This window comes from Mycobacterium sp. NPDC003323 (genome assembly GCF_053589535.1).
Genome location: NZ_JBSFSB010000010.1, coordinates 55,680 through 170,389, shown reverse-complemented (window position 1 = coordinate 170,389; position 114,710 = coordinate 55,680). Strand labels below are relative to the sequence as shown.

The window sequence follows — 114,710 nt, the reverse complement described above, 5'->3', positions numbered from 1 at the left end:
CCGCGCCAACGCCCTGTTCGACGCGCACAGCGACGATCCGGAGTTCGGATACCGCTACCTGGTCGAGGAGGCCCGCGATGCCGGCGAGCCGATGGCCGAGCGCACCGCATGGCGCATCTGCTCGCAGAATCGCCTGTGGAGCGTGTTCGGCAAGAAGCGAGGCAAGAACGGCAAGCCGGGCCCACCGGTCCACGACGATCTCGTTGAACGTGATTTCACCGCTGAGGCACCGAATCAGTTGTGGCTCAGCGATATCACCGAGCACCGTACCGGTGAGGGCAAGCTGTACCTCTGCGCCATCAAAGATGTGTTCTCCAACAGGATCGTCGGCTACTCGATTGACTCCCGGATGAAGTCCCGGCTGGCCGCCCGGGCACTGCACAGCGCGGTGGCCCGACGCGGGGATGTCGCGGGATGCATCTTGAATTCGGATCGTGGATCTCAGTTTCGCTCAAGGCGATTCGTGCACGCACTGCTTCGTCACGAGATGGTCGGCTCTATGGGCCGTGTCGGCGCGGCCGGCGACAACGCCGCTATGGAGAGCTTCTTTTCCCTGCTGCAGAAGAACGTGCTCGACCGCCGCCGCTGGGACACCCGCGAACAACTCCGGATCGCGATCGTCACCTGGATCGAACGCACCTACCACCGACGCCGACGCCAAGCCGGCCTCGGCCGGTTGACCCCGGTGGAATTCGAAGCCATCATGACCACACCGGCCAGTCAGGCCGCGTGAACGAAACTGTCACCTGATCGTGCAGCAGACCCAACCACACGACGACGTCGTACACCACGTCCCTGGACTTGACCGGCAGGTGGGCTCGCGGGTATGTCCGACGGGCCATGTCAACATCCCCCCGAGCGCATTCTGTCAGTGGTCATTTAACGACGTGGACCCCCGAATTCACCAGGTGTGCCTTCGCTGAATCGGGCGCGTTGCGCTCGGAAGATGAGGTCTATGACCGTCGCGAATCGATGCCGCATGGCCGGAATCGTCCTACGGCCCTGCACGAGGGCGAGAATTTCAGACGTCCACACGTCGGTCAGGATGTCCGCGGCATCGCCGCGGAAGTCCGAGGCGGCCCCGTTGCCCATCAGGCGTACGAACATCTCCTTGGTTTGGCGACGGATCATCTCCGCCTCGGCCGAGGCGACGACCGTCGATGCCACGTAGGCGTGGGTGAGTGCTTCGGTGACACGTGCCGATTCCGCCATTAGGTCGATCAACTGCGACACGACTTCGTGGAGTCGCGCCACGGGGTCTGCGGTCGGCGAGTGGGCGTCGCAGAGATAGTCGTCGAAGCGGACAAGTTCGCGTTCAAGGGCCCAAACCAATACGTGCACCTTGGAAGGGAAATAGAAGTACAGAGTTGCTAGGGAGACATTCGCGCGAAGAGCGATAGAACGTACGTGTACACGGTCATAACCACCGGCGCCTGCGACCTCGACCGCGGCATCCAGGATGCGGGACCGACGCTGACGCTGCCGTTCGGTTGTGAGCCGATCCTCGGGTAAGGCCGCCTGGTGATAGGTGTCGATACCGGCTACCTGGGGCCGAAAGTCATTCGGCCGTAGCGCCATTCCTTACGTCCTCGACTTCGACGGCGAGACGGTTTCAGCGGCCTCTAGCAACGCGCGAACGTCGACCAGTTTCACGCGTGGTTGGGCCGTGTTGGCGGCGAGCCCGCGCTCTACGGCGTCGATGGCTTGCCAGCCCGTCCACGAAATCGGTTTGACACCCGATTCTTTCATCAGCGCGAGTAGGTCGGCGCGATCCCCAACGGTCTTGTCCAGAATTCCGGCGTCGAAGTCGGCGAGAACGGCGGCGACGGTTTCTTCGGCGCAAACTCGGTTGGAGCCGATAACGCCTCGGGGTCCGCGCTTGATCCACCCAGTGGCGTAGACACCGGGGACCGGGACTCGGTCGGCATCGACAACGCGGCCCCGGTCGTTGGGAACGGTGCCGCAACTCTCATCAAAAGGAAGCCCGTCGATGGCCGATCCGCGATAGCCGATCGACCGCACAACCAGCGCCGCCTCGATAAATTCGGTGTCGGTCGCGAGGTCTCCAAGCACAAGGCCCCCGTCCTCGCCGATCCCGTTGCGCAGCAGTCGGATTCCATCGACGTGATCGGTGCCGACGATCTCGACGGGAGAAGCCAGGAATCGGAACACGATTCGTTTGTTGCACGCTGTAGCCGGCCGGGCCCTGTACTCACGGGCGAGGTCGAGTTTCAGTGTCGTTTCGACGTCGTCATCGGGTGTGGCCTCCGCGGCCTGGTCGCCTTCGATGGCGATGTCAATTCCGTCGAGGTGACCCAGGGCCAGGAATTCGCCGACGGAGAAAGCGGCGCGCCGCAATCCACGCCTGCCCAGGATGACGACTTCCTCGATCTTGCTGTGCTGCAGTGAGTCCAACGCGTGATGGGCGATGTCGGTCTCGGCGAGCTGCGCTGGATCGATCAGCAGGATGCGCGCGATGTCCACAGCGACGTTGCCATTGCCGATGATCACTGCGCGGCGCCCGGACAAGTCCACTTCGTGGGCTGCGTGGTCGGGGTGGCCGTTGTACCAGCCAACGAAATCCGATGCGGCGTGGCTTCCCGGCAGCTGTTCTCCAGGTATTCCGAGCTCGCGAGTCGCCGGTGCGCCAATGGCATAGATGACCGCGTGATGGTGGGCTGCAAGGTCTTGATGAGAGAGGTCACGGCCGATTTCAACGTTGAAGTGGATTCCAAGCCGTGGGGAGGTGAAGACTCGATCGAATATGTTCACAACCGACTTCGTGTGCTGGTGGTCAGGGGCCACACCGGCTCGGATCAGGCCGTATGGCGTGGGTAACTTTTCGAAGAGGTCCACCTCGATGCCGTCGACCCCGAGTAGCTCGCTCGCCGCATAACACGCCGCTGGCCCGGCCCCGACGATGGCGACGCGCAACTTTCCGCCGGCGATGGCGCCGCGCTTCGCAGGACTCGGAGTCGCATCAGGTTCGAGTGGATGGCGGTCAAAGTATGCCGCATTGATGGCCTTGAACCGCTCGAGATGCGGTGGTAGATCATCCTCGTAGTGAATCGCGTCCACAGGGCACTCTTCCATGCAGGCTCCGCAGTCAATACAGGTTTCAGGGTCGATGTAGAGAGACTCGGTCTCGGCGAATTGTCCGGCGTGACCTACCGGGCGGATGCAGTCGACGGGGCACACTGGAACACAGCTTGCGTCCTTGCAGCAGTTCTGGGTAATGACGTAGGCCATGTCGTGCCCTTCCTGGTCCGTGGGCGGACCTTCGTTGTTCCGTGGTCGATTTCTCGCTGATCTGCGTCAGTACTGGGGTACGCCCTGGAGAATGAGACCGACCGCGGATTCGACCCTTTCAGCGGCGCGCTCAAAAGTCATGGCCCCGGCTGCCGCCTGAATGAGGGCGCCCGAGAACACCATTTCGAGAGTGGTGATCACCTCGGGCCAGGACCCCGGGCCAACTGCCGATGCAATCAACCGGTGAATCTCCAGCCCGATCTGCTCCCGCGCGCGGTCGGCTGCCGGGCCGCTGTCGAGGAAAACCTCAGAACAGGCAGCCGCGAGGGCAGGCTCCTCGGCGACGAGCAGCATCATTTGGCTCAGCTGGGCCGCGACTCGCGAAATCGAACCGTAGTTGGCACGCGTGCTCAGCGCCACGCCGCGCATGCGGCGTAGGCAGACCTCGACGATCAGGTCGTTCTTGGAGGAAAACAATGCCGACGCGGTTGCACGAGAGACTTCCGCTCGGCGGGCGACCGCGTCGACCGTGATGGCATCGAACGGGCACTCTCGCAGAGTGTCAACCGCCGCGTCCAGCATTCTCACCGCAGCCGCCCCGCGCGAACGCAGAGCGCGGCGGACCTCCAAATCATCGATGTCGCGAGAGTGGTGACTGGACACCTGTCTAGGATATTCGTCAGGGCGGAACAAATGCAACTGGATTGCAATCGCTCTTCAAGACAATGTCTTTCGTGCAAGGCCCGTACCCCACCTCACACGGTGTAGGGGTGTCCAACACGCGACTCAGGAAGTAGACTAGACAGGTGTCTAGCGCCGAATTCGGACGACAGACGTGCGCTCGGCGTCCCCTACCCTGGGGGCTCGGAAGGTAGCTACTCCCGGCGGTCTTCGGCACCCGACCATCGGCCGCCAGCGTCGCCAAGCCGCAGATGTCCGCGATCTCAATTCCCGCTGCAGGTACGCGCACCGCAATACAGCTTCGGGCACCAAAGCGAGCGCGCCGGACTAGGCAGTTTCGCTCAAGAAGATTCGTGCATGCTCTACACGACCACGAGATGGTCGGCTCTATGGGACGCGTCGGTGCGGCCGGTGACAACGCCGCCATGGAGAGCTTCTTTTCCCTGCTGCAGAAGAACGTCCTCGACCGCCGCCGCTGGGACACCCGCGAGCAACTGCGCATCGCGATCGTCACCTGGATTGAACGCACCTACCACCGACGGCGCCGCCAGGCCGGCCTCGGCCGGTTGACCCCCATCGAATTCGAAGCCATCATGACCACACCGGCCAGTCAGGCCGCGTGACCGAAACTGTCACCTGATCGTGCAGCAGACCCAAAGCAACGTCAGCACCGTTCCACTCACGTTGCCAGCGATGAATATTCCGATCGTCTCCAGCGAGTTCTGTACTGAGAACTGGCCGGGGTCTGGCACCTGCAGCGCGATGTCCAGGTCATCCCGATACAGCTCAGTGAGCAGCTCGTGGGCGTCCCACTTCGAGCGCGGGTGCAGCGACGTGAACAGAGACGGCCTTATGACGACTCTCGGCTTTTCGTCCGTGGCAGAACCTAATCCCCACCTTCGGCACATCGCCGCTAATCTTCCCAGCCCTGGAAGCCGTCGGCGAACGCAAGCACACGCGGAGCAAGGGGGCTCAGAGGCGGGCACATGTTCCTACGCGTGAAGCCGGGTCCATTCTGCAACGCCCGGTATCCCTCTGCACCTTCCGGATACCGAGCCAAGAACTCCCGTATTGTCGCAGCGTCTACACCGGCATCGGGATACAGAACCCGGTCAAGCTTCTCCTGCAGGGGCCCCAATAGCGGCTGAAGTCTCTTGATCATGTCCAGCACGCTGGGGTCAGACGTCATGTTTTCCAACTCGTCACGCTTCAGCCAGGGCTTTCCCCGTTCCTCCTTGGTGAACTCGAACATGTACCGACGATCCATGTACACGTTGACGGCGTTCTCCCCCTTGAGACGCGCGGCGAAGTCATACTTGAAGGCGTTGATGTCTCCGTGCAGCAAGGCATCGCGCATCTTGAGCAGCCAACGGTACTCAAACGATGTCGTCTTCAGATCGGTGAACAGCGCCAGTACGGCCTGCTCCTGGGGTGTCTTGCGGGCGAAGGTTTCGCGCACTGCGCGAAGGGTCTGGTCTTCATGGCTCTGGAGGGCGCTGGTAAAGCTAATCAGCGCGGACCTCACTTGGCGCCTGTGCTCATCCCACGCATCTTCATCAAAGATGCCGATCCTATTGTCCTGCAGGTCTTTAAGTATCGAGACCAGCTGGTGCAGAAACCTGTCGCTCTCATCGGATATGTGTCCCAGTAGCTCACTGTCCAACATCTTCCGAAGCCGTTCGTACGCATCGCGATACCGCTTGTCGTCGTCATCAGTCAACGAACACACCTTCTCGAAAATTGGGGCGTCGGAGCGGCTGGGGTCCAGATGGATCAGGATCGCGCCGTATGGGTCTGTTGCGGCCTCTGCGTCCTGTGCCTCAAGTTCGGCGTTGCGCTTCCCCAGCAGTTCCATCGCTTCCTGCATCTGCTTGGCCGCGCCGGCAATGCGCTGCTCAACCTCATCAGTCGCGGGCAGACCTTCAGTAAGCCATCGCCTGCTACCAGACAACACATCGTCCAACGCAGCCTTCAGGTGCGCGTGGGCAGTGGCGCGGGAGTATCTATCTCGCACGTCAGACGTGTCCGCCCAGTCCATGATCACGTCGGTCGTCGCCTGCGTTACTGCGACTACGGCTTCCAGCGCCAGCAGCATCGCGGGCGTCCGAGACGCGACGATGTACCGCATCACCACGGCCTGCAGAGCTTCAAGTGCGTTATTGGCAAAATCGGTCGCGCTATCGCCGTCCATGTCATCAAACGCCGAGGCAAACGCCTCCAGCCGGTCGACCCAGCTTCGTACCCGATCTAATTCTTCCTGATTGTCGTCCTCCACGTCCGTACCTTTCCTCGTACTGTCACACCGCCTGTGGCTCCCTTCGCGTGGGCAGCCGCACAGAATGACACACGGGCGCGACAAGAGCACGGCAATGTCGGGGCGTGTCTCCACCCACCTGCCCTCACCGCGGCGGGGTCGGGCGGTAACCCCGAGGGTGTGTCCAGGCGAAGGTATTAGGAGCCGCGACCACGAACGGTTGCAGACCCAAACCCCCGGGGACAGATGCGTAGCCGCGGCCAGGCCGCTCAGGACGATGACCGTCGTCGTTATTCACGACAGCCTGCCACCAGTGCCGACGACATTGGGCTTGGCCCATACCCTCCTGCCGCCATGGCGTTTCGTCGTTTCGTTTCGTTTCGTCGTTTCGTTTCGTTAATTGCTTTCGGCGTCGCGCCTGCGGAAGTACCTCGATGCGCTCGCCATCGACTCATCTGTGCCGCCGGCAACACCGACACCCGCCCGGGGCCGAGGCTCTACTGTTCCCACCCGATTCGCTGACCGAGACCGAGCAGACCGCTCGCGATCAGCTCATGCTCGTAGTTGCGAGCGAAGCCACAGACCGGCGCAGATGGCCACCCCGAAGGAGTGCGCCTCTCTCGATCGATTAGCGTGGCTAATGTTCACAAATGCGTTCACAAACCCAGTGAAAACGGCCCCCGGAGTGATCTCCGGGGGCCGTTCTACCTAGTAGCGGGGACAGGATTCGAACCTGCGACCTCTGGGTTATGAGCCCAGCGAGCTACCGAGCTGCTCCACCCCGCGTCGGTAAACACAAGATTACCCAAGGGGGTTCGGCACACCAAATCGTCTGGTCAGCCCCGGTTTTTAGGCGCTGAAGCGGACCGCCTGCCCGGTCGCGAGGACACCACTGGGGTCATACCGGTCGGCCAGTGCCGCCAACCAGTGCCGGGTGTCCTCGTCATAGACCCGTGCCATACGCGCGGGATCGGCGGACGGCGCGAAATTGGGCAGCAGACCACCGGTCGACCACGGCTGCAGCGCCCGGGTCAGGGCGCGCGCCTGCGCCGGCACCAGATCGGCCTCCGGCCCCATCGGGACACCGATGATCGTCACCGCGTAGTTGGCGTTGCGATGGCAGAACGCGCTGCGGTGCGGCGCCTGCCGCGCCATCGCGCCGCCCAGCAGGCGCACCTCGACGATGGTCTGCACCGAGCCGGAGCCCGGACCGGCCGCGGCCACCAGGACATCGACGACCTCAGATGCGCACCCGCGCAACAAGGTCTGGTCCTCGTAGACCGGCATCGGATCCACCGGGTCGGCATGCACTGCGCCGATGGCCGCGTACGGCAACACCCCGACGGTGTCGAGCACCGGTGTCGCGGCCTCCCGTATCGGCGCCAGAAGTGCTGCGGCCTCGGCGAAATCGTCGAGTGCGGTGTAGCGCACCGCCACCGTCAACCGGCCTGCCAACTGTTCGGGCACACCCGGCAGCGGCGGCAGCTGTTGGAAGGCGATCGAGGTGTTGATGTTCTCCGGCAGTCCAGCACACCACTGCGCCCAGGTGCGCAGCACCTCGGGTGCATCGGCACCGTCGAAATACAGGGCGCCGCCGTAGAATTCGCTGATGGGCAGCAGGTCGATCTCGACCGCGGCCACGATGCCCAGGGTCGCCTTGCCGCCGCGCAGACCCCAGAACAGGTCCGCGTGCTCCTGCGGCGTCACCCGCAGGTACTCCCCCGTCCCGGTCACCAGATCGAACGACCGGACGTAGTCGCTGGACACCCCGACGCTGCGGACCAGCGGGCCGATGCCGCAGCCGGTGAGAAAGCCCACAACCCCCACGCTCGGTGAGGATCCGCACAGCGCGGCCAGCCCGTGCGGCGCCGCGGCGTCGAGCACGTGCTGCCAGCGCGCGCCGGCACCGACGCGGGCGGTCCGGTTCACCGGGTCGACCGTGCAGTCGGTCATTGCGCCGGTGTGTACCAGCAGGGTGTCGGCACCGATGGGGATCGCGCCGTGTCCGGTCGCCTGCACCGTGACCTTCATCCCGTGCGCGTCGGCGAACCGGACGGCCTCGGCGATGTGGTGCGGGGAGGTCGCGAACACGACGGCGGCCGGCCGCACCGGCACGGCGACATTCCACGGGGTGCAGCGTTCGTAGCCGGGCTCGCCGGGCAGCGCCACCAGGGCGCTGACATGGTCGGGCAGCGTCGACAACACGTCGTCGACCGATTCGGCCAGGGTCATGCGGGGTCCTTTCACACAGTTGGGTTGGGCAACTGTGCAGAGCTTCCCGCGGCGCACTTGGCATCTTCTTGGAGAACGCTCCAAGTCGGTGTCAATACAGGTCACGAGCCCTTCTGGCGACACCGGCCATGCCCAGGCGACCCGCTTCGGTGTGCACGGCAGCGGCGAGTTCGGCCCGTCGGGCACCGGCGGTGAGCTCGCATTCCAGCAGATCGCAGCGCACCCGCGCGGGCAGCGCACCGGTGCGCTCAGCGAGTGCGCGGGCGACGGACAAGTGTGCGTGCGCTTTCGCCACCTCACCGCGCAGTGCATGCAACCGTGCGGTGGCCAGCGCCACCGGGCCGGCGATCCCGACCTGACCGATGACCGCGATCCAGTCCAGGAACGGCTCCAACGCGGTCAGCAGGCTGCCGGCGAACTCCGCCAGCCCGTGCTCGGCCGCCAGATGGGCCAGGAAGGTGTTGTGCCCCAGCGTCGTCCAGATGATCGATTCGTCCGCACCGACCCGCTGCAACCGGGCGGCCAGCATGTCGCGCGCCGCATCCGGGTCGGCCTGCATCGCCAGGGCCACCGCGTGCGCCAACCCGACCAGGCTCTGCCCGCCGAAGGCCGCCTCGGCGGCCACGTCCGGCAACTGCGGCGGCGGACCGCCGAGTTCCCACAGCAGGCTCGCCTCGGCCAACATGCCGCTGCCCGCGACATACAGCTCGGTCTGTTCGTGCACCTCGGCGGCGATGGCGTGGTGCCGGTGCGCCTCGGCGAAATCACCGCGCCAGATCGCCTGCACCGCCTCCATCCAACGCATTTGCGCACGCAGGACCGGCAGTTGCAGGTCCTCGCTGCCGGCGATCCCGGCGGCCAGGTACCGCTGCGCACCGGCCACGTCACCGAGTGCCATCGCGGCCATGGTCGCCACCGAGGCGGCGATGACGCTGTCCTCACGAAAGCGGCTGTGCTGCAGACGGTTCAACTCATCCACCCAGGCCAGTGACTGTTCGCTCATCGTCGCGACACCGGAGTAGGTGATCAACCGGCCCATCAGCACATCGGCGGTGACATCGGGATCGGACACCGCGGCGGCCAACGCGGCGGCGCGATCCAGGATGCCCGCCGCCACAGCCGGATCGGGGTCATAGCAGTGCCCCACCGCCAGCGCGGCCAGTACACGCGCACCGGCGGCGGGTTCGGCATCGGCCAGATCGGCGGCACGCGCCAGCAGACCCAGCAGCTCACCGGGATCCTCGCCCGGCGCCAACCACGGCCATCCGCCGCTGGCCCGCAGCAGCGCACTGGCCACCCGACCCGCCGTCGCGGCCCGACCGGCGCGCAGCGCCTCCACCAGATAACGCTCGACCGCGTCCAGCACCAGCCGCCCACGACCGGCCCGCGAGTGGGCCTCCAGCATCGCCACGGTCAGCGCGTCACGTTCGGCATCGGACTGGTGAGTCGGTGGCAGCCGGTCATAGGCATCCAGTGCCGCCTGCCACCAGCGCGCCGCGATATCCGAACTCCAACTGGCCGTGGCCCGTTCGGCGGCCAGCCGACAGGCCGCCACCACCTCGTGCGGTTCCACCAGTGGCAGCGCCGCGACCAGATGCCCCGCGCGGCGGGTCAGCGCCTCGTCGGAGCCGGCATCGATCAGCACCTCGGCCACCTTCGCGTGTACCCGCTGACGCCGCAGCGCCGGCATGGCGGCGATCAACTGGGCGCGTAGCAGCCCATGCGCGAACACATAACCGTCACCGGTCGGCGAGGCCACCACGATGCGCTCGTCGGCGGCCTCGTCGAGATAGTCGGCCAAGGTGTCCAGGTCGAGCCTGGTCGCACCGGCCAGCACCGGCAGCGCGTCGCGGTCGATGGCGTCACCGATGATCGCCGCGGTCCGAAGTACTTGCAGCACGGCAGGATCCAGCGTGGCCAACCGCCGCTCGAGCACCGATTTCACCGCGATCGGGATCTCCTCCCCGAGCCGCTCGGCGCGGGGCAGGCGCGCGTACTCGGACACGAAGAACGGGTTGCCGCCGGTGCGGTCGGCCAACGCGCGCGCCTCGTCCTCGCCCACCTCGTCGTCGGCCACCTGGTTGGCCAGCGTCGCGACATCCTGCGCACTCAGCGCGGGGACCTCGATATGCCGGTTCGCGACACCGCGCGTGGCAGTGCCCAACAGCCGCAACACCTCCGAGGAGTGCTCCCCGTCGCGGACGGTGAGGATCATCGCCAGCGGACGGTCACGCAACGCACCGGCGATATAGGCCAGGCACGCCGCCGACGCCGAATCCGCCCACTGCACATCGTCGATGACGACGGCGAGCAGGTTCGGTGCCGACTCCAGTAGCCGCTGCACGCGCTCGTACACGGCGAAGCGGGCGGTGTCCGGATCGGCCTGCGCGGGCACCACCAGCACCTCGTCGGCGTCGGCGCCCAGCGCCCGTACCAGCTGGCGCATCGGCCACCACGGCGGCGTGCCGCGCTCGTCCGGGCAGCCCACCCACACGCAGTCCCCGCCGGCGGCACGCACCCGGGCGACCGCCTCCTCGGCCAGCCGGGTCTTGCCGATTCCGGGTGGGCCGGACAGCACCAGCCATCGCGTCGCGCCGGTTTCGGCGTCCTGCAGAATCGTTGTAATCGTGTCGAATTCACGCCGACGACCCACGAGTTCGCGCGCGGCGGGCGCTGTTTCCGGCGTCGTTGCGGGGGCCGGCGTCGGGGTGGCAACCGTCTGCGCACCCGTCCATCCGGGCGACCGTGGCCACGCCGCGAGTTCCGGGGCCTGCCGCAGCACGGCGGTCTGCAGCTGCTGCAGCTCGGTCCCCGGCTGCAGGCCGAGTTCGGTGTCGAGCAGCCGGGCATGGGCGGTATAGGCCTCCAACGCCTCGGCCGTACGTCCCGCGCGGTACAGCGTGACCATCTGCAACCAGCAGCCCCGATCCCGATAGGGGTCGGCCGTGCGGAGCTGCTGGATATCGGCCAGCGCCGAGGACATCCGGCCCAGCGCCAGCAGGGCGGTGATCCGGGCGTCCAGGCACTCGTTGCGCAGATCGTCGATGCGCGCGGTTTCGGCTGTCACCCAGGGCTGGTCGCGCAGGTCCGCCAGCAGCGGCCCGCGCCAGAGCGCGAGCCCCGCGTCCGCGGCGACGACGGCGTCATCCCACTGTCCCTCGGCGATCGCGGCGGCGGCACGAACGGCGGCGTCGGCCAGCGCCGCGGTGTCGACAACCGCGGCGCCGACGTCGAGGTGATAGCCCGGTGATTGGCGGACGATCGGCGAGACCCCGGCGTCATCGCGCAGCACCCGACGCAGATTCGAGACATAGGCCTGCAGGCTGGCGGTGGCGCTGCCAGGGGCGTCGTCGCCCCACACCGCGTCGATCAGCCGGTCCACCGAGACGACACTGCCCTGGGCCAGCAGCAGGACCGCGAGCACGGCGCGCTGCTTGGGCGGGCCTATGTCGAGCGGCACACCGTCACGCACCACCTGCAGTGGTCCGAGCAGCCGATAGTGCACGGCGGCAGTGTAATGGCGACCGTGCCCGCGAGCGTGCGTGAACTGCTGTCAGAACACGGAGTGTCTGTGCTCAGACACGCACGCTCGCCGGGAAGGTGAGGGTCAGCGCGCCTCGCGGTAGCGGTTCATCGCGTCGTCGAGGCGCTGCAGCGCCTCACCGAACTGGGCGAAGTCACCACTGGTCTGCGCCTCGGCCATATTGTCCAGGGCGGCGTTGACCTCTTGCAGCGCATCGGCCTTGGGGCCCGACAGCGTCACCGGTCCGCTCGGCGGCACCGCGGCGGCCGGCGGCTCGGCGGCCGGTGCCCGACCCTGCTGGGCGGCCGGCGGATTGGCCGCCGGTTCACCGTTGGCCGGGGCCGCCGGCGGACGGGCCGGCTGACCCTCGGCGGGCGCCGGGCCCGTCGCGGTCGCACCGGCACCGGCACCGAAGATCTCGTCCAGGGCGTCGCGGACCGTCGGGCCGTAGCCGACCTTGTCGTTGTACATCATCGCCACACGGATCAGGCGCGGGTAGGACGACGCGGCGTCACTGGCGCCCGGTGAGGCGTAGATCGGCGCGACGTAGAGCAGTCCACCATTGCCGATCGGCAACGTCAGCAGGTTGCCCCACCGGATGCGGTTCTGGCCGTCACGACCGATCTGTCCCAACTCCGTGGAGATCGCCGTGTCGGTGCTGATCGCGTTGAAGGCCAGCTTGGGACCGTTGACCTGACCTGGCACGGTGAGCACGGTCAGTTGGCCGTAGGTGTCCGGGTCCGAGCTCGCGCTGATGTAGGCGGCCAGGAAGTCACGCCGGATCCAGTTCATGGCGCTGGTCAGCTGGAACGACGGCTGGCCGTTCTGCTGGGCCAGGTCCTTGGCGACGATGTAGTACGGCGGCTGGAAGCTGCTGGCCGTCGGGTTGGGATCCAGTGGCACATCCCAGAAGTCGGCGTTGGTGAAGAATTTCACCGGGTCGTCGACGTGGTACTTGGCCAGCAGGGAACGCTGCACCTTGAACAGATCCTCGGGGTAGCGCAGGTGCTGCTGCAGTTCCTCGGAGATATCGGCCTTGGGCTTCACCGTGTCGGGGAACACCGACATCCACGCCTTGAGCACCGGGTCGTTCTCGTCCTGGGCGTACAGCGTGACGGTGCCGTCATAGGCGTCGACGGTGGCCTTGACCGAGTTGCGGATATAGGAGACCTGCTTGTCGGGCAGCAGCCTGTTGACCGCCACCTCGTTGGAGTCGATGGTGGCGCTCGACAGCGTCGTCAGCTCGGAGTACGGGTAGTTGTCGAGCGTGGTGTAACCGTCGACGATCCACACCATCCGCTTGTTGACGATCGCCGGATACACACCGTTGTCGGTGGTCAGCCACGGCGCCACTGCCTCGACCCGCTCGGCCGGATCACGGTTGAACAGGATCTTGCTGTTCTCACCAATGACATTGGACAGCAGGAAGTTGCGCTCGGCGAACTTGGCGGCGAACACCGCACGCGCCAGCCAGTTGCCGACCGGGACACCACCGGAACCCTGATAGGTGTAGTTCTTGGTCTCGGTGTTGGTCTCGTAGTCGTATTCACGGTCGACATCGCCGACCTTGCCGACGATGGCGTAGTCATCGGGTGCGCTGGCGATCACCGGGCCGAAGTACACGCGCGGCTGATCCAGCGGTGCGGGACCGGGTGACACCACGCTGCCGTTGGCACCGACCACGCTGGCCAGGAACTCCGGATAGCCGCCGTTCTGGTTGGGATCGTTGGCGATACCGCGCACCGTGTTGGCCGGCGAGGCGACGAAGCCGTTGCCGTGGGTGTACACGGTGTGCCGGTTGATCCAGTCGCGCTGGTTGTCGATCAGCCGGTCCGGGTTGAGCTCGCGGGCGGCCACCACGTAATCGCGGATCTGCCCGTCCGGGCCCTCGTAGCGGTCCATCGACAGCTGGTCAGGGAAGTTGTAGAAGTTCTTGCCCTGCTGGAACTGGGTGAACGCGGGGCTGACGATGGTCGGATCGAGCAGCCGGATGTTCGAGGTGGTGGCGGTGTCCGCGGACACCTGCTGGGCGGTGGCGTTGGCGTCACCGCTGTAGTTGCGGTACTCCACCGTCTGGTCGGTCAGCCCGTAGGCGTCCCTGGTCGCGGTGATACTGCGACTGATGTACTCGCTCTCCTTCTGCGCCGCGTTCGGCTTGACGCTGAATTGCTCGACGATCAGCGGCCAGCCCGCACCCACCACCAGCGAGGACAGCAGCAGCAGCACCAGGCCGATGGCCGGGATGCGCAGATCGCGCAGTACCAGCGCGGAGAACACCGCCACCGCGCAGATGACCGCGATGGCCAGCAGGATCAGCTTGGCCGGCAGCACCGCGTTGATATCGGTGTAGCCGGCGCCGGTGAACGGCTTGCCGGCCCGGGTGTTGCTGAGCAGTTCGTACCGGTCCAGCCAGTAGGCGACGGCCTTGAGCAGCACCAGCGTGCCGGCCAGCGCGATCAGCTGGATGCGCGCGGCCCGGCTGAGCGCGCCGGACCGCCCGGCCAGCCGGATACCGCCGAACAGGTAGTGGCCCAGCAGGTTTGCCGCGAACGCCAGGAACACCGCGACGAACAAGTAGGTCAGCACCAGCCGGTAGAACGGCAGGTCGAAGGCGTAGAAGCCGAGGTCGATGCCGAACTCTGGGTCCGTGACGCCGAACTCGCCGCCGTTGAGGAACAGCTGCACCGGGGCCCAGTAGCTCTGCGCGACGATACCGGCGAGCAGGCCGATGAACACCGGCACACCGATGCCGAACAGGCGCAGCCGGCTCATCACCGTGGTGCGGTAACGGGCCACCGGATCATTGGGGCCCGCGGTCGGCACGAACACCGGCCGGGTGCGGTAGGCCAGGGCCAATCCGGCGAAGACGACGGCGCCGATGAGGATGGCCACCACGAAGAACAACGCGATGCGGGTCAACAGCACGGTGGTGAACACCGACCGGTACCCGAGCTCACCGAAGAACAACCAGTCGACGTAACCGTCGACGAACCGTGGCCCCACCAACAACAACAGGACAACTGCTACCGCGACACCGATCAGGATTCGGCTCCGGCTGGTCAGCTGCGGCATTCGTGCCGCCGGCCGCATACCCAACTCGTCAACTCCACTCTGGTTTCGTGGCGTGAGGGGTGACGCGCCACAACTGATCTAATGCTACGCACCAACCGCCAAGGAGATTCTCAGCACGTCGGGGGTTCGCCACCGGCGGAAATCGCGTTGAGGGCATCCACCGCGCCGGCGAGGGTGTCGACCTTCACCAGCTGCAGACCGTCCTCGCGACCCGTCAGCGCCTCGGCACAGTTGTCGGCCGGCACCAGGAAGATCGTCGCGCCGGCCTCGCGGGCGGCCACCATCTTGTGGGTGATCCCCCCGATCGAGCCGACCTTGCCCTCGGCGTCGATGGTGCCGGTGCCCGCGACGAACTTGCCGTCGTTGAGGTCGCCGGTGGTCAGCTTGTCGACGACGGCGAGGCTGAACATCAACCCGGCCGAGGGCCCGCCGATATTGGCCAGGTTGAACTCGATGTCGAACTGCGCCCAGGGGGCGTCGACCACGCCGATGCCGAGGTAGCCCTGCGGCCCCTCGGGGTGCTCACCCAGCGTCACGGTGGTGGTGCCGGCCGGGGCATTCTTGCGGCGGAAGTCGATGACGAGTTGGTCGCCTGGCTTGGTGTCCTTCACCACCGCCTGGAAAGCCGCCAGGTCGGGCACCGCGATGTTGTTGACCATGTCGATGGCGTCACCGGGTTCCAGCTTGCCCGCCGACGGTCCCTTCTCCTCCACCGTCGACACGCTGACGGCCTTCGGATATTTCAGGTAGGACAGCGCCGCATACTCGGCGTCGTCCTCGGACTGCCGGAACTCGGTCGTATTGGCCTGGTCGATATCGTCCCTGGACTTGTCCGGCGGGTACACCAGATCGCGCGGCACCAGCTGGTCGCTTCCCGACATCCACAGCACCAGCGCCTGGCCCAGGGTCAGCCCGTCGCGCTGGGCCACCGTCGTCATGTTCAGGTGCCCGCTGGTCGGGTGGGTGATGTCACCGGCCACTCCGTCGGTGCTCTTGATATCGACGACCTGCTTGCCGTCCACCTCGCCGAGGGTGTTGAAGGTCGGACCCGGCCCGAGCGCCACATAGGGCACCGTCACGACCGACAGCAGCAATCCGAAGGCCACGATGGGCACCAACGCCACCACCAGGGTCAGAATCCGCCTGTTCACGCCGCCCACAGTAGAGCGCGTTCACCCACAGCGTGACCCGCGGCCCTACCCGCGCGGCGGCCGGTGGGTACCGTTGACGGTATGTCTGACCTGCCATTCGGCTTCTCCTCCGGTGATGACCCGGATCGCGACAAGCGAAAAAATGATCCCACCGGGGATCCCTTCGGGGTGGGCGGTGCCGGTTTCGACATGTCCGATCTCGGCCAGATCTTCACCCGGCTCGGCGAGATGTTCAGCGGCGCAGGCGGTATGAGCGCCGGCGGCCAGAGTGGGCCGGTCAACTACGACCTGGCCCGTCAGCTCGCGTCGAACTCGATCGGTTTCGTCGCCCCGGTGCCCGAGGCCACTGCCACCGCGCTGGCCGACGCGGTCCGGTTGGCCGAGACCTGGCTCGACGGTGCCACCCCGCTGCCGGCCGGCACCACCCGCACCGCCGCGTGGACACCGTCGGACTGGATCGACAACACGATGGAGACCTGGAAGCGGCTGTGTGACCCGGTGGCCCAGCAGATCTCCACGGTCTGGGCCCAGGCGCTGCCCGAGGAGGCCAAGGCCATGGCCGGCCCGCTGCTGGCGATGATGTCGCAGATGGGTGGCATGGCGTTCGGCAGCCAGCTCGGCCAGGCGCTGGGCAAGCTGGCCGGCGAGGTGCTGACCTCCACCGATATCGGTCTGCCGTTGGGTCCCAAGGGAGTTGCGGCGCTTATGCCCGCCGCGGTGGACACCCTGTCGGAAGGTCTGGAGCAGCCGCGCAGCGAGGTGCTGACCTTCCTGGCCGCCCGCGAGGCCGCCCATCACCGGCTGTTCAGTCACGTGCCGTGGTTGTCGAGCCAGCTGCTCAACAATGTCGAGGCCTTCGCCAAGGGCATGAAGATCGACATGTCCGGTATCGAGGACATGGCCCAGGGCTTCAATCCGGCGTCGCTGTCGGACCCGGCCGCCATGGAGCAGCTGCTCAGCCAGGGCATGTTCGAGCCCAAGGCCACCCCCGAGCAGACCGCCGCGCTGGAGCGGCTGGAGACGATGCTCGCGCTGATCGAGGGTTGGGTGCAGACCGTCGTCACCGCCGCGCTCGGTGACCGGCTGCCCGGCACCACCGCGCTGAGCGAGATGCTGCGCCGCCGGCGCGCGACCGGCGGCCCGGCCGAGCAGACCTTCGCGACGCTGGTCGGTCTGGAACTGCGGCCCCGCAAGATGCGCGAGGCCGCCGCGCTGTGGGAGAAGCTGACCGAGGCCGTCGGGGCCGACGCCCGCGACGCGGTGTGGCAGCACCCCGACCTGCTGCCGGCCTCTGACGATCTGGACGAGCCCGCCGGGTTCATCGACCGCGTGATCGGCGGGGACACCAGCGGTATCGATCAGGCTCTGGCCGACCTGGAGCGCAACGAGGGCCCGGACGGGCCTGTGGATAACTGAGGCGGCCCGCGCGCCGTCCGTGACACAGTCGACGGATGCGGCGCTACGCACTCAATCCGTCGATGCCCGTGCTGTGGCGACCCGACGGCACCGTGCAGGTGGGGTGGGACCCCCGGCGCGCGGTGCTGGTGCACCCACCGGCCGGGCTGACCGCCGCCGCATTGGCCCGACTGCTGCGCGGAATGCACGACGCGATGACCACCGAGGAGCTGGTGGCCCGGGCCGCCGAACTGGGCGCCGAGCAGTCCGCCGCCGCGATCGCCGACCTGCTGGCGGCATTGGTGACCGCCGGTGTGGTGGTCGCCTCCCGAGACACGCATCGACCGGTCGCCGTCCGCGTCCACGGCCGCGGACCGCTGTCGGACCTGTTGGCCGGCGCGCTGCGCTGTTCGGGCACCCGCGTCAGCCGCACCAATCGGGGGCATGCGGTCGTGACGGCCGATCGCACCGACCTGGTGGTGCTCGCCGATGCACTGGTCGCCGACCCGCGTGTACTGCGCGACCTGCACGCCGCCAAGGTCGCGCATCTGCCGGTGCTGGTGCGCGACGGCGTCGGCCTGGTCGGTCCCCTGGTGCTACCCGGTGTCACCTCCTGTCTGACGTGTGCCGACCTGCACCGACGCGACCGTGACGAGGCATGGCCGGCAATCGCCGCGCAATTGCGCCACACCATGGGCACCGCCGACCGGGCCACCCTGCTGGGTACCGCCGCGCTGGCGCTGACCCAGGTGGACCGGGTGGTGCGCGCGATCCGTTCCGACCCCGACGAGACGGTCACGGCGACGGCGCCGCTGACGCTGGACACCACGGTGGAGTTCGACGTCGCCGACGGGTCGGTGGTGACCAAGCGGTGGTCCCGGCATCCGGGGTGTTCCTGTTGACATCGTCCGTTGCCAGTTCGTTGCGGCGTATTCAGGTGCGTCATGGATGATGGACGGGTGTCAGAAATCAAACGACGCAGCGTCGCCCGTAACGCGAAGCTGGCGACTCTGCCCGTCGGCTTTGCCGGACGGGCCGCGCTCGGATTCGGCAAGCGGCTGACCGGCAAATCCAAGGATGAGGTCACCGCCGAACTGATGGACAAGGCTGCTCAGCAACTGTTCACGGTGCTCGGTGAGCTCAAGGGCGGGGCGATGAAGGTCGGCCAGGCCCTGTCGGTGATGGAGGCCGCCATCCCCGAGCAGTACGGCAAGCCCTACCGCGAGGCACTGACCAAGCTGCAGCGCGAGGCGCCGCCGCTGCCCGCGGCCAAGGTGCACCGCGTCCTGGATCAGCAGCTGGGCACCAAGTGGCGGGAGCGCTTCCAGAGTTTCGATGACACCCCGGTGGCCTCGGCCAGCATCGGCCAGGTGCACAAGGCGGTGTGGGCGGACGGCCGCACCGTGGCGGTCAAGATCCAGTACCCGGGTGCCGATGAGGCGCTGCGCGCCGACCTGAAGACGATCCAGCGCCTCACCGGCGTGTTCAAGCAGCTGGCGCCGGGCGCCGATATCGAAGGTGTGGTCGATGAACTGATCGAACGCACCGAGATGGAGCTGGACTACCGGCTGGAGGCCGACAATCAGCGGGCGTTCGCCAAGGCCTATGCCGACGACCCGCACTTCGCGATACCGCGCATCGTGGCCAGCGCGCCCAAGGTCGTGATCGCCGAGTGGATGGACGGCATCCCGATGTCGGTGATCATCCGGGAGGGCACACCCGAACAGCGCGATCTGATGGGTACCCGGCTGACCGAGCTGACTTTCGGCGCCCCGACGCGTCTGGAGATGATGCACGGCGACGCGCATCCGGGGAATTTCATGCTGCTGCCCGACGGCCGGATGGGTGTCATCGACTTCGGTGCGGTGGCCCCGCTGCCGGGCGGATTCCCGTCCTCGCTGGGGACCTGCATCCGGCTGGCCCGGGACAAGAACTACGACGAACTGTTACCGACGATGGAAGCCGCCGGGTTCATCCAGAAGGGCGAGCAGGTCTCGATCGAAGAGGTCGACGACATGCTGCGTCAGTACGTGGAGCCGGTGGAGGTCGAGGTCTTCCACTACACGCGGCGCTGGATCCAGAAGATGGCCGCCGGTCAGATCGACAATTCGGTGGCGCAGATCAAGATGGCCCGGCAGCTGGATCTGCCTGCGCACCTTGCCATTCCGCTGCGGGTGATCGCCTCGACCATCGCGATCTGCTGTCAGCTGGATGCCCATGTGCCGGTGCGCGCCATCGCGACCGAACTGGTGCCGGGCTTCACCGACTGAATGCGGGACTCCGGTTCCCGGCGGGGCGATCCCGCCGGGAACCGGAGTCCCGCGTCGACGTCATCACGCCGCCTCGCGGGAGTCCTTGCGGGGACGTCCCCGCGGCCGCTTGCGCGCCACGATGGCGCCGCGTTCGATGATCTCGCCGCCCCAGACGCCCCACGGCTCTTGTCGTTCCAGCGCCTCGGACAGGCACAGGGTGCGGATCGGGCAGTCCGCGCACAGCGCCTTGGCGCGCTCCAGTTCGGACGGGCTCTCGGCAAACCACAGGTCGGGATCGGCCTCGTGGCACGGCACCGCGGGCAGTGTGCGTTCTAGGCATGCCTGTAAGGACATGTCTTGGTCCCCTACTTCCTGGTCGTGTTCTCTCGGTGTCGGTCTTGTTCTCGGACCGGTGACCAGGTGTTCGGGGTTCTTCCCAAAACAATGGCCACGGATCCGGTGAGCGCGGGTCCGTGGCCTTTTCGGCGGTGCGGGGCTTACCTAGGTGGTACCCCGATTCACGGACGCGACGATCTCGTGGGCGGTGCGGCGCTTGTGCTGCGGCGCGGCGGCGACAGCGGGCGCCCAACCAGCTCGTGCGGCGACAGACATGCCGGCGACAGCAACAAAGGCCAGCGGCATACCGCTGACGTTTACGTTGCTGCGCATGGTGATAATCGACATCGGGCCGCCTCCTTCCGAGAGATCAAGTCGCCTGTATCCGGTGATCTTGAGGCTAGAGCCTAACAGCAGAAAACCACAAGCGATTTTCTGACCAGCGGTTTTGGCCGAATTTGTGCGAAAGTTGGCAGGTTCTCAGGATCGGGCTTTGACCAGTGCCAGCACATCGGGCCCGTACTGCTCGAGCTTGCGCGCCCCGATGCCCGGGATCGCGACCAGCGCGGCGGCATCCGTCGGCAAGGTCTCGGCGATGGCGATCAGCGTGTTGTCGGTGAACACCACGTAGGCCGGCACCTTCATCTCCTGGGAGGTGCGCAGCCGCCAGTCCTTCAGCGCGGCAAGCAGTTCCTCGTCGATATCGGACGGGCAGCTCTCACAGCGGCGCAGCATGATCGCCGTCGGCGCGGTCAGCGGACTGTTGCAGACCCGGCAGCGCGGCGTGGTCCCGCGGGACCGTTTCGCCCGGGTCGGGTTGGCATCTGCCGGAGTCTGCGGTGCCACGCCGTTGAGGAATCGCGACGGCCGCCTGCCTTGGCGTCCGCCCGGGGTGCGGGCCAGCGCCCACGACAGCGTCAGGTGCACGCGCGCCCGGGTGACCCCGACGTAGAGCAGCCGGCGTTCCTCCTCCACGGCCTCGCTGTCGGGACCGTGGGACAACGCATGCGAGATGGGCAGGGTGCCGTCGGCCAAGCCGACGAGGAACACTGCATCCCATTCCAGGCCCTTGGCGGCGTGCAGCGAGGCCAGCGTCACGCCCTGCACCACCGGTGGGTGCCGCGCGTCGGCACGCTGGCGCAGCTCGGCCAGCAATCCGGCCAGATCCAGCGAGGGGCGTTGCGCCACTTCCTCATCCACCAGTTCGGCCAAGGCCAGCAACGCCTCCCAACGTTCGCGGGCCTTGGTACCCGTGGGCGGCTCGGCCGTCAATCCCAGCGGCTCGAGGATGGCACGCACGAAGGCAGGCAGGTCACCCTCGGTGTCGCGATCGACGTTGCGCTGCAGGGCGATCAGTGCCTGCCGAATCTCCTGGCGGCTGAAGAACCCTTCACCGCCGCGCACCTGAAAGGCGATACCGGCCTCGGTGAGCGCCTCCTCGTAGACCTCGGATTGCGCATTGATCCGGTACAGCACCGCAATTTCTGCTGCGGCCGTGCCGGATTCGATGAGCTTCTTGACCTTCTTGGCGACGGCAGCGGCCTCGGCGACCTCATCGGGGTATTCGGCGAACGACGGTTTGGGGCCGGGATCACGCTGGCCGACCAGGTGCAGCTTGCTGCCGGCCATCCGTCCGCGCGCGGCGGCGATCACCCGGTTGGCCAGCGACACCACCTCGGGCGTGGAGCGGTAGTCGCGTTCCAGGCGCACCACGGTGGCCTCGGGGAAGCGCCGGGAGAAGTCCAGCAGGTACCGCGGGGTGGCGCCGGTGAAGGAGTAGATGGTCTGGTTGGCGTCCCCGACGACGGTCAGGTCATCGCGATTGCCGAGCCACGCGTCGAGCACGCGCTGCTGCAGCGGGGTGACGTCCTGATACTCGTCGACGACGAAGCAGCGGTAGCGGTCCCGGAATTCGCTCGCGACGGCGGAGTCGTTCTCGATGGCGGCGGCGGTGTGCAGCAGCAGATCGTCGAAGTCGAGCAGGGTGGTGCCGTCACGGTGGGTCTTGAGCTTCTCGTAGCCGGCGTAGACCTTGGCGACGGTGCCCGCCTCCATCGGCACGTCGCGACGCACCTTGGCGACGGCGGCCGCGTACTGCTCGGGGGTGATGAGCGAGGCCTTCGCCCATTCGATCTCACCGGCCAGATCGCGCACGTCATCGGTGCTGGCCTGGACGGCGGCCCGGTTGGCGGCCTGGGCGACGACGGCGAACTTGGAATCCAGCAGTTGCCATCCGGTGTCGCCGACCACCCGGGGCCAGAAGTACTGCAGCTGGCGACGCGCCGCGGCGTGGAAGGTGACGGCCTGCACCGCGCCGGTGGGCACGCCGGCCTGCTCCCCCAGTGCGCGCAGCCGACCGCGCATCTCGCCTGCGGCACGCGCGGTGAAGGTCACCGCGAGCACCTGACCGGGGGCGACGTGACCGCCCACCACCAGGTGTGCGATGCGCCGGGTGATGGTGCGGGTCTTGCCGGTGCCGGCACCGGCGAGCACACACACCGGGCCGCGCGGGGCGAGGACGGCCTCGCGCTGTTCGTCGTCGAGGTCGCCGAGGAGACTGTCGACGGACGGCATGGCCTCCATCATGGCAGCCCGGTGTGACACCGGTCCGCTCAGCGCTGCCGGGCGAGCCAATCCTCGAAGGAGGTGCCGGCCAGCCGGGCCCCGGGTCCGGGCAGCAGGACGTCACCGGCCATCTCCGGCCCGAACACCGATGACCACGTCGGGACCAGCTTGACGGTGCGGCCGCGCGCCTGATGGGTGCGCCGCGCCATGTCCACCAGATCCTGGGTTTCGGGTCCGGCCACGTCGACGTGGCGACCCTGGGGATCACCGACCGCGACCTCGGCGAGGATCGCGGCGATATCGTCGGGGTCGATCGGCTGCACCAGCAGCGGCGCGATCTCGGCGACGCCGTCGCGCTCGGTCCAGCCGGCGACCATCTCGGCGAAATCGTGGAACTGGGTGGCCGGCACCACCGTCCAGGGCACGTTGCCCGCGGCGATCAGGCGCTCCTGTTCGCGCTTGCCTGCGTAGTGCGGATTTCCGTCGATGGCGTGGATGCCGACGATGGACAGCAGCACGTGATGGCGCACACCGGCCCGTTGTTCGGCGGCCAACAGGTTGCGGGTGGTGGTGCCGAAGTACTGCGCGGTGGCGTCGCGCTCGGTGGGCGGTGAGCTGATCACGTCGATGACCGCGTGCACACCGGCCAGCGCGGTGTCCAGTCCCGCCCCGGTGGACAGGTCCACCCCGCGGGAACGACTGATCTCGACGACGTCGTGGCCCTGCCGGTGCAGCGCGGCGACGGTGCGTGTCCCGATGTTGCCGGTGGCTCCGGCGACGGCGATCCGCATGACGAACTCCTTAATTATGGACTTAATTGGTCTTTAATATATGTAATACAATTCGGGCTGTGAAGCTTCCCGTCGCCACCGAATGGGCGCTGCACTGCGTGACCTCGCTGGCCCAGCTCGAACCCGGCACCGCCGCGCCGGCGGCCGGACTCGCCGAGTACTTCGACCTTCCGGTCGCCTACCTGACCAAACAATTGCAGGCCCTGGTCAAGGCCGGTGTACTGTCCGCACGCACGGGCCCTCGGGGCGGATTCCGACTGGGCCGCGAACCCGGCGAGATCACGCTGTTGCAGATCGTCGAAGCCGTCGACGGCGGCGCGTCGCCATATGAATGCCGCGAGATCCGCCAACAGGGCCGCGGTGCGCTTCCCCCGGAGGACTGCCTGCACACCTGCGTCCTGGCGGTCAAGATGGACGATGCCCACCGCGCCTGGCGGGCCAGCCTCGACGGTGTCAGCCTCGCCGATATCCTCGGGTCACTGCCGCCGTGGGCGCCCGAGCGGACGCGCGCACTACTGTTGGGAAATAACGGAACCCGTCGATAGGTTGATCGCGCTATGAGCAATGCCCAGCTGACCATGTACACCACGACGTGGTGCGGTTTCTGCAACCGCCTCAAGACCGCGCTCAAGGCCGAGGGCATCGCCTGGGACGAGATCGACATCGAGGCCGACCCGGCCGCCGCGGAATTCGTCGGATCGGTCAACAACGGCAATCACGTGGTGCCCACCGTGAAATTCGCCGACGGCTCGACGATGACCAACCCGAGCATCAAGCAGGTCAAGGCCAAGCTCGGCTGAGTTGTCGGTGCTTCGAACTATTGTTCGAAGCATGATTCCGAGTCTCGAACAGATCGACGCTCTACACGCCGAGTCCTCGGCGTTGGTGGCCCGGGCGAATGCCCTGCGGGCCGCATCGCGCACCGAGCCCGACCTGCGGCGCGCCCTGGCCCTGTACGGGCGGGCGGCCGAACTGGCCGGCGAATGTCAGCTGCACATGCTGGCACGGCTGAAGTCCACCACGACACCGACCGCCCTGGGCGCCCGGTCCTGGGTGGACTACGTCGCCGCGCTGCGCATCAGCCATGACGAGGCCCGGGTGCGGCTCAAGGATGTCGCCGCACTGAGCCCGTAGCCGGCCGGATCAGACCGCGTAGGCCCAGGACTCGATGATCTCGCGGGCGATCGAGATCGACCCGGGCAGCAGCAGCCGCGAGGGTGAGTCGCTGCTCCAGTCACCGTGTTCCAGGGCGTTGCGGACCTCATCACGGGTGAACCACTGCGCCTCGGCGATTTCCCCGTCGTTGAACGCGAACGGCTGTTCGGGGTCGCCCAGGGCGTGGAAGCCGACCATCAACGAGCGCGGGAAGGGCCACGGCTGACTGCCGAGGTAGTGCACATCGGTGACGTCGAGACCGATCTCCTCGGCGATCTCGCGGACCACGCATGATTCGAAGGACTCCCCCGCCTCGACGAAGCCGGCCAGGATCGAGAACATCCGCTCCGGCCAGACACCCTGCCGTGCCAGCACGGCCCGGTCGTGGCCGTCATGGACCAGGCAGATCACCGCCGGGTCGATACGGGGAAACTCCTCGTGCCCGTTGGCCGGGTTGATCCTCGCCCAGCCGGCCTTGATCGGCTTGGTGGGTGAACCGTCGGCCGGGCTGAAGCGGGCGCTGTCATGCCAGTTCAGCAGCGCGGTGGCGGTGGCGACCAGTTGCGCGCTGGCATCGTCGAAGATCGGGCCGGCGCGGCGCAGGTCGAGCACCTCGGCCTGCACGCTGTCATCCTCGGGGGCCTCCAACGCGCCGCGGATCGCCCAGACGTGCCGGCCGTCGTCGAGGCGGCCGAGGAACACCGCGTGTTCGGGCGGGCTGTCTCCGAGGGCCGCTGCGGCGCCCAGCACCACGCTGCCGCCGGCGATGAGCACCTGGTTGCGCCGGTCCACGCGCAGCAGGCGAGCATCGGCCCAGCCGGCGATCGCGGCGTCGATATCGGTGCGCAGGGTGTCGGCGCGGTCGGCGCCGACGCGGGACAGCAGCGGAACGTTGCGCAGCGTGAAACTCACGGGTGATTACCGGTCTTCCTTGGAGCGGATGTAGAGCAGCCGGTCGGTCAGCTCCAGGGCATCGACGCGTTCGTCGTCGACGCGCAGCAGCTTGCCCTCGCGCACCACGCCCAGCACGATGTCGGCCAGATGGCGCGGCGAACCGCCCGCCTCCTTGGGTTCGACCTGCCGTTCGGCGATGGCGAAACCGGCGTCGGGCGTCAGCAGGTCCTCCATCATCTCCACCACGCTCGGGGTCTGGGTCGCCAGACCCAACAACCGGCCGGCCGTCTCGGAGGTGACGACGGTGCTGCTGGCCCCGGACTGCTGCAGCAGGTGCTGGTTCTCCGCCTCGCGCACGGCGGCGATGATGGTGGCTTTCGGGTTGAGTTCGCGCACCGTCAGGGTCACCAGCACCGCGGTGTCGTCGCGGTTGGCGGCGACGATGACCGACTTGGCGTGCTGCACACTGGCCAACCGCAGCACCTCCGAGTCGGTGGCGCTGCCGCGCACCGTGACCAGGCCGGCGTTCTTGGCCTTCTCCAGCGCGACCGGGTCCTGCTCGACGACCACGATGTCCGCCGGGGCGACCTCGTCGCCGATCATCGCCGCCACCGCGGTGCGGCCCTTGGTTCCGTAGCCGACGACGACGGTGTGGTTGCGCACGCTTCTCCTCCATCGCTGGATCTTCAACGCCTGGCGTGACTGATTGGTCAGGGTTTCGACGGTGGTACCGATCAGCACGATCAGGAAGGCCACCCTCAGCGGTGTGATGACCAGGACGTTGACCAGTCGCGCCGAGGGCGTCACCGGGGTGATGTCGCCGTAGCCGGTCGTCGACAGCGACACCGTGGCGTAGTACAGGCAGTCCAGAAAGGACAGCGGATCGTTGGCGTTCGGTTCGCTGTCGATATCGCGGTAGCCGTGCCGATCCAGGTAGACGATGAGCACCGCCGCGAACAGCGCGCCCAGCGCCAGGAGGACGCGGGTGAAGATGCGACGCCACGGGCTGACGAAGCGTTCCGGGATGGTCAGGACGTCGACAAGGTCGGCGTCATGGCGCGACGTCAGGTCCTGGTTGACCGCCGCCAACCGGCGACGCAACCTACCTTTGGCCACGTTTCACCGTGTGTCGCGGGGAGGGCACGCCACAATGAAACCATGACGACCCCCACAACCGGAGTTCAGCAGCAGGCAACCGCGGCGCGCGCCACCAAGATGGGCGTGTGGCTCGTCGGGATGGGCGTGCTGCACTTCGCGGCACCGAAACCGTTCGACACCGTGGTGCCCGACGAATTGCCCGGCTCCGCAAGGTTCTACACCTTGGCCTCGGGTGTGGCCGAGGCGGCCGTCGGCGGCATGCTGATCGCCCCGAAGACCCGCCGGCTGGGGGCGCTGGCCGCGATCGCGCTGTTTCTCGGCGTGTTTCCGGCGAACGTGAACATGGTGCGGTTGTGGAAGGACAAGCCGCTGCCGATGCGGATCGGCGCGTGGGCACGGCTGCCCATGCAGATCCCGATGATCACCCAGGCCTACAAGATCTATCGCAGCTCCTGACCCCCGTCCTCGGCCAGCAGCGCCGCGAGTTCGTCGGCGGCGGGCAGCGTGTCGGGTTCGACGGTGACCCCACTGCGCACATAGTGAAACGCTGCCCGCACCGACTCCACCGGGCACCCGTGCAGCCCGGCCCACGCCAGCCGGTATACCGCCAGCTGTACCGCCGCGTGGCGTTGTGCCTCCGGGGCGGCCGGCGGGTCACCGGTCTTCCAGTCCACGACCACCACCGCACCGTCGGGTTCGGCGAACACGGCGTCGATGCGTCCACGCACCACCGTGGGTTTCGCGCCGGATTCCGGGGCGTCCAGGATCATGTCGAACGGCACCTCAACATCGAGCGGGGTCCGCGCCGCCCACGGTGACGAGACGAATGCCGCCTGCAGGTCGGCCAGATCCTCGGCGTGCGCGCGACCGGCGTCACCGTCGACCGCGCCGGGCAGGTCGTCGAGGTCGAACAGCCGCTCGGCGCGGAAGTAGCGTTGCACCCACTCGTGAAAGGCAGTGCCCAGCAACGCATGCGGGTCCGGGCGGCCGGGCAGCCGGCGGCGCAGCCGCCCCAGCGCCGCGCTGCGGTCCTTGCCGAGTTCGACCAGCGTGCTGACCGATACCTGCGCGGGCAGCGCCACGGGTCGCGCCGCGGCGGCCCGCTCCCGTTCGGCCAGCAGCGCGTCCACATCGGCGGCCCAGTCCTCCCGGTCGACGCCGGGCTCGGGCGACTCGGCGGCGTGCGCGACGAGTGCGGCCCCCCGCTCGGTGTCGCGCTGCCCGGTGCCACCGTCGACCGGCCACACCGCCTCGACGGTATTGCCGCGCAACGGGTTCGGCTCACCGTCGGCGGGATCGGGGGCCCACTGCTCGATCACTCCGCACGGGGCACCCTCGGCCGCGGACTGCTCGATGATGGCATTGAGCTCAAGCAGGAACTCCGACGGGCCACGGGGTTTGGACTCGGTGGGCCCCCAGTGGTGCCCGGACAGCAGCAGGGTGTCCTCGGACCGGGTGAGCGCCACGTACAGCAGCCGGCGCTCCTCGTCACCGCGACGCTGTGCCAGCAAGTCCTTGTGCGCGGCAATCTTGTCCGACAGTGCCTTCCGGTCGTTCACATCGGAGGTGTCCAGCACCGGAACGCCGTGCTCGGAGACCGTTGCCCGGTCACCGCGCAACAACGGGGGCAGGTCCCCGGCGTCGGTCAGCCAGGTTCTGGCCATCGCGGTGGAGGGAAACACCCGGCCCGACAGGTGCGGCACCGCCACCACCTGCCATTCCAGGCCCTTGGCGGCGTGCACGGTGAGGATCTGCACCCGGTCGGCGGCCACGGCCACCTCGGCCGGCGCCAACCCGTTCTCGACCTCGACGGCCGCATCCAGATAGGCCAGCAGACCGGTCGGCGACCCGTCCGAGCGGGCTGCGAACTCGGCCACCACGTCACCGAAGGCGTCCAGGTGCTCGGTCCCACCCCAGCCCGACGGCACCGGACGGGCGGCCCGCACCTCGGCGTCGACGCCGAGCACGCGCCGCACCTCGGCCACCAGGTCGGGCAGCGGGTAGCCGAGATGGGCACGCAGCGACGTCAATTCACGTCCCAGCGCCACGATGCGGGCATAGCCGACGGCCGAGTACTGGTCTTCGGCGCCGGGATCGCAGATGGCATCGGCCAGGCAGGCGGTATCGGCATCGGGGGCGGCCTGCGCGGTGATACGCGCAAGGGTGCCCGCCTCCCCCGGTGCCGGGTCGTCGAGCGTGACGGCGCGACGCCACAGCGCGGTGACATCACGCGCGCCGAGGCGCCAGCGTGGTCCGGTCAGTACCCGCATCGCCGCCGCACCACCGGTCGGGTCGACCACCAACCGCAGCATGGCCACCACGTCGGCGACCTCCGGGATCGCCAGCAGGCCCGCCAGACCCACCACCTCGACCGGCACCCCGCGCGCGGTCAGCGCCTCGGCCATCGGGGCGGCATCGGCGTTGCGGCGCACCAGCACCGCCGCAGTCGGCGGGGTGTCCGAACCCAGGTAGCGGGCGGCGATCTGATCGGCAACCCAGTCACGTTCGGCCACAACATCGTTGAGCAACGCCGCGCGCACCGTGCCCGGTGTCGCGTCCGGGCGTGGCAGCAGTTCGCGCACACTGACCGAGCGGCGACGCGCCTGCGCCGACACCGCATTGGCCAGGTGCAGCGCCTCGGCCGGGTTACGCCAGCTGGTGCGCAGTTCCAGCGTCGGCGCCGGAGTGCCGTCGGCGTGCGGAAAATCGGTGGTGAAGCGGGGCAGGTTCGTCGCCGATGCGCCACGCCACCCGTAGATCGACTGGATCGGGTCGCCGACCGCGGTGAGCGCCAGGTCGTCGTCGGCCCCGCCGCCGAACAACGCCGACAGCGCGATCCGCTGGGCGTGACCGGTGTCCTGGTATTCGTCGAGCAGCACCACCCGGTAGCGCTGGCGCAGCTGCGCGCCGACCTGCGGGGCCGCGACGGCCAGCCGCGCCGCGGCGGCCATCTGGGCGCCGAAGTCCATCACCCGTTCCTCGCGCATCCGTCGGTGCAGCTCGTCGATGAGCGCCACCAGATCGGTGCGTTCGGTCTGGGTGCTCAGCAGCTTCAGCAGCCACTGGGCGGGTCCGCGATCGCGTTGGTTGGGTCCGGCAGGCAAGTGGTGGATGAGCCGTTCCAGCTCCACATGCGAGTCCAGCAGCGCGGTGGTGTCGACGAGATGCTCGGACAGCGCACCGGACAGCCGCAGCACCAGAGCGGTGATGGCCGCCGGCGTCTTCTCGGTGTCCAGAACCGTCGGATGCTCGCACACCACCCGGAAGGCCAACTGCCACAACTCGGTTTCGCCGATCAGCCGGGTGTCGGGTTCGACCGGGAGCAGCAGGCCGTGCTCGCGCAGCAGGGTGCCGGCGAAGGCGTGGTAGGTGCTGATGGTGGGCGGCTCGTCGATGCGGATGTCCCGACCGAGGCCGGTACCGGCCAACCGCGCGAGCCGGGTGCGAACCCGGCGCAGCAGTTGACCGGCGGCCTTGCGGGTGAACGTCAGACCCAGCACCTCATCGGGGCGCGCGTAACCGTTGGCCACGAGCCACACCACCCGGGCCGCCATCGTCTCGGTCTTACCGGCGCCGGCGCCGGCGATGACCACCAGCGGGCCCGGCGGAGCGGCGATCACCGCGGCCTGTTCGTCGGTCGGGGTGAAAAGGCCGAGCGCGTCGGCCAGTTCCGCGGGGCTGTACTGAGTGCGCACGGTCATGATGATGCCTGCTGGGTCGGACACATCGCCCGCACCGGGCAGTGGCCGCAGCCCTCGTTGACCCGGGCGACGAACGCCGGTCCCTGCGTGGCGGCGGCGGCCCGGGCCACGGTGTCTCGCCACTGCTGCGCGGCCTCCGGGGTGAGCGGGTCCTGGTGTCGTTCGGTCGCGCCGCCGGTGCCGGCCTTGCCGGGGTACACCAGCAGTCCGCCGCCGGGCTCCGCGTCGTCGCCGAGCACGCCCTCGGCGACCGCCAGTTGGTACATCGCGAGTTGGGCATGTCGCTGGGCGTCGTCCTTGGTGGCCGGGCTCTTGCCGGTCTTGACGTCGACGATCACCAGCCGGTCGGCGTTGTCGCGTTCGAGCCGGTCGATGCGGCCCTTGACCCGCACACCCGGTGCGACCATGCCGTCTACCTCGACCTCGGTGCCGACCTCGGTGTACTGCCGCCGGGTGAGCTCACGCCACTGCACGAAGGTCGACAGCATCGCGCCGTGGCGGGCCAGCTCGTTGTCGGCGTACCACTGCGATTCGTACGGCAGGGCCGACCAGATGTGCTCCAGTTCGGCCAGCAGCTGACTCTCGGTCTTCGTCGAGTCCGACACCAGCGCGTGTACCAGGGTGCCGACCGCCGAGCGGACATCGCGGCCGTCGCTGCCGCCGTGGCGTTCCAGCAGCCACCGCAACGGGCAGTCGACGAGCGTCTGCAGCGTCGACGGTGACAGCGTGCTCACGTGGTCCGCGTCCGACCACAGCGGTTCGGCGGTCGAGGGTGTGGTGCGGCTGTGCCACTGCCCGGGGTCGGCGCCGGGCACCCCGGCCGCGGCGAGCCGGGCCAGTTGGGTTGCCGCACAGGTCCGGCTGTCCTCGTCGACCTCATCCGCGGGCGCGCACACCACCGCACGCAGGCGGCCCACCAGCGCCGCGGGAGTCAGCACCCGAGGCGCGGGAATGGGTGCAGGGACACCGTCGGCCGCCGGATCGTCGGATGCCAGGACGGCCAGTTCGGTGCAGAACGGCGACGGCAGCATCGCCGCGTCACCGGTCTCGCTGTCGACCGCCGTCACCAGCAACCGGTCCCGGGTGCGGCCCATCGCGGCGATCAGCAGGCGTCGCTCCTCGGCCAGCAGCGGTGCACGCGCCGACAGTCTGGCCGTCGGCACATCCCCGGTATCGGCGACACCGTCGAGCACATCGACCAGGCGCCCGGTGCCCAGCACACCGCCACGCGGAACGGTGTTGGGCCACAGGCCCTCCTGCACTCCGGCGAGCACCACGAAATCCCACTCCCGGTCCAGCGCGGCGTGCGGGGTGCACACCGTCACCGCGTCGGGTGCGGCGGCGGATTCGATCGCGATCGGCAGCGACAGCGTGCCGACATGAGTCACCAGTCCGGCCAGCGTCGCGCCGGTGGTGCGCGAGACATACTGTTCGGCCACGTCGAACAAGGCGGTCACCGTGGCCAGGTCCCGCTCCGCGGCCATCCCGGCCGAGCCACCGCGATCGGCGAGGGTGACCCACCGCCGCTGCAACCCGCTACGACTCCAGGCCTGCCACAGGGTGTTTCGCGGATCGGCGTCGTCGTGATGGCTGCGCCGGGCCGCCCGCAGCACCGCCTGCACCCGCTGCAGGCTGCGACCCAGTTCGGCGGGCAACCCCACCGGAATGTTGTGCAGCGCCTGGGCCAGCAGCTCGGAGAATTCGCGCTCGTGGCCCAGGATGCGGCGCAGGGCGCGGCGCAGTTGGCGCAGCGACACCGGATCGACCCGTCCGATCGGACCGGTCACCAGGTCCAGCGCGGCGTCGCCGGTGAGGCCGGTGGCGGTGGCCTCCAGCACGGTGAGCAGCGTCCGCACCGCCGGCTGGTGCGCCAATCCGGTGTCCGCGGCGGGCAGATCGACCGGGACACCGGCGGCGGACAGGGCCCGCCCGATACCGGCGCCGACCCGTGGCACCGAGCGGACGATGACGGCCATCTGCGACCACGGCACCCCGTCGACCAGGTGTGCGCGGCGCAACGCGTCAACGATCAGCGTGGCCTCGGCGTGCGCCGACGCGGCGATGCGCACCGCGACGGCGCCCTGCCGGTCGGGGTGGCCGGTGAGCGTGCGCGGCCGGTCGGAACCGGGCAGCCGGGCGGCCAGCCCACCGATGGCCTCGGCCACCGCGACCGAACAGCGCCGCGACTCGGTCAGCTCGATGGCCGGTGTGTCGAGGCGCAGCAGCGCGGGGTCGGCGCCGCGATAACCGAAGACGGCCTGGTTCGGGTCACCGGCCAGCACCGTCAGGTCGGCACCGGCGGACAACACCCGCACCAGCAGCGCGGCCTGCGGATCCAGCTGCTGGGCGTCGTCGACGAGCAGCAGCCGCACCCTGGCACGTTCGGCGGCCAGCAGGTCGGGATCGAGCGCGAACGCGTCCAGCGCCGCGCCGACCAGTTCGGCCGCCCCCAGTGCGGGCACGGTGGCCTGGGGGGCCGCCATCCCGACCGCCGAACGCAGCAACATCACCTGTTCGTAGGTGGCGGCGAACCTGCCGGCGGCCACCCAGGCCGGTTGCCCCGACAGCCGGCCCAGCCGCTGCAGGGCGACCGCGTCGACACCGCGTTCGGCGCAGCGCGCCAACAGGTCTCGCAGTTCGGTGGCGAACCCGGCGGTGCCCAGCGCCGGGTGCAGTTCGATCGGCCAATTGTCGGCACCGTCTTCCAGGTCACCGGCGAGCAGTTCGCGGATGATGCCGTCCTGCTCGGCGCTGGTGATCAGCCGCGGCGGCGGGCCGCCGTTGCGTTGGGCGGCCAGGCGCAGCACCGCGAACGCGTAGGAGTGCACGGTGCGCACCAGCGGTTCGCGGACCACACCGCGCACGCCGGCGGTGAGCAGTGCGGCCGTCACCGCGGCCCGGGCCTTGGCGCCCAGTTTGGCCGAACCGGTCAGCAGCAGAACCGATTCCGGGTCGGCACCCGCGGCGATATGCGCGACCGCGGTGTCGACGAGCAGGTGACTCTTACCGGTACCGGCACCGCCGAGGACGCGCACCGTGCCGCGGGTACCCGGTTGGGTGAGCGCGTTCGGGGTCAGCTCGGTGTGTGGTGCGGACATGGGAGCATCAGACCACGGGGGTCCGACAAGTGGCCTTGACGTGCGCCTACCATCGAATCGTGACCGCAGCCCTGCACACCTACCGTTACGGCCCGCCCGGACCGCCGCAGATCCTGGCCATCCACGGACTGACCGGTCACGGCCGCCGGTATCAGGAACTGGCCGACGAGCATCTCGCCGAGTTCACCGTGCTGGCACCGGATCTGATCGGGCATGGCCGCTCCTCGTGGGCGGCGCCGTGGACGATCGAGGCCAACGTGGCGGCCCTGGCCGCGCTGCTGGACGCCGAGGCGGCCGGACCGGTGCTGGTGGTGGGGCATTCGTTCGGCGGTGCGGTGTCACTGGCGCTGGCGCAGGCACGCCCCGATCTGGTCGGCGCACTGGTGCTGCTGGACCCGGCGGTGGCGCTCGACGGTGAGTGGATGGCCGAGATCGCCGATGCGATGCTGTCCGCACCGGACTATCCCGACCGCGACGAGGCCCGCGCCGACAAGCTGTCCGGTTCGTGGGGTGAGGTCGCCGGCCGCGACCCGGCGGTGCTGGAACGCGAACTCGACGAGCATCTGATCGGGCTGCCCAACGGCCGGCTGGGCTGGCGGATCAGCGTACCGGCCGCGATGTCCTACTGGAGCGAGCTGACGCGCCCGGTTCCGTTGCCGCGCAAAGGTACTCCGACGACGCTGATCCGGGCGACGCGCACCGCTCCGCCGTACGCGACCGACGAACTGATCGGCACGCTGCGCGATGCGCTCGGGGACAGTTTCACGCTGGCCGAGCTGGACTGCGATCACATGGTCGCCCAGGCGTTGCCCGTCGAGACGGCGGGCATCATCCGCACGCATCTGGGGTGACCGGTGGCGCCGATCACCGAGGATCAGGTGGAGACGGTGCGGGCGCTGGTGGCCGTGATCCCACGGGGCCGGGTGAGCACCTACGGTGACATCGCCGAGGCGGCCGGGCTGCCCAGCCCGCGGATCGTCGGCTGGATCATGCGTACCGACTCCTCGGATCTGCCGTGGCATCGGGTGATTCCGGCCTCCGGCAGGCCCGCGCCGCACCTCGCGACGCGTCAGTTGGAGCGGCTGCGCGCCGAGGGGGTGCTGGCCGTCTACGGCCGGGTGTCGCTGCGCGAGTACCGCCACGAGTTCTGACCGGCCGAATCTCGGGTGCCGAGACTGACGAAATGGTCACGCGTTGCTGGGACTTTGGCGCCCGTTTGTTCGTTTGGGCGAAAAGGTTAGAGGGCGAGCCGAACCAGGGCGGCGGTGCGGGCCAGACCCGGGAAGGCGGCAGCGGTCGACCGCGGGTGCAGGGCATGCACCGCCAACCGGAAGATCAACGCCCGCAACAACATCTGCGGCCATTCCGGCAGCGGGCTCCAACGCTCCACCAGACCGTCGTCGGCCTCACCCCAGGCCAGCGCGTCGACGACGACCACCCCGGCCGCCCACGATGCCGGCCGCCAGTACGGCGTGATGTCGGTGATACCGGGCGCCGCGGTGCCCGCGAAAAGCACTGTGCCGTAGAGGTCTCCGTGCACGAGCTGGCTGGGACTGCGGGTCGGGGTGCGCAGCGCGGCGAGCTGATTGATCAACTCGACCGATTTCTGGCCGTCGGCCGTGCCCGGCGCCACCCGCGCACCGGCGGGCAGGTTGTGCAGCGGCCGGTCCTCCCACGCCGCGCGATCGGCGGCGATGAACACGTCGACATCCGACCACGGCGCCACCGGCGGCTGGGTCAGGAAACGCGGCCGTTCCAGCTTGGCGGTGGCCTCGTGCAGCCGGACCGCCGCCGAGACGACCTCGTCGTGACGCGGCTCGGGCGTGCCGGCCACGAACGTGTCGGCGCGCCAACCGGCGACCACGTAGCGGCCGTCGGTGGAACGGACCGGGCGGGCCAACCGGATACCGTCGGCGAACAGCGTCTCGCGCACCTTGGCCGACCACGCCGCGCGCGCATGGTCGGCGACCATCGACAGCACGACCTCACCGCAGCGCCAGCCGCCCTCCCAGGACGAACCCAGCGGCACCGGCCGCAGCCCGGCCAGACCAAACGCCGCCATCACATGGTCGGGTGGCAGATCGTCAGTCACGCACGTCAGCCTAAGCGGTGCCGCGGCCGACACGCGGTCAGTACATGACCATGTCGGGTTCGAGTTGTTTCGCCCAGGCCACGATGCCGCCCTGCAGGTGCATCGCGTCGGAGAATCCGGCCTTCTTCAGCACAGCGAGCATCTCGGCCGAGCGGATACCGGTCTTGCAGTACAGCACCGCGGTCTTGTCCTGCGGCACGGTCGCCAGACCCTCACCGGCCTCGATGACCGACTTGGGGATCAGCGCGGCGCCCTCGATGTGGTTGATCTCCCACTCGACCGGCTCGCGGACGTCGATGAGCGCCACCGGCTTGCCGGAGTCGAGCAGCTCACGCAGTTCGCGCGGGGTCACGGTCGAGCCCGCCGATGCCTCCGCGGCCTCCTCGGAGACGACACCGCAGAACGCCTCGTAATCGATCAGTTCGGTGATCTTCGGGGTTGCCGGATCCTTGCGGATCTTGATGGTGCGGTAGCTCATGTCGAGCGCGTCGTAGACCATCAACCGGCCCAGCAGGGTGTCACCGATCCCGGTGATCAGCTTGATCGCCTCGGTGCCCATGACCGAGGCGATGGACGCGCACAGGATGCCCAGCACGCCACCCTCGGCGCAGGAGGGCACCATGCCCGGAGGCGGGGGCTCCGGGTAGAGGTCGCGGTAGTTCAGGCCGAGACCGTCGGGGGCGTCCTCCCAGAACACCGACACCTGGCCCTCGAACCGGTAGATCGAACCCCACACGTACGGCTTGCCGGCCAGCACGGCGGCGTCGTTGACCAGATAGCGGGTGGCGAAGTTGTCGGTGCCGTCCAGGATCAGGTCGTACTGGGCGAACAGGTCGACGGCGTTGTCCGGTTCCAGGCGCAACTCGTGCAGCACGACGTTGACCAGCGGGTTGACCTCGAGCACCGAGTCGCGCGCGCTCTGCGCCTTGGACCGGCCGATATCGGACTGGCCGTGGATGATCTGGCGCTGCAGGTTGGACTCGTCGACGACGTCGAACTCGACGATGCCGATGGTGCCGACCCCGGCGGCGGCCAGATACAGCAGCGTCGGCGATCCCAGCCCGCCGGCGCCGATCACCAGGACCTTGGCGTTCTTCAGACGCTTCTGACCGTCTACACCCATGTCGGGGATGATCAGATGCCTGCTGTAGCGAGCGACTTCCTCGCGGGTCAGTTCAGCGGCCGGCTCCACCAGCGGCGGCAGTGACGTCACCGTGCACTCCTCGGATCGACAAACGAATTCCTGATCTCAATCAGACCAGGCACAGGTATCCAACAGCAAAACCGGGTGATCCGTTCCCGCTGGCCGGGCCCGGCCCGGCGAAACCCCCGTACCCGGGGTTCGCGCGGCCAGATTCACCCCGGGTACGCGAGTTTCGCCGCACGAAAGGCGGGGCGGCGCGGGTCAGGCGATCGGGTACGGCCAGGGGTTGAAGCGGCAGGTCAGCCCGTCGGCGGGCACCGAGCCGGCGTCGAACCTGGCGCCGTCGTTGTTACTGGTGGAGAACGTCTGCTGCATCATGATCGGCGCCAGCGCGCCGTTCTCCGGGCACGGCTCGTGCTGGCGGTAGCCGATGGCGTGACCGACCTCATGGTTGATCACGTACTGCCGATAGGACCCGATATCGCCCTGGAACGACGTGGCTCCGCGCACCCAGCGGGCCTCGTTGATGAACACCCGCGACTGGTCGCCCAGGTAGGCCGGGTTGTAGCAGGACGCCTCCAGCGGAATGTCGTAACCACAACCCTCGCGGATGGTCAGCGGCGAGGTCAGCGATACCCGGAAATCCGGTGGGCCCTCGCTGTCGTTGTCGACGCGCAGGAAGGCGAACTGCGGGTTGTGCGTCCAGCTCTTCGGGTTGGCCAATGTCTCGGTGACCATCCGGGCGAAGCCCTCGTCGCCGCCGAAGGAGGCGGTGTCCAGTCCGTTCTCCACCTCGACGGTGTAGGTGAAGGTGCGTTCGGTGCCCTGACCGACCTTGGGCGCGGTGCCCGGCACGATATGCCAGGTCTTGGCGCCGGCCTGGGTGAACGGTCCGCCACCGGGCAGGATGCCGGTGGGCAGGTTGGCGTCGTACTGGGTCAGGCCCTTGGGCGGTGCGCCGACGATCTCGGTGCTGGGCGATTCGACGGGGGCCTGCACCGGCCCCTCGGCGTTGACCGGCGCGGGCGCGGGCGCGCCGGTGACGGTCTGATAGATGACGATGACGGTGACGACCGCCAGGATCGGCAGGGCGTAGGCGCGCCAACCGTAGGTCGAGACGAACCGGCCCAGCCAGCTCTGCTTGCGGAACTGGGGGCGGTCGTCGCGGTTGGCGCGGGCGCGGCCGAGGTCCTCGGCGAGCGGATCCCGCTGGGCGCGCAGCGGCTCACGCCACAGCTCGCGCGGGGCCGGCACATTGCCCGGGTCCGTGCGCACCCGGCCGGAATCTTCACGTGGCTGACCGCGGTGTGCGTCCGGTTGGCTGCGCCGACGCTGGGTGCGGTGCATGTTCCCCGGGTCGTTGCGCTCTCCCCCGCCGGGGCCACGGATGCCCCCGCGGCGCCCAGGGTCAAAGGTCACCGCACCAGAATGGCATAACGAAGCACGCTTGCGATTTCGGCGCGCCACCGAACACATGCACCGACGGGAACGCCTCGTCATGGGTGCGGTAGTAATGTCGTGGCGATCGGCAGCAACAGAACTGCCCCCGAAGGTGCCTACGAGCACGCAGTACAGATTGAAATCGAGGACGTCATGAGCGATCTCGCCAACGCCGCCGGAGCGCGGGGCGCCAAGGCGGGCACCGGCGGCAACCGGCGCGGCAACCGACTGCCCCGCGACGAGCGCCGCGGCCAACTGCTCATCGCGGCCAGCGAGGTGTTCGTCGACCGCGGCTACCACGCGGCCGGGATGGATGAGATCGCCGACCGCGCCGGCGTCAGCAAACCCGTTCTGTACCAACACTTCTCATCGAAGCTGGAGTTGTACCTGGCGGTCCTGCAACGCCACGTGGACAACTTGGTGTCCGGGGTGCGTCAGGCACTGCGCACCACCACCGACAACCGGCAGCGGCTGCGCGCCGCGGTGCAGGCGTTCTTCGAGTTCGTCGAGCACGACAGCCAGGGCTATCGGTTGATCTTCGAGAACGACTACGTGACCGAGCCACAGGTGGCGGCCCAGGTGAAGGTGGCGACCGAGTCCTGCACGGATGCGGTGTTCGACCTGATCAGCCGGGATTCCGGCCTGGAAGCCCACCGCGCCCGGATGATCGCGGTGGGTCTGGTGTCCACCAGCGTCGACTGTGCGCGCTACTGGCTGGACAACGACCGGCCCATCTCCAAGGAGGCGGCCGTGGAGGGCACGGTGCAGTTCGCCTGGGGCGGACTGTCACACGTGCCGCTCACCCGCTCCTAGCTCTTGACGGCCTCGGCGCCGACGGCTCCGACGGTTCCGAAGCCGACCCGGCGGCCGTCGGTGGGGCCGATCTCCACGTAGGTGATCTTGGCGGCCTGCACCAGGTAGCGGCGCCCCTTCTCGTCGGTCAGCGACAGCACGGACGAGGACTGGCCGAGCGCGTCGACGATCGCCTTCTCCACCTCGTCGGGCGTCTGCGCGCTGCTGATGACCAGCTCTCGCGGGCTGTCGGCGACCCCGATCTTGATGTCCACGCTTGAGACCCCTTCGGTTGGATGGCGATGCGTGCCATCAGGCTAATGGACGCACCGGCGCCACCCGCGCCGTGGTCGTTGCGCCGTGAGCGAACCGGCGGCGACCAGACCGAGTCCGGACCGTTATCCGACCGAGAGCGCGTCAACATCATCCGTAACTTTTGCACCACTAGCATCGGCCGGGTAAGCACCGAAACGATCTGGGATATACGTAATGAGCAGGCAATATTCGCCAAATTCGGCAACCCGCGAGCGCTATTCGGACACCTACCGCTCGTACTACGACGCTGATCACGAGTCGGGATTCGGCGCGGAATACCCGACCGACCGGCACCGGCGTTACAACCCCGCCGACGAGTACGCCGACGGGCTCTATGCCACCGATTACGAACCCGCGTACCGCGCCGAGACCGACTCCGACTACGCCACCGAGTACCAGTACCCAGCGGACTACCACGAGACGCTGGACCGACGCTGGATCTGGGTGGCCGGCGTCGCCGGCGTCGTCCTGATGGTCGCGGTCATCTGCACCGGCGTCATCCTCGGCGGCGGTGACAGCGGCACCGTCACCGCGGCCACCACCTCGGCCGCCCCGCAGGACGACTCGGCACCGACGCCCACCGCAGCCCCGCCTGCCCCCGCCGCCGACCTGCCGGGCGCCAACCTGTCCCCCGAGACGGTCACCACCGTCACCCCGACCCCCTCGGCGACCCTCACTCCGGAAGCCGCCCCGACCGCCGAGGTCGCACCCCCGGCCGCGCCGGCACCCCCGGTGCCGCCGGCCGCCGTGGATCCGGCCGCCGCCGCCCGCACCGTCACCTATCAGGTGACGGGCAACCGGCAGCTGATCGACCTGGTGACGATCATCTACACCGATGCGCAGGGCGCGCTGCAGACCGATGTGAACGTCGCGCTGCCGTGGGTGAAGTCGGTGACGCTGAATCCGGGCGTGACGCTGTCCTCGGTGACGGCGACCAGCGTGGCCGGTCAGCTGAACTGCGCCATCCTCGACGGCAACGGCACCGCGCTGGCCGTGCAGGCCAACGACTCGATGATCGCGACCTGCACCCGGTAGCGGTCAGGCCAGACCCAGCTCCTGCATGCGGCTGGCGTGGGTGCGCTGCAACGTCTCGAAGAACTCGGACAGCTGCGCCAGCCCGGCACTGCTGTTGATCACCAGATCGACGAGTTCGTCACGATCGGCGAGCACGAACTGCGCCTGGGTGATGGCCTCGCCGAGCAGGCGGCGCGACCACAGCGCCAGCCGGTGCCGCTGCCGGTCGCTGGCGGTGACCGCGGCGCGCACCTCGCCCACCACGAACTGCGAATGCCCGGTCTCCGACAGCACGCCGCGGACCACATCGGCGGCCTCGACCGGCAGGGCGTCGGAGATCTGCAGATAGAAATCGGCGGCCAGCGCATCGCCGATATAGGTCTTGACCAGGGCCTCCAGCCAAGTGCTGGGGGTGGTCAGCCGGTGATAGTTCTCCAGGGCGGGCGCGTATTTCGTCATGGCAGGCACGGTGTCCACACCGCGGGCGGACAACGCGTCGTGCAGCATCTCGTAGTGCCGCATCTCGGCGGCGGCCATGCTGGCCATGTTGATCCGGCCCGCCAGGTTGGGCGCCATCCGCGCCTCCTCCGTCAACCGGTAGAACGCGGCGACCTCGCCGTAGGCGAGGAGCGCGAACAGTTCGGTGATGCCCGGATGGTCGGCCGGGACACGCGAAACGCTGGCGGCGGCATCGGACGGCGTCGACGTCATGGCCCAACCTTAATCACCGCACCTCACCGGCGACGTCAGGTGAGGTGATGGCGCCCGGGTAATCGGGCAGCCGGAGGTCGGCACCGGCGATACCGGAGATCCGGTTGCCCGCGACGGCGCTCACCGCGCGGCCGACGGGCCCGGCCGACAGTGCGGCTCCGGCGTGCAGCATCCGGATACCCAGACGGGTGCGCGGGTTGGCCAGCCGCAGCACCGACTCGCGAACCTCGGGCGCGGTGTCGGTGAACGGCGTCATGACACGCCGGTAGGCGCCCAGCGCGGCGCGGACATCGTCGGTGGCCGCGAGCTCGCCGGCCAGCACATAGCCCCCGATCAGCGCCAGGCTGGTACCCGCTCCCCCGAACGTGGCGTTGCAGAACGCCGAATCGCCGAGCAGCGCGATGCGTCCTCTGCTCCACCTCGGCGCGGCCACCTGGCCCACGGCCGAGAAGTACATCGGTGCGCCGCCCTCGATCTCGTCGAGGATGCGGTCGGCGGCGCCGCCGACATCGGCGAAGGTGCGCCGCAGGATGGTCAACTGCGCGGCACGGTCCAGGTCCTCGAAGCCGCGCACATCGGACATGAAGGTCAAGATGGCGCGCGTGGTGCCCAGGTTGTCGGGCCGCAGGTGCACCGACCGGCGCCGAGTCGCATGCTGCCAGTTCCACCACCGGTCATCACTGTCGCGGCGGGCGATGGTGGCATAGGCGAAGTACATCCCGAGGTCGTCGACGGCTACGTCGGTGACGAAGCGCCGTGACCGTGAGCGCAGCCCCTCGGCGATCACCAGGAGGTCGGCCTCCAGCACAGCGGCATCGTCGAGCACGACCGTGACGCGGTCACCGCGGTCGCCGACATCGGCGATCTGGGTGCCGAACCGGTACTCCGTGTCCGCGGTGTGTTCGACGAGGATGCGGGACAGCTCACCGCGCAGGATCTCCAACTCGGCGGTCGGCCCGTCGGGACCGCCGGGCTCCGACAGCGGAAACGACGCGGCAGCGGTGCCGTCGGCGCGGACGAACCGGGTGCCGAGTTCGCCGGTGCCCGCGGCGCGGATATCGGATTCCAGGCCCATTCGGCGCACCACCTCGCGGGCGGCACCGCGGATGTCGACGTTCTGGCCGTCGTCGCGGCGCTTCGGGAACCGCTCGATGACCGTCGTGCGCCAACCGCGCGCGTTGAGTTGATGGGCCAGTGCCGGGCCGGCGATCCCGGCTCCGGATATCACTGCATGCGAGGTCACGACCGGGGTTGATGCCCAGCCGACGGCGCCGCCAAACCTGCGCAATGCCGGGGATGACGGCGTGACCAGCTATCATGGAGGTCAGGTTGTGATTGCACCGGGCCTCCCGGCCGCCGATCGCCACCGCCAAGAAATGTGCGTGCACGTGTTTGGCCCGCTCTCAACGCAGGGCCCGACGGAGCGGTATAGCCCGCTTAGCTGGGGATATCCGCCTTTTACTCGTCATCGTCGTGCGCGCGTGGACGCGACGAGGAATGACAAGCGAAAGGCTGACGGCGGCCACCCAGCCGCCGAAACACAATATGACTGCACCCACCACGACACCGACCACCACCTTCGCCGACCTGGGCGTGCGCGACGAGATCGTGCGCGCGCTCGCCGCGACCGGCAAGGAACATCCCTTCGCCATCCAGGAGCTGACCCTGCCGCTGGCGCTGGCCGGCGACGACCTGATCGGGCAGGCCCGCACCGGTATGGGCAAGACGCTGGCGTTCGGCGTCCCGCTGCTGCACCGCATCTCCACCGACGAATCCCGACCCCTGACCGGCGCGCCGCGCGCCCTGGTGGTCGTGCCCACCCGCGAGCTGTGCCTGCAGGTGTTCGACGATCTGAACGGCGCCGCCAAGGATCTGAGGGCCGGTGACCGCAAGTTCACCGTCACCGCCATCTACGGCGGCCGCCCGTACGAACCGCAGATCGAGGCCCTGCAGAAGGGCGTCGACGTCGTCGTCGGCACCCCCGGCCGCCTGCTGGACCTGGCCCAGCAGGGTCACCTGCAGCTGGGCGGGCTCTCGGTGCTGGTGCTCGACGAGGCCGACGAGATGCTCGACCTCGGCTTCCTGCCCGATATCGAGCGCATCCTCAAGCTCACCCCCGACAGCCGGCAGGCCATGCTGTTCTCGGCCACCATGCCGGACCCGATCATCACGCTGGCCCGCACCTTCATGAACCAGCCGACCCACATCCGGGCCGAGTCGGCGCAGTCGTCGCAGACGCACGACACCACCGAGCAGTTCATCTATCGGGCCCACGCGCTGGACAAGGTCGAGATGGTCAGCCGCATCCTGCAGGCCGAGGGCCGCGGGGCCACCATGATCTTCACCCGCACCAAGCGCACGGCGCAGAAGGTCGCCGACGAACTCGGCGAGCGCGGGTTCAAGGTCGGTGCGGTGCACGGCGACCTGGGTCAGATCGCCCGCGAGAAGGCGCTCAAGGCGTTCCGCACCGGCGATGTCGACGTGCTGGTGGCCACCGACGTCGCCGCCCGCGGTATCGACATCGACGACATCACCCATGTCATCAACTACCAGATCCCCGAGGACGAGCAGTCCTACGTGCACCGCATCGGACGCACCGGCCGCGCCGGCAAGACCGGTATCGCCGTCACCCTGGTCGACTGGGATGAGCTGACGCGCTGGTCGATGATCGACAAGGCGTTGGGCCTGGACTGCCCGGAGCCGGCCGAAACCTATTCCAGCTCACCGCATCTGTACAGCGAGCTGAAGATCCCGGCCGAGGCGACCGGCTCGATCGCCGCGCCGCGGACGCCGAAGAAGCGCACCGAGGGTGAACGCGTCGAGCGGACCGAGCGTCCGGCGCGCACCCGGAGCCGTCGCCGCACCCGCGGTGGCCAGCCGGTTACCGGGCACCCCGAGAGCGACGACTCCGCAACGGGTTCGGAGACGGGTCCGGAGTCCACGTCCGATACCGAAAACGGTGAGGCCGCACCGGCCAAGCGCCGCCGGCGTCGTCGGCCGCGCAAGACCGGCGCCCCCGCCACGGCTGAGTGATCAGACCCGAACGCCGCACCCGCGGCGATCTGATCGCAGCGGGCGTCATCGCCCTGGCGGTGGCCGTCGTCGCCGCGCTGATCTGGTGGACCAGCGATGCGCGCGCGACCATCAGCCGCCCTGCCGCCGGGCCGGTGCCGACGCTGACCCCTGCGACGCAGGTACCGGATCGCCTGCAGCAGTTATGGACCGCTCCCAGCGCGGAAACGACGCAACCCCTGGTGGTGTCGGGCGCACTGGTGACCGGGAACGGGCGCACGGTCACCGGCCGGGATCCGGTCAGCGGTGACCAACTGTGGAGCTATGAACGCGATCTCGAACTGTGCGGGGTCACCTCGGCCTATCAGTACGCGGTCGCGGTGTATCCGGATTCGCGCGGGTGCGGACAGGTCAGCACCATCGACGCCGGCACCGGCAAGCGCGGACCGGCCCGCACCGCTTACGCCGATGCCGAGGTGAAGTTGTCCACCGATGGCACCGTCGTGCTGTCCTACGGGGACAGCCGGTTGGAACTGTGGCGCTCGGACATGGTGCGCATGCTCAGCTGGGGCGCGCTGGATGCCCGAGTGAAACCCGATGTGCCGGTGTCGCCGCTGTGCCGGCTGGTCTCGGCGCAGGCCAGTTCAGCCGCCGTCTCGATCATGGAGTCCTGCCCGCAGCAGACCGAGATGCGACTGACCCTGTTGCGGGTGTCCGACGAAGAGGACGTCCCCGAGGTCAAGTACGAGCAGCAGCCCGGTGTGTCGGTGGATGCCGACGCACGGGTGATCGCCGTGTCGGACACCACCACCGCGGTGTACCTGCCGACCCCGAAGCCGGTGGTCAACATCGTCGACGACACCGGCAACGTGACGGCGAGCATCCCGTTGGAGCGCGCACCGTCGCCGCACGCGGCGGCCTCGCGCGCCGGCGACCTGATCACCTGGTGGACCGGGGATTCGGTGCTGGTGTTCGACGCCGAGGGGCTGCGCTACAAGTACACCGTGTCCCCCGCACCGGGCGGCGCGCCGGTGGGGCCGGCGACCGTGATGGCCGGCCGGCTGCTGGTGCCCGTCACCGACGGCTACGACGTGTTCGATACCGAAACCGGTACCGGCATAACCCATATCGGCATCGCGCGGGAACCGGCCGACACCCCGGTGGTGCCTGCGGTGGCCGGATCGACGATCGTCGAGCAGCGCGGTGACACCGTGGTGGCGCTCGCTGCACCCTAGACCTCCGGGGTGAAGGTGGCCAGCGCCTTGCCGGATTTCCAGTGCTTCAGCAGGTTGTCGGCCAGCTCGCGATAGGCGTTGGCGCCCTTGTTCTTCCGGCCCGCCAACACCGACGACCCGGAGGCGCTGGCCTCGGCAAAACGCACCGTACGCGGGATGGGCGGCCCCAGCACCGGGAGCTCGTACCGATCCGCGACATCGAACAACACGTCACGGCTGTGCGTGGTGCGCGAGTCATACAGTGTCGGCAGCGCACCCAGCAGCGTCAGGTCCGGGTTGGTGATCTGCTGAACATCGTTGACCGTCCGCAGGAATTGCCCCACACCGCGGTGCGCCAGCGTCTCGCACTGCAGCGGCACGATCGCCTCGTCGGCGGCGGTCAGACCGTTGAGGGTGAGCACACCCAGCGACGGCGGACAGTCGATCACCACGACATCGAAATCCGAGGCGACCTTGGCCAGCGCCCGCTTGAGCGCGTACTCCCGCCCGGCCCGCATCAACAGCATCGCCTCCGCGCCGGCCAGGTCGATATTGGCCGGCAGCAGCGTCATGCCCTCGGGGGTCTGCACCAGCGCGACATCGGGTTCCACCTCACCGAGCAGCACCTCGTGCACCGACACCGGCAGCGCGTCGGGGTCATGACCGAGGGAGAACGTCAGCGAACCCTGCGGGTCCAGGTCGACCAGCAGTACCCGCCGGCCCTTCTCCGCCAACGCCGCACCCAACGACGCCACCGTCGTCGTCTTGGCTACCCCACCCTTTTGATTGGCGACCGCTAATACCCGCGTCACACCTCCATCCAAGCACGCGGATGCAACACATGACGGTCCCGTGCGGCAGAATCGCGTCGGTGAGCGTCCACCAGCATCGGTTGTTACTGCTGAGGCACGGGGAAACGGAGTGGTCGCGCAGCGGTCGACACACCGGGCGCACCGATCTCGAGCTGCTCGACGTCGGCCGCGATCAGGCCCGGCTGGCCGCCGAGGCCCTCGGCGATCTGCAACTGAGCGACCCGGTGGTGATCTCCAGCCCGCGCCGCCGCGCCCTGGAGACCGCCGAGCTGGCCGGTCTGACGGTCGACGAGGTGACACCGGACCTGGCCGAATGGGATTACGGCGACTACGAGGGGCTGACCACCCCGCAGATCCGCGAGACCGTACCCGGCTGGACGGTGTGGACGCACGAGTGCCCGGGCGGCGAGACGGCGGCCCAGGTGAGCGAGCGCGCCGACCGCGCCATCGCGCTGGCCTTGAGCCACATGGAAACCCGCGATGTGGTGTTCGTGGGCCACGGTCACTTCTCCCGGTCCGTGCTGAGCCGATGGGTCGAACTCCCGGTGTCCGAGGGTGTGCGGTTCGCGATGGCGGCCGCCTCCATCGCGGTGTGCGGATTCGAGAAGGGCATCCGCCAGATCGGTGCGCTCGGCCTGACCGGCCACACCAACCCATGCCTGCCGCCGGCGTGACTGCGTCCTTCGTCCTGTCGGGGCCCGCGGGCACCGTCATCGCCGACGGCGTCCGAACCGGATTCGCCGAAATCGCCGCCGCCCGACACGCCCTGCGTACGGGGGCGGCACCGATTGTCATGGGCGCGTTGCCGTTCGATCTGAACACACCCGCTGCCCTGCACGTGCCCGACGCGGTACACCACCTCGACGGCCTGCCGGCCTGGCCGCAACTGCCGGCACCGATCGTCCGGTCGCGCGAGACCCTGCCCCCCGGACCGCAGCACCGCGCCCGGGTCGCCGAGGCGGTCCGGCGCCTGCGGGCACCGCAGTCCGCGCTGGAGAAGGTGGTGCTGGCGCGGGCCCTGCGCCTGTGCGCCGACACCGCCTGGGACCCGCGATCGGTACTGACCCGGCTGGCCGCCGCCGACCCGGCCGCAACCGTCTACCTGGCCGACCTGTCCCCGGCCGGTTCCGACGGCGTCCTGGTGGGCGCCAGCCCCGAACTACTGGTCGCCCGCCGCGGTGACACCGTCATCTGCCAGCCGTTCGCCGGATCGGCGCCGCGCTCGGCCGACCCCGATACCGACGCCGCACAGGCCACCGCGCTGGCCGCCTCGGCGAAGAACCGACACGAGCACGCCCTGGTGGTCGACATGATGCGCCAGGCGCTGGAACCACTGTGCGTCGATCTGCAGATCGCCGCCGAGCCGCAGTTGCACGGCACCGACGCGCTGTGGCATCTGAGCACCCCGATCCGCGCCCGCCTGCGTCGCCACGGCAGCACCGCCCTGGACCTGGCGCTGGCGCTGCACCCGACGCCCGCGGTCGGCGGGGTGCCGACCGACCTGGCCTCGGCGCTGATCACCGAACTGGAGGGCGACCGCGGGTTCTACGCCGGCGCGGTCGGTTGGTGCGACGGCACCGGCGACGGTCGCTGGGTGGTGTCCATCCGCTGCGCCACGCTGACCGACGGCGGGCGCACCGCCCTCGCGCACGCCGGGGGCGGCATCGTCGCCGAGTCCGATCCCGACGACGAGGTCGACGAGACCACCGCCAAGTTCCGGACCATCCTGACAGGACTGGGAGCAACCACATGACCGAAGTGATCCGGCCGGCACGTCCCGGAGATGAGGCCGAGATCGTCGCGATGATCCGCGAACTGGCCGACTTCGAGAACGCCGCCGACGAGTGCGTCGTAACCGAAGAGTCGCTGCACGCCGCCCTGTTCGGTGGCCGGCCGACTGCCTATGCGCACATCATCGAGGTGGACGGGCACGCCGCCGCGACGGCGGTGTGGTTCCTGAACTTCTCCACCTGGGATGGCGTGTCCGGGATCTACCTGGAGGATCTGTTCGTGCGCCCGGCGTTCCGGCGGCGCGGCCTGGCCCGCAAGCTGCTGGCCACCCTGGCCGCCGAATGCCGCAAGCACGGCTACACCCGGCTGAGCTGGGCGGTGCTGAACTGGAACGTCAACGCCATCGCGCTGTACGACGCGGTGGGCGGCAAGCCGCAGACCGAGTGGACCACCTACCGGGTGTCGGGCGCGGAACTGGCGGCCCTGGCCGCGGAGGCCTAGCGGGTCTCGTCGCGCCCGGCCATCCACTGCACCGATGACGGGCTGAACAGCATGCCCAGCGTCCCGAGCGCCAGCAACCCGACCAGGATCCCGTAGACGGCGTGGTGGCTGGTGATGACGTACCACGCGATGGGTAACAGCAGCAGATTGGTCGGCACCGCGATCCCGCGGCCCCAACGCCGGCCGGTGATCAGCGCCCAGCCGCCGGCGAGCACTCCGCCACCGATCAGAATGAACCACACGGCGGTGCCGTAGCCGTTGACGATGTCCTGGTCGGCTCCACCGAAGGCACGCATCAGCAACACCGCCGCCATGATCAGGGCGGCCACCCCCTCGGCGGCGACCAGCAGGCCCGCATAGCGGACGATCGGCGGTTGGATCACGACACCCGGCCGGCGAGGAACTGCACCGCGAACACATAGCCCTGCGGCCCGGCACCGGCGATCACCACCTCGGCCACGGCGGACACATACGAGTGGTGCCGGAACGCCTCACGCCGGTGGACGTTGCTCAGATGCACCTCGGCCACCGGCAGTTCCGCGGCGGTCAGCGCATCGGCGATGGCCACCGAGGTGTGGCTATAGGCGGCGGGGTTGATGATGATGCCCGCGCAATCGGCGCGCGCGGCGTGGATCGCATCGATCAGCTCACCCTCATGGTTGCTCTGCACCGCACGCACGTCCAGACCGAACCGGCCGGCCGCCTCGCTCACCTGCTGCTCGATCTGGGCGAGCGTGGTGGAACTGTAGATCTCCGGCTGACGGGTGCCCAGCAGGTTCAGGTTGGGCCCGTTCAACAGCAGCAGGCAGGGCTTGTCACGGCGCTCGGTCACGTCAGTACGGTACCGACGCACCCGCTCGGCGCGCCAAGGCATACCCGGCGACGCGGCCACAGCACGTTTCCGGATCGGAAACGTACGGGTGTCGCGATCCGTGATGTACATCGCCGCCGCCGCCACGAACCATGGGATGGCCAGATCCCGGGAAGGCGGCACCATGACCATCTCCGTGACCGAGCGGGCCGAACTCCGGTCCGCGGTCCGCGACCTGCTGCGCGAGCGTTGCACCGAGGCCGATGTGCGCCGCGTGGTCGACGAAACCGACGGCTTCGACCGCGACCTGTGGGCCGCACTGGCCACGCAAGGTGTCACGGGTCTCCTGGTGGAACCCGAGTTCGGCGGCGTCGGATTGGGCGCGCCCGAACTGGAGGCGGTGGCCGAGGAGACCGGTGCCGCGCTGCTGCCGGCGCCGTGGCTGTCCAGTGCCGTGTTGACCGTCGCCCTGATCCAGGCCGCCGGCACCGACGCCGACAAACAACGCCTGCTGCCCGGTCTGGCGCAGGGCACCTCGATCGGCACGGTGGCGCTCACCGGTGCCGCCGGCACCTGGACGCCCGCGGGGGTCGATGTGCGCGCCGACGCCGATGCAACGCTGACCGGCGACGCGCACTACGTCACCCACGGTCAGGTCGCCGATGTCATCCTCGTCGTCGCCGAGACGGCCGACGGGCCCGCGGTCTTCGAGGTCGCACCCGATGCCGACGGCTTCGAACGCACGCCGTCCTCGGTGTTCGACCCGACCACCCGGCTGTCGACCTACACCTTCGGCGCCACCCCCGCCCGCCGACTCGGCTCCGCGGGCTGGGCGCAGGTGCAGCAGGCACTCGATCTGACCGTGGTCGCGCTGGCCGGCGAGCAGGCCGGCGCGGCCCGGCGCATCTTCGACATCACCATCGAGTACCTCAAGACGCGCATCCAGTTCGGTCGCCCGATCGGCAGCTTCCAGGCGCTCAAACACATTTCGGCCGATCTGCTGCTGGAGGTCGAGTCGGCCACCTCGGCCGCCCAGCACGCCGCCGCGCACATCGCCGCCGCCGACGGCACGGCCGAAACCCGCGCCGGCGCAGTGGCCTTGGCCGGCTTCGCCTGCGCCGAGGCCTATGTGCGCACCGCCATGGCGGCGATCCAGATGCACGGCGGTATCGGGTTCACCTGGGAACACCCGGCCCATCTGTATGTGCGCCGGGCACGTACCGGTCTGCAACTGTTCGGCGACTCCGGTCTGCACCGCGAGCGTTACCTGCTGTCGAAGGGTGCCTGAGATGAACGACGATGTGCCCACCACCGACGAACTGCGCATCGAGGTCCGCGACTGGCTGGCCCGCAACTGGACCTCGCTACCCACATCCGATGATCCGTGGGCCAGTTCACCGGAGCGGATCGCCTGGCTGGCGCGCGTCGTGGCCGCCGGATACGCCGTGCCCACCTACCCGACGCAATGGTACGGCCGCGGGTACCCCCCTCGGTTGGCCAATGTCATCGAGCAGGAGTTCCGGGCCGTGCGCGCACCCGGATCGCGGCAGGACAAGTACAGCATTGCGGCCAACACCGTGCTCAAGTTCGGCAGCGATGAGCTGAAAACCGCACTGCTGCACGACTTCCTGACCGAACGATCCCGGACCTGCCTGCTCTACAGCGAACCCGGGGCCGGGTCGGATCTGGCCGGCATCCGCACCTCGGCGGTCCGCCGGGGCGACGAGTGGGTGATCAACGGCCAGAAGGTGTGGACGTCGGGCGCGCAGACCTCGGATCACGCCCTGCTGATCGCCCGCACCGACTGGGATGTGCCCAAACACCAGGGCATCACCTTCTTCATCATCCCGATGAAACAACCCGGTATCGAGATCCGGCCGCTCGTCCAGATCACCGGCGAATCGCATTTCAACGAGGTGTTCCTCACCGACGCCACCGTGCCCGACGCGTACGTCGTCGGTGGCACCGGCAACGGCTGGCGAGTGCTGCAGACCGCGCTGGCCTACGAACGCTCCATCATGGGCTCGGCCGGGCGCTCCGGACGCAACCGCTCCCGCGCCGACAGTCTCATCGAACTGGCCCGCGACCACGGCCGCCTCGACGACCCGGCGATCCGCCGGTCCCTGGCCGACGTCCTGGCGTTGCGAGAACTCAACAGCCTCAACAACGCCCGCGCCAAGGCCGAGGCCAAACAGGGCACCTCCAGTGCGGTGATGTCGCTGGGCAAGCTCGCCATGTCGGCGATCCTGCACGCCGAGGCCCGCCTCAAGACCGACATCATCGGCGCCCGGGCGCTGTTGGCCGGACCCGAGCACCCCGAGTCCGACGATGTCAACTTCCTGACGCTCAACGCCTTCTTCACCTCGATCGGCGGCGGCACCGACCAGATCCAGCGCAACATCATCGGGGAACGGGTGCTGGGGCTACCGAAGGAACCCGAGGTCGACCGCGACATCCCGTTCCGACAGGCACGCCGAAATTGACCGACAACGATTACGACCCACCGCTTTCCGGGGTACAGATCCTCGACCTGACGTGTGGTCCGATGACGGCGGTCGGGCGGCTGTTGGCCGATCTGGGTGCCACGGTGACCGTGGTGTCGACGTCCGCGGCGGAACCGGTGACCGATCTGGACATCGTCATCAACCGGCACGGCCTGCCCACCACCGAGGTGGATCTGCACACACCTCAGGGTCGACGGCAGTGGCAGGCGCTGCTGGCCGGCGCCGACATCCTGATCGAGGACAGCACGCCGGGATCGGCTCGCGAGGCGGCGCTGGACGTCGCCGACATCCACGCCGGCCACCCGGCATTGGTCATCCTGTCGATCAGTGATTTCGGGCGCGACAACGACTTCAGCGGCTGGCAGGCCACCGCGCCGGTGTTGCACGCACTGAGCAGTGCGTTGTCGCGCTCCGGCATTCCCGGACGGGCGCCGCTGATACCGCCGGGCCGGCACCTGCCCTATCAGGTGGCCGCCACGCAGGCGGCGGTGATGGTGATCAGTGTGTTCCTGGATCGGTTGCGCACCGGCCGTGGTGATCTCATCGACTTCTCCGTGCTCGAGGGCGCGATGCAGACCCTCGACCCGCCGTTCGGCACCGCGGGCACCGCCGCGGGCGGCGTCGCCATCAGCGCCCAGGAACGCAACTGGGCGGCCGAACGCCAGCGCTACCCCATCATCGGCTGCCGCGACGGGCACGTGCGCATCTGCCTGCTGTCGAAACGCCAGTGGCACGGCATGTTCGAATGGATGGGGCGTCCCGCCGAATTCGCCGACTCGAAGTTCGACCGGCTCAAGGAGCGGTTCCTGTCACCGACGCTGCTGCCGGCCATCGAACGGTTCGCCCATGACAAGACCCGCGCCGAGTTGCAGGCCCAGGGCCAGCGCCACGGGGTCCCGACTGCCGCGGTCTTGACCGTGGCCGAGGCGCTGCACACCGAGCAGGTGGCCGAACGCGGATTCGTGCGCGAGGTGGAAATCGCACCCGGGCAACGCATCCCGGCCCCGGCCGGGGTGTGTGAGATCGACGGCCACCGCGCCAGCACCCTGGTCGCCGCGCAGCCGTTCCCGGCGCGGTTGACGGCGGCGCCGCTGCTGGCCGCGCGTGCCCGCCGCAACGAGGGCCTGCCGCTGGAGGGATTACGGGTTCTGGATCTGGGCGTGATCGTGGTCGGCAGTGACACCGGACGGCTGTTCGGCGATCTGGGCGCCGACGTGGTCAAGATCGAGAACTCCGCCTTCCCGGACGGCTTGCGCGGCAATCTGACCACCGTGTCGCAGACCTATGCCGCCGGCCATCGCAACAAGCGCTCCATCGGTATCGATCTGCGGACCTCCGAGGGCCGGGAACTGGCGCACCGCATGGTGGCCGGTGCCGATGTGATGCTGACCAACTTCAAACCCGGTGTCGCCGAGACACTGGGCATGGACTTCGCGACGCTGCGGACCGTGAATCCGCAGGTGGTGGTGATCGACAGTTCGGCCTTCGGCCCCACCGGCCCGTGGGCGAAGCGGCTCGGCTACGGACCGCTGGTACGCGCGGCCGCCGGCTTCACCGACCGGTGGACGTATCCGGGCGAACCGGACACGTTCTGCGACACCGTCACGGTGTATCCCGATCACGTGTCGGCCCGGATCGGCGCCCTGGCGGCGCTGGCCCTGCTGCTGCGCCGGGAACGTACCGGCGCCGGCGGTTCGGCCAGCATCGCCCAGTCCGAGGTGATGCTCAGCCACCTCGCCGGTGAGATAGCCGCGGACGTTCTGGGTCAGCGTCCGGCGCGCGATGCGCCGTGGGGTGTCTTCCCCGCGGCCGGCGCCGACGCCTGGGTGGTCGTGACGGTCCGCGGTGACACCGACTGGCAGGCGTTGTGCACCGTGCTGGGCCGAACCGATCTGGCCGCCGATGCGGCCCTGGCGTGCCAGTCGGGTCGCGACAGCGCACGGGCACGCATCGACGAGGCCGTCGGCGAGTGGACCGCCCAGCACGCGCCCGAGGAGGCGATGGCGCTGCTGCAGCAGGCCGGGGTGCCGGCGGGGGCCGTGCTGCGGGCCGCGCAACTGCCGGACTGGGCCTATTACGCGCAGCGCCGCGCATTCCGGGAGGAACTGCACCCGCTGTGGACGACACCGTTCGTGATGGAGAACGTGCAGGTGCACTCCGACCGGATCGCCGACCCACCGCTGCGGCAGGCGCCGCTGCTGGGTGAACAGACCCGCGAGGTGGCGGCCGAACTGTTGGGCCTCGGTGACGCGCAGATCACCGACCTGCTGGCGCGCGGGGTGCTGGAGTCGATGCAACCGGGCACACCCGGCGTCTAGGATCACCAGAATCCATCAGCCGTCTCGGAGTGTCCGCATGCACGTCGACTTCACCCGACTCCGCTATTTCGTGGCGGTCGCCGAGGAGTTGCACTTCAAACGGGCCGCCGATCGGCTGATGATCACGCCTCCCCCGCTGAGCAAGCAGATCAAGCTGCTGGAGAAGGAACTCGGTGGGCCGCTGTTCGAACGCGATTATCACCGTGTGCAACTCACCGCGCTGGGCACCGAGCTGCTCGAACCGGCGCGCGAGATCCTGCGCAAGGTGGCGGAACTGAAGACGACCGCGGATCGGATCACCAAGGCGGACATCCCAGTTCGGATCGGCGCGACGGCATACGCCCCGTCGGACTTCCTGGCCCGGTTGGAGACCGCGGTGGCCGATCTGCCGGTGCCGACCGAGTTCAGCCTGCCGGGATCGGCGGCCGAGGTCACCGCGAAACTCGTCTCCGGGCATCTGGACATCGGGCTGATCCATCTGCCCTCCTCGGACAAACGGTTGCAGCACCGGGTGGTGGCGAGCTATCCGGGCGCGATCGCGGTGCGTTTCGACGACCCACTGGCCGCCGCCGACACCGTGACCATCGAGCAGTTGCGCGACCGCGACGTCGTCATCGACTTCGCCCGGCCGAATCCGGTGGTGCTGGCCGGGCTGGCGCGCGGCCTGGCGGCGCGCGGCGTCACCCGGATCGTGCGCACCACCAACGATCTCGGCGGTGAACTGGAGATGGCCACCCAGGTGTTCAACCGCCACCTGGTCGCACTGGTGACCTACGCCCCCGCCTCGGCGATCGGGCGCATCTTCTCACCACCGGAGTTCAAACTCATCCCGATTGATGAAACCACCTGGGCACCAGCGAAAATCGCCCTGGCGTGGGTCACCGAACGCACCGACGGCCCGCCGGACATCCACAACCTGGTGCAGCAGGTGGCCGACCATGTCCAGCACTGACCGGTGCCCGTGCGGTTCCGGCCGGTCCTACCCGGACTGTTGTCGACCGTGCCACGACGGCAGCACACCCGCGCCGACCGCCGTGGCCCTGATGCGCTCGCGCTACAGCGCTTTCGCCCTGGGCCTGCCCGACTATCTACTGCTGTCATGGCATCCCGGCACACGGCCGCGACGGCTCGACCTCGACGACACGATGACCTGGCGTCGGCTGCAGATCGTGGACACCGAGGCGGGCGGCATCGACGATGACAGCGGCATCGTCGAGTTCCGGGCGCAATACGAGCAGCACGGCCGGCGCCACATCCTGCACGAACGCAGCCGCTTCAACCGTGCCCGCGACGGTGCCTGGCAGTACGTGGACGGCGATGTCAGCGACGGCGGTCTCTAGACTGAGGTGATGCGCCTGAAGCTGACTGCCGCCCTGATGGCGGTCGCCGCCCTCACCGCACCCGTCGCCCAGGCCGAACCCGCCGATCAGACCGCCCGGCCGCTGACCGCGTTCGACGTGGCCGATCCCACCATCGGCAACCTGGCTCCCGCGCTACTGACCGCCGTGCAGAACGCGACGACGGCGGCGGCCGCCGAGGGCGTGACCGTCACCATCACCTCGGGCTGGCGCACCCCGGAGTTCCAGCGCCAACTGCTCGAGGATGCGATCCTGACCTACGGCAGCTTCGAGGCCGCCCGGCAGTACGTCCAATTGCCCGAGCATTCCCGTCATGTCGTCGGCGAGGCCGTCGACATCGGCGGGCCCGGCGCCGATCAGTGGATGATCGCCAACGGGCCGCGGTTCGGGCTGTGCCAGATATATGCCAACGAGACCTGGCATTTCGAGTTGGCCACCGACGCGCACGGCGTCTGCCCGCCGTTGCTGCCCAATGCCGCGGGATGAACGGGGTTGCGCCGCAACGCGATCGATAGGTCGACTGTTCATCGACCGCTCACCGTCGCGACCCCGGGCACTCATCATCCGTTTCGACTCCTCGGTACAGCACGCTGCGATCGACGGTTAGGCTGATACCCCGTGCGCGCCGTGCTGATCGTCAACCCGAACGCGACATCGACGACCCCGGCCGGGCGTGACCTGCTGGCGCATGCGCTGGAGAGTCGGGTCGATCTGACCGTGCTGCACACCGACCACCGCGGTCATGCCATCGAGATCGGCGCCCAGGCGGCGCGCGACGGAACCGACGTGCTGATCGTGCACGGCGGTGACGGCACGGTGAACGAAGTGGTCAACGGCGTGCTGTCCGAACAGTCGCACACGCCGGCCGTCGGGGTGGTCCCCGGCGGTTCGGCCAATGTGTTCGCGCGGTCGCTGGGCATCAGCCCCGATCCGGTGGTGGCCACCAATCAGCTGGTCGACGTGCTGGGCGCGCACGCCCGCGGCCGGCCATGGCGGCGCATCGGCCTGATGAACTGTGGTGAACGCTGGGGCGTGTTCACCGCGGGCATGGGTGTCGATGGTGATGTGGTGGCCGCGGTGGAGGAACAGCGGGCCCGGGGCCGCAAGGTCACAGCGTCGCGCTACATCCGGGTCGCGATCCGCGAGATGCTGTCCAGCGCGCGCAAGGATCCGCAGCTCACCGTGGAACTGCCGGACCGCGATCCGGTCCGGGCCGTGCATTTCGCGTTCGTCTCGAACTCCAGCCCGTGGACCTACGCCAACACCCGACCGGTGTGGACAAATCCGAGTACGACCTTCGACACCGGTCTGGGCGTGTTCGCCATCACGAGCATGAACGTCTGGCGCAATCTCGGCCTGGTGCGCCGGATGCTGTCGGCCAAGCCCGATATCGCGGCCCGGCATTTGATCCGCGAGGACGACCTGCCATGGCTGCGGGTGACCAGCGACGCACCGGTTGCCTGTCAGATCGACGGCGATTACATCGGCTTGCGTGATGCGATGACGTTCACCTCGGTTCCCGACGCCATCGGCGTCGTCGCACCGGGGTGATGAAGCCCTCACAGCGGCCTGACCTGCGAATTCGCTGTGAGAGCCAGAAAATTAGAGCGCAAGTGGATCTGAGTGTAGTACAAACGGGTGAGCGGTCCGGTAACCCGGTAGCGCAGTGACATTGCCCACGTGTTAACGCACTTCTATTGACATCTGTTCAGCCTGTGAAACCATCGGATGCAACAGTGCAGAAACATTTCATGTGCACGCGTTAACAGCCGAAGAAAAAGCTAGTGCGTTTTTGTGGCGCACACGGCAGAAACCTGACTAGGAGTTGGAAGCTATGGATTGGCGTCACAAGGCGGTCTGTCGCGATGAGGATCCGGAACTGTTCTTCCCCGTGGGGAACAGCGGCCCGGCTCTCGCGCAGATCGCTGATGCGAAGCTCGTCTGCAACCGTTGCCCGGTGACCACCGAGTGCCTGAGCTGGGCGCTGGAGTCCGGCCAGGACGCCGGCGTGTGGGGCGGCATGAGCGAGGACGAGCGTCGCGCGCTCAAGCGCCGCAACGCGCGGACGAAGGCCCGCAGCAGCGTCTAGCCGATCTCGACCCTGACGACTGCGGCCCCGACGATCACGTCGGGGCCGCAGTCGTTTGTCGTGAGAGGCTGTGCGGCTCATCACATTTCGGTCACATGGGACCGTCTAGATGGGCATCCGGCGATGACGGCCGATGGGCACTCGCAGCACCACATCGGTTCCGCCGGTGGCCACATCGTGCATGCCGAGTGAGCCGTCGAGTTCGGCGGACACCAGCGTGCGCACGATCTGCAGACCGAGGCGGTCGGACTTCTCCAGACTGAAGCCCTCCGGGAGTCCGCGGCCGTCGTCGTGCACCACCACATCCAGCCAGCGCGCCGAACGCTCGGCCCGGATGGTCACCGATCCTTTCGAGGCGTCGCCGTCGAAGGCATGTTCCAGCGCGTTCTGCACCAGCTCGGTGATCACCATGATCAGCGCCGTGGCGCGGTCGGCGTCCAGCACCCCGAGATCGCCCTCGCGGGTGATCCGGATCGGGGTGTCCACCGAGGCGACGTCGTTCATGATGGGGACGATCCGGTCGACGACCTCGTCGAGGTTGACCTCCTCGTCGACCGACATCGACAGCGCATCGTGCACCAAGGCGATCGAGGACACCCGGCGCACGGACTCGATGAGCGCCTCGCGGCCCTCCGCGTTGTTGGTGCGGCGGGCCTGCAGCCGCAACAGTGCGGCGACCGTCTGCAGGTTGTTCTTCACCCGATGGTGGATCTCGCGGATGGTGGCGTCCTTCGACAGCAGCGCGCGGTCGCGCCGCTTGATCTCGGTGACATCGCGGATCAGCACGGCCGCCCCGGTCGGCTCGCCGCCGGTGAGCAGCGGGATGGTGCGCAGCAGCACCGCGGCGCCGCCCGCGTCGAGCTCCATCCGGGTGCTGGCCCCACCGGCCACCGAGATGCGCAGATGGTTGGCCAGCTCCTGGGCCTCGAACGGATCCGACATCAGCGGACGGGTGACACCGATGAGGTTCTGGCCCTGCAGTTCGGCGTTCAGACCCATCCGGTGATAGGCCGACAGGGCGTTGGGGCTGGCGAAAGTGACATCACCGTTGACGTCGAGCCGGATGAAACCGTCGCCGACCCGAGGGCTGGACCGGGTCATCGCGGCATCGCCCAGATTGGGGAAGGTGCCCTCCGCCAGCATGCGCAGCAGATCGCGGGCGCATTCGATATAGGCCCGCTCCAGCGGGCTGGACTTGCGCCGGTCGGCCAGTGCGGTCTGATGGGTGAGCACCGCGACCACCTTGTCGGTGTGGCGCACCGGCACGGCCTCGACGTTGAGCCACAGCCCGTCCAGGGTTCCGAGCGGACCCGCATCGCTTTCCCGCCCGATCGCCCCCGACTCGAACGCCGCGCCGACGACCGGCATCTCCGCGGCGTTGGACAAGGTTCCCACCGCGTCGGCCAGCAGCACCGTCGGCGCGGTGTTGGGCCGCACCTGGGCCACACACACCAGCACCTCGTCATCGCGGCGCACCCACATCAGGTAGTCGGCGAACGACAGGTCGGCGAGCAGTTGCCACTCGCCCACGACCGCGTGCAGATGGTCGACGGCGTTGCCGGGCAGCACGGTGTGCTCGGCAAGCAGGTCGCCGAGGGTCGACATGAGCCCGGGCCGAGCGGCTAGCTGATGACGGCGATGAGGTCACCGGCCTGGATGACGTCGCCCACCGCGACGCTGACCTCGGTGACGGTGCCGGCGACCTCGGCCAGCACGGGGATCTCCATCTTCATGGATTCCAGCAGCACGAGGGTGTCGCCCTCACCGATCTGGTCGCCCTTCTTGACCACGACCTCCAGCACGCTGGCCACGATCTCGGCGCGAACATCCTCGGCCATCTTCACCCCACTCACTTGCGCTCCCGGCCGGCTGCGGTCTGCCCACCGGCCTATATCGAACCACAACACCGGCTCGGCCATCGCACACCAGGTGAGGAAAAAGCACCCCCCGCGGCATGAGACACTGGTGGTCAAGTATTCACCAGACTCGGAGGTTCACCATGGCCAAGCGTGGCCGCAAGAAGCGCGACCGCAAGCACTCGAAGGCCAACCACGGCCGTCGCCCCAACGCCTGACGCGCGCTGTACAGACAACGAACCGCCCGAGCTCAGCAGAGCCCGGGCGGTTGTCGTTTGTCCGTCTGTGCGGCCGTCAGCCGCGAATGATGGTGGTTCTGCTGATCTCCAGCCGCAGCCGGGCGCGCAGGCTGTCGGGGGCCTTCTCACCGCTGCACTTGGTGGCGATCAACGTCTTGACCCGCTCCTCGATGCCGTAATGGCGCAGGCAGGTCGGGCATTCCTCGAGGTGCTGGCGCAGCCGGTCGCGCGTCTCGACGGTGCATTCACCGTCCAACAGCGTCCACACCTCGGCGATGACCGCGGCGCACTCGGGGTGCTCGGGGTCGATCGGCCCGACCGGCGGGACCCAGCGCTCGTCGTCACGGGTGTCACTCACGAGGAGACCTCCTCCGGCTCGTCCTGCTGCTGACCTCGTAGGAAGCCTCGGTCGCGGGCCACATCCGCGAGCAGTTCGCGCAATTGTTTCCTGCCACGGTGCAGACGCGACATCACCGTACCGATCGGCGTGTCCATGATCTCGGCGATCTCCTTGTACGGGAAGCCCTCGACGTCGGCGTAGTAGACCGCCATCCGGAACTCGTCGGGCAGCGCCTGCAGCGCGGCCTTGATCTCGGTGTCCGGAAGCGCCTCCAGCGCCTCGACCTCGGCCGAACGCAGACCGGTCGAGGAATGCTCGGCGTTGGACGCCAGCTGCCAGTCGGTGATCTCGTCGGTCGGGTACTCGGCCGGCTGCCGCTGCTTCTTGCGGTAGCTGTTGATGTAGGTGTTGGTCAGGATCCGGTACAACCACGCCTTGAGGTTGGTCCCGGCGCGGAACGAGCGGAAGCCGGCGTAGGCCTTGACCATGGTTTCCTGCAGCAGGTCCTCGGCGTCGGCGGGGTTGCGCGTCATCCGCAGCGCGCCGCCGTAGAGCTGGTCGAGCAGCGGGATGGCGTCGCGCTCGAACCGTGCCGTCAGTTCGGCATCGGTCTCCTCGGCCGGCGCCGGGGCCATCTCGTCGATATCGGTCATTGCGGGAGACACCGTCCCTTCTGTTGCGGCATCACCGAACAGCTCCAGTGTGGACACCGGACGTTCCAGGCAGGCCGTTGGCACCAAAATCCCCTCTCCGACGATCCTAAAGGCAATGACCGACACACCCCGGGTTGGGCTGCGCTGCCAGCAACAACGACGGCCGCGGCCGCCGAAATTCCCGCGCGCCCACGACTAGGCTGACGCGGTGTCACGCGCAGCCACCCCGGCCGTCGCGGCGCTGATCGCCGCCGGCGCCGACCACGAGATCATGCGGTACCAGCACGACCCGCGCGCCGAATCCTTCGGCGAGGAGGCCGTCGCCGAACTGGCCGTCGCGCACGGGTTGGCCGCCGAGCAGATCCTCAAGACGCTGGTGCTGGCCGTGCCCACGGGTCTGGCGGTGGCGGTGCTGCCGGTGCCGTCGAAGCTGTCGTTGAAGGCGGCCGCGGCCGCGCTCGGCGTGCCGAAGGCGACGATGGCCGACCGGGCCGCCGCCGAACGTTCCACCGGTTACGTGCTCGGCGGGATCTCACCGCTGGGGCAACGCAAGGCGCTGCCGACCGTCATCGACTCCTCGGCGCTGCGCTGGGACCGGGTGCTGTGCAGCGCGGGCAAGCGCGGCTGGGACGTGGCGCTGGCGCCGGCCGACCTCGTGCGGCTGACCGCCGCGGTGACCGCGGACATCCTGGCCACCTGACGCGGGGCCATGATGGAGTCATGTCCGACACCGTCAAGCACGTCCCCGAACAGAGCCGCTTCGAGATTTTCGACGGTGGTGAGCTCGCCGGGTTCGCCGCCTACCGTGACCACGAGGCGCAACGCATCTTCCATCACACCGAGATCGGCGAGCAGTTCGGCGGGAAAGGTCTGGCCACCAAGCTGATCGGCGAGGCGCTGAGCCAGACATCCGGCGCCGGGCTGCGCATCGTCCCGGTGTGCGAGTTCGTGCAGAAGTTCCTGGACAAGCACGACGAGTTCGCCGCCGACGTCGACGAGGTGACCCCGGAGGTGCTCGACCTGCTGGGCTGATCGATGCGTGGGACGGACGCCGAGCGACCGTGAAGTGTCCGCATCCCCGGCGTGTCTGCGTGCGGACACGGTCACTCGCGCCGAAAGATAGGGTGGGCGGGTGTCCATCTGGTCAGCGGGTCGGTACGAGGCCGTCGCACAACAAATCTCCCCGATCGCCGTCCGGGTGGTCGAAACGGTCAACCGGCTGCATCCGTTGCCGGGCGCGGCGGTGGTCGACCTGGCCTGCGGCACCGGCACGGCGGCGCTTTCGGCCGCCGCGGCCGGCGCCGAGGTGACCGGTGTGGACCTCACCCCGGAACTGCTGGCGCTGGCCGCCGACAAACCGGGCGGGGATGCGGTGCGCTGGGTGGCCGGAGACGCCGCCGCGACGGGTCTGCCCGACGCCGGCTTCGACGCCGTGGTGTCGAACATGGGCATCATCTTCGTGGAGCCGGCCTCGCTGGTCGCCGAGGTCGCGCGACTGCTGCGCCCGGGCGGTGTCTTCGGCTTCTCCACCTGGGTGCGCGACGCCCACAACCCGTTCTTCGACCCGATCGTGGAGGTGCTCGGCCCGCGGCCGAACGCCGAGTACAGCCCCGATCAGTGGGGCGAGGCCGATGTGATCACCACCCGGCTGGCCGACGACTTCGCCGATATCTTCATCGAGAACGACGCGCACACATGGACTTTCGAGTCGCTCACGGCGGCGGTGCAGTTCGTCACCGAGGAGTCACCGATGCACGTGGATGTCCTGAGCCGCGTCGAGCAGGCCACCAGGACCAAGCTGGTCGATGCCTTCACCGCGGCGCTGTCGGCATGCGCGCGTGCCGATGGTTCGGTGAGCTTCGAGGCGTCCTACGCCGTGGTGGCTGCCCTGCGCCGGGGCGCATAGACCAGCACTGCGCCGGGGCGCATGAATCAGCACTGCGCCGGGGCTGATCAACCCGCCTGGTACAGAATTCCGCGGGCGATGGCCTCCCGCACCTCCGGCAGGGCCGCGGCGGCCAGCGCGTCGGCGTCGACCCCGTGGTGGGCGGCCAGCAATTCGATGAGCGTGCCCAGTGGAACCTCGCCTCGGCACCCGGCCAGCAGTGCGGTGAAGACATCGTCGACGCCGATCACCGCGCCCGGCCCACCGGGTCGGCGCACGGCCGCCCCGATCTGCTGCCACCCCTGCGGCCCGGGCAGCGAATGTTGTTCCAGCAGAACGGGTGCGGTGGACAGGCGGGCGGCCAGCAACGCATCGTCGGCGGTGTCGCGCAGATAGGCGCGGCGCGCGAAGAAGGCTTCGACCTCGACACCGCTGACCAGTTCGTCGGCACCGGTGATCTCTTCGAGGATGTGCTCGGGCGCCTCACCGTCGTCGGGACGACGCAGCGAAACCACGCCCATGCCGATCCCGCGGATGCCTTCGGCGGCGAACCAGTCCAGCCACTGGCCACCGCGGCGGGCCGCGGTCTCCGGGGTTTCGCCGGCGTCGGCCAGCCACAGCGACACGTAACTGACCGGGTCGGCCAGTTCGCGTTGCACCACCCAGGCGTGCAATCCGGTGCCGGCCAGCCACCCGGTCACCCGCTCGCGCCAATCATCACCGCGGACAATCCAGTTGGCCATCACCTGAGCGGTGCCGCCAGGTTCCAGGTGATCGGGCAACTGCTCGATCAGGGTGCGGCACAACTGATCTCCGGCCATCCCGGAATCCCGATAGATGTAGTCGGCATCGCCGGAGCCCACCACGAACGGCGGGTTGGACACGATGAGATCGAACCGCTCGCCGGCCACCGGTTCGAACAGGCTGCCGTGCCGCAGATCCCAGTCCATCCCGTTGAGCCGGGCCGTCACCGCGGCCAGCGTCAGCGCCCGCTTGTTGGTGTCGGTGGCGACGATGGCGTCGCAGTGGGTGTCCAGGTGCAGCGCCTGGATACCGCAGCCGGTGCCCAGGTCCAGCGCCCGACGCACCGGCGTCCGGACCACCGCGCGGGCCAGCGCCATCGAGGCCCCGCCGATACCGAGCACGTGGTCGCGCTGCACCGGGCCGCTGCGCAGCGCGGCATCCTGATCGGAGACCACCAGCAAGTCGCGCTCGCCGTCGCTGTGCGGGCGGATGTCCAGCGCGGCCCGGAAGCGGCCGGGCCCGACCAGATCCAGGACGCCGCCGGCGACCAGTGCGTCGACCGGCACCGACGGGAAGGCCCGCCCGAGACGTTCGCGGGACTCCTCGGCACCGAGCAGGAACAGCCGCACCAGCACCGAGAGCCGGTCATCGGCGGTGACCCGCAGCGCCAGCCACCACACGCCGCGCCCCAGTGCGGCGTTCGCGTCGGGTCCCAGCAGTTCGGCGACGCGGTCGACGGTGTAGCCGGCCGAGACCAGATCGGCGGCCAGCGCGTCGAGCACGACCGGCCCGAGGGTCAAAACAGCCCCGCCTCGTGCTCGACCTCGGCGATGAGCTCCGGGCCGTTGTTGCGGACGCTGTTCACCAGTCGCGACACCTCACGGATCTCGATGCGGTCCAGGTCGCCGTGGCCGCGCAGCAGTCCCTCGTCGATCGGTGCGTCCGGGTCCAGCCAGCGGTCCCAGTCCTCGGCGCTGATGGTCAGTGGCATCCGGTCGTGGACATCGGCGAGCTGGGCGGCCGAGTCGGTGGTGATGATGGTGCAACTGACCAGCGGCGCCGCATCCTTCGGCGCATCCTTCGGACGCCAGGTGGACCACAGACCGGCCATGAACAGCGGCTCACCGTCGGCGGCGTACATGTAGTACGGCGTCTTGGCCGGCTTCTTCGCGCCCTCGGCGGCGCCGGGTTTCCACTCGTACCAGCCGTCCATCGGGACCAGGCAGCGCTTGTTCTTGGCCGACGCGCGGAAGGCCGGTGAGGTGGTCACCGTCTCGGCGCGGGCGTTGATCAGCAGCGGACCCTTCTTCAGGTCGGGTCCGCCGTCCGCACCGGTCTTGGCCCACGGCGGGATCAGTCCCCAGCGCATGGAGCGCAGCCGCCGGACCGACTCGTCGTCGGGTTCGGAGTGCCGTTTGACCACGGTGCTGATGGTGGTGGTCGGGGCGACGTTGTAGTTGGCGGTGGAGTTCGGGTCACCGCCCTGACCCGTCGCCGTGGTCTCGTCGAGAGCCTTGATCTTCTCGGCCAGCAACGCAGGGTCGGTGGTCACCGCAAATCGCCCACACATACCAGGCAGGATAGAGGCCGTGAGCAACTGGCCGGCACCGACGACGACCACACCCATCGACGCCACCGTGGAGGTGCCGGGGTCGAAATCGCTGACCAACCGGGCGCTGGTGCTGGCCGCGCTGGCCACCGCGCAGGGCACGACCACCATCAGCGGGGCGCTGCGCAGCCGCGATACCGACCTGATGATCGGCGCGGTGCGCACCCTGGGTGCCACCGTCGACGGTGCCGGTACCGAGCTGCGCGTCAGCGGCGCCATCGCGCCGGAACGCGGCAGCCGCATCGACTGCGGGTTGGCGGGCACCGTCCTGCGGTTCCTGCCGGCGGTGGCCGCGCTGAGCACCGAGACCGTCACCTTCGACGGCGACGAGCAGGCCCGGGCGCGCCCCATCGCCCCGCTGTTGGAGGCGTTGCGCGGGCTCGGCGTCGGCATCGACGGCACCGGCCTGCCGTTCCAGGTCCGCGGGCAGGGGTCGGTGGCCGGGGGTGAGGTGCACATCGACGCCTCGGCGTCCTCGCAGTTCGTCTCCGGGCTGCTGCTGGCCGGCGCGACATTCGCCGACGGATTGACCGTCGTGCACACCGGGGACTCGGTGCCCTCGGCGCCGCACATCTCGATGACGGTCTCGATGCTGCGCAGCGCGGGTGTCAGCGTCGACGACGGTGCGCCCAACCGGTGGCATGTCGCCCCGGGCCGGGTGGCCGCCCGGCATTGGGACATCGAACCGGACCTGTCCAACGCGGTGCCCTTCCTGGCGGCCGCGGCCGTCAGCGCGGGCACGGTGCGGATCCTGCGCTGGCCCGCGGACAGCATCCAGCCCGCCGGCGACATCCTGGACCTGTTGTCGCGGGTGAACGTGACTGCACAGCATCATGATTCACATCTGGAGGTGCGTGGCGCCGAGGGCTTCGGCGGTATCGATATCGACCTGCACGATATCGGCGAACTGGCCCCCGCGGTGGCCGCGCTGGCGACGCTGGCCGAGCCCGGTTCGGTGTCCACCCTGCGCGGTATCGCGCACCTGCGTGGCCACGAGACCGACCGGCTGGCCGCGCTGCGCACCGAGATCACCAATCTCGGCGGGGAGTGCGTCGAGACCCCCGACGGCCTGCAGATCACCGCGGTCCCGCTGCACGGTGGGGTGTGGCAATCCTATGCCGATCACCGGATGGCGACCGCGGGTGCCATCATCGGGTTGCGGGTGCCGGGCATCGCCGTGCAGGACATCGCGACGACCTCCAAGACACTGCCGGACTTCCCGGGGATGTGGGCCGAGATGCTGGGCGCGCATTGAGATCTCGCGAGTACGACGAGTCCGATGTCCGGGTGCGCCCGGGCAAGGGTTCGCGACCGCGCACCAAGACCCGGCCCGAGCATGCCGATGCCGAGGAGGCGATGGTCGTCACCGTCGACCGTGGCCGCTGGGGATGCGCGCTGGGCGGTGACCCGCAGCGCAATGTCACCGCCATGCGCGCCCGCGAGTTGGGCCGGACCCCGATCGTCGTCGGTGACGAGGTCGACATCGTCGGCGACGTGTCCGGGCGCCCCGACACCCTGGCGCGCATCGTGCGCCGCGCCGAGCGCCGAACGGTGTTGCGCCGCACCGCCGATGACACCGATCCCACCGAACGGGTGGTCGTCGCCAACGCCGATCAGTTGCTGATAGTGGTGGCGCTGGCCGATCCGCCCCCGCGCACCGGATTCGTCGAACGCGCGCTGATCGCGGCCTACACCGGCGGCCTGTCCCCCATCCTGTGCCTGACGAAATCGGATCTGGCCGATGCCGCGCCGTTCGCCGCGCAGTTCGCCGATCTGGACCTCACCGTGCTGACGGCCGGGCGTGACGATCCGCTCGATCAAGTGGCCGCAGTCCTGGACGGCAAGGTGACGGTGCTGCTCGGGCACTCCGGGGTGGGTAAGTCGACGCTGGTGAATCGTGTTGTGCCCGAAGCGGAGCGGGCCACCGGGTCGGTGACCGGTGTCGGGAAGGGCCGGCACACCTCGACCCAGTCGGTGGCGCTGGCGCTGCGTGGGTCGGGCTGGGTGATCGACACCCCCGGCGTCCGGTCATTCGGGCTGGCCCATGTCGAGCCCGATGATGTCGTGCAGGCCTTCTCGGATCTGGCTGCGGCGGTGGATGACTGCCCGCGCGGATGCGGGCACATGGGCCCGCCGGCCGATCCCGAGTGCGCGTTGGACGCCCTGACCGGGCCGGCGGCGACCCGGGTCGCCGCGGCCCGGCGGCTGTTGGTCACCCTCGGCGAAGCGGGCTACTGAGCCGCGACGAGCAGACGCGAAGGGCCCCGAAACCCTGAGGTTTCGGGGCCCTTCACGTCTGCTCGCGGAGTGGAGCTAGGCGGCGACCTTCTGCTTGTCGCGACGCCAGCCGCGCACCGTGGCGATCGCGGTCTTGAGCCCGCGCCGCTTACCGGTGGCCGGATCGGTGACACCGAAGCCGTCGAGATCGTCGAACATCCGCTCGCTGCGGGTCTCCGGCGCATTGTCGCGGGTGTCGGTGAGGAACTTGTCCGGCAGCGACAGCTTGGCGATGGTGCGCCACGCCTTGCCGTACTGCACCAGGAAGGGCCCGGTGGTGTAGGGCAGGTCGTACTTGTCGCACAGCGCCCGCACCTTGATCGAGATGTCGTAGTACCGGTTGCTGGGCAGGTCCGGGAACAGGTGATGCTCGATCTGGTGGCACAGGTTGCCGCTCATGAAGCGCAGCACCGGGCCGTTGTCGAAGTTGGCGCTGCCCAGCATCTGCCGCAAGTACCACTGGCCACGGCTCTCACCGACCATGTCGGTCTTGGTGAACTTCTCCGCACCGTCGGGGAAATGTCCGCAGAAGATCACGGCATTGGCCCACACGTTGCGGATGATGTTGGCCAGGAAGTTGGCCCGCGCGGTGGACTTGTAGGTGGCACCCGGCGACAGCGAGGTCAGTGCCGGCCACATCACGTAGTCCTTGGCGATCTGGTGCCCGGCCTTGACGCCGAACTCCTTCATCCGCACGATCGTCGCGTCGCGGTCGTCGCGCCCCTTGAAGATCTTGCCGATCTCCAGGTGCTGAAGGCCGACACCCCATTCGAAGAGCGTCATCAGCGCTGTGTTGAACAGCAGGTTGAAGACGTTCATCGGCTTCCACTTCGCATCACGGGTGACGCGGATCAGGCCGTAGCCCACATCGTCGTCCATGCCCAGGATGTTGGTGTACTTGTGATGCATGAAGTTGTGGGTGAACCGCCAGTGCTTGGATGCGCCGCCCATGTCCCACTCCCACGTCGAGGAGTGAATCTCGGGATCGTTCATCCAGTCCCATTGGCCGTGCATGACGTTGTGGCCGATCTCCATGTTTTCGATGATCTTGGCCACGCCCAGGGTGGAGGCTCCCGCCCACCAGAAGGCACGCTTGGAGCTACCCGCGAGCAGTGCCCGGCCGGTGAGTTCCAACGTGCGCTGGAAGGCGATCGTCCGTCGGATATAGCGCGCGTCGTTCGCGCCCCGCGAGTCCTCGATGTCCTGTCGGATCGCGTCGAGCTCTGCGCCGAGGGTTTCGATGTCCGCCGCGGTCAGATGTGCAAATTCCGGTACGTCGGTAACAGCCATATTCGTTCGGTCCTCCTTCCGTTCACTACGATACCGTAACCTACGGCACCGTAGGTTACTTGTCAGTAAAAGTTATGCGTCCAGAACGCAGTCGCCAGACGCTGCGGAAACGCAGGTCTGCACGCGCGATCCGGGCTCGTGTTCCACGCCGGTGCGCAGGTCGCGGACGTGACCTTGAACCAGGCCGACGACACAGGACTGGCAGATGCCCATCCGGCAGCCGAACGGCATCTGGATACCCGCACCTTCGCCCGCTTCCATCAACGATGTCGCGGCGTCGGCGCTCACCGTCTTGCCACTGCGCTCGAAGGTGACCGTGCCACCGGTGCCGTGCGGTGCCGCGCGGGTGACTGCGAAGCGCTCCAGGTGCAGCTGCTCGGGCAGTCCGGCGCCGGCCCACAACCGCTCGGCATCGTTGAGCATCGCCTCGGGGCCGCAGGCCCAGGTCTGCCGATCCCGCCAGTCCGGCACGACCTCGTCAAGACGGTTCAGATCCAGCCGGCCCTGCGTGCGCGTCGTGCGCAGGTGCATCCGGTACCCCGGATGCGTCGCGTGCAGCTCCTTCAACTCGGCGGCGAACATGACGTCGGCCTCGGTCGGCGCGGAGTGCACATGCACGATGTCGGTGATCTGATCGTGGCGGACCAGCGTGCGCAGCATCGACATGACCGGGGTGATCCCCGACCCCGCGGTGAGGAACAGCACCGAGGCCGGCGCCGGGTCGGGCATCACGAAGTTGCCCTGCGGCGCGGCCAGCCGAACGATCGCGCCCGCTGCCACCCCGCCGACAAGGTGGGTCGACAGGAATCCCTCGGGCATCGCCTTCACGGTGATCGTAATGGTGCGCGCGCCGCGCCTGTTTTGACCGCTGCGCACCGGCGCGGAGGTCAGCGAGTACGAACGCCACCGCCACCGACCGTCGACCAGCAGGCCGATACCGATGTACTGGCCCGGCTCATAGTCGAAATGGAAACCCCACCCGGGCTTGATGACCAGCGTCGCCGAATCGACCGTCTCGCGCCGGACCTCCACGACGCGGCCGCGCAACTCGCGGGCCGACCACAGCGGGTTGGCCAGCTTCAGATAGTCGTCGGGCAGCAGCGGGGTGGTGATGCGACCGGCGATGGTGCGCAGCGCATGCCAGCCGGGGTGGCGATCGGCGCCGGCGATGGAGGGGCGCACCGTCTCGGCGACTTTGGCCGAGACCTTGATTTCATTCTTGGCCACGCAACCTACGGTACCGTAAGTTACGGTCCCGTACAGACCTTTCCCGTCCCGCTGCAGCGATCTACGTCACAACAGTTCGAGCAGGAACGGCAACTCCTGCGGCGCGTACCACGCCAGGTCGTGATCCTGCGCGTCACCCACCGCCAGCTCGGCATCCTCGTCGCCCAGATCGGCCTCGTCGATGACGTCGACCGCCCGGCGCACCGCCGATTCGGCGGCGGCGTTGTCCACATACGCTGCGATGACGTCCTCGATCGGCACCGGACCCGCCAACCGGACCACCGCGTCGTCGAGGTCCGGGCGGGCCGCGGCGCCCTCGACATCAGCCACGAGCACGGCACGGCGCGGCGGTAATGCACTGCCGGCCTGAGCCGACAGCAACCGCAACGACGCCAGTGCCGCGTCCCCCAGAGCAACCTCGGCGAGCTCGTCCTCGTCGCCCTCGGCGTAGGCCTCCCGCAGTGCCGGGGTCACCGCGAACGCGGTCCCGCTGCGGGCATGGAGCAACCGATCGGCGACGAGCTGCTGCAACATCTCCAGCGTCGCCGGTATGTAGACACGCACCAGGCGAGATTAGCGCCCGGGCTCGGCCTGCTGCTCGTCCGTCTTGCCGGCGTCGGGGTCCTTCTCCACGGACAGCACGAAATCGTCACCGTGTTTGGTCACCCCGGCGATCACCGCCGAGTGCACGGCCTCGACCGCGTACTCGCGCCGCACCATCAGCGGATCCTGACGCAGGTCCTTGACCAGCGCGACGGCCAACCCGACCATCACCAGCACGAACGGCAACGCCGCGATGATGGTGATCGACTGCAGGCCGTTCAGCGCGTCCGAACCGCCGACAAGCAGCATCACCGCCGCGACGGCACCGGTGGCCACGCCCCAGAAGATGACGGTCTTGCGGCTCGGTTCGATGGTGCCGCGCTCGGACAGCGACCCCATCACGATCGATGCAGCGTCGGCCCCGGACACGAAGAAGATGGCCACCAGCACCATCACCACGATGCTGGCGACGGTCGCGATCGGGTACTCGCCGAGCAGCCCGAACAGCTGCGCCTCCGAGGAACCCTCACCGGCCAGATCGGCTCCGCCGCGCTGGGCATCGATCGCGGCACCGCCGAAGATGCAGAACCAGACCAGCGACACCAGGCTGGGCACCAGCAGCACACCCGTGACGAACTGGCGGATGGTGCGCCCGCGCGAGATCCGCGCGATGAACATCCCGACGAACGGGGTCCACGAGATCCACCACGCCCAGTAGAAGACCGTCCACGATCCCAACCAGGCGTCGGTCGCGGCACCCTCGGCGCCGGTGCGGGCCGCCATCATGGCCAGGTCCTGGAAATAGCTGCCGATCGACGTCGGAATGAGGTTCAGGATGAAGATGGTGGGCCCGACGATGAAGACGAACAACGCCAGCACCAGCGCCAGCACCATGTTGATATTGGACAGCCACTGGATTCCGCGGGCAACACCCGATACCGCGGACAGCACGAAGGCGCATGTCAGGACGGCGATGATGCCGATCAAGATGGCATTGCCGGTCTCACCGATGCCGGCGACGATCTGCAGGCCGCTGCGGATCTGCAACGCTCCCAGACCGAGCGAGGCCGCGGACCCGAACAGGGTCGCGAAGATGGCCAGCATGTCGATGACCTTGCCCAGACCACCGTTGGCGCGGTCCCCGATGAGCGGTTCGAAGGCGGCGCTGATCAGCTGGAAACGGCCCTTGCGGTACACGCCGTAGGCGATCGCCAGACCGACCACGGCATAGATCGCCCACGGATGCAGGGTCCAGTGGAACAGCGTGGTGGCCATCGCGTTCTGCACGGACTCCGGGTTGCCCTCCGGGCCGGTCAGCGGTGGCGGGGTCACCAGGTGCGACAGCGGTTCGGCGACGCCGAAGAACATCAGGCCGATGCCCATCCCGGCGCTGAACATCATGGCCACCCAGGACACGGTGCGGAATTCGGGTTCCTCGTCGTCGCGGCCGAGCGGGATGTTGCCGAAGCGCCCCAGCGCGATCCACAACACGAAGATGACGAAGCCCGAGGCGGTCAGCGTGAACAGCCACCCGGCGTTGGTCAGGACCCAGCCCAGCGCGTCACCGGACGCGGTAGCCAAACCTGCAGTGTCGACGAATCCCCAGATCAGGAAGGCGACGGCGATCACGGCGGTGACGCCGAAAACCAGCCGATCAACGTGTCGTCGGTGGGTGAGTGCATCCTCGTCGATCGGCACGTCGAGGACGGGGTGCGGTATTACGTCGAGCTTGTCGAGTTTCGTATGGTCTTTTTCGGTATCTGGCATGGTTGATCCATCAGACCCCGCTCAGGGCAATCTCGTCAACTCGCCTAGCGACCCGCGTCGAGCAATTCTTCCAGCGATTCGCGCAGCAGCACCGGCAACACCTCGACATCGCTCATGGCCTCGCGATCGGCGTTGATACCGAAGTAGATCATGCCGTTGTACGAGGTCACAGCAATGGCCAGGACCTGATTGGGCAGCAGCGGCGGCACCGCGTAGGTCTCCAACAGTTTGGCCCCGGCGAGGTACATCTGCTTCTGCGCACCGGGCACATTGGTGATCAGCAAATTGAACTGTCGGGCCGAGAAACTGGTCGCCACCCGGATACCCATGGCGTGCAGGGTGGGTGGGGCGAATCCCGACAGCGTCACGATGGTGCGCGCGTCGACCAGGCTGGCGGCGGTGGAATGCGACTCGTTGGCGTGCGCGATCTGCGACAGCCGCACCACCGCGTTGCCCTCCCCCACCGGCAGGTCGACCAGGAACGGTGACACCTCGCTGATGGCCTGACCCGGCCCCGCCGAGTCGATCTCGGCATCCGGATACACCGAATTGGGTGCCATGGCGCGCACCGTCGACGTCGAGGTCACCGGCTCGCCGCGGGACAACAACCAGTTGCGCAGGGCGCCGGCCACCACCGCCAAGACCACATCGTTGACATCGCAGTCGTAGCGCGATCGCAGCGCGCGGTAGTCCTCCAGCTTGTGTCCGGCCACGGCGAGCCGGCGGTTGCGCGAGACGGTGGTGTTCAGCGGACTGCTCGGCGCGGTGCCGCGGGCCACCGTGCGGACCACGTCGGCGACGCGGCGGCCCACGTCGACCAACGCGCCGGCGTTGGTGATCATCTCCTGCACCGAGGACCGCAGCGCCGCGGCCTGCGCCGTGGGGCGGGTGATCCACTCCCCGATGGCGCCGGCCAACAGCCGTTCGGCGCTGGGTTCGCGCGCCGGGATCCAGATGTCCTCCCCGAACTCGGGGGCCTTCTGCGCGCGGTCGGCGATGACGTGGCCGATCTCCAGTGCCGACATCCCGTTGACCAGCGCCTGATGGGACTTGGTGTAGATGGCGATGCGGTTTCCGGCCAGCCCCTCGATGATGTACATCTCCCACAACGGGCGCGACTTGTCCATCGGCCGCGACCCGATCCGGGCGATCAGTTCGTGCAGCTGGGAATCGCTGCCCGGTGACGGCAACGCCGAGCGCCGCACGTGGTAGGTGATGTCGAAATCGTCGTCGTCGATCCACACCGGGCGGGCCAGCCCGAACGGCACCTCGCGCACCTTCTGCCGGTAGCGCGGGATCTGCGGGAGCCGACGCTCGACGGTGCCCAGCACCGCTTCGTAGCTCAGTCCGCCGCGCGGCTTGCGCACGATCGACAATGATCCGACGTACATCGGCGTCGCACTGTTCTCCAGGTGGTAGAACGCCGCGTCCGATGCCGACAACCTGGTCACCATCGCGACGCCGTCCCCCTCACCCTCGCCGCACCGCTGTTGTCACCGCCACCGTAGCGGCCGATTGTGGGACCCGCATCACCGGTGCTTGCGCGCCCGTCAAAGCCGGCGGCGACAACAGGTGCGCCGGGGCCCGTCGCGCACGTGCCATCATCAATATGCCTGTGCCTCTCCAGCAGCCGCCGTATCCGACCCTGCCCGCTGGAGTGCCCGTGAAATCCGCACCGCACCGCCGATCGCACCCGGTGTTCACCACCCCGATCATCGACTGCGAGCCGCCGCCTTCGGCGACCGCGCACCACCGGCCGCCACCGTCGCCCGCACCGCGCAGGCGCACCCCGCGCCGGCTCAGTACGCCGACCGTCGCCGGTGAGGTGCCGGCTCCCACGGCCGCCGCGGTGTTCGCCGATGCGGCGTTACGCCGGGTGCTGGAAGTGATCGACCGACGCCGGCCGGCCACCCAGTTGCGCGGGTTGCTGGCGCCGTCGCTGATCGACACGACGCAATCGCTGGCGCGGGCGCAGCACGTTGGCGGTGCCGCGGTGCTGCGCCGAATCCGGTTGCGCAGCATCGCAACCGAGGATGAGCAGCCGATCAGCGCCGCCGAGGTGTTCGCCACCTACACCCGCGGTCCGCGGGTGCGGGCCATCGCCGGCCGCGTCGAGATCGTGGCCGGACGATGGCAGATGGTGGCGCTACAGATCGGTTGAGTCGCCTCAGCGCTTCTTGCCGCGGCGCGCCGCCTCGCGGCGCTCCTTGCGGGTGCCACCGCCGGCCGGCTGTGCCGGGCCGCCGCTTGAGCGCTTCACCTCGGCCGAGCCGTCCTCGGCGGGGCCGGTGTAGGTCAGCGGCGGCGCCTTGCCGTCGTTGATGCCCTTGGCCTGCACGCCTGCCGGACGTTCCTTGGTGGCGACCTGGCCCTGGCCCTGCGCCTTCTCGGCGGCGGCCGCCGCGAAGTCGGCCAGTCCCTGCGACATCGGGGCGACGGTCGGTGCGGCCGGCGCCGGCGCGGCCTCGACCGCGACGTTGAACAGGAAGCCCACCGACTCCTCTTTGAGGCCGTCGAGCATCGCGACGAACATGTCGTAACCCTCGCGCTGGTACTCGACCAGCGGGTCGCGCTGCGCCATCGCACGCAGGCCGATGCCCTCCTTGAGGTAGTCCATCTCATAGAGGTGCTCGCGCCACTTGCGGTCGATCACGTTGAGCAGCACGTTGCGCTCGAGCTGACGCATCGCACCCTCACCGCCGATGGCGTCGATCTGGGCCTCGCGCTCGGCGTAGGCCCGCTCGGCATCCTTGATCAGCGCGTCGAGCAACTCCTCGCGGGTCAGCTCGCCCGGCTCGCCGACGGCGTCGGAGTCGATCAAATCGCGGTGGTCGATGCTCACCGGGAACAGCGTCTTGAGCGCCTCCCACAGCTTCTCCAGATCCCAGTCCTCGGAGTAGCCCTCGGCCGTGGCGCCGTCCACGTAGGCGGTGATGACATCGACCATCATGTCGTGGGCCTGCTGCTGCAGATTCTCACCCTCGAGGATCATCCGGCGCTCGTCGTAGATGACGGTGCGCTGGCGGTTCATCACCTCGTCGTACTTCAGGACGTTCTTGCGGACCTCGAAGTTCTGCTGCTCGACCTGGGTCTGGGCGCTCTTGATGGCCCGGGTGACCATCTTGGCCTCGATCGGCACGTCCTCGGGCAGGTTGAGCCGGGTCAGCAGCGTCTCCAGGGTGGCGCCGTTGAAGCGCCGCATGAGCTCGTCACCCAGCGACAGATAGAAGCGGGACTCGCCGGGGTCACCCTGACGGCCGGAGCGGCCGCGCAGCTGGTTGTCGATACGGCGCGACTCGTGCCGCTCGGTGCCCAGCACGTACAGCCCACCGGCGGCGCGCACCTGGTCGGCCTCGTCCTTGGCCTCTTCCTTGATCTTGCTGACGGTGGATTCCCAGGCCGCCTCGTACTCCTCGGGCGTCGTCACCGGGTCCAGGCCCTGCTCCTTGAGCCGCTTGTCGGCCAGGAACTCGACGTTGCCGCCGAGCACGATGTCGGTACCGCGGCCGGCCATGTTGGTGGCGACGGTGATGGCGCCGCGGCGCCCGGCCTCGGCGATGATGTTCGCCTCTTGCTCGTGGTACTTGGCGTTGAGGACGTTGTGCGGCACCTTGCGCTTGGTGAACTGCCGCGACAGGTACTCCGAGCGCTCCACCGAGGTGGTGCCGATCAGGACCGGCTGGCCCTTCTCATAGCGCTCCACGACATCGTCGACGACGGCGATGTACTTGGCTTCCTCGGTCTTGTAGATCAGGTCGGACTGGTCCTCGCGGATCATCGGCCGGTTGGTCGGGATGGACACCACACCCAGCTTGTAGATCTCGTGCAGCTCGGAGGCCTCGGTCTGGGCGGTACCGGTCATCCCGGACAGCTTCTTGTAGAGGCGGAAGTAGTTCTGCAGCGTGATGGTGGCCAGCGTCTGGTTCTCGGCCTTGATCTCGACGCGCTCCTTGGCCTCGATGGCCTGGTGCATGCCCTCGTTGTAGCGGCGGCCCACCAGCACGCGGCCGGTGAACTCGTCGACGATGATGACCTCGCCGTTGCGGACGATGTAGTCCTTGTCGCGGGTGAACAGCTCCTTGGCCTTCAACGCGTTGTTGAGGTGGCTGATCAGCGGCGAGTTGGCGGACTCGTAGAGGTTCTCGATGCCGAGCTGATCCTCGACGAACTCGACCCCGAGCTCATGCACACCGATGGTGCGCTTGCGCAGGTCGACCTCATAATGGACGTCTTTCTCCATCAGCGGGGCCAGCCGGGCGAACTCGGCGTACCAGTTGGAGGCGCCGTCGGCCGGGCCGGAGATGATCAGCGGGGTCCGGGCCTCGTCGATCAGGATCGAGTCGACCTCGTCGACGATGGCGAAGTGGTGGCCGCGCTGCACCATCTCCTGCACGGAGTGGGCCATGTTGTCGCGCAGGTAGTCGAAGCCGAACTCGTTGTTGGTGCCGTAGGTGATGTCGGCGCCGTAGGCGCGGCGCCGCTCGTCCGGGGTCAGGCCGGACAGGATGACGCCGACCTCCAGGCCCAGGAACCGGTGGATACGGCCCATCTGCTCGCTGTCGCGTTTGGCCAGGTAGTCGTTGACCGTGACGATGTGGGTGCCCTTGCCGGTCAGCGCGTTGAGGTAGGCGGGCAGCACGCCGGTCAGCGTCTTGCCCTCACCGGTCTTCATCTCCGCGACGTTGCCGAAGTGCAGGGCCGCGCCACCCATGAGCTGGACTCCGAACGGCTTCTGGCCGAGCACCCGCCAGGCGGCCTCGCGGGCGACGGCGAACGCCTCGGGCAGCAGGTCGTCGACGTCCTCGCCACCGGCGATGCGCTTGCGGAACTCGTCGGTCTTGGCGCGCAGTTCGGCGTCGGAGAGTTTCTCGACGTCCTCGGACAGGGTGTCCACATAGTCGGCCACCTTCTTGAGGCGTTTGACCATGCGGCCTTCACCGAGCCGGAGCAACTTATCGAGCACGCTATATCCCCTGTGGGTTGACGAATCTGGACAGCCAGTAGACGCATTCCATCGTAGGCGACTGCCCAGGATGGCCCTCTCGAAGCGTCCGCGCCCGTGTCTGTGAATGCGACGAGCCCCCGGCCAGGGGCGCCGGGGGCTCGTGCGGGACGGCTGGTCAGGACAGCCGGATGAGTCCGTAGTCGTAGGCGTGACGGCGGTAGACCACCGTGGGCCGGTCCGACTCCTTGTCGTGGAAGAGGAAGAAATCGTGTCCGACGAGTTCCATCTCGTAGAGCGCGTCATCGACGGTCATCGGCGTGGCCGTGTGCTCCTTGGTGCGCACGATGCGGCCGGGCTCGTGGAAATCGGCGGGGTCGGTCGAGAACGGGTCCGGTGCCGTCGGCGCGTCTTCGGGCGGCAGTACCGCGGTGGCTTCGTGCAGTGACAGCGGCGTCTTGTCGCCGTAGTGGATCTTGCGCCGGTCCTTGGTGCGGCGCAGGCGTGCCTCGAGTTTGCTTGCCGCCGATTCCAGGGCGGCGTAGAAGCTGTCGGCGCACGCCTCGCCCCGGACGACCGGTCCCCGGCCGCGGGCGGTGATCTCGACGTGCTGACAGTTCTTTCGTTGACGACGGTTGCGTTCGTGGTCGAGCTCGACATCGAACAGGTAGATGGTCTTGTCGAAACGCTCGAGCCGGGCCAGCTTCTCGGCAACGTAGATCCGGAAGTGCTCAGGTACCTCGACATTGCGTCCCTTGACGACGACATCGGCGTTCATGGCCGGCGCATCAGGGGTTTCATCTCGGTCCTCGATGACCATGGTGCTTCGATCAGTTTCCACGGAATTCGTTGACATGCTTGACAACTCGTTTCTGTCGGCAGTCGCACGCAGTTCGCGTGCCGGATAGTCACGTACACGTCGACGGGACGATGCATGTCGCGCGCCCGCCGGCGTCAGGTGTCGAGTTCTCACCTCCTACCGCATTCGGGCGGTCCCGGAGCCGCACGGGCGCCCGCCTGAGGGGTGCCGCCGCGAAGCATTCACGGGTTGTTGGCACCGACGGTAGTCGGAGTTCACCTGACTGTGCCACCAATTTCGCAGACGTGTTTTCAGTTCTTCATCTGCGGGCAACAGAGCGCGGCGTCGATCATGCGCCGGCCAGCGCCAGAACCGCCTGCACAGCCACGCCCGCCGTTTGCAGGGCGCGGACGGACTCACTGGCCGTGGCGCCGGTGGTGACGACATCGTCGACGACGACGGCCGGCCCGTGCACCGGGCGGGTGACCCGCACCCGGCCGGCGAGGTTGCGTTGCCGGTCCCCCGCCGACAGGCCGACCGAGTCCCGCGCGAACCCACCGAGGCGCAGCGCCGTGACGACCGCGGTCCCGGGCACCGCGGCGGCGGCCGTCCTGGCCAGCCGGGTCACCGGATCACCGCCGCGGCGCCGGGCGGCCAGCCGTCGGGTCGGGGCCGGGACCAGGGTCGGCGGACCGTCGAGCAGGCCCCAGCCCAGCAGCCGGTGCAGGCCGAGCCCGAGGACTGCCCCCAGGGGCGCGATCAGGTCGGCGCGGCCGTGCTCCTTCATCGCCACGATCGCCGCGCGGCGCGGACCGACGTAGCGGCCCAGGGCCAGCACCGGCACCCCGGGGTCCAGCCGCGGCGTCAGCACCAGCGGATCGGTGGCGCGCGTCGCCAGTTCCGCGCCACACGTCGGGCACCAGCGGGTCGCCGGGGCGCCGCAACCTCCGCATTCCAGCGGCAGCATCAGGTCCAGCAGCACGGGCCCCAGTGTGGGCGGCTGCTCCGACAACTCCGGCCCACCTACGGGCGAAACTCGCGTACCCGGGGTAAATCCGGCCGCGCCGACCCCGGGTACGGGGGTTTCGCCACGGCGCTTCGGCTACCGTGCCACCTACTGTTGCGATGACGGGAGAGCTCGTGAGCACCTTTCGCGGAAAGCAGGCGATCGTCACCGGCGCCGGATCCGGCATCGGGGCCGCGTTGTGCCGGGCACTGGCCGGCGCCGGCGCCGAGGTGCTGTGCACCGACGTCGACGAGGCCGGCGCCCGGGCCACCGCCGAACCCCTCGGGGCTCGGTGGAGCCGGCTCGACGTGACCGACGCCGCCGCGGTGCAGGGCTGCGTCGACGACGTCGTCGAGCGGGCGGGAAGGCTGGACCTGATGGTCAACAACGCCGGCATCACCTGGGGCGGCGACACCGAGTTGCTGACGCTGGATCAGTGGAACGCGATCATCGACGTGAACATCCGCGGTGTCGTGCACGGGGTGGCCGCCGCGTATCCGGTGATGGTGCGCCAGGGTCACGGCCACATCGTGAACACCGCCTCGATGGCCGGGTTGGCCGCGGCCGGTCAGATCACCAGCTACGTGATGACCAAACATGCCGTGGTGGGGTTGTCCCTGGCGCTGCGATCCGAGGCCGCCGGCCGCGGTGTCGGGGTGCTGGCGATCTGCCCGACCGCGGTCGAGACACCGATCCTGGACAAGGGCGCGGTCGGCGGGTTCGTCGGGCGCGACTTCTATCGGATGGGTCGGCGCCGCGCGACGTTCGCCGCGGCCGATGACCTGGCCACCGACACCCTGCGCGCCATCGAGCGCAACAAGGCGCTGCTGGTGTGGCCGCGTCAGGCCCGCACCGCGTGGCGGGTCGCCCGGTTCACGCCGGGGTTGTTGCAGCGCATGTCGATTCGGTTCGTCGACCGGCAGCGCGCCGCGCAGCGGGGCTGATCAGCCGGGCAGCACCGGCACCGCGCCGGCGACCATCAGCGGTCGCACCTCCGACCAGGTGAGGTCGTTGTCGGCGGCCGATCCCGACAGCTGCAGGATCCCGCGCCGGTCGGCCACGTACACCGTCGACGGGTTGGCCGCCACCACCGACATCGGCACCGCCAGATTGCCGTTCGGCCCGTCGGAGTTCACCCCGTCGAGGTTCACATACGACACCGGATGCGCGGTGTCGGTGCGGGTGACGACGATATCGTCGCCGGTGCGCCAGGACAGCGACACCGCGGTGTCGCGCAGGCCGAAGCCCAGTCGGCGCGGATAGGTCAGCGCGTAGCCGCCGCCCGGGGTCTGCTCGACCCCGGCCAGGATCACCTGCCCGTTGATCACCATGGCGGCGCGGGTGCCGTCGCGCGACAGTTGCAGTTCGACGATGGCGCCGGGGTATTTGGTGGACACCGCGGTGGAGTCCACCGGGATGCGGGCCGGCTGACCGGACGCCGCCTCCTGCAGCACGCGCACCACGTTGACACCGTCGACGACGACCCAGATCGCCTCGTCCAGTGACCAACTCGGCCGGGTCAGGGAACGTCCGTCCAGCGCCTGGGCGGCATCACCGCCCACCGGCCCGATCCACAGCGAGGAGGCCATGTCGGGGGCGTCGCGGCGCAGCACCACCACCGAGGCCACCTCCTGTCCGCTGCGCGACAGGGCCGCCGACACCTGATCGGGCATCTGCCCGAACGACCCGCGCACCCGCGGGGCGCGCTGCCCGTCCAGGTACACCAGCGAGCCGCCCACCAGCGCATGCAATCCGGCGCCCGCACCGTCGGCGGCACCGGGATCGCTGGCGGCCACGTCGGCGGTGTCCCAGCCTTCGGCGAACCGGTCGTCCAGCGCCGCGCCGTCGGCGTTGATGACATACGGGCCGTTGATCCCGGCCCGCGCCAGCGTCCAGATGATCTGTGCGGCAAGCAGTTGCCGGGTGTGCGGGTCCGTGGTCGACAGGTTCTCCAGGTCGATGCGGGCACCACCGTAACCGCGGCCGACCCCGGTCTTGCTGCCGTCGGCGCGGGTCACCGGACCGCGCAACCGCAGCGGGGCGGCCAACAGGTTGCGGACGGTGTGCGCCATCTCCGGGCGCGGGCCCGTGATGAGTTTGCTCATCAGCTCGGTGGCCAACTGGTCGGCATCCGACACCGCGACGTACCGCGGGTCGGGCACCACCGTATTACCGGTCGGGTCGGTGAAGTACAGCGTGTGGCGCCGGTAGGTCTGCTGAAACTGCTGCCAGTCCAGGAAGACTCCGTTGGGCAGCCGGTCGATGCGCCAGCCGCCCGGGGTCTGCACCAGCTCGATCGGACCCGGGTCCGGCAGCGCCCCCTCGGCGGTCTCGAACACGCCGACATCCGACAGCGAGCCGAGGATGTCGGCCTGCATGGTGACCGTCACCCGGTCGGGGCGGCGCGTCTCGGTGAAGACCACCCGGTCGATCAGCAGCGCGCTGCCCGCGTCATCCCAACCGCGCGAGGCGGATTCGGTGAGGAACTGCCGCGCCGCCAGGTGCCGGTTGGCGGGATCGGCGGTCGCCTTGAGGAATTCGCGCAGCAGGACATCGGGCTCCATGCCCGGTGTCGGCGTGGGCAGCCGCGGCGGCGCGGGCCGCTCCACGGTGCCGATCGCCTGTGGCGCCGACGAACTGGGAACCCCGGCACATCCGGAAATCGTCAGCACCGCCGCCAGTGCGACGCACAGTCCGGCAAGGACGCGCCTCATACGCCCTCCGATTCCCGGTCTCGGCGGGCGGCAACATCTTTCGTCCGGGTGCTGACGGTGACGGGCTTGAGTGGAAGCGGGCTGGTGGTCACCTTGTGCCCGCGCACCAGCGGCAGCGTCAACCGGAAGCAGGCACCGTTGCCCGGCTCACCCCATGCCTCGAGCCGACCCTGGTGCAGCCGGGCATCCTCGATGCTGATGGCCAGGCCCAGGCCCGTGCCGCCAGAGCGACGCACCCGCGACGGGTCCGACCGCCAGAACCGGCTGAACACCAGCTTCTCCTCACCCGGACGCAGCCCGACACCGTGATCGCGGACGGTGACGGCGACGGTGTCCTCGTCGGCGGCCATCCGGATCTCGACGGGTTTGCGTTCGGCATGGTCGATGGCGTTGGCGATCAGGTTGCGCAGGATGCGCTCCACCCGGCGCGGGTCGACCTCGGCGATGACGCCCTCTGTCGGCATGTCGACGTCGAGGTGCACGGCGGCGTCGGCGGCCAGGTGCCCGACGTTGTCCAGCGCGCTCTGCACCGTGGCGCGCAGGTCGACGGCCTCGACCGCCAGTTCGGCCACACCGGCGTCGTGTCGGGAGATCTCCAGCAGGTCGGCCAGCAGCGTCTCGAAGCGGTCGAGTTCGTTGACCATCAACTCGGTGGACCGGCGCAGCGCGGGGTCCAGGTCCTCGGCGTGGTCGTGGATCAGGTCGGCGGCCATCCGCACCGTGGTCAGCGGGGTGCGCAGTTCGTGGCTGACGTCGGAGGTGAACCGGCGCTGCAGATTACCGAACTCTTCGAGCTGAGTGATCTGACGCGACAGGCTCTCGGCCATGTCGTTGAACGACACCGCCAGCCGCGCCATGTCGTCCTCGCCGCGCACCGGCATGCGTTCGGTCAGATGCCCCTCGGCGAACCGCTCGGCGATGCGTGAGGCCGACCGCACCGGCAGCACGATCTGGCGCGCCACCAGCAGCGCGATCGCGGCCAACAGGCCCAGCAGCACGATGCCGCCGGTGGCCATGGTGCCGCGCACCAGCGCGATGGTGGACTCCTCGTTGCTCAACGGGAAGATCAGGTACAGCTCAAGATTGGTGACCGCCGACCGCGACGAGCCGCTGGGGCTGCCGACGATGAGCGCCGGTCCGGAGAAGCCGTCGGTGTGCACCGTCGCGTACTGGTAGCTGACCTGCCCGGCCTGCACAAAATCGCGTAGCGCAGCGGGGATCTGCTGCACCGGCCCGGCCGCGGTGGCCGCGCGCGGCCCGTCACCGGGTACCACCAGCACGGCGTCGTACGCACCGGCCAGTCCGGGTCCGGCGTCGGCCTTGCGGTCGATGAGGGTGTTGCGCGCCAGTTGCAGGCTGCTGTCCAGCGAGCGGGTCTCCTCGCCACCGACGATGCCGCCGACGGTATCGCGAGCCCGTTCGATCTCCTCGGTGGCCGCGCGCACCTTGACCTCGAGGATGCGGTCGGTGATCTGGCTGGTGAGCACGAAACCGAGCACCAGGATGACCGCCAGCGACAGCCCCAGGGTCAGCGACACCACCCGCAGTTGCAGCGATCGGCGCCAGGCGAAGCTGATCGCGCGACCGAGCGCGCCGAGTCCGCGCCACATCGGGGACGGCCCCCGAAAGCGGCCGCGGGCGCGTTGTCGGGAACCGAAGATCACAGGTACTGCCGTTCGATCACGGCGGTCCGGCCTTGTATCCCACTCCTCGAACGGTCAGCACCACCTGCGGATTCTCCGGGTCGGTCTCGACCTTGGCCCGCAACCGCTGCACGTGCACGTTGACCAGCCGGGTGTCGGCCGGATGCCGGTAGCCCCACACCTGTTCGAGCAGCACATCCCGAGTGAACACCTGGCGGGGTTTGCGGGCAAGCGCCACCAGCAGGTCGAATTCCAACGGCGTCAACGAGATCTGCTCACCGTGGCGCGTGACTTTGTGGGCCGGCACATCGATATCGATATCGGCGATGGACAGCATCTCGGCCGGCTCGTCGTCGTTGCGGCGCAGCCGGGCCCGCACGCGGGCCACCAATTCCTTGGGCTTGAACGGTTTCATGACGTAGTCGTCGGCACCGGATTCCAGGCCCAGCACCACGTCGACGGTGTCGGTCTTGGCCGTCAGCATGACGATCGGCACGCCGGAGTCCGAGCGCAGCACCCGGCACACGTCGATACCGTTCATCCCGGGCAGCATGAGATCGAGCAGGACCAGATCCGGGCGCAGCTCGCGCACGGCGGTCAGCGCCTGGCTCCCGTCACCGATGACGGCGGTGTCGAAACCTTCGTTGCGAAGCACGATGGTGAGCATCTCGGCCAGTGACGGGTCGTCGTCGACGACCAGAATCCGTTGCCTCATGGTGACCATGGTGTCACCACAGGGCGATAAAACCGGGGTGCCACGCGGGGGCGGCCCCTGTAGGTCAGCCGATGCGGTCCAGGATGGCGCGGCTCATCTCGATCGCCACATACTCGGCATCAGGAACTGCGACGGCCGATGTACCGACCAAAGTCGATTCGTCGATGGCGAGCACAGACGTCATTCCGCCGGCTACCCACACCGCGGTCTCCTCGTCGCGACGATCGACTGTCTGATCGTCACCGAGAATGCCCGATGCCGCGCAGGCCACCATCGATTCGACATAGCGGTCGTACACCGTGCGCGCCGCGACTCCGTCGGTATAGGCGACGATGTTCTGAACCAAGCTCACCATCGGCGCCGGCGGCTGTCCAGATCGCACGGGCACGGTATCCGCAACCGAGCGAAAGGCTGTCCAGTCGTCGCCGAACGCGGTGCGTTGATCGCTCACCTGGTGGCAGGGACCTTCGGACAGGTAGGTATCGGAGACGGGCTGGTCGGTATCGACCGCGCGACTCAGGTTCCCGATTCCACTGAGCTCTTGCACCGCGGCCGGACTCAGGATCGACGTATCTGCGACAGAACCCGATGCAGGCACCCCGCTGACATCTCGTTCGCAGGCGGTAACCACCGCCACGCAACCGATCAGAACCATAAAGATGCGGGTCAAGTCGGAAGTCCCTTCGCCGATGGACTTGCAGGTCGATCCCGTGAGACGAAACCCGTGGGCGCTGCGCCGTCCGGGGACGCGCTTCCCGACGGAGCGATCTGGGGTTCTGGGAGTCCGAGTTCAGCAGCCTTCTGGACGAGCTCGAGTTGACGCTGTTGCAGCCCGGCTTGGCGAACATGCTGCCTGGCGACTTCACGGTTGTAGGCTGCGACACCCGGCACATCATTGGGCGCAGGGATGGGCCTCATGCCGAACTCCCTGACCGACCGGTTGTACGCATCGATATCTCTCTGCAGCCGCTCCCATTCGACGCGCCAAGTAGCGGCGTCAACGATCGGTTTGGGGTCGTAGGGTTTGTCGTCTTCGGTTTCGGCGGGACTTTTCGGCACCGGTCCACGCCCTCCGAACTTCTGATTTCCCAACGCCGAGTACTCCGCGCCGAGCTTCTCGATACTCGCGCCGACGGAGTTCAACTCGCCGTTGGACCTTTCGACAATCTGACCGATCCGTGCCAGACCGCTGGACACGATCGACATCATCATCGCGTCGCCGGCCCGGTTCGGCGGTACTGACGAGGCTGCGCTGAGTACCCAGTCGCGGATGTTGTCGAGATCGCCGCGACCGGCAGTCACGTTGCCTGCCGAGCGATCGATTTCCGCCGCCAACCGCACGTCGAGCTCGGCAAGAGCGCCGAACACAGCGGCATGGTCGGCGTTGACCGCTCCATAGGCGTTGGCGGCGGCACCTCGCCAGAAATCATCGGGGGTGGCGCGCTGCACATCAGCCTGTAGTCCGCGCAGTGTTGCGCTTTGATCGAATTGCGCACCGCTTTCGGGCGCGCCCGCACCGAATGTGTTCCTGGCCTGTGACCAGGCAGCCAGGAATCCTTTCAACGCCGTCACGCGTCACCCCACCCCGTCAGTGTTGTTCTCACCCTAAGCGCACCGCGACTGCGGCTCGCGCACCAAAGTGCGTCGAATGTGGGTACACCGACACCTGTGACCAAGAAAGCCACCGCATCGCAGCAGTCCGACGACTCGACCGAGCCCGACACCGTCGTCATCTTCGCCCCGTTGCCCGTGCTGACCGTGACCGTCGAGCATCGCGCCGACGAGGACGACATCCACGTCCACGCCGGCGGTCAGGGCGTCTGGCAGTCCCGGATGATGTCCTCGCTGGGCATCAAGGTGGTGTTGTGCTGCGCCGTCGGCGGCGAGACCGGTCATGTCCTGAGCCACCTGCTGCCCACCGACGGTGTCGAGGTCCGGACGGTGCCGGTCAGTTCCCGCAACGGTGCCTACGTGCACGACCGCCGCGACGGTGAGCGCCAGATCGTCGCCGAGGCCGCGGGCAATGCGCTGGACCGGCACGAGCTCGACGCCCTGTATGAACTGACGTTGACCGAGGGGCTGACCCACGGCCGGGTGCTGCTCTCGGGCCCGCAGGAAGACCGGGCGCTGCCCGCCGATCTCTACCGCCGGCTGGCCACCGATCTGGGCGCCAACGGTGCCAAGGTGTCCGCCGACCTGGCCGGCGAGCGGCTGGAGGCGTCCCTGGCCGGCGGTTTGGACCTGGTCAAGGTCAGCCATGAGGAGCTGCTCGACGACGGCCGCGCGAAATCCCAGGACCCCGAGGATCTGGTCAAGGCCATGTACGGCATGCGCGAGGAGGGCGCCAAGACCATCGTCGTCTCGCGCTCGGGGTCGGCGCCGGCGCTCGCGCTGCCCGAGGACGGCGACGTGCTGGAGGTCGTCATGCCGAGCCTGGAGCCCGCCGACCCGCGGGGCGCCGGGGACTCGATGACGGCGGGCATGGTCGCGGCGTTGGCCGGCGGCGCCTCGGTGCGCCGTGCACTGCAGATCGGCGCGGCCTGCGGGGCGCTCAACGTGGTCCGGCACGGGCTGGGCACCGGTGGGGCTCGCGCGGCGCAGACACTCGCCGAACGCGTCGAGTTGCGGCCCTGGAAGAAGTAGGAGGAGCGGTGGGAACGGCGGAACGGGAGCAGATCTGATGCCTGTGGCACTGGTGACCAACGATGACGGGATCGACTCCCCCGGGTTGCACGCGCTGGCCGGTGCGGCGCGCGCGGCGGGCTTGGAGGTGATCGTGGCGGCCCCTGCCGAACAGGCCAGCGGCGCCAGCGCAGCGTTGACGGCGGTGCGCCAGGACGGCCGTACCGTCATCGAGCGCCGGCAACTGCCCGGCCTCGACGGTGTCGACGCGTGGGCGGTCCACGCCCAGCCCGGCCACATCGTCTCGGCCGCGCTCAACGGCTGGTTCGACCCCGCCCCGGACGTCGTGCTGTCCGGGATCAACCACGGCGCGAATGTCGGTCGCGCCGTGCTGCATTCGGGTACGGTGGGCGCCGCGCTCACCGCGAAGATCAGTGACACCCGCGCGCTGGCGGTGTCCCTCGATGTGGCACTGCAGCCCAGCGGTGACCGGTACTGGGATACCGCCGCGGGTCTGCTGCCGCCGGTACTGGAATTGCTGTTCGACGCGCCCGAGGGCACCGTGCTGTCGCTCAATGTGCCCGACCGGCCGGCGGCCGATCTCCGTCCGCTGCGGCACGCGCGGCTGGCCCGCGGCGGCGCGGTGCAGACACGGGTCGACGAGATCGCCGACGGCGGCCTGCGATTGGCCGAGGCCGAGGTGGCCGACCCGCCCGAGGAAGGCACCGACAGCGCGCTGCTGACCGCCGGGCACCCGACACTGACGGCGTTGCGGGCACCCGAGGCCGACGACGGTGACCTGGTGCAGGGCTGGTTGGAGCGGTTCAGCGGGAAGTGAGGGTCCGCGCGAGTTCGGCGGCATCGACGTCGGGCTCGACGACCACCCATGGACCGCCCCACTGCGCGCGCGCCAGTTGCCCGTACACGGAACCGGTGCGGCGCTGCAGACCGTCATCGCGCTCGTAGGCATCCCGGGCGCGGTCGGCGTCCCGGGCGGCCCGACTGACCGCGCGCTGCGCCGCCAACTCGACCGGAACGTCCAGCAGCAGTTGACAATCGGGCTCGGGCAGACCGAACCTGCCGTATTCCAGATCACGGACCCAGGCGACCACATCGCCGTCGGCGTCCTGGTGCAGACGCGCGGCACTGTAGGCGGCGTTGGACGCCACGTAACGGTCCAGGATCACCACATCGTGAGCGGCGGTGAGTCCGCGGATGCCCTCGGCCGCCCCGGCGCGGTCCAACGCGAACAGCGTCGCCATCGCATACACCGAATCCGCGAGGTCACCGTGCCCGCCGTGCAACGCCTCGGCCGCCAGATCGGCGTGCACCGAGGAGCCATACCGCGGGAAGGCCAATGTCGTCACGGACTTGCCGTCGGTTTCGAACGCCACGCGCAGCCCCTCGGTGAGGGTCCGTTTGCCTGCCCCGTCGAGGCCTTCGATCACGATGAGCACGCGGCGAGCGTAGCCGAATCGCTATCCGCCGAACACCCAGCCGAGCACCGTCAGCACCACCACCCCGAACAACAGCAGCGCCGGCGCGACGGTGGTGAGCATCGTCGATCCCAGCGCCGCCGCGAGCAGTCCGATCGATACCGCGGCCATCAGGAAGACCAGCCGCAGCGCCGGCACCAAACGCGTGGCCAGCACCGCACGCAGGGTCGGCCCCGGGACCATCCGCAGCACCCACACCAGCGCCGCGACCGACGGCACCGTCAGGACGACCGCGAAAACCCTTGCGAGCGCGGTTGATTGGGATTGGTCGTGCAGGGCGGTGAGGGCGATCAGCGCCACGGCCAGCAACACCGTCGACGCCGTCGCCGCGCGCAGCACCCGGGCCAGCGCCGACGCGATGTTGCCCACCGCGAGCGCGCGCAGTCCCGGGTCCAGCCGTACCGCGTCGAGCAGACCGCGCAGCGCCTCGGTGTTGGTGCCCCAGCGCAACCTGCCGACGGCCAGGTTGTGGGTGGCCAGCGGGTGGTCGGCGTCGATGCGCAGCGCGGCCAGATAATCGGATTCGGCCGCGGCCGGACCGGCCGACTTCTGCCGCAGGTCCCCGCGCAGCACCCAGGCGTCCGCGGATCCCGGATACAGCCGCAGCGCCGCATCGACCACCACGAGGGCCTCGGCGTCACGGCCGGCCTCACGCAACAAACTGGCGTAGGTGTACTGCGCCAGAGGCGATTTCGGGTGCGCGGCCGCCGTCTGCCACGCTGCCGCCAGCGACTCCTGCACCCGGCCCTGCCCATACAGGGCCAGCGCATGCGAACCCTGGGCGGCGATGTCGTCGGACATGGACCCCCTTCCCGTCCGACGACCCTAGAACTGTCCGCAGTTGGGTCTGGTCGGCACCCCGTTGAACCGATCGGCGATCCACTGCAGCGCGGGTTCACCGTCGACCGCCATCGGCAGTGCGTGGTTGATCACCAGCTTGTTGAAGATCGGCGGACCTTCGTTGGTACGCATCTCGATATCGCTACCCTTGGCGCACCAGTCCTTGCCCAGTTGCACCACGGGGGCGTACGGCACCAACGGGTCATACCGGTTGGCGTTGAGAAGCACGGGCGCAGCGGGTTTCAAGGTGCCCAGCTTCTGTAGATCGAATATGCCTCGGAACTGCGGATCGGTCAACAACTCCGGGATCGGATGGTTGAAGTAGGGCTGCAGGTGCCGGAACATGAACTTGGTGACCGTCTCGCCGACACACTGATCCCGGGTCTTGTCGACGAAGTCCATCCCGCGTGGGGTGAGCAGTGCCCTGATCTTGAGCTCGGTTTCCGGATAGGACTGCATGACGCTGTTGAGCGCATAACCGATCACCCCGACCAGCGCGCTGCCGTCGGCATACGGGATCAGGTCGACGAGGTCGGCGGGCGGCGCCCCGGCATAGGTGCCGACGATGTTGAGCTCCGGGGCATACGCGACGGCCAACTCGGCCGCCGACGCTGCTGCACCACCGCCCTGCGAATAACCCCAGAACGCCACCGGCCCGTCGGGGGTCAGCGAGGTGCCCGGCAGCTTGCGGGCCGCCCGCGCCGCGTCGAGCATGGCGTGTCCCTGGGACAGGCGGTTGACGTAGGTGTGCGTCGTCCCGATGGTGCCCAGACCCTCGTAGTCGGTCATCAGGACCGCAAACCCGCGGTTGACCATGGTGTTCACGAACCCGGACTCGTAGTTGACCATGATGTCCAGATACGGCGACCAGTGGATGCCCTGGTTGAACTGGCGTGACGGCGCACACTGGTCGCCCTGCCCCTGGGTTCCGGGACCGAACACGATCAGCGGGCGCGGGCCCTGCCCCGGCCAGACGTTGAACGGCTCGAAGTAGGTGCCCGTCACCACATTCGGGTTGCCGCGACCGTCGGTGCTGCGGTACATGACGCGGGTGCCGGTGGCGTTGAGCCTGCCGACCTGACCGGACGGTTCGATCACCAAACGGGACGGCTCGGTGCGCACCAGCTCACCCGGCGCTACATCGGGCAACGGATTCGGTGGCGTGTAGAAGGCGGTGTATTCGTCCTCGTTGTAGTACGGATACCAATCGTCGGCATGCGCCAAACCGGTTGTGAGGCAACTGATGACAAATCCGAAAGACATCACGACGAACAGCGCCCCGGCCCGAATCACTACCGGACAGTAACAAACAGGTAGCCGATTGACTACGGATTCATCACTTGTCGTTTGACGTCCGAGGTGTAACGGTCCGTGGCGAGATTTGCCGACACCCGCGCGACTGCCGCATCCCGACCATCCAGCAGCTACCGAGGTGTCAAGCCGCCGTCAGCCGTCGAGGCTGGTCGCCTGCAGTACGAGCGTGGCGCGTTCGCGATCCAGGAACGCGTAGGCACTGGTGACATCGGTGGAGAAACCGGCGTCGAGACGTTCGCCGGACAGATACGGTCCGGGCGGCACCTGGGCCCGCAGTTCGTCGGCGACCTGTGGCGCGCGACCGGTGCCGGTGGGCGAGAACTGCGCGATGAGCGCGTCGACCACCGCCGGCGCCAGCAGCACCACTGCGTCGGTCCAGCGGGCCGCGGCGGGATCACTCCACTGCACCCAGGACACCGATTCGGGGGCCCCGATGGCGGGAATCGTCGCGGCCAGACCCTCGACATCGTGGCGAACGTCGAGTTGCGGTGCGGGCGGCGGGTTTTCGTCAACCCCCGAACAGCCAGACGCCGCGACGGCACATACGGCCGTCGCGGCGACTGCTGCGATCACACGGTGCACCGTCAGTAGCGGTAGTGCTCCGGCTTGTACGGACCCTCGACGTCGACGCCGATGTACTCGGCCTGATCCTTCGTCAGCTTGGTCAGGGTGCCACCGAGTGCCTCGACATGGATCTTGGCGACCTTCTCGTCGAGATGCTTGGCCAGGCGGTAGACCTCGTTGTCGTACTCGTCGTTCTTGGTCCACAGCTCGATCTGCGCGATGACCTGGTTGGAGAAGCTGTTGCTCATCACGAACGAGGGGTGGCCGGTCGCGTTGCCGAGGTTGAGCAGACGCCCCTCGGACAGCACGATGATCGACTTGCCCGACTGGCCGAAGGTCCACTCGTCGACCTGCGGCTTGATGTTGATGCGGGTGGCACCGGAGCGCTCGAGGGCAGCCATGTCGATCTCGTTGTCGAAGTGGCCGATGTTGCCCAGGATCGCGTGATCCTTCATCGCCTTCATGTGGTCGATGGTGATGATGTCCTTGTTGCCCGTCGACGTGATGACGATGTCGGCGTCGCCGATGGCCTGCTCGACGGTGACGACGTCGTAGCCGTCCATCAGTGCCTGCAGCGCGTTGATCGGGTCGATCTCGGTGACCTGGACGCGCGCGCCCTGGCCGGCCAGCGACTCCGCGCAGCCCTTGCCGACGTCGCCGTAACCACAGATGAGCACCTTCTTGCCGCCGATGAGGGCGTCGGTGCCGCGGTTGATGCCGTCGACCAGCGAGTGGCGGGTGCCGTACTTGTTGTCGAACTTGCTCTTGGTGACCGAGTCGTTGACGTTGATCGCGGGGAACGCCAGCTCACCGGCGGCGGCGAACTGGTACAGCCGCAGCACACCGGTGGTGGTCTCCTCGGTGACGCCCTTGACCGACTCGGCGATCTTGGTCCACTTGTCCTTGTCGGACTCGAAACGCCGACGCAGCACCCCGAGGAAGACCTTCCACTCCGCGGAGTCGTCCTCTTCGGCGGGCGGCACGACGCCGGCCTTCTCGTACTGCGCGCCGCGCAGCACCATCATGGTGGCGTCGCCACCGTCGTCGAGGATCATGTTGGCCGGCTCACCCGGCCAGGTCAGCATCTGCTCGGCAGCCCACCAGTACTCCTCCAGCGTCTCGCCCTTCCAGGCGAAGACGGGGGTGCCCTTGGGCTCCTCGACGGTGCCGTTGGGGCCGACGACGATCGCGGCGGCGGCGTGGTCCTGGGTGGAGAAGATGTTGCACGAAGCCCAGCGCACCTCGGCGCCGAGAGCGGTCAGCGTCTCGATCAGCACGGCGGTCTGCACGGTCATGTGCAACGAACCGGAGATACGCGCGCCCTTGAGCGGCTGCACGTCGTGATATTCGCGGCGCAGTTCCATCAGGCCGGGCATCTCGTGCTCGGCCAGGCGGATTTCCTTGCGGCCGAACTCGGCAAGCGAAAGGTCGGCGACCTTGTAGTCGATGCCGTTGCGGACATCGACGGTCAACTCAGTCATGTGGTTTAGAGCCCCTTTGTGTTGTTCGTCGTCACTGAAGGCATGGCTGTGCGGACGTGCCGGCGCAGGTCATGCCGAAACCCGTAGCCTGCGGGCTCGCGGGACAGGCGCTTCAGCATGGGGAAGGTGCTCTGCCAGCTACGGGGTATCGCCTTATACCGTAGCCCAACATTGCCGGTGCCGACCCCTTCCCCCGGCGCGGATCAGTTGTCCGGGTCGATGACGCCGTAGCGTTCGGCGAACGGGGACATCAGCCGGGCCAGGTCGCGGGCCACATCGTGGTCGGCCTCCGGCGGCATCGAGACGTAGCTCATCGCCAGCCGCACGATGGCCCGCGCCAGCACGCCGGCGTCCTCGTCGGTGGCCTTGATCCAGCTGTTCTGGAATGTCGTGGTGAGCCGCTGCGAGCACCGGCTGATGATCGGCCCACTGTCGGTGGTGATGATCTGCAGCAGGTCGGGCTTGGCCTGTCCGTTGAGCAGCGAGATCACCAGCGGGTCGGAGGCCGATTCGATGAAGAACGCCCGGAACCCCTCGAGGAACGCCTCGTACACCTGGCCGACGTTGTTGCTGATGGCGGCGTCGACGGCGTTGACCAGCCGGTCGGCCAGGCGCAGCGCGTAACCCTCGGCCAGACCCTGGCGGGAGCCGAACTCGTTGTAGATGGTCTGCCGGCTGATACCGGCGGCGCGCGCCACGTCGGTGAGGGTGATCGACGACCAGTCCCGAACCAGCAGCATCTCCCGCATGCCGTCGAGGATCGAGTCGCGCAGCAGCACCCGCGACGCCTCGGCATAGGGCACCCGCTGCGCGCCGGACCGGGGTGCGTTCATAGCCGCGACCCTATAACTTCGGCGCGGCTCGGCGGGGATTGCGCGCCCCACCGTGGTGGTGATCACGGTCGCGCGATCTCGACCATGTCGAAATCGGACTTGGCGGCGCCGCAGTCCGGGCAACTCCAGTCCTCGGGGATGTCGGCCCAACGGGTGCCCGGGGCGATCCCGTCCTCGGGCCAGCCCTTGGCCTCGTCGTACTCGAATCCGCACTGCACGCAGACGAACAGTTTGTAGTCCATGGTCATGTCCTTCCCGTCGGGCTAGATGGTTTCGAAATCGACCTTCTCGCGGACCGCGCAGTCCGGGCAGGTCCAGTCGTCGGGTATGTCGGCCCAGCCGGTGCCGGCCGGAAAGCCTTCGCGCGGAGCCCCTTTGGCCTCGTCGTAGACGTAATCGCAGCCCGGGCAGCGGTAGGCGGTCACTGCTCAAGCCCTCCGCGCCCGTACTTGGCGAGCACCCTGTCCTTCATCCTCGGGTGGATGTTGGCCCGGGTGATGTCGCCGTCGTAGTGCGCCAGCACCCGGTGGTCCATCACCTTGCGCCACAGCGGCGGGAAGTAGGTCAGCCCGATCATCGAGGCGTAGCCGCTGGGCAGGTTCGGGGCGCCGTCCATGCTGCGCAGCGTCTGGTAGCGCCGCGTCGGGTTGGCGTGGTGATCGCTGTGCCGCTGCAGGTGGTAGAGGAACAGGTTGGTCACGATGTGATCGGAGTTCCAGCTGTGCACCGGCGCGCACCGCTCGTAGCGGCCGCTGTCGAGTTTCTGCCGCAGCAGGCCGTAGTGCTCCAGGTAGTTCACGGTTTCCAGCAGGGTGAACCCGTAGATCGCCGAGATCAGCATGTACGGCAGCACGCCGAGACCGAAGACGGCGATGAGCGCGCCCCAGAACACCACCGACATCGCCCAGGCGTTGAGCACGTCGTTGGACCAGTGCCACTTCGACTTTCCGGCCCGCTCCAGCCGCTTGGCCTCCAACTCCCAGGAGGATTTCAGGCTGCCCCAGACGCTGCGCGGCAGGAACTCCCAAAAGGTTTCGCCGAAGCGCGCCGACGCGGGATCCTCCGGGGTGGCGACACGCACGTGGTGGCCGCGATTGTGCTCGATGTAGAAGTGCCCGTACCAGGTCTGCGCCAGGGTGACCTTGGACAGCCAGCGCTCCAATGAGTCCTTCTTGTGGCCCATCTCGTGGGCGGTGTTGATGCCGACGCCGCCCAGCACGCCGACCGACAGCGCCAGGCCGATCTTGGCCGGCCAGGCCAGGCCACCGTCGAATCCGAGCCAGCTCAAGTCGGTCGCGGTGAACAGGTAGGCGCCGAAGATGACGCTGGCGTACTGGCATGGGATGTAGGCGTAGGTGCAATAGCGGTAGTACTTGTCGTTTTCCAGCCGCTCCATCACCTCGTCCGGCGGGTTCTGCCCGTCGGGGCCGAAGAAGCGGTCCAGGATCGGCAGCAGCACGTACACCAGCAGCGGGCCGATCCAGAACGGGATCTGCGCGGCGACGTGCCAGCCGGCGTTGTTGAACGCCCAGACCAGCGGCAACATCACGAACAGCGCGGTCGGGGCGATCAGCCCCATCAGCCACAGGTACCGCTTGCGGTCCCGCCATTCGGTCGCCGGTGCATCCGGCATCTGGTGGTCGATCTGCGATGTCATCTGCCGCACCTCCTGTGAGGGTCATCACTACTGGAGTTGACTATAGCCGCTTCTTTGTCGTGTGTCTAGACAAAACAGCGTTGTTTGTAAATTGGATGAAAGTTGGACGGCCTGCCACGGTTCAGCCCAGCTTGCCGACGGTCGACCATGCTGAAGCCACGTAGCCAAAACCGGTCGGACGGCGTACCCCAGTTCAGCCCAGTCCGCTGCCGGTCAACCAGATTGAAGCTACGTAGACCGCGGACTACCAAGCGGCAACCTCAAAGGACCGGGCACACTCACGGCCTTCATGACCACGGCCCGGGCGTACCTGAGTTCAGCCCAGTCCGATGCCGGTCAACCATGCTGAAGCCACGTAGCCGAAACCGGTCGGGCGACCTACCCCAGTTCAGCCCAGTCCGCTGCCGGCCAACCAAACTGAAACCACGTAGACGACTACGTCCAAGCCGAGCAGAGATCAGATCCCGACGGTCACCCGGAACAGTCGCGCGGGCTCCTCGGCCGTCAACCGCACCGGGCCGTCGTCGGCGGCGACCCAGGCCGACCCGCCGCGCTGCAGCGTCACCACATCGGCCTTGGCGTGCACCCGCACGGTGCCCTCGACGGCCAGCAGGATCTGCGGTCCGTCATGCTCGGCCGGCGCATCGATCTCATGGCCCACCTGATCGGCGCTCACCTGTAGCACCGACACCGCGAACTCGGGCGCGGGAGTGTCATAGACGAGTTCGGCACCACCGCGGACGACGCGCGGCAGGATCGGCGCATCATCGGTCGGCGTGAAATCGAGCACTCGCAACAACTCGGGCACGTCGACGTGCTTGGGTGTCAACCCGCCGCGTAACACGTTGTCGGAGTTGGCCATCACCTCGAAACCCACCCCGTGCAGGTAGGCGTGCAGATTTCCGGCAGGCAGGTAGATCGCCTCACCGGGGGCCAGGGTGATCCGGTTCAGCAGCATGGCCGCCAGCACCCCGGCATCACCGGGATAACGTTCGCCCAGTTCCAGGATGGTCTTGGCCTCGGCGTGGAAAGTCGTTTCGCCCGAACGGATATAGCCGATCGCACCGTCGAGCACCGATGGCACCAGCACGTCCAGATCGGGCTGCGGAGCGGTGATCCAGGTGGTGAACAGCGCCCGCAGGCCGTCGGCATCGGACTGATCCGTCAGCAGCGTGATGAACGGATCCAGGTCGGAGACCGCCAACGCTCGCATGAACTCTGCGCTGCGCGCCGCCGGGCGAAAACCCGCCAGCGCCTCGAAGTTTCCGAGCGCGACGATGATCTCGGGCTTGTGGCTGCGGTCGCGATAGTTGCGCGTCGGCGCGTTCAGCGGGATGCCCAGGTGGTTCTCCAACTCGAACCCCTGCACGGCCTGCTGCGCACTGGGATGGGCCTGCAGCGACAGCGGCTCATCGGCGGCCAGCACCTTGGCCAAAAACGGCAGTGCATCGCCGAACCGGTCACGGGTCCCGCGGCCGAGCTGGCCCTCCGGATCGGCGGTGATCATCTCCAGCAGGGAGCGCTCACCGGCGTCGGTATCACAGTGCGCGGGATCACCCGGATGCGCACCCAGCCACAATTCCGCCTCGGGATTCGCTGTGGGACTTGGTCTTCCGGTGAACTCGGCGATCGCGGTCCGCGATCCCCAGGCGTACTTCCGAATTGCTCCTCGCAGCAGGTTCACGCTGTCAACCTCGCACCAGTCGCAGATACACGGCCGTCATCTCCAGGCGGACCGCCACCGTGGCCAGCTGCTGCTCGGGGCGGCTACCGGTAGGCGCAGTCGCGGCATCGGGGACATCATCGGCGCTGACCACATCGAGATCGGCGAATCCCTCGGTGCGCGCCACCACGACCGGCCGCTGCTCATCGGAGGTCAGCACCACGGTGCGCAGCCGCGAGGGCAGCGGACCGTCGAGTTCCTCGTCGTGGAACAGCGCGGTCTCGTAGTCGACGGGCGCGGCGTCGAACTGACCCAGCGCACCCAGCGCGTCGGTCAACCCGACGGCGGCCACCACCTGCCGCGCGGTCCGCAGCAGCACCGCGGCACTGTGCTGGGCCAGCGCCAGCGTCGCCGCGCTGTCACCGGCGAGCACGACCTCGCGCCCGGCCAGCCGTTCGGCGAGCGTCTTGGCCGGATTGGTGAACAATTCCCGGGCGACGCTGTTGCGCAGCACCTCGGCGTCCAAATCGTCGGCCAGCGCCCCGATGTCGACCCGCACCCCGGGATCGAGGACGGAAAGGATGGCCACCCCGGCCGCCAGATAGCGGGTCAGGCCGAACTCGTCGGGCACCGGCAGCCGCGGCGCGAGCACGGCGGCACGTCCGGCGGTCACCTCCCGCAGCGGCCCCTCGTGCGGTGCCACCACCACCACCCGGGCGCCCCGGCGCACGCCGGTGGCCGCGGCCGACACCAGTACCGGGTCCCCCGCATCGGCGCCGGCCACCACCACGACGTCCAGCGCCCCGGTCCACGGCGGCACCTCGGCCGCCACCACGATCGGCACGGCGGTCGCCGCACCCAGCGCCGCGGTCAACAGCTGTCCGGCACAGCGCGCCGGTCCCCCGTCGGCCACCCAGATCAACGTGCGCACCACCCCGCCCGCGCGCACCGTGTCCAGCGCGCCTTCGTCGACGGCGGCCGCGGTCGCGCGCACCTGCGCGCCGGCCATCGCGGCCGCGCGCAACAGCCCGTCCCGGTCGGCAGCCAGCAGACCGTCGACGTCGTCGAGATCGATGGTGGCGGCCCGGGCGGTCATGGTGCCGGCTCGCTGGCCGGCGGCCCGCCGACATCCACTTGAGCGGCAATCACCTTCGCCACCTCATCGACCACCGCGTCGACCTCCTCGGTGGTACGGGCCTCGACGTTGAGCCGCAGCAGGGGCTCGGTGTTGGAGGTGCGCAGGTTGAACCAGCGACCCTCGCCGAGGTCCACGGTCACCCCGTCCAGATGGTCCAGCGACTGGATACGGCCACCGAACGTGGTGAGCACGGCGTCCACTGTCGCAGGTGCGTCGCTGACGGTGAAGTTGATCTCGCCGGAAGATTCATACCGCCGGTAATCGGCCATCAACTCCGAGAGCGGTCGCTCCTGCTCCCCGAGCGCGGCCAGCACGTGCAGCGCGGCCAGCATGCCCGAGTCGGCACCCCAGAAATCCCGGAAGTAGTAGTGCGCGGAGTGCTCACCACCGAAGATCGCGCCGGTGTCGGCCATCAGGGCCTTGATATAGGAGTGCCCGACGCGCGATCGCACGGCGGTGCCGCCGCGCTCGGTGATCAGCTCGGGCACCGCGCGGGAGGTGATCAGGTTGTGGATCACCGTCGCGCCGATCTCGCGGCCAAGCTCCCGACCGGCCACCAGGGCGGTGACCGCCGACGGGGACACCGGCATGCCCTTCTCGTCGACGACGAAGCAGCGGTCGGCATCGCCGTCGAAGGCCAGCCCGATATCGGCACGGGTGTCCAGCACGTGCTTCTGCAGATCGACCAGGTTCGCCGGATCCAGCGGGTTGGCCTCGTGGTTGGGGAAGGTGCCGTCGAGCTCGAAGTACAGCGGCAGGACCGTGATCCCGGGAATGGCCTCCAGCACTGCCGGGGTGGTGTGCCCGCCCATCCCGTTACCGGCGTCGACGGCCACCCGCAGCGGGCGCAGCGCGGCGAGGTCGACCAGCGAGCGCAGGAAATCGCCGTACTCGGCCAGCACGTCGCGGTCGGTGATGGTGCCCGGGCTGCCCTCGAACACCGGGACGCCGTCGATCACCTCCTGGGCCACGATGGCCAGCCCCGTGTCCTTGCCGACGGGCAACGCAGCGGCGCGGCACAGCTTGATGCCGTTGTAGGCGGCCGGGTTGTGGCTGGCGGTGAACATCGCCCCGGGGCAGTTCAGCAGTCCGGACGCGAAGTACAGCTGGTCGGTGGAGGCCAGCCCGATCCGCACCACGTCGAGGCCCTGCGCGGTCACGCCCCGGGCGAACGCGTCGGACAACGCGGGCGAGCTGGCACGCATGTCGTGCCCGATGACGACGGTGTCGACGACGCCACCGGAGGCCTCGTCGCGAACGAGGCGGGCAAACGCGCCGCCGACGTCGGTGACGAATGCCTCGTCGATCTGATCTCCGACCAGTCCGCGCACGTCGTAAGCCTTGATGACAGCGTGGACAGCCTCAGCGGGCCGAGACATGGCTCTCCTCGCTCTCTGTTCGACGGGGATTCTGCGGACTGCTCTTCGAGCCAGCCTAGTGGCTCGCCATCGCAGCCGCCGCAGGTCCCGTGATGAGTTGCGGTGGGAGCCGATCAACGGGTCCCGGAGCGGCGCAGTGCTACTCGGCCGAGGACTCCGGCGGGTCCGGCAGGACCCGCAGGTGGCCGCGCCGGCGACCGTTGGGTTCGGGGCGTCGCACCGGCGGCGCCATCAGTGATCCGCCGGGCATTCCGGTGGTCGGGTCGGAGAAGCCGGTGGTGACACCGTTGACCGTGGAGGGAAGGCCTTCACGGCCCTCGCGGACGGCATCGGCGAGGGCAACCAGATCGTCCTCATCGGGGTGGGCGGGCAACGGTCCGGCATGGCGCACCAGTTCCCACCCGCGCGGGGCGGTGATCCGCCCGGCGTGCACGACGCACAGATCCCAGGAATGCGGCTCGGAGACGGTTGCCAGCGGTCCGACGACCGCTGTCGAGTCCGAGTAGACGAAGGTCAGCGTCGCCACGGCGTAGTGCGGGCACCCGGGCCTGCAGCAGCGACGGGGAACGTTCACGCTCCGAAGATTATCGTGCGGCACCGTCTCGGGGGTCCGGACACGCGCGTGGCGGGCCGCCGATCTCCAACCGTTACCCCACGATTATCAACCGTTACCATCTGTCCCGTGGCGCAGCGCAAGCATCGGGGATCACGGCGCGGCCGCGGAATGCGCGGCCCGCTGCTGCCGCCGACGGTCCCGGGGTGGCGCAGTCGCGGCGAGCGGTTCGACATGGCGGTGCTGGAGGCCTACGAGCCGATCGAGCGCCGGTGGCACAGCCGGGTGTCCACCTTGGACGTGGCGGTCGACGAGATCCCGCGCATCGCGCCCAAGGATCCCGACAGCGTGCAGTGGCCACCGGAGGTGGTCGCGGACGGCCCGGTGGCCCTGGCCCGGTTGATACCGGCCGGTGTCGACGTCCGCGGTAATGCCACGCGGGCGCGAATCGTGTTGTTCCGCAAACCGATCGAGCGTCGGGCCAAGGACACCGACGAACTCGCCGACCTGCTGCATGAGGTGCTGGTGGCGCAGGTGGCCACCTACCTGGGGGTGGACCCCGACGTCATCGACTCACCCGCCGACGACGCCTGACGCGTCCGGACTTCAGATGATGCCGCGCTTGAGGCGCCGGCGCTCACGCTCGGACAGACCGCCCCAGATGCCGAATCGTTCGTCGTTGGCCAGGGCGTACTCCAGGCAGCGGTCGCGAACCTCGCACCCCTGGCAGATGCGCTTGGCCTCGCGGGTCGAGCCGCCCTTCTCGGGGAAGAACGCCTCGGGGTCGGTCTGCGCACACAGACCGCGCTCCTGCCACTGATCATCGTCATCATCGGCCGGCACGCCGTTGTCGGCGCGGTCAGGCACCAGACTCAGCTGCGGGCGTGCGATCACTTCGTTCGAATCCGGACCGGTAGTGGTGTGCGGTGCACTGCCCACTGAACCGAGCATCCGGTTGTCGAACCGGAGCACGCGGTCGAGATCGACCTGCTCAAAAGACATGTTCCGCCTCCTCACCTAATGGTTGTTCCCTCGGTGGAGCCCCTGCTGGCACGAAAACTCAACCCCTCCAGCACTACCCCTGCTATCACTATTGTGATGTCCGGCCATCCCCTGTTCGAACAACTGATCGAATCTCGGTCTGCGCCACCAAATCCGGTGGGCGAACCCTGAAATGACACTGATGTGATTAGACACTTGTTAGCTGCCTCGGTCAAGCGGAACGGCCGGATTTCATACCATCCCGTGACATAGATCCGGCGTGTCCGTGCTCCGGCGTGTTCGCCACACCCCGGGCGGCGACGACGAAGAAAGCCGGCTGGCCTAGGGTCTGAGGGCGTGAAGGTCACCGTTCTGGTCGGCGGCGTGGGCGGCGCCCGGTTCCTGCTCGGGGTCCAGCATCTGTTGCGGCTGGGCCAGTTTGCCGATCCCGCCATCCAACCCGATGACGCGGCAGAACACGAATTGACGGCTGTCGTCAACGTCGGCGACGACGCCTGGATGTTCGGTGTGCGCATCTGCCCGGACCTCGACACCTGCATGTACACCCTGGGCGGCGGTATCGATCCGGAGCGTGGCTGGGGGCACCGCGACGAAACCTGGCATGCCAAGTCCGAACTCGCGGCCTATGGCGTGCAGCCCGACTGGTTCGGCCTGGGCGACCGCGACCTGGCCACCCACCTGGTCCGCACACAGATGCTGCGCGCGGGCTATGCACTGTCTGCGGTGACCGAGGCGCTGTGCACCCGCTGGGCGCCCGGGGCCCGGCTGCTGCCGGCCAGTGACGACCGCAGCGAGACCCACGTCGTGGTCACCGATCCCGACGGCGAGCGCAAGGCCATCCACTTCCAGGAGTGGTGGGTGCGCTACCGGGCCAAGATCGAGACACACAGCTTCGCGTTCATCGGCTCCGACAAGGCCACTGCCGCACCGGGTGTGACGGAAGCGATCAATGGTGCCGATGTGGTTTTGATCGCACCGTCCAATCCGGTGGTCAGCATCGGCTCCATCCTCACCGTCGGCGGTATCCGCGCCGCGTTACGGGCCACGCCGGCACCCGTCATCGGCTACTCCCCGATCATCGCCGGAAAGCCGTTGCGCGGCATGGCCGACGAATGCCTGTCCGTCATCGGGGTCGAGTCGTCCTCGGAGGGTGTGGGCAAGCACTACGGTGCCCGCAGCGGTGTGGGCATCCTCGACGGCTGGCTGATCGACGAGGGCGACAGCGCCCAGATCGACGGTGTCACCGTGGCGCAGGCGCCGCTGCTGATGTCCGATCCCGCCGCCACGGCACAGATGGTGCGCGCCGGGCTGAGTCTGGCGGGACTGCAACTGTGAGCGCCGCAGAACACGGCAGTGCGGCCGTGTGCGAGATCATCCCGGTCACCGGCCTGCCCGAGTTCCGGCCCGGTGACGATGTCGCCGCCGCGATCGCCGCGGCCGCCGGCTGGCTGCGCGACGACGACGTGGTCGTCATCACCAGCAAGGTGCTGTCCAAGGCCGAGGGCCGCATCGTCACCGCACCCACCGACCCGGAGCAGCGAGACGCGCTGCGCCGCAGACTCATCGACGACGAAGCCGTGCGCGTGCTGGCCCGCAAGGGCAAGACGCTGATCACCGAGAACGCCATCGGACTGATCCAGGCCGCGGCCGGCGTGGACGGATCCAATGTCGACGGCGCCGAATTGGCGCTGCTGCCGGTCGATCCGGACGGCAGCGCCGCCGCCCTGCGCGCCGCGCTGGCCGAACGACTCGGCGTGCGGGTCGGTGTCGTGGTGACCGACACGATGGGCCGCGCGTGGCGCACCGGCCAGACCGATGTCGCCATCGGCGCCGCCGGGCTGACCGTGCTGCACGGCTACGCCGGCGCCCACGACGGGCACGGCAACGAACTCGTGGTGACCGAGATCGCCGTCGCCGACGAACTCGCCGCGGCAGCCGATCTGGTGAAGGGCAAGCTCACCGGCATCCCGGTGGCGGTGGTGCGCGGACTGACCCTGCACGATGACGGGTCGAGCGGACGCACCCTGGTCCGCAGCGGTGAGGAGGACCTGTTCTGGCTCGGCACCGCCGAGGCCATCGACCTCGGCCGCCGGCAGGCTCAGCTGCTGCGCCGGTCGGTGCGCCGCTTTGCCACCGATCCCGTGCCCGCGGAACTGATCAGCGAGGCCGTCGCCGAGGCGTTGACCGCACCGGCCCCGCACCACACCCGCCCGGTGCGCTTCGTCTGGGTGCGCGACGCGACGACCCGCGTGCGGCTGCTCGATGCGATGCGCGAACGCTGGCAACAGGATCTGGTGGGCGACGGCCGCTCGGCCGAGGATGCGGCGCGGCGCACCGAACGCGGCCGACTGCTCTATGACGCACCCGAGCTCGTCATCCCGTTCATGGTGCCCGACGGTGCGCACAGCTATCCGGACCCGGCCCGCACCGCCGCCGAGCACACCATGTTCACCGTGGCCGCGGGCGCGGCGGTACAGGCACTGCTGGTGGCGCTGGCCGTGCGTGAGGTCGGCAGCTGCTGGGTCGGCTCCACCATCTTCGCCGCCGATATCGTGCGCGCCGAACTCGATATCGCGGCGGACTGGGAACCGTTGGGCGCCATCGCCATCGGTTATCCCGCCGAACCGCACGGTGTTCGCGAGCCGGTCGGAACCGACGGTCTGCTCGAGTACCGGTGAGCCTGCACTCCTCGGTCATCGAGGCGTTGTCGCGTTGGCAGACAACCGATCCGGGTCAGGATGCACTGCGCCACGCGGTGCTGGCGTTCGTGCTGGCCCGCCCGGACGCCTGCCTGCGCGCGTGCGAACCGGGCCACATCACCGCCTCGGCACTCGTGCTCGACGACACCGGCACCCGGGCGCTGCTGACCCTGCACCCCCGCGTCGGGCGCTGGCTGCAACTCGGCGGGCACTGTGAGGACACCGATCCCGATGTCACGGCCGCCGCGTTGCGCGAGGCCGACGAGGAATCCGGGATCAGTGGTCTGCGCATCGACCCGGAACTGGTTGCGATCCACGTCCATCCGCTGACCTGCTCGCTCGGCAAGCCGACCCGGCACCTGGATCTGCAGTTCCTGGTGCACGCGCCGGCCGGAGCCGAGATCACCCGCAGTGACGAGTCGTTGGATCTGCGGTGGTGGGCGCTGGACGCCATGCCGCCGGGCGATCCGTCGCTGGACGCGCTCGCCGCGGCCGCCCGCGCCCGGGTCGCCGAAGGCTAGACGTCGGTCGAGTACCGGATACCGCCGTCGGGAATCGTCACCCCGGGCCATACCCGCGCACCGCGCAGCAGCTCGCAGCGTGCCCCGATATCGGCACCGTCGCCGATGACCCCGTCGCGGATCAACGCCCGCGGGCCGATGCGGGCCCCGAAGCCGATGATGGAGCGTTCGATCACCGCCCCGGCCTCCACCCGCACCCCGTCGAAGATGACCGCGCCGTCCAACCGTGCCCCGGCACCGATCTCGGCGCCGCGCCCGACCACCGTGCCACCGAGCAGCAGCGCCCCCGGTGAGACGGCCGCACCGTCGTGCACCAGGAACTCGCCGCGCTGATGGTTCAGCGCCGGTGACGGCGCGATACCGCGCACCAGATCCGCCGAACCGCGCACGAAATCGTCGGGCGTGCCCATATCGCGCCAGTAGCTGGAGTCGACATAACCGCAGACGTGGCGGTCCTCGGCCAGCAGCGTCGGGAACACCTCGCGCTCGACCGAGAGCGCCCGGCCCTTGGGGATCTCGTCGATGACCGCGCGCTTGAAGACATAGCAGCCGGCGTTGATCTGGTCGGTCGGCGGATCCTGGGTCTTCTCCAGGAAGGCCGTCACCCGCTGGTTCTCGTCGGTGGGCACGCAGCCGAACGCACGCGGATCGCTGACCCGGACCAGGTGCAGCGTCACATCGGCCTGATGCTCGGAATGGCAGCTCAGCAGCGCACCCAGATCGGCCCCGGACAGCACGTCACCGTTGAACACCAGCGCGGTGTCGTGGTGCAGCTTGTCGGCCACATTGGCGATACCGCCACCGGTGCCCAGCGCCTCTTCCTCGACGACGTAGTCGATCTCCAGACCGAGCTTGGACCCGTCCCCGAAGGCGGCCTCGAACACCTCGGCCTTGTACGACGTCCCCAGCACCACATGCCGGATGCCCGACGCCTCGATGCGCGAGAGCAGATGCGTCAGGAACGGCAGACCGGCCGTGGGCAGCATCGGTTTGGGCGCCGACAGCGTCAGCGGTCGCAGCCTGGTGCCCTGACCGCCGACCAGGATGACGGCGTCGACCTCTGCGGGATTGACCATTGCTCAGTGCCGTCCTTTCGCCTGTTTGCGTGCAGAGTTCCGGACCACCAGCCCGGCTCGGGTGGCCAGCGCACCCTTGATCGTCCAGCGCAGCGGTGCCTGCCACCAGCGCGGATGCCGGTCAGCCAGGAAAGTGTAGGTGCTGGCGTGATGGGCCGCCAGGTTGCGCGCCGGATCGCGACTGGTCGAATGTCCCTTGTCGTGCAGGATTTCCGCGCTCGGCACATAGACGTTGCGCCAGCCGTCGCGGGCCAGCCGGTCGCCCAGGTCGACGTCCTCCATGTACATGAAGTAGCGCTCGTCGAACCCGGCGATCCGGGTGAAGGCCTCGCGGCGCACCAGCAGGCAGGCACCCGAGAGCCATCCGACCGGACGTTCGCTGGGTTCCAGACGCTCCTGCCGGTAGGCCGCCGTCCACGGGTTGGACTTCCACACCGGGCCGACGACGGCGTGCATACCGCCGCGGATCAGGCTGGGCTGATGGCGTGCCGACGGGTACACAGTGCCGTCGGGATCGCGGATCAGCGGGCCCAGCGCGCCGGCGGTCGGCCAGCGCTGCGCGGCGGCGAGCAGTTCGTCGATGCTGCCCGGGCCCCACTGCACATCGGGGTTGGCGACGATGAACCACTCACCGTCGTGGACGTACTTCTGCACGGCGCGGTTGACGGCGGTGCCGTACCCGAGGTTGCCGCCGGTGCGCAGCAGGATGACATTGGGATAGCGCCGCTGCGCTTCCTCGGGAGCCCCGTCGGTGGAACCGTTGTCAGCCATGATCACGGTGACCGGCCGGTCGGTGGCGTGCGCCAGTGAGGCGAGGAATCGGTCCAGGTGTCCACCGGGGGAATAGGTGACCGTCACGACCTTGAGTTCGTCAGTCACCACGGGAAACCAGTTCGTCGCTCACGCTGGTAGAGGTTAACCGGCGAGCCGAACGCGCCGTCAATTCAGCTCCGCCAGCGCCGCGGCCAGCCCGTCCTGCCAGGACCGCAGCGGCCGGTACCGGGCGTCGAAATGCGCCGTCGACAACGCCGAGTAGACCGGGCGCGGGGCCGGGCGGGGATGTCGGTCGGTGGTCACCGGCCGGACCCGTTGCGGGTCGGCGCCGATCCCGGCGAATACCGCCCGGGCCAGTTCCCAGCGGCTGGCCGGGCCGGTGTTGACCACGTGCAGCAGCGGTTGGGCGGCGGGGTCGTCGGCGATTTGCAGCACGGCGTCCACCAGGTCGCCGACATAGGTGGGCGATCCGGTCTGATCGGCCACGACGTCGACGGTGTCGCGTTCGGATTCCAGTCTGCGCATGGTGGCGACGAAGTCAGCGCCGGTCCCGGTGTACACCCACGCCGTGCGGACCACGGTCGCGTCCGGCAGCGCGGCGCGTACCTCGCGCTCGCCGGCCAGCTTGCTGCGGCCGTAGACACTGAGCGGGCCGACCTCGGCGTCGACCTCGTACGGGCTCGGGGTGCCGGCGAACACACCGCTGAACACATAGTCGGTGGAGATGTGGATCAGCCGGGCCCCGGCGGCCGCGCAGGCCCGCGCGACGTGTCCGGCACCGGCGGCGTTGACGGCCAGGGCCCGGGCCTCGTCGGCCTCGGCCACGTCCACGGCCGTCAGCGCCGCGCAGTTGACCACCACGTCACCGGCGGCGACGATGGCGCGGCCGGCATCGGCGTCGGTGATATCCCACTGGGCCGAGGTGCGGGCGAGCAGTTCGCGTCCCCGGGCGGCCGCGGTGGCCGCCAGGAAACGTCCGACCTGTCCGCCCGCCCCGGTGATGACGATTCGGGCAGGCACGACCGCTATCCGGCGAGCACTCCGGCGGCGACCTTCGGCTTCCAATCGGAGGTGAGCAGGGCGCCGTAGTTGGCCTCGCGGTCATTGCGGTTGGCGGTGTCGAGATCACGCACGGCGTGGATGAAGGCCGGACCGGCCCATCCGACCGCGGCGGCGGCGCCGAGCACGTCCACGATCTGCTTGGCCTGCTCCTCCTGGCTCACGCCGTCACCCGGGATGTCACTGGTGGACGCGCCCATCTCGGTCAGCCAGATCTTCTTGCCGCCATCACCGTTGGCCACCATGACATCGTGCATGCGCAGCACATCGGACCAGCCGTTGTTGCTGTCGGCGGCCAGGCCGCCGGGGAAGACGTACGGGTGCGCCGCGGCGGCGTCGAACGACCCCTTGGCACCGGCGTCGTACATCTGCTGCAGGAATCCCGGGGGCGAGTCCGGGCCGGCCAGCGGGCTGAGCCCGGCGGCGACGACGGTCGCGCCCGAGTTGGCACCCTTGATGGCCGGGTAGGCGGCCTTGAGCATGTTGGTGTAGCGGACGGCCTTGTTGTCGGCGAAGCCCATGAACAGCGGCAGATTCGGTTCGTTCCAGACCTCCCAGGCGTTGATGCGCCCGGCGTAACGCGATGCGGCGGCGGCCGCGAACGACCCGAAGTCGGCGTTGTCCTTGGGCGGCGACGACGGGAACAGCAGCTGCGCGCCCTCGGTCCTGGCCCAGAACGGGGTGTTGGAGATCAGTCCGAGGATGCGCAGACCGTTGGAGCTCGCGGCGTTGACAAGACTGTCGAAATAGCCCCAGTTGTATTGGTCGGGGCCGGTTTCGACCAGCGCCCAGTCCAGCGGCAGCCGCACCCAGGAGCCGCTGGTCTTGGCGACCGCCGCGATCTCGCGGGCCGAATCCGCCGGGTTACCGGTGGCCCAGGTGTATCCCTGGGCGAACCCGTAACCGTCGGCCGGGGCGGTCACCGCGTAGGCGGGCGCGGGCGCCACCGTCGCCATGGACGTGACCAACGCAACCAGCACCGCGGCGCGGCCCAGCTTCCTGCCCAGAGTTTTCCACATGCTCGACAATTTACCGGACCTCTCATCCACGTATCGGTCGAACTCCCTGCGCAGGCCGGGGTTCGCGACCGAACGTCGGGCACGTCCGGTGCCTGTTGTGTCGTTCGCTGAGCCGTTGTCGTTACCGGCGGACCGCACATCGGTGCGGTTGGCACGCCGACGCGCTTGGGCGGACATCGCAGCCCCGGACAGTAGCCTGGGCTGATGCAGAATCGGCTGACCAGGACGGTCGGCGTCATCGCCGCTGTCGCGGTGGTGGTGTCCACCGGCGTGGCCTGGAGCACGGTCCGCTCGTTCGAGGACGGTATCCACCACGTCAACTCGGCCGCCCTGGGCGGCGGCGGTGAGGACGGCGCCATCGACGTCCTGCTGGTGGGCGTGGACAGCCGCACCGATGCGCACGGAAATCCGCTGTCGCCCGAGGAATTGGCCGCCCTGCGGGTCGGTGACGACGTGGCCACCAACACCGACACCATCATCTTGATCCGCATCCCGAACAACGGGAAGTCGGCCACCGCGATCTCCATCCCTCGCGACACCTACGTCGAACTGCCGAACGACCAGGGCAAGATGAAGATCAACGGGGTATACGGCGACGCCAAGCTGACCACCATGAAACAGCTCATCGAGGTCGATGGCATGGACCCGGTCGAAGGTGAGAAACAAGGTACCGAGGCCGGCCGCGAGGCTCTCATCGAGACCGTCGCGCATCTGACCGGTGTCACCGTCGACCATTACGCCGAGATCGGGCTACTGGGCTTCAGTTTGATCACCGATGCACTCGGCGGTGTCGATGTCTGCCTGAAAAACCCGGTGTATGAACCACTTTCCGGCGCCGATTTCCCGGCCGGCTGGCAGAAGCTGGACGGCCCACGGGCTTTGAGCTTCGTGCGGCAACGCCACGACCTGCCGCGCGGGGACCTGGACCGGGTGACCCGTCAGCAGGCGGTGATGGCCTCGCTGGCCCACCAGGTGATCTCGGGCAAGACCTTGTCCAGTCCGGCGACGCTGAACCGGCTGCAGACGGCGGTGCAACGCTCGGTGGTGCTCTCCGATGGTTGGGACATCATGGATTTCATCACCCAACTGCAGGAGGTCGCGGCCGGCTCCGTCGCGTTCGCCACCATTCCCATTCTGCGCGAGGACGGTTGGAGCGATGACGGGATGCAATCCGTCGTGCGCATCGATGCCGACCAGGTCAAGGAATGGGTCGAGAGCCTGCTCAACGAGCAGGCCGAGGGCAACACCGAGAAGGTCGCCTACTCGCCGGACAAGACCACCGTCGACGTCGTCAACGACACCGATGTCAACGGCCTGGCCGCGGCGGTGTCGGACGTGCTGACCGCCGGCGGGTTCACCGCGGGCGCGGTCGGCAACCACGAGGGTGAGCGGGTGGCCAACAGCATGGTCCGGGCGCCCAGCGTCGACGACCTCGGCGCGCAGGCGGTGTCCGAACAACTGGGCAACCTGACCGTCGTCGAGGACCCGTCGATGGCGCCGGGCACCGTGCAGGTGGTGCTGTCCGACGACTACACCGGCCCGGGCTCGGGCCTGGAGGGCACCGCCCCGTCGGCCGATCCGGCGTCCACCGATTGGTATCAGGGCTATGAGGGTGAGGATCTGGTCGCCGCCGGCGAGACCGCCGTCCCGCCGCCGTCACCGATCATCACCGCCGGTTCCGATGACCCGCAGTGCGTGAACTGAGATGGCCGCGCCCGTGACGGTCAGCGCCGCACTGCTGGATCCGCTGATGCAGCGTGACCCCGTCGGACCGCGGATCACCTATTACGACGACGCCACCGGAGAGCGCATCGAACTGTCCACGGTGACGCTGGCCAACTGGGCGGCCAAGACCGCCAACCTGCTGCGCGACGAACTCGGTGCCGGATCGGGCACCCGGGTGGCGGTGCTGCTGCCCGCGCACTGGCAGACGGCCGCGGTGCTGCTGGGCATCTGGTGGATCGGCGCCGAGGTGGTGCTCGGCGGCGACGCCGACGGCGCCGATATCGCGCTGTGCACCGCCGAGCGCATCGGCGAGGCCGACGCGGCCGTCGGCACCGGTGAGGTGGTCGCGCTGTCGTTGGACCCCTTCGGCAAGCCGGTGCCCGATCTGCCGATCGGGGTGACCGACTATGCGACCTCGGTGCGGGTGCACGGTGACCAGATCATCGCCGAACGGGTTCCGGGACCGGCGCTGGTCGGCCGCAGCGTCGCCGAGGTGTTGGCGGCCGCCGCGGCGGCGGCCGAGGCGCAGGGGCTGACCGGTCAGGACCGGGTGATGTCGTCGGCCGGCTGGGACACCGAGGCCGAGCTGCAGGAGCACCTGTTGGCCGTGCTGTCGGCGGGCGCGTCACTGGTGTTGCTGGCGCACCCGGACGCCGGCCGGCTGGACCGTCGCCGCGAGATGGAGAAGGTGACCCGCGGCTGATTGTTCCGGTTAAGGCCGCAATCAAATACCCTGAGCGTCAATATGACGCTCACAGTAGGTCTTTTGCGCCTCGGGTGAGTACCCTGTGACAGGTGGAAAGCATCGCCATGAAGTTCGCTGCATATCGGCATATCGGCCATCGACGTGTGCAGGGCTATACGGAGTCCTCCGCGATCGGGTTGCTGCATGCCGTCGACGAATATCAGCGTTCGGTCGGTATCGGCGGACCGATCGCCGAAATCGGTGTGCACCACGGGCAATTGTTCATTGCCATGAAGCTGCTCCAGCAACCTGGTGAGCCGTCCATCGCGATCGACCTCTTCGAGGATCAGGAAGCCAATATCGACAAGTCCGGTCAGGGCGACCGGGACCGTTTCCTGAGCCATCTCGACGCCTGGACGAACCGCGACGGCCTGATCATCCACCAGGGCGATTCCACCCAGATCATGCCCGGCGACATCCCGGAGATGTCCGGGGTGCGGCTGTTCTCGGTCGACGGCGGGCACACCCAGGAGATCGTGCTCAGCGATATGCGGCTGGCCGAGAAGAGTCTGATCGACGGCGGCGTGGTGATCGCCGACGACGTGTTCAACCAGCAGTGGCCGGGCGTCTGCGTCGGCACCGTGCACTATCTGGAGCAGGGCGGCGCGCTCGTGCCGTTCTACATCGGCTACAACAAGGTGCTGTTCAGCCAGCCCGAACACGCCGAGCGCTACCGTCGCCGACTGGACGCGGCCTACGCCGGCAAGACCATGACGGCCATCTTCGAGTCGAGTTTCGTCGGGCACCCGGTCAGCGTGCTGGTCCCGGTGCCCAAGCATCCTGCGCACATCGCCCGTCGCAGCGAGGCGCTGCGTTCGGCGTACCGCAAGGTGACCGGGCTCATCAAATAGTCCGGCGAGCAGTCCCCCCGCAAGCGGGAGGTGCCCCCAACAAAACTGCCCACTTTCAACGGAAAGTGGGCAGTTTTGTGTCTGCTCGCCGGAAAGACGCTATTTCAGCAGCTGGCGGCTCATCACGACGCGCTGGATCTGGTTGGTGCCCTCGTAGATCTGGGTGATCTTGGCATCGCGCATGTAGCGCTCGACCGGGAAGTCGACGGTATAGCCGTAGCCGCCGAACAGCTGCACGGCGTTGGTGGTGACCTCCATGGCGACATCGGAGGCGAAGCACTTCGAGGCCGAGGCCAGGAATTGCAGGTTGGGTTCCATGCGCTCGGCGCGAGCGGCGGCGGTGTACACCATCAGCCGCGCGGCCTCGATCTTCATCGCCATGTCGGCGAGCATGAACTGGGTGTTCTGGAAGTCGGCGATCGACTTGCCGAACTGCTTGCGCTCCTTGGTGTAGGCGATCGAGGCGTCCAGCGCACCCTGGGCGATGCCGACGGCCTGCGCGCCGATGGTCGGGCGGGTGTGGTCCAGGGTCGCCAGCGCGGTCTTGAACCCGGTGCCCGGCTCGCCGATGATGCGGTCACCCGGGATGCGGCAGTTCTCGAAGTACAGCTCGGTGGTGGGCGATCCCTTGATGCCCATCTTGTGTTCCTTCGGCCCGGCGCTGAAGCCCTCGTCGTCCTTGTGCACGATGAACGCCGAGATGCCGTTGGCGCCCTTGTCCGGATCGGTGACGGCCATGACGGTGTACCAGGTGGACTTGCCGCCGTTGGAGATCCAGCACTTGGTGCCGTTGAGGATCCAGTCGTCACCGTCGGCGACGGCCTTGGTGCGCATGGCGCCCGCGTCGCTGCCGGCCTCCCGCTCGCTCAGCGCGTAGGACGCGGTGGCCTCGCCGGCCGCGATGGACGGCAACACCTTCTGCTTGAGCTCCTCGGATCCGCGCATCAGCAGACCGGTGGTGCCCAGCTTGTTGCAGATCGGGATCAGCGAGGACGACGCACACACCCGCGCCACCTCTTCGATGACGATGCAGGCCGCGACGGAGTCGGCACCCTGGCCGCCGTACTCCTCGGGGATGAAGACCGCCGAGAAGCCGGAGCCGTCGAGCGCCGCCAGGGCCTCATCGGTGTAGCGGGCCTTGGCGTCGACGTCCGCGGCGTGCGGCGCGATCTCCTTCTCGCACAGGTCGCGCAGCACGGCGCGCAGCTCGTTGTGCTCGTCGGACAGCTGGAACAGGTCAAAGGACGGATTGGCAACCATCGGCATCTCCTCGCTACTCGTCAGTAACTTTAGCGGTTACTCCCCGCCACCCAGCAATCGGTCGCGCAAAGCGGCATCCTTGGCCAGCACCATGGTCTCCAGGTCGGCCTGGAACGCCTCCATCCGCGCGCGCAGCGCGCCGTCACCGGCGCCGAGGATGCGCACCGCAAGCAGGCCGGCATTGCGGGCCCCGCCGATCGACACCGTCGCCACCGGCACTCCCGCGGGCATCTGGACGATCGACAGCAAGCTGTCCAGCCCGTCGAGGCGTGCCAGCGGCACCGGCACACCGATCACCGGCAGCGCAGTGGCCGAGGCGACCATGCCGGGCAGGTGTGCCGCTCCCCCGGCGCCGGCGATGATGACCTCGATACCCCGGCCCGCCGCCTGCTGGGCGTACTCCAGCATCCGGCCCGGGGTGCGATGGGCGGAGACGACACCGATCTCGAACGGGATGTCGAATTCGGCCAGCGCGGTGACCGCAGCCTCCATCACCGTCCAGTCGCTGTCGCTGCCCATGATGACCCCCACCCGGGGGCCCGGCTTCGCACTCACGTTCTCACTCACGATTCAGTGTCCATCCCATCCGTCGGTCCACTCCGCGTGCGACAGCCAGTGCGCCGCCCGCTGCGCCCGTTCCCGCAGGGCGGCAACATATTCCGCATCATCGGGTGATCCACCGGAATCCCCGACGATGTTCACGTGCCCGATCTTGCGGCCCGGCCGCTCGCCCTTGCCGTACAGGTGGATCTTGGCATCGGGCATCCGGCCGCAGAGGTGGTGCACGCGCTCGTCCATCGACATCGAAGGTGTCTGCGCCGCGCCCAACACGTTGCCCATCACCGTCACCGGCGCCAGCGCCGACGTGTCACCCAGCGGATAGTCCAGCACGGCGCGCAGGTGTTGTTCGAACTGTCCGGTCCGGGCACCGTCCATGCTCCAGTGCCCGGAATTGTGCGGGCGCATCGCCAGCTCGTTGACCAGCACGGCCCCGGATTCCGTTTCGAAGAGTTCGACGGCCAGCACGCCGACGACCCCCAGCTCCTCGGCCAGCCGCAGCCCGAGCGCCTCCGCTGCGGCGGCGGTCTGCCGCGGCAGACCCGGCGCCGGGGCGATGACCTCCACGCAGATGCCGTCGCGCTGCACGGTCTGCACCACCGGCCAGGCCGCGCCCTGCCCGAAGGGCGAGCGCGCCACCAGCGCCGACAGCTCCCGGCGCCACGCCACCCGTTCCTCCAGCATGACCTCGACGCCGTCGGCCAGATAGCCGGCAACGGCGTCGCGGGCGTGGGCGAGGTCGCGGGCCAGCACCACGCCGCGCCCGTCATAGCCGCCACGCACCGTCTTGATCACCACTGCGGCGCCGGTCCGCCGGGCGAAGTCGTCGACATCGTCGACCGACCGGACCGCGGCGTAGGCCGGGATCGGCGCACCGAGGGCCTCCAGCTTGCGGCGCATGATCAGCTTGTCCTGCGCGTGGATCAGCGCCTGCGGCGGCGGGGCCACCGTGACACCCTCGGCGACGAGCCGTTCCAGGTGTTCGGTGGGGACGTGCTCGTGATCGAAGGTCAGCGCGGCCACCCCCTGCGCGGCGCGGCGCAGGGCGTCGAGATCGGTGTGGGCGCCGAGCACCACATCCGGTGTGACCTGCGCGGCCGGATCTTCGGGTGCGGCGGCCAACACCCGCAGCGTCTGACCCAGCGCGACGGCGGCCTGGTGGGTCATCCTGGCGAGCTGGCCCCCGCCGATCATCACGACTGTGGGCGCGGTGGAGTCACTGGGCGTTCGGGGCACGGCACATATGGTGTCATGTCCCGGCCACCTGCCGCGCGGACCACCGGCACCCACGGTGACCTGCGCAGGTTCACGTTGCGCTGGCGATTTACGTAGACTGCTTCTTCGTGTCCTTTGCAGATGCCACGATTGCGCGGCTCCCCCGCCCAATCCGGCCCTTCGCCGAGCGGCACCACGAGCTGATCAAATTCGCGCTGGTCGGCGCGACGACGTTCGTCATCGACTCCGCGATCTTCTACACGCTCAAACTGACCGTGCTGGAGCCCAAGCCGGTGACGGCCAAGATCATCGCCGGCATCGTCGCCGTCATCGCCTCCTACATCCTGAACCGGGAGTGGAGCTTCAAGGACCGTGGCGGCCGGGAACGCCACCACGAGGCGCTGCTGTTCTTCGGGGTCAGCGGCGTCGGTGTGCTGCTGGCCATGGCCCCGCTGTACTTCTCCAGCTATGTGCTGGGTCTGCGGGTGCCCGAGGTGTCGCTGACGGTCGAGAACATCGCCGACTTCATCTCCGCCTACATCATCGGCAACCTGTTGCAGATGGCATTCCGGTTCTGGGCGTTCCGCCGGTGGGTCTTCCCGGACGAGTTCGCCCGCAACCCCGAGAAGGCCCTGGAGTCCACGCTGACCGCCGGCGGTATCGCCGAGGCCTTCGAGGACCATGCCGAGCACACCGCCGAGGGCCGGGCGCCGCACAACGGCACCGTCACCCCGCTGCACCGTGGCCGGCGCGGCCCGGATCAGCTCGACGACTCCTCGGAATCGAGGGTGTCGAAGACTTCGTGATAGAGCAGGGAATGCACCTGCTCGACGCGCGGAATGTCGTAGAACTCCAGCGGATCCTGTGACGCCGATTCGATGATGAGCGTGCCGGTGCGCAGCATCCGGTCGAGCAGACCGTGCTTGAACTCCACGCTGTTGATCCGGGCCAGCGGGATGTCGATACCGCTGCGGGTCAACAGCCCGTGCCGGAACATCACCCGCCGATCGGTGATCACGAAATGCGTCGTCCACCACGTCAGGAACGGCCACACCGTCAGCCACCCGACCAGCACCAGCCAGATTGCGGCGATGACCCCGAAGATGATCCGT

Annotated in this window: 109 protein-coding genes, 1 tRNA gene and 1 pseudogene (2 of these 111 cut by a window edge); 44 read left to right on the top strand and 67 right to left on the bottom strand. The window is 68.5% G+C overall.

All coding sequences use genetic code 11. The features are described from left to right. Positions 1-733 (top strand): IS3 family transposase gene (locus tag ACWDUN_RS21425; RefSeq protein WP_449932008.1) (it extends 430 nt beyond the left edge of the window). Within the gene, positions 1-733 belong to an annotated coding region that runs on past the window's edge; the region does not span the whole gene. A gap of 146 nt (positions 734-879) precedes the next feature. On the opposite strand, the gene ACWDUN_RS21420 is transcribed toward ACWDUN_RS21425, so the two are convergent. The 3 genes from ACWDUN_RS21420 to ACWDUN_RS21410 all read right to left on the bottom strand — a co-directional run bounded on the left by ACWDUN_RS21420 (position 880) and on the right by ACWDUN_RS21410 (position 3,912). After that, positions 880-1,578, bottom strand: coding sequence for a TetR/AcrR family transcriptional regulator (locus ACWDUN_RS21420; protein ID WP_449932007.1), 699 nt, complete (start codon positions 1,576-1,578; stop codon positions 880-882). Positions 1,579-1,581: 3 nt separating this feature from the next. Then, positions 1,582-3,249 (bottom strand): FAD-dependent oxidoreductase, encoded by a 1,668-nt coding sequence (locus ACWDUN_RS21415; protein WP_449932006.1) that lies wholly within the window; start codon positions 3,247-3,249, stop codon positions 1,582-1,584. A 66-nt stretch (positions 3,250-3,315) separates the two neighbouring features. Then, positions 3,316-3,912, bottom strand: a complete 597-nt coding sequence (locus ACWDUN_RS21410; protein WP_449932005.1) for a TetR/AcrR family transcriptional regulator — start codon at positions 3,910-3,912, stop codon at positions 3,316-3,318. A gap of 281 nt (positions 3,913-4,193) precedes the next feature. On the opposite strand from ACWDUN_RS21410, the pseudogene ACWDUN_RS21405 reads away from it, so the two are divergent. Further along, positions 4,194-4,553, top strand: a pseudogene (locus tag ACWDUN_RS21405) (integrase core domain-containing protein); the annotation flags it as partial. A gap of 290 nt (positions 4,554-4,843) precedes the next feature. Here the strand turns inward: ACWDUN_RS21405 and ACWDUN_RS21400 are convergent. From ACWDUN_RS21400 to ACWDUN_RS21375, 6 genes are all read right to left on the bottom strand, one after another. Next, positions 4,844-6,205, bottom strand: coding sequence for a hypothetical protein (locus tag ACWDUN_RS21400; RefSeq protein WP_449932004.1), 1,362 nt, complete (start codon positions 6,203-6,205; stop codon positions 4,844-4,846). Between the two features lie 691 nt (positions 6,206-6,896). Next, positions 6,897-6,970 (bottom strand) — tRNA-Met (locus ACWDUN_RS21395). Positions 6,971-7,033: 63 nt separating this feature from the next. Beyond that, positions 7,034-8,416: an FAD-binding oxidoreductase gene (locus ACWDUN_RS21390; protein WP_449932003.1), complete on the bottom strand. Its 1,383-nt coding sequence runs from the start codon at positions 8,414-8,416 to the stop codon at positions 7,034-7,036. A gap of 91 nt (positions 8,417-8,507) precedes the next feature. Next, positions 8,508-11,921 (bottom strand): BTAD domain-containing putative transcriptional regulator, encoded by a 3,414-nt coding sequence (locus tag ACWDUN_RS21385; protein ID WP_449932002.1) that lies wholly within the window; start codon positions 11,919-11,921, stop codon positions 8,508-8,510. 102 nt (positions 11,922-12,023) lie between these two features. Continuing rightward, the gene (locus tag ACWDUN_RS21380; RefSeq protein WP_449932001.1) at positions 12,024-15,035 is read right to left on the bottom strand and encodes a UPF0182 family protein; all 3,012 of its coding nucleotides are present in this window, start codon (positions 15,033-15,035) and stop codon (positions 12,024-12,026) included. An 86-nt stretch (positions 15,036-15,121) separates the two neighbouring features. After that, entirely contained in the window at positions 15,122-16,162 is a 1,041-nt protein-coding gene (locus tag ACWDUN_RS21375) for a YlbL family protein (protein WP_449932000.1), read from the bottom strand. 81 nt (positions 16,163-16,243) lie between these two features. Between ACWDUN_RS21375 and ACWDUN_RS21370 the strand changes: the two genes are divergently transcribed. Genes ACWDUN_RS21370 through ACWDUN_RS21360 form a run of 3 tightly spaced genes read left to right on the top strand, consistent with a single transcriptional unit; the run spans position 16,244 to position 19,827 of the window. Continuing rightward, positions 16,244-17,578: a zinc-dependent metalloprotease gene (locus ACWDUN_RS21370; protein WP_449931999.1), complete on the top strand. Its 1,335-nt coding sequence runs from the start codon at positions 16,244-16,246 to the stop codon at positions 17,576-17,578. A 35-nt stretch (positions 17,579-17,613) separates the two neighbouring features. Then, complete coding sequence (locus tag ACWDUN_RS21365) at positions 17,614-18,459, top strand: cyclodehydratase (protein ID WP_449931998.1); 846 nt, start codon at positions 17,614-17,616, stop codon at positions 18,457-18,459. Between the two features lie 42 nt (positions 18,460-18,501). Next, positions 18,502-19,827, top strand: a complete 1,326-nt coding sequence (locus tag ACWDUN_RS21360; protein WP_449931997.1) for a macrolide-binding ATPase MABP-1 — start codon at positions 18,502-18,504, stop codon at positions 19,825-19,827. Positions 19,828-19,890: 63 nt separating this feature from the next. Here the strand turns inward: ACWDUN_RS21360 and ACWDUN_RS21355 are convergent, their stop codons facing one another. The 4 genes from ACWDUN_RS21355 to ACWDUN_RS21340 form a co-directional block, all read right to left on the bottom strand. Next, positions 19,891-20,163 (bottom strand): WhiB family transcriptional regulator, encoded by a 273-nt coding sequence (locus ACWDUN_RS21355; RefSeq protein ID WP_449931996.1) that lies wholly within the window; start codon positions 20,161-20,163, stop codon positions 19,891-19,893. 147 nt (positions 20,164-20,310) lie between these two features. Continuing rightward, the gene (locus tag ACWDUN_RS21350; RefSeq protein WP_449931995.1) at positions 20,311-20,493 is read right to left on the bottom strand and encodes a hypothetical protein; all 183 of its coding nucleotides are present in this window, start codon (positions 20,491-20,493) and stop codon (positions 20,311-20,313) included. 132 nt (positions 20,494-20,625) lie between these two features. Beyond that, positions 20,626-22,719, bottom strand: coding sequence for an ATP-dependent DNA helicase UvrD2 (locus ACWDUN_RS21345; protein WP_449931994.1), 2,094 nt, complete (start codon positions 22,717-22,719; stop codon positions 20,626-20,628). Positions 22,720-22,757: 38 nt separating this feature from the next. Further along, complete coding sequence (locus tag ACWDUN_RS21340) at positions 22,758-23,501, bottom strand: SDR family oxidoreductase (protein ID WP_449931993.1); 744 nt, start codon at positions 23,499-23,501, stop codon at positions 22,758-22,760. Positions 23,502-23,560: 59 nt separating this feature from the next. Here ACWDUN_RS21340 and ACWDUN_RS21335 point away from each other — a divergent pair, with 59 nt between their 5' ends. From ACWDUN_RS21335 to ACWDUN_RS21325, 3 genes are read left to right on the top strand one after another with little or no spacing between them, the layout of a single operon-like run. Continuing rightward, a complete protein-coding gene (locus ACWDUN_RS21335) occupies positions 23,561-24,046 on the top strand; it encodes an RrF2 family transcriptional regulator (RefSeq protein WP_449931992.1) in 486 nt (161 codons plus the stop codon). Between the two features lie 12 nt (positions 24,047-24,058). Continuing rightward, entirely contained in the window at positions 24,059-24,301 is a 243-nt protein-coding gene (gene mrx1 / locus ACWDUN_RS21330) for a mycoredoxin Mrx1 (RefSeq protein WP_449931991.1), read from the top strand. 31 nt (positions 24,302-24,332) lie between these two features. Beyond that, on the top strand, positions 24,333-24,635 hold the full coding sequence (locus tag ACWDUN_RS21325) for a hypothetical protein (protein WP_449931990.1): 303 nt from the start codon (positions 24,333-24,335) through the stop codon (positions 24,633-24,635). 9 nt (positions 24,636-24,644) lie between these two features. Here ACWDUN_RS21325 and nudC read toward each other — a convergent pair whose 3' ends face one another. Both nudC and ACWDUN_RS21315 read right to left on the bottom strand, forming a co-directional pair. After that, the gene (gene nudC / locus ACWDUN_RS21320) at positions 24,645-25,568 is read right to left on the bottom strand and encodes an NAD(+) diphosphatase (protein ID WP_449931989.1); all 924 of its coding nucleotides are present in this window, start codon (positions 25,566-25,568) and stop codon (positions 24,645-24,647) included. Positions 25,569-25,574: 6 nt separating this feature from the next. Beyond that, positions 25,575-26,666, bottom strand: a complete 1,092-nt coding sequence (locus tag ACWDUN_RS21315; RefSeq protein ID WP_449931988.1) for a potassium channel family protein — start codon at positions 26,664-26,666, stop codon at positions 25,575-25,577. 42 nt (positions 26,667-26,708) lie between these two features. On the opposite strand from ACWDUN_RS21315, the gene ACWDUN_RS21310 reads away from it, so the two are divergent. Further along, positions 26,709-27,104: a DoxX family protein gene (locus ACWDUN_RS21310; protein ID WP_449931987.1), complete on the top strand. Its 396-nt coding sequence runs from the start codon at positions 26,709-26,711 to the stop codon at positions 27,102-27,104. On the opposite strand, the gene ACWDUN_RS21305 is transcribed toward ACWDUN_RS21310, so the two are convergent. Beyond that, positions 27,089-30,349, bottom strand: coding sequence for an ATP-dependent helicase (locus ACWDUN_RS21305; RefSeq protein WP_449931986.1), 3,261 nt, complete (start codon positions 30,347-30,349; stop codon positions 27,089-27,091). The two genes, ACWDUN_RS21310 and ACWDUN_RS21305, sit on opposite strands and share 16 nt — an antisense overlap. Beyond that, positions 30,346-33,447, bottom strand: coding sequence for an ATP-dependent helicase (locus tag ACWDUN_RS21300; RefSeq protein ID WP_449931985.1), 3,102 nt, complete (start codon positions 33,445-33,447; stop codon positions 30,346-30,348). Before ACWDUN_RS21300 ends, ACWDUN_RS21305 begins: the two co-directional genes overlap by 4 nt. A 59-nt stretch (positions 33,448-33,506) precedes the next feature. Here ACWDUN_RS21300 and ACWDUN_RS21295 point away from each other — a divergent pair, with 59 nt between their 5' ends. Both ACWDUN_RS21295 and ACWDUN_RS21290 read left to right on the top strand, forming a co-directional pair. Further along, positions 33,507-34,298, top strand: coding sequence for an alpha/beta hydrolase (locus ACWDUN_RS21295; protein WP_449931984.1), 792 nt, complete (start codon positions 33,507-33,509; stop codon positions 34,296-34,298). Positions 34,299-34,301: 3 nt separating this feature from the next. After that, positions 34,302-34,598, top strand: coding sequence for an MGMT family protein (locus ACWDUN_RS21290; protein ID WP_449931983.1), 297 nt, complete (start codon positions 34,302-34,304; stop codon positions 34,596-34,598). A gap of 86 nt (positions 34,599-34,684) precedes the next feature. Here ACWDUN_RS21290 and ACWDUN_RS21285 read toward each other — a convergent pair whose 3' ends face one another. From ACWDUN_RS21285 to ACWDUN_RS21275, 3 genes are all read right to left on the bottom strand, one after another. Beyond that, entirely contained in the window at positions 34,685-35,539 is an 855-nt protein-coding gene (locus ACWDUN_RS21285; protein ID WP_449931982.1) for a TIGR02569 family protein, read from the bottom strand. A gap of 37 nt (positions 35,540-35,576) precedes the next feature. Next, positions 35,577-36,752, bottom strand: a complete 1,176-nt coding sequence (gene moeZ, locus ACWDUN_RS21280; RefSeq protein ID WP_449931981.1) for an adenylyltransferase/sulfurtransferase MoeZ — start codon at positions 36,750-36,752, stop codon at positions 35,577-35,579. A gap of 192 nt (positions 36,753-36,944) precedes the next feature. Next, positions 36,945-38,102 (bottom strand): DUF3152 domain-containing protein, encoded by a 1,158-nt coding sequence (locus ACWDUN_RS21275; protein ID WP_449931980.1) that lies wholly within the window; start codon positions 38,100-38,102, stop codon positions 36,945-36,947. A 174-nt stretch (positions 38,103-38,276) separates the two neighbouring features. Here ACWDUN_RS21275 and ACWDUN_RS21270 point away from each other — a divergent pair, with 174 nt between their 5' ends. Continuing rightward, positions 38,277-38,936, top strand: a complete 660-nt coding sequence (locus tag ACWDUN_RS21270) for a TetR/AcrR family transcriptional regulator (protein WP_449931979.1) — start codon at positions 38,277-38,279, stop codon at positions 38,934-38,936. Here the strand turns inward: ACWDUN_RS21270 and ACWDUN_RS21265 are convergent. Next, positions 38,933-39,190, bottom strand: a complete 258-nt coding sequence (locus tag ACWDUN_RS21265; RefSeq protein ID WP_449931978.1) for a DUF3107 domain-containing protein — start codon at positions 39,188-39,190, stop codon at positions 38,933-38,935. The two genes, ACWDUN_RS21270 and ACWDUN_RS21265, sit on opposite strands and share 4 nt — an antisense overlap. 214 nt (positions 39,191-39,404) lie before the next feature. Between ACWDUN_RS21265 and ACWDUN_RS21260 the strand changes: the two genes are divergently transcribed. After that, positions 39,405-40,265 (top strand): hypothetical protein, encoded by an 861-nt coding sequence (locus tag ACWDUN_RS21260; protein ID WP_449931977.1) that lies wholly within the window; start codon positions 39,405-39,407, stop codon positions 40,263-40,265. 3 nt (positions 40,266-40,268) lie between these two features. On the opposite strand, the gene ACWDUN_RS21255 is transcribed toward ACWDUN_RS21260, so the two are convergent. Then, positions 40,269-40,955, bottom strand: a complete 687-nt coding sequence (locus tag ACWDUN_RS21255) for a ferritin-like fold-containing protein (protein WP_449931976.1) — start codon at positions 40,953-40,955, stop codon at positions 40,269-40,271. Between the two features lie 13 nt (positions 40,956-40,968). After that, the gene (locus ACWDUN_RS21250) at positions 40,969-42,198 is read right to left on the bottom strand and encodes an FAD-dependent monooxygenase (protein WP_449931975.1); all 1,230 of its coding nucleotides are present in this window, start codon (positions 42,196-42,198) and stop codon (positions 40,969-40,971) included. A gap of 302 nt (positions 42,199-42,500) precedes the next feature. Here ACWDUN_RS21250 and ACWDUN_RS21245 point away from each other — a divergent pair, with 302 nt between their 5' ends. Further along, positions 42,501-43,988 (top strand): DEAD/DEAH box helicase, encoded by a 1,488-nt coding sequence (locus tag ACWDUN_RS21245; protein ID WP_449931974.1) that lies wholly within the window; start codon positions 42,501-42,503, stop codon positions 43,986-43,988. After that, positions 43,985-45,202, top strand: coding sequence for an Rv3212 family protein (locus tag ACWDUN_RS21240; RefSeq protein WP_449931973.1), 1,218 nt, complete (start codon positions 43,985-43,987; stop codon positions 45,200-45,202). The genes ACWDUN_RS21245 and ACWDUN_RS21240 overlap by 4 nt, the downstream gene beginning before the upstream one ends. On the opposite strand, the gene ACWDUN_RS21235 is transcribed toward ACWDUN_RS21240, so the two are convergent. After that, entirely contained in the window at positions 45,199-45,993 is a 795-nt protein-coding gene (locus ACWDUN_RS21235) for a ParA family protein (RefSeq protein ID WP_449931972.1), read from the bottom strand. The genes ACWDUN_RS21240 and ACWDUN_RS21235 overlap by 4 nt on opposite strands. 59 nt (positions 45,994-46,052) lie before the next feature. On the opposite strand from ACWDUN_RS21235, the gene ACWDUN_RS21230 reads away from it, so the two are divergent. The 3 genes from ACWDUN_RS21230 to ACWDUN_RS21220 are packed head-to-tail and all read left to right on the top strand — an operon-like array spanning position 46,053 to position 48,225. After that, entirely contained in the window at positions 46,053-46,667 is a 615-nt protein-coding gene (locus tag ACWDUN_RS21230; RefSeq protein ID WP_449931971.1) for an acid phosphatase, read from the top strand. Then, a complete protein-coding gene (locus ACWDUN_RS21225) occupies positions 46,649-47,746 on the top strand; it encodes an isochorismate synthase (RefSeq protein ID WP_449931970.1) in 1,098 nt (365 codons plus the stop codon). The genes ACWDUN_RS21230 and ACWDUN_RS21225 overlap by 19 nt, the downstream gene beginning before the upstream one ends. Continuing rightward, the gene (locus ACWDUN_RS21220) at positions 47,743-48,225 is read left to right on the top strand and encodes an N-acetyltransferase family protein (protein WP_449931969.1); all 483 of its coding nucleotides are present in this window, start codon (positions 47,743-47,745) and stop codon (positions 48,223-48,225) included. Before ACWDUN_RS21225 ends, ACWDUN_RS21220 begins: the two co-directional genes overlap by 4 nt. Here the strand turns inward: ACWDUN_RS21220 and ACWDUN_RS21215 are convergent. Both ACWDUN_RS21215 and aroQ read right to left on the bottom strand, forming a co-directional pair. Beyond that, positions 48,222-48,608, bottom strand: a complete 387-nt coding sequence (locus ACWDUN_RS21215) for a hypothetical protein (RefSeq protein ID WP_449931968.1) — start codon at positions 48,606-48,608, stop codon at positions 48,222-48,224. The two genes, ACWDUN_RS21220 and ACWDUN_RS21215, sit on opposite strands and share 4 nt — an antisense overlap. After that, positions 48,605-49,057, bottom strand: coding sequence for a type II 3-dehydroquinate dehydratase (aroQ, locus tag ACWDUN_RS21210; RefSeq protein ID WP_449931967.1), 453 nt, complete (start codon positions 49,055-49,057; stop codon positions 48,605-48,607). The genes ACWDUN_RS21215 and aroQ overlap by 4 nt, the downstream gene beginning before the upstream one ends. 163 nt (positions 49,058-49,220) lie before the next feature. Between aroQ and ACWDUN_RS21205 the strand changes: the two genes are divergently transcribed. The 8 genes from ACWDUN_RS21205 to whiB1 all read left to right on the top strand — a co-directional run bounded on the left by ACWDUN_RS21205 (position 49,221) and on the right by whiB1 (position 57,305). Beyond that, positions 49,221-50,324, top strand: coding sequence for an acyl-CoA dehydrogenase family protein (locus ACWDUN_RS21205; protein ID WP_449931966.1), 1,104 nt, complete (start codon positions 49,221-49,223; stop codon positions 50,322-50,324). A gap of 1 nt (position 50,325) precedes the next feature. Next, positions 50,326-51,519: an acyl-CoA dehydrogenase family protein gene (locus ACWDUN_RS21200; RefSeq protein WP_449931965.1), complete on the top strand. Its 1,194-nt coding sequence runs from the start codon at positions 50,326-50,328 to the stop codon at positions 51,517-51,519. Then, on the top strand, positions 51,516-53,858 hold the full coding sequence (locus tag ACWDUN_RS21195) for a CoA transferase (RefSeq protein ID WP_449931964.1): 2,343 nt from the start codon (positions 51,516-51,518) through the stop codon (positions 53,856-53,858). Before ACWDUN_RS21200 ends, ACWDUN_RS21195 begins: the two co-directional genes overlap by 4 nt. 37 nt (positions 53,859-53,895) lie before the next feature. After that, on the top strand, positions 53,896-54,810 hold the full coding sequence (locus ACWDUN_RS21190) for a LysR family transcriptional regulator (RefSeq protein ID WP_449931963.1): 915 nt from the start codon (positions 53,896-53,898) through the stop codon (positions 54,808-54,810). Further along, positions 54,797-55,198 carry a YchJ family protein gene (locus ACWDUN_RS21185; RefSeq protein ID WP_449931962.1) on the top strand — a complete coding sequence of 134 codons (402 nt, stop codon included), beginning with the start codon at positions 54,797-54,799 and terminating at the stop codon, positions 55,196-55,198. Before ACWDUN_RS21190 ends, ACWDUN_RS21185 begins: the two co-directional genes overlap by 14 nt. Positions 55,199-55,207: 9 nt before the next feature. Further along, on the top strand, positions 55,208-55,702 hold the full coding sequence (locus tag ACWDUN_RS21180) for a M15 family metallopeptidase (RefSeq protein ID WP_449931961.1): 495 nt from the start codon (positions 55,208-55,210) through the stop codon (positions 55,700-55,702). Between the two features lie 132 nt (positions 55,703-55,834). Then, positions 55,835-56,767 (top strand): diacylglycerol/lipid kinase family protein, encoded by a 933-nt coding sequence (locus ACWDUN_RS21175; protein WP_449931960.1) that lies wholly within the window; start codon positions 55,835-55,837, stop codon positions 56,765-56,767. A gap of 283 nt (positions 56,768-57,050) precedes the next feature. Beyond that, a complete protein-coding gene (whiB1, locus tag ACWDUN_RS21170; RefSeq protein ID WP_019514677.1) occupies positions 57,051-57,305 on the top strand; it encodes a transcriptional regulator WhiB1 in 255 nt (84 codons plus the stop codon). Positions 57,306-57,410: 105 nt separating this feature from the next. Here whiB1 and ACWDUN_RS21165 read toward each other — a convergent pair whose 3' ends face one another. Together ACWDUN_RS21165 and ACWDUN_RS21160 are read right to left on the bottom strand one after the other, a co-directional pair. Then, the gene (locus ACWDUN_RS21165) at positions 57,411-58,910 is read right to left on the bottom strand and encodes a sensor histidine kinase (protein ID WP_449931959.1); all 1,500 of its coding nucleotides are present in this window, start codon (positions 58,908-58,910) and stop codon (positions 57,411-57,413) included. Positions 58,911-58,927: 17 nt separating this feature from the next. After that, complete coding sequence (locus ACWDUN_RS21160; protein ID WP_024454384.1) at positions 58,928-59,143, bottom strand: biotin/lipoyl-binding carrier protein; 216 nt, start codon at positions 59,141-59,143, stop codon at positions 58,928-58,930. Between the two features lie 161 nt (positions 59,144-59,304). Here ACWDUN_RS21160 and ACWDUN_RS21155 point away from each other — a divergent pair, with 161 nt between their 5' ends. Beyond that, on the top strand, positions 59,305-59,379 hold the full coding sequence (locus ACWDUN_RS21155; protein WP_085976028.1) for a 50S ribosomal protein bL37: 75 nt from the start codon (positions 59,305-59,307) through the stop codon (positions 59,377-59,379). Between the two features lie 76 nt (positions 59,380-59,455). Here ACWDUN_RS21155 and rsrA read toward each other — a convergent pair whose 3' ends face one another. Both rsrA and ACWDUN_RS21145 read right to left on the bottom strand, forming a co-directional pair. Beyond that, positions 59,456-59,710 (bottom strand): mycothiol system anti-sigma-R factor, encoded by a 255-nt coding sequence (gene rsrA / locus ACWDUN_RS21150; protein WP_449932052.1) that lies wholly within the window; start codon positions 59,708-59,710, stop codon positions 59,456-59,458. A 44-nt stretch (positions 59,711-59,754) separates the two neighbouring features. Then, positions 59,755-60,393, bottom strand: coding sequence for a sigma-70 family RNA polymerase sigma factor (locus ACWDUN_RS21145; RefSeq protein ID WP_449932051.1), 639 nt, complete (start codon positions 60,391-60,393; stop codon positions 59,755-59,757). Between the two features lie 208 nt (positions 60,394-60,601). Here ACWDUN_RS21145 and ACWDUN_RS21140 point away from each other — a divergent pair, with 208 nt between their 5' ends. The 3 genes from ACWDUN_RS21140 (at position 60,602) to ACWDUN_RS21130 (ending at position 62,299) form a co-directional block, all read left to right on the top strand. Then, positions 60,602-61,093: an aminoacyl-tRNA deacylase gene (locus ACWDUN_RS21140; RefSeq protein ID WP_449931958.1), complete on the top strand. Its 492-nt coding sequence runs from the start codon at positions 60,602-60,604 to the stop codon at positions 61,091-61,093. 20 nt (positions 61,094-61,113) lie between these two features. After that, on the top strand, positions 61,114-61,425 hold the full coding sequence (locus ACWDUN_RS21135) for a GNAT family N-acetyltransferase (RefSeq protein WP_449931957.1): 312 nt from the start codon (positions 61,114-61,116) through the stop codon (positions 61,423-61,425). Positions 61,426-61,525: 100 nt separating this feature from the next. Then, complete coding sequence (locus tag ACWDUN_RS21130; RefSeq protein WP_449931956.1) at positions 61,526-62,299, top strand: class I SAM-dependent methyltransferase; 774 nt, start codon at positions 61,526-61,528, stop codon at positions 62,297-62,299. 47 nt (positions 62,300-62,346) lie between these two features. On the opposite strand, the gene ACWDUN_RS21125 is transcribed toward ACWDUN_RS21130, so the two are convergent. Both ACWDUN_RS21125 and ACWDUN_RS21120 read right to left on the bottom strand, forming a co-directional pair. Then, positions 62,347-63,822, bottom strand: coding sequence for a DUF7782 domain-containing protein (locus ACWDUN_RS21125; protein WP_449931955.1), 1,476 nt, complete (start codon positions 63,820-63,822; stop codon positions 62,347-62,349). Next, on the bottom strand, positions 63,819-64,592 hold the full coding sequence (locus ACWDUN_RS21120; RefSeq protein ID WP_449931954.1) for an SOS response-associated peptidase: 774 nt from the start codon (positions 64,590-64,592) through the stop codon (positions 63,819-63,821). Before ACWDUN_RS21120 ends, ACWDUN_RS21125 begins: the two co-directional genes overlap by 4 nt. A gap of 10 nt (positions 64,593-64,602) precedes the next feature. Here ACWDUN_RS21120 and aroA point away from each other — a divergent pair, with 10 nt between their 5' ends. Together aroA and rsgA are read left to right on the top strand one after the other, a co-directional pair. Then, entirely contained in the window at positions 64,603-65,886 is a 1,284-nt protein-coding gene (gene aroA, locus ACWDUN_RS21115; RefSeq protein ID WP_449932050.1) for a 3-phosphoshikimate 1-carboxyvinyltransferase, read from the top strand. Continuing rightward, positions 65,883-66,869: a ribosome small subunit-dependent GTPase A gene (rsgA, locus tag ACWDUN_RS21110; protein ID WP_449931953.1), complete on the top strand. Its 987-nt coding sequence runs from the start codon at positions 65,883-65,885 to the stop codon at positions 66,867-66,869. The genes aroA and rsgA overlap by 4 nt, the downstream gene beginning before the upstream one ends. A gap of 75 nt (positions 66,870-66,944) precedes the next feature. Here the strand turns inward: rsgA and ACWDUN_RS21105 are convergent, their stop codons facing one another. The 5 genes from ACWDUN_RS21105 to ACWDUN_RS21085 form a co-directional block, all read right to left on the bottom strand. Then, positions 66,945-68,198 (bottom strand): fatty acid desaturase family protein, encoded by a 1,254-nt coding sequence (locus tag ACWDUN_RS21105; RefSeq protein WP_449931952.1) that lies wholly within the window; start codon positions 68,196-68,198, stop codon positions 66,945-66,947. Positions 68,199-68,270: 72 nt separating this feature from the next. Next, positions 68,271-69,425, bottom strand: coding sequence for a ferredoxin reductase (locus ACWDUN_RS21100; RefSeq protein ID WP_449931951.1), 1,155 nt, complete (start codon positions 69,423-69,425; stop codon positions 68,271-68,273). 66 nt (positions 69,426-69,491) lie between these two features. Next, on the bottom strand, positions 69,492-69,992 hold the full coding sequence (locus tag ACWDUN_RS21095) for a DUF6912 family protein (RefSeq protein WP_449932049.1): 501 nt from the start codon (positions 69,990-69,992) through the stop codon (positions 69,492-69,494). Between the two features lie 6 nt (positions 69,993-69,998). Then, positions 69,999-71,735, bottom strand: coding sequence for a BCCT family transporter (locus tag ACWDUN_RS21090; RefSeq protein WP_449931950.1), 1,737 nt, complete (start codon positions 71,733-71,735; stop codon positions 69,999-70,001). Positions 71,736-71,779: 44 nt separating this feature from the next. Beyond that, a complete protein-coding gene (locus ACWDUN_RS21085) occupies positions 71,780-73,189 on the bottom strand; it encodes a WS/DGAT/MGAT family O-acyltransferase (RefSeq protein ID WP_449931949.1) in 1,410 nt (469 codons plus the stop codon). Between the two features lie 155 nt (positions 73,190-73,344). Between ACWDUN_RS21085 and ACWDUN_RS21080 the strand changes: the two genes are divergently transcribed. Then, entirely contained in the window at positions 73,345-73,896 is a 552-nt protein-coding gene (locus ACWDUN_RS21080) for an Rv3235 family protein (RefSeq protein WP_449931948.1), read from the top strand. 6 nt (positions 73,897-73,902) lie between these two features. Here ACWDUN_RS21080 and secA read toward each other — a convergent pair whose 3' ends face one another. The 3 genes from secA to ACWDUN_RS21065 all read right to left on the bottom strand — a co-directional run bounded on the left by secA (position 73,903) and on the right by ACWDUN_RS21065 (position 78,455). After that, positions 73,903-76,698 (bottom strand): preprotein translocase subunit SecA, encoded by a 2,796-nt coding sequence (secA, locus tag ACWDUN_RS21075; RefSeq protein ID WP_449931947.1) that lies wholly within the window; start codon positions 76,696-76,698, stop codon positions 73,903-73,905. 157 nt (positions 76,699-76,855) lie between these two features. Next, the gene (gene hpf, locus ACWDUN_RS21070) at positions 76,856-77,497 is read right to left on the bottom strand and encodes a ribosome hibernation-promoting factor, HPF/YfiA family (RefSeq protein WP_449932048.1); all 642 of its coding nucleotides are present in this window, start codon (positions 77,495-77,497) and stop codon (positions 76,856-76,858) included. Between the two features lie 328 nt (positions 77,498-77,825). Continuing rightward, on the bottom strand, positions 77,826-78,455 hold the full coding sequence (locus ACWDUN_RS21065) for a ComF family protein (RefSeq protein ID WP_449932047.1): 630 nt from the start codon (positions 78,453-78,455) through the stop codon (positions 77,826-77,828). A 161-nt stretch (positions 78,456-78,616) separates the two neighbouring features. Here ACWDUN_RS21065 and ACWDUN_RS21060 point away from each other — a divergent pair, with 161 nt between their 5' ends. After that, positions 78,617-79,426 (top strand): SDR family NAD(P)-dependent oxidoreductase, encoded by an 810-nt coding sequence (locus ACWDUN_RS21060; protein WP_449931946.1) that lies wholly within the window; start codon positions 78,617-78,619, stop codon positions 79,424-79,426. Here the strand turns inward: ACWDUN_RS21060 and lpqB are convergent, their stop codons facing one another. The 5 genes from lpqB to ACWDUN_RS21035 form a co-directional block, all read right to left on the bottom strand. Further along, positions 79,427-81,196 carry an MtrAB system accessory lipoprotein LpqB gene (gene lpqB, locus ACWDUN_RS21055; RefSeq protein ID WP_449931945.1) on the bottom strand — a complete coding sequence of 590 codons (1,770 nt, stop codon included), beginning with the start codon at positions 81,194-81,196 and terminating at the stop codon, positions 79,427-79,429. Then, entirely contained in the window at positions 81,193-82,860 is a 1,668-nt protein-coding gene (gene mtrB / locus ACWDUN_RS21050; RefSeq protein ID WP_449931944.1) for an MtrAB system histidine kinase MtrB, read from the bottom strand. Before mtrB ends, lpqB begins: the two co-directional genes overlap by 4 nt. A 16-nt stretch (positions 82,861-82,876) precedes the next feature. After that, positions 82,877-83,563, bottom strand: coding sequence for a two-component system response regulator MtrA (mtrA, locus tag ACWDUN_RS21045; RefSeq protein ID WP_449931943.1), 687 nt, complete (start codon positions 83,561-83,563; stop codon positions 82,877-82,879). A gap of 55 nt (positions 83,564-83,618) precedes the next feature. Then, positions 83,619-83,936, bottom strand: coding sequence for a hypothetical protein (locus ACWDUN_RS21040; RefSeq protein ID WP_449931942.1), 318 nt, complete (start codon positions 83,934-83,936; stop codon positions 83,619-83,621). Between the two features lie 284 nt (positions 83,937-84,220). Beyond that, positions 84,221-85,126: an EspA/EspE family type VII secretion system effector gene (locus ACWDUN_RS21035; RefSeq protein WP_449931941.1), complete on the bottom strand. Its 906-nt coding sequence runs from the start codon at positions 85,124-85,126 to the stop codon at positions 84,221-84,223. Positions 85,127-85,222: 96 nt separating this feature from the next. Between ACWDUN_RS21035 and ACWDUN_RS21030 the strand changes: the two genes are divergently transcribed. Together ACWDUN_RS21030 and surE are read left to right on the top strand one after the other, a co-directional pair. Next, a complete protein-coding gene (locus ACWDUN_RS21030) occupies positions 85,223-86,197 on the top strand; it encodes a 1-phosphofructokinase family hexose kinase (RefSeq protein ID WP_449931940.1) in 975 nt (324 codons plus the stop codon). A gap of 37 nt (positions 86,198-86,234) precedes the next feature. Next, positions 86,235-87,014: a 5'/3'-nucleotidase SurE gene (gene surE / locus ACWDUN_RS21025; RefSeq protein ID WP_449931939.1), complete on the top strand. Its 780-nt coding sequence runs from the start codon at positions 86,235-86,237 to the stop codon at positions 87,012-87,014. Here surE and ACWDUN_RS21020 read toward each other — a convergent pair. The 13 genes from ACWDUN_RS21020 to ACWDUN_RS20960 form a co-directional block, all read right to left on the bottom strand. Further along, positions 87,001-87,633 carry a dTMP kinase gene (locus ACWDUN_RS21020; RefSeq protein WP_449931938.1) on the bottom strand — a complete coding sequence of 211 codons (633 nt, stop codon included), beginning with the start codon at positions 87,631-87,633 and terminating at the stop codon, positions 87,001-87,003. The two genes, surE and ACWDUN_RS21020, sit on opposite strands and share 14 nt — an antisense overlap. A 21-nt stretch (positions 87,634-87,654) precedes the next feature. Then, on the bottom strand, positions 87,655-88,473 hold the full coding sequence (locus ACWDUN_RS21015) for a tetratricopeptide repeat protein (RefSeq protein ID WP_449931937.1): 819 nt from the start codon (positions 88,471-88,473) through the stop codon (positions 87,655-87,657). A 24-nt stretch (positions 88,474-88,497) separates the two neighbouring features. Continuing rightward, positions 88,498-89,775 carry a lipase family protein gene (locus ACWDUN_RS21010; protein WP_449932046.1) on the bottom strand — a complete coding sequence of 426 codons (1,278 nt, stop codon included), beginning with the start codon at positions 89,773-89,775 and terminating at the stop codon, positions 88,498-88,500. Positions 89,776-89,958: 183 nt separating this feature from the next. Further along, complete coding sequence (locus tag ACWDUN_RS21005; protein ID WP_449931936.1) at positions 89,959-90,399, bottom strand: hypothetical protein; 441 nt, start codon at positions 90,397-90,399, stop codon at positions 89,959-89,961. A gap of 11 nt (positions 90,400-90,410) precedes the next feature. Then, entirely contained in the window at positions 90,411-91,871 is a 1,461-nt protein-coding gene (ahcY, locus tag ACWDUN_RS21000) for an adenosylhomocysteinase (protein ID WP_449931935.1), read from the bottom strand. 203 nt (positions 91,872-92,074) lie between these two features. Further along, positions 92,075-92,704 (bottom strand): TetR family transcriptional regulator AlkX, encoded by a 630-nt coding sequence (gene alkX / locus ACWDUN_RS20995; protein ID WP_449931934.1) that lies wholly within the window; start codon positions 92,702-92,704, stop codon positions 92,075-92,077. A 62-nt stretch (positions 92,705-92,766) separates the two neighbouring features. Beyond that, positions 92,767-92,952, bottom strand: coding sequence for a rubredoxin (locus ACWDUN_RS20990; RefSeq protein WP_449931933.1), 186 nt, complete (start codon positions 92,950-92,952; stop codon positions 92,767-92,769). Between the two features lie 15 nt (positions 92,953-92,967). Continuing rightward, entirely contained in the window at positions 92,968-93,129 is a 162-nt protein-coding gene (locus ACWDUN_RS20985) for a rubredoxin (RefSeq protein WP_449931932.1), read from the bottom strand. Continuing rightward, complete coding sequence (locus tag ACWDUN_RS20980; RefSeq protein ID WP_449931931.1) at positions 93,126-94,361, bottom strand: alkane 1-monooxygenase; 1,236 nt, start codon at positions 94,359-94,361, stop codon at positions 93,126-93,128. The genes ACWDUN_RS20985 and ACWDUN_RS20980 overlap by 4 nt, the downstream gene beginning before the upstream one ends. 457 nt (positions 94,362-94,818) lie before the next feature. Continuing rightward, positions 94,819-96,045, bottom strand: a complete 1,227-nt coding sequence (gene manA, locus ACWDUN_RS20975) for a mannose-6-phosphate isomerase, class I (protein ID WP_449931930.1) — start codon at positions 96,043-96,045, stop codon at positions 94,819-94,821. Positions 96,046-96,049: 4 nt separating this feature from the next. Beyond that, positions 96,050-97,120 carry a TobH protein gene (locus tag ACWDUN_RS20970; RefSeq protein ID WP_449931929.1) on the bottom strand — a complete coding sequence of 357 codons (1,071 nt, stop codon included), beginning with the start codon at positions 97,118-97,120 and terminating at the stop codon, positions 96,050-96,052. Beyond that, the gene (locus ACWDUN_RS20965; protein ID WP_449931928.1) at positions 97,117-98,541 is read right to left on the bottom strand and encodes a phosphomannomutase/phosphoglucomutase; all 1,425 of its coding nucleotides are present in this window, start codon (positions 98,539-98,541) and stop codon (positions 97,117-97,119) included. Before ACWDUN_RS20965 ends, ACWDUN_RS20970 begins: the two co-directional genes overlap by 4 nt. 139 nt (positions 98,542-98,680) lie before the next feature. Continuing rightward, entirely contained in the window at positions 98,681-99,115 is a 435-nt protein-coding gene (locus ACWDUN_RS20960; protein WP_449931927.1) for a DUF3499 domain-containing protein, read from the bottom strand. A gap of 150 nt (positions 99,116-99,265) precedes the next feature. On the opposite strand from ACWDUN_RS20960, the gene ACWDUN_RS20955 reads away from it, so the two are divergent. Next, positions 99,266-99,688 (top strand): metallopeptidase family protein, encoded by a 423-nt coding sequence (locus ACWDUN_RS20955; RefSeq protein ID WP_449932045.1) that lies wholly within the window; start codon positions 99,266-99,268, stop codon positions 99,686-99,688. A 12-nt stretch (positions 99,689-99,700) separates the two neighbouring features. Here the strand turns inward: ACWDUN_RS20955 and ACWDUN_RS20950 are convergent, their stop codons facing one another. Then, a complete protein-coding gene (locus tag ACWDUN_RS20950; protein WP_449932044.1) occupies positions 99,701-99,970 on the bottom strand; it encodes a WhiB family transcriptional regulator in 270 nt (89 codons plus the stop codon). A gap of 462 nt (positions 99,971-100,432) precedes the next feature. Between ACWDUN_RS20950 and cofD the strand changes: the two genes are divergently transcribed. The 3 genes from cofD to ACWDUN_RS20935 are packed head-to-tail and all read left to right on the top strand — an operon-like array spanning position 100,433 to position 103,316. After that, a complete protein-coding gene (gene cofD / locus ACWDUN_RS20945) occupies positions 100,433-101,431 on the top strand; it encodes a 2-phospho-L-lactate transferase (RefSeq protein WP_449931926.1) in 999 nt (332 codons plus the stop codon). Next, a complete protein-coding gene (locus ACWDUN_RS20940; RefSeq protein ID WP_449931925.1) occupies positions 101,428-102,774 on the top strand; it encodes a coenzyme F420-0:L-glutamate ligase in 1,347 nt (448 codons plus the stop codon). The genes cofD and ACWDUN_RS20940 overlap by 4 nt, the downstream gene beginning before the upstream one ends. Further along, positions 102,771-103,316 carry an NUDIX hydrolase gene (locus ACWDUN_RS20935; protein ID WP_449931924.1) on the top strand — a complete coding sequence of 182 codons (546 nt, stop codon included), beginning with the start codon at positions 102,771-102,773 and terminating at the stop codon, positions 103,314-103,316. The genes ACWDUN_RS20940 and ACWDUN_RS20935 overlap by 4 nt, the downstream gene beginning before the upstream one ends. Here ACWDUN_RS20935 and ACWDUN_RS20930 read toward each other — a convergent pair. Genes ACWDUN_RS20930 through ACWDUN_RS20915 form a run of 4 tightly spaced genes read right to left on the bottom strand, consistent with a single transcriptional unit; the run spans position 103,313 to position 107,244 of the window. After that, positions 103,313-104,392 carry a sugar phosphate nucleotidyltransferase gene (locus tag ACWDUN_RS20930; RefSeq protein WP_449931923.1) on the bottom strand — a complete coding sequence of 360 codons (1,080 nt, stop codon included), beginning with the start codon at positions 104,390-104,392 and terminating at the stop codon, positions 103,313-103,315. The two genes, ACWDUN_RS20935 and ACWDUN_RS20930, sit on opposite strands and share 4 nt — an antisense overlap. Positions 104,393-104,395: 3 nt before the next feature. Continuing rightward, positions 104,396-105,271, bottom strand: a complete 876-nt coding sequence (locus ACWDUN_RS20925; protein WP_449931922.1) for a glycosyltransferase family 2 protein — start codon at positions 105,269-105,271, stop codon at positions 104,396-104,398. A 60-nt stretch (positions 105,272-105,331) separates the two neighbouring features. Then, the gene (rfbD, locus tag ACWDUN_RS20920; RefSeq protein WP_449931921.1) at positions 105,332-106,186 is read right to left on the bottom strand and encodes a dTDP-4-dehydrorhamnose reductase; all 855 of its coding nucleotides are present in this window, start codon (positions 106,184-106,186) and stop codon (positions 105,332-105,334) included. Between the two features lie 5 nt (positions 106,187-106,191). Next, entirely contained in the window at positions 106,192-107,244 is a 1,053-nt protein-coding gene (locus ACWDUN_RS20915; protein WP_449931920.1) for a hypothetical protein, read from the bottom strand. Positions 107,245-107,448: 204 nt separating this feature from the next. On the opposite strand from ACWDUN_RS20915, the gene ACWDUN_RS20910 reads away from it, so the two are divergent. From ACWDUN_RS20910 to ACWDUN_RS20900, 3 genes are all read left to right on the top strand, one after another. Next, positions 107,449-108,948, top strand: a complete 1,500-nt coding sequence (locus ACWDUN_RS20910) for an LCP family protein (protein WP_449931919.1) — start codon at positions 107,449-107,451, stop codon at positions 108,946-108,948. 1 nt (position 108,949) lies between these two features. Continuing rightward, positions 108,950-109,672, top strand: coding sequence for a TIGR03089 family protein (locus ACWDUN_RS20905; protein WP_449931918.1), 723 nt, complete (start codon positions 108,950-108,952; stop codon positions 109,670-109,672). A gap of 92 nt (positions 109,673-109,764) precedes the next feature. Then, positions 109,765-110,565 carry a class I SAM-dependent methyltransferase gene (locus ACWDUN_RS20900; RefSeq protein WP_449931917.1) on the top strand — a complete coding sequence of 267 codons (801 nt, stop codon included), beginning with the start codon at positions 109,765-109,767 and terminating at the stop codon, positions 110,563-110,565. 99 nt (positions 110,566-110,664) lie between these two features. On the opposite strand, the gene ACWDUN_RS20895 is transcribed toward ACWDUN_RS20900, so the two are convergent. From ACWDUN_RS20895 to ACWDUN_RS20885, 3 genes are read right to left on the bottom strand one after another with little or no spacing between them, the layout of a single operon-like run. Continuing rightward, positions 110,665-111,825: an acyl-CoA dehydrogenase gene (locus tag ACWDUN_RS20895; RefSeq protein ID WP_449931916.1), complete on the bottom strand. Its 1,161-nt coding sequence runs from the start codon at positions 111,823-111,825 to the stop codon at positions 110,665-110,667. A 36-nt stretch (positions 111,826-111,861) separates the two neighbouring features. Further along, positions 111,862-112,380, bottom strand: coding sequence for a 5-(carboxyamino)imidazole ribonucleotide mutase (purE, locus tag ACWDUN_RS20890; RefSeq protein WP_449932043.1), 519 nt, complete (start codon positions 112,378-112,380; stop codon positions 111,862-111,864). 15 nt (positions 112,381-112,395) lie between these two features. Next, positions 112,396-113,577: a 5-(carboxyamino)imidazole ribonucleotide synthase gene (locus ACWDUN_RS20885; protein ID WP_449932042.1), complete on the bottom strand. Its 1,182-nt coding sequence runs from the start codon at positions 113,575-113,577 to the stop codon at positions 112,396-112,398. Between the two features lie 149 nt (positions 113,578-113,726). Between ACWDUN_RS20885 and ACWDUN_RS20880 the strand changes: the two genes are divergently transcribed. Next, complete coding sequence (locus ACWDUN_RS20880; RefSeq protein ID WP_449931915.1) at positions 113,727-114,404, top strand: GtrA family protein; 678 nt, start codon at positions 113,727-113,729, stop codon at positions 114,402-114,404. Here ACWDUN_RS20880 and ACWDUN_RS20875 read toward each other — a convergent pair. Then, a protein-coding gene (locus ACWDUN_RS20875; RefSeq protein ID WP_449931914.1) for a PH domain-containing protein crosses the window boundary here: on the bottom strand, positions 114,359-114,710 show its 3' portion. It continues 167 nt past the right edge of the window; only the last 352 of its 519 coding nucleotides appear in the window; its start codon lies off the right edge, out of view — the gene reads right to left on this strand; the stop codon is at positions 114,359-114,361. The two genes, ACWDUN_RS20880 and ACWDUN_RS20875, sit on opposite strands and share 46 nt — an antisense overlap.

What these genes read in the sequence shown, in the direction of transcription:
- ACWDUN_RS21085 (WP_449931949.1), bottom strand. Translation starts at nt 73,189, where the DNA reads ATGGTGACCAGGTTGTCGGCATCGGACGCGGCGTTCTACCACCTGGAG.
- ACWDUN_RS21365 (WP_449931998.1), top strand. Translation starts at nt 17,614, where the DNA reads ATGCGGCGCTACGCACTCAATCCGTCGATGCCCGTGCTGTGGCGACCC.
- ACWDUN_RS21350 (WP_449931995.1), bottom strand. Translation starts at nt 20,493, where the DNA reads ATGTCGATTATCACCATGCGCAGCAACGTAAACGTCAGCGGTATGCCG.
- ACWDUN_RS21390 (WP_449932003.1), bottom strand. Translation starts at nt 8,416, where the DNA reads ATGACCCTGGCCGAATCGGTCGACGACGTGTTGTCGACGCTGCCCGAC.
- ACWDUN_RS21325 (WP_449931990.1), top strand. Translation starts at nt 24,333, where the DNA reads ATGATTCCGAGTCTCGAACAGATCGACGCTCTACACGCCGAGTCCTCG.
- ACWDUN_RS21180 (WP_449931961.1), top strand. Translation starts at nt 55,208, where the DNA reads ATGCGCCTGAAGCTGACTGCCGCCCTGATGGCGGTCGCCGCCCTCACC.
- surE (WP_449931939.1), top strand. Translation starts at nt 86,235, where the DNA reads ATGCCTGTGGCACTGGTGACCAACGATGACGGGATCGACTCCCCCGGG.
- ACWDUN_RS21340 (WP_449931993.1), bottom strand. Translation starts at nt 23,501, where the DNA reads ATGCGGATCGCCGTCGCCGGAGCCACCGGCAACATCGGGACACGCACC.
- ACWDUN_RS21090 (WP_449931950.1), bottom strand. Translation starts at nt 71,735, where the DNA reads ATGCCAGATACCGAAAAAGACCATACGAAACTCGACAAGCTCGACGTA.
- ACWDUN_RS20895 (WP_449931916.1), bottom strand. Translation starts at nt 111,825, where the DNA reads ATGGTTGCCAATCCGTCCTTTGACCTGTTCCAGCTGTCCGACGAGCAC.
- ACWDUN_RS21370 (WP_449931999.1), top strand. Translation starts at nt 16,244, where the DNA reads ATGTCTGACCTGCCATTCGGCTTCTCCTCCGGTGATGACCCGGATCGC.
- ACWDUN_RS21080 (WP_449931948.1), top strand. Translation starts at nt 73,345, where the DNA reads ATGCCTGTGCCTCTCCAGCAGCCGCCGTATCCGACCCTGCCCGCTGGA.
- ACWDUN_RS20955 (WP_449932045.1), top strand. Translation starts at nt 99,266, where the DNA reads ATGCGCGGCCCGCTGCTGCCGCCGACGGTCCCGGGGTGGCGCAGTCGC.
- ACWDUN_RS20965 (WP_449931928.1), bottom strand. Translation starts at nt 98,541, where the DNA reads ATGTCTCGGCCCGCTGAGGCTGTCCACGCTGTCATCAAGGCTTACGAC.
- ACWDUN_RS21300 (WP_449931985.1), bottom strand. Translation starts at nt 33,447, where the DNA reads ATGTCCGCACCACACACCGAGCTGACCCCGAACGCGCTCACCCAACCG.
- ACWDUN_RS20930 (WP_449931923.1), bottom strand. Translation starts at nt 104,392, where the DNA reads ATGGTCAATCCCGCAGAGGTCGACGCCGTCATCCTGGTCGGCGGTCAG.
- ACWDUN_RS21010 (WP_449932046.1), bottom strand. Translation starts at nt 89,775, where the DNA reads ATGTCTTTCGGATTTGTCATCAGTTGCCTCACAACCGGTTTGGCGCAT.
- ACWDUN_RS20970 (WP_449931929.1), bottom strand. Translation starts at nt 97,120, where the DNA reads ATGACCGCCCGGGCCGCCACCATCGATCTCGACGACGTCGACGGTCTG.
- ACWDUN_RS21305 (WP_449931986.1), bottom strand. Translation starts at nt 30,349, where the DNA reads ATGACCGTGCGCACTCAGTACAGCCCCGCGGAACTGGCCGACGCGCTC.
- mtrA (WP_449931943.1), bottom strand. Translation starts at nt 83,563, where the DNA reads ATGGTCACCATGAGGCAACGGATTCTGGTCGTCGACGACGACCCGTCA.
- lpqB (WP_449931945.1), bottom strand. Translation starts at nt 81,196, where the DNA reads ATGAGGCGCGTCCTTGCCGGACTGTGCGTCGCACTGGCGGCGGTGCTG.
- ACWDUN_RS21160 (WP_024454384.1), bottom strand. Translation starts at nt 59,143, where the DNA reads ATGGCCGAGGATGTTCGCGCCGAGATCGTGGCCAGCGTGCTGGAGGTC.
- ahcY (WP_449931935.1), bottom strand. Translation starts at nt 91,871, where the DNA reads ATGACTGAGTTGACCGTCGATGTCCGCAACGGCATCGACTACAAGGTC.
- ACWDUN_RS20980 (WP_449931931.1), bottom strand. Translation starts at nt 94,361, where the DNA reads ATGACATCGCAGATCGACCACCAGATGCCGGATGCACCGGCGACCGAA.
- ACWDUN_RS21225 (WP_449931970.1), top strand. Translation starts at nt 46,649, where the DNA reads ATGCCTGCCGCCGGCGTGACTGCGTCCTTCGTCCTGTCGGGGCCCGCG.
- ACWDUN_RS21345 (WP_449931994.1), bottom strand. Translation starts at nt 22,719, where the DNA reads ATGCCGTCCGTCGACAGTCTCCTCGGCGACCTCGACGACGAACAGCGC.
- hpf (WP_449932048.1), bottom strand. Translation starts at nt 77,497, where the DNA reads ATGGTCATCGAGGACCGAGATGAAACCCCTGATGCGCCGGCCATGAAC.
- ACWDUN_RS21135 (WP_449931957.1), top strand. Translation starts at nt 61,114, where the DNA reads ATGTCCGACACCGTCAAGCACGTCCCCGAACAGAGCCGCTTCGAGATT.
- ACWDUN_RS21245 (WP_449931974.1), top strand. Translation starts at nt 42,501, where the DNA reads ATGACTGCACCCACCACGACACCGACCACCACCTTCGCCGACCTGGGC.
- ACWDUN_RS21165 (WP_449931959.1), bottom strand. Translation starts at nt 58,910, where the DNA reads ATGTCGACCCTCGGCGACCTGCTTGCCGAGCACACCGTGCTGCCCGGC.
- ACWDUN_RS21185 (WP_449931962.1), top strand. Translation starts at nt 54,797, where the DNA reads ATGTCCAGCACTGACCGGTGCCCGTGCGGTTCCGGCCGGTCCTACCCG.
- ACWDUN_RS21355 (WP_449931996.1), bottom strand. Translation starts at nt 20,163, where the DNA reads ATGTCCTTACAGGCATGCCTAGAACGCACACTGCCCGCGGTGCCGTGC.
- alkX (WP_449931934.1), bottom strand. Translation starts at nt 92,704, where the DNA reads ATGAACGCACCCCGGTCCGGCGCGCAGCGGGTGCCCTATGCCGAGGCG.
- ACWDUN_RS21190 (WP_449931963.1), top strand. Translation starts at nt 53,896, where the DNA reads ATGCACGTCGACTTCACCCGACTCCGCTATTTCGTGGCGGTCGCCGAG.
- ACWDUN_RS20910 (WP_449931919.1), top strand. Translation starts at nt 107,449, where the DNA reads ATGCAGAATCGGCTGACCAGGACGGTCGGCGTCATCGCCGCTGTCGCG.
- whiB1 (WP_019514677.1), top strand. Translation starts at nt 57,051, where the DNA reads ATGGATTGGCGTCACAAGGCGGTCTGTCGCGATGAGGATCCGGAACTG.
- ACWDUN_RS21415 (WP_449932006.1), bottom strand. Translation starts at nt 3,249, where the DNA reads ATGGCCTACGTCATTACCCAGAACTGCTGCAAGGACGCAAGCTGTGTT.
- ACWDUN_RS21015 (WP_449931937.1), bottom strand. Translation starts at nt 88,473, where the DNA reads ATGTCCGACGACATCGCCGCCCAGGGTTCGCATGCGCTGGCCCTGTAT.
- ACWDUN_RS21205 (WP_449931966.1), top strand. Translation starts at nt 49,221, where the DNA reads ATGACCATCTCCGTGACCGAGCGGGCCGAACTCCGGTCCGCGGTCCGC.
- mrx1 (WP_449931991.1), top strand. Translation starts at nt 24,059, where the DNA reads ATGAGCAATGCCCAGCTGACCATGTACACCACGACGTGGTGCGGTTTC.
- ACWDUN_RS21360 (WP_449931997.1), top strand. Translation starts at nt 18,502, where the DNA reads ATGGATGATGGACGGGTGTCAGAAATCAAACGACGCAGCGTCGCCCGT.
- ACWDUN_RS20990 (WP_449931933.1), bottom strand. Translation starts at nt 92,952, where the DNA reads ATGACCATGGACTACAAACTGTTCGTCTGCGTGCAGTGCGGATTCGAG.
- ACWDUN_RS21220 (WP_449931969.1), top strand. Translation starts at nt 47,743, where the DNA reads ATGACCGAAGTGATCCGGCCGGCACGTCCCGGAGATGAGGCCGAGATC.
- ACWDUN_RS21260 (WP_449931977.1), top strand. Translation starts at nt 39,405, where the DNA reads ATGAGCAGGCAATATTCGCCAAATTCGGCAACCCGCGAGCGCTATTCG.
- ACWDUN_RS21105 (WP_449931952.1), bottom strand. Translation starts at nt 68,198, where the DNA reads ATGGCTGTTACCGACGTACCGGAATTTGCACATCTGACCGCGGCGGAC.
- ACWDUN_RS21310 (WP_449931987.1), top strand. Translation starts at nt 26,709, where the DNA reads ATGACGACCCCCACAACCGGAGTTCAGCAGCAGGCAACCGCGGCGCGC.
- ACWDUN_RS21420 (WP_449932007.1), bottom strand. Translation starts at nt 1,578, where the DNA reads ATGGCGCTACGGCCGAATGACTTTCGGCCCCAGGTAGCCGGTATCGAC.
- ACWDUN_RS21255 (WP_449931976.1), bottom strand. Translation starts at nt 40,955, where the DNA reads ATGACGTCGACGCCGTCCGATGCCGCCGCCAGCGTTTCGCGTGTCCCG.
- ACWDUN_RS21120 (WP_449931954.1), bottom strand. Translation starts at nt 64,592, where the DNA reads ATGTGTGGGCGATTTGCGGTGACCACCGACCCTGCGTTGCTGGCCGAG.
- ACWDUN_RS21200 (WP_449931965.1), top strand. Translation starts at nt 50,326, where the DNA reads ATGAACGACGATGTGCCCACCACCGACGAACTGCGCATCGAGGTCCGC.
- ACWDUN_RS20905 (WP_449931918.1), top strand. Translation starts at nt 108,950, where the DNA reads ATGGCCGCGCCCGTGACGGTCAGCGCCGCACTGCTGGATCCGCTGATG.
- ACWDUN_RS21270 (WP_449931979.1), top strand. Translation starts at nt 38,277, where the DNA reads ATGAGCGATCTCGCCAACGCCGCCGGAGCGCGGGGCGCCAAGGCGGGC.
- ACWDUN_RS20915 (WP_449931920.1), bottom strand. Translation starts at nt 107,244, where the DNA reads ATGTGGAAAACTCTGGGCAGGAAGCTGGGCCGCGCCGCGGTGCTGGTT.
- ACWDUN_RS21145 (WP_449932051.1), bottom strand. Translation starts at nt 60,393, where the DNA reads ATGACCGATATCGACGAGATGGCCCCGGCGCCGGCCGAGGAGACCGAT.
- ACWDUN_RS20885 (WP_449932042.1), bottom strand. Translation starts at nt 113,577, where the DNA reads ATGATCGGCGGGGGCCAGCTCGCCAGGATGACCCACCAGGCCGCCGTC.